Source organism: Pseudonocardia kongjuensis, assembly GCF_039526905.1.
Taxonomy (GTDB): Bacteria; Actinomycetota; Actinomycetes; order Mycobacteriales; family Pseudonocardiaceae; genus Pseudonocardia; species Pseudonocardia kongjuensis.
Window position 1 is genome coordinate 56,626 of sequence record NZ_BAAAJK010000036.1, and the last position, 98,756, is coordinate 155,381.

General features: G+C 74.6%; 94 protein-coding genes and 1 pseudogene (1 of these 95 running past the window's edge). 70 read left to right on the forward strand and 25 right to left on the reverse strand.

What is annotated here, in order from left to right; translation table 11 throughout:
• The 7 genes in view from ABD160_RS25800 to ABD160_RS25830 are tightly spaced (at most 49 nt apart) and all read left to right on the forward strand, a layout consistent with a single transcriptional unit that may run on beyond the window.
• Positions 1 to 124, forward strand: partial view of a tripartite tricarboxylate transporter permease gene (locus tag ABD160_RS25800; RefSeq protein WP_344026977.1) — the end only. The gene continues 1,385 nt to the left of window position 1, outside the view; the window shows 124 of its 1,509 coding nt (coding positions 1,386-1,509); the start codon falls outside the window, past its left edge; the stop codon is at positions 122 to 124.
• Complete coding sequence (locus ABD160_RS25805) at positions 102 to 1,022, forward strand: sugar kinase (RefSeq protein ID WP_344026979.1); 921 nt, start codon at positions 102 to 104, stop codon at positions 1,020 to 1,022. The genes ABD160_RS25800 and ABD160_RS25805 overlap by 23 nt, the downstream gene beginning before the upstream one ends.
• A gap of 2 nt (positions 1,023 to 1,024) precedes the next feature.
• Positions 1,025 to 1,768 carry an IclR family transcriptional regulator gene (locus ABD160_RS25810; RefSeq protein ID WP_344026981.1) on the forward strand — a complete coding sequence of 248 codons (744 nt, stop codon included), beginning with the start codon at positions 1,025 to 1,027 and terminating at the stop codon, positions 1,766 to 1,768.
• Positions 1,756 to 2,358 carry a bifunctional 4-hydroxy-2-oxoglutarate aldolase/2-dehydro-3-deoxy-phosphogluconate aldolase gene (locus tag ABD160_RS25815; protein WP_344026983.1) on the forward strand — a complete coding sequence of 201 codons (603 nt, stop codon included), beginning with the start codon at positions 1,756 to 1,758 and terminating at the stop codon, positions 2,356 to 2,358. The genes ABD160_RS25810 and ABD160_RS25815 overlap by 13 nt, the downstream gene beginning before the upstream one ends.
• A 49-nt stretch (positions 2,359 to 2,407) precedes the next feature.
• Positions 2,408 to 3,460, forward strand: coding sequence for an L-glyceraldehyde 3-phosphate reductase (mgrA, locus tag ABD160_RS25820; protein ID WP_344026985.1), 1,053 nt, complete (start codon positions 2,408 to 2,410; stop codon positions 3,458 to 3,460).
• Positions 3,457 to 3,921: a heme-degrading domain-containing protein gene (locus tag ABD160_RS25825; protein ID WP_344026987.1), complete on the forward strand. Its 465-nt coding sequence runs from the start codon at positions 3,457 to 3,459 to the stop codon at positions 3,919 to 3,921. Before mgrA ends, ABD160_RS25825 begins: the two co-directional genes overlap by 4 nt.
• A 20-nt stretch (positions 3,922 to 3,941) precedes the next feature.
• Positions 3,942 to 4,859 (forward strand): dihydrodipicolinate synthase family protein, encoded by a 918-nt coding sequence (locus ABD160_RS25830; protein WP_344026989.1) that lies wholly within the window; start codon positions 3,942 to 3,944, stop codon positions 4,857 to 4,859.
• Here the strand turns inward: ABD160_RS25830 and ABD160_RS25835 are convergent.
• The gene (locus ABD160_RS25835) at positions 4,837 to 5,268 is read right to left on the reverse strand and encodes an Lrp/AsnC family transcriptional regulator (RefSeq protein WP_344026991.1); all 432 of its coding nucleotides are present in this window, start codon (positions 5,266 to 5,268) and stop codon (positions 4,837 to 4,839) included. The two genes, ABD160_RS25830 and ABD160_RS25835, sit on opposite strands and share 23 nt — an antisense overlap.
• Before the next feature lie 100 nt (positions 5,269 to 5,368).
• Here ABD160_RS25835 and ddaH point away from each other — a divergent pair, with 100 nt between their 5' ends.
• The gene (gene ddaH / locus ABD160_RS25840) at positions 5,369 to 6,172 is read left to right on the forward strand and encodes a dimethylargininase (RefSeq protein ID WP_344026993.1); all 804 of its coding nucleotides are present in this window, start codon (positions 5,369 to 5,371) and stop codon (positions 6,170 to 6,172) included.
• Positions 6,169 to 7,386: an ornithine--oxo-acid transaminase gene (gene rocD, locus ABD160_RS25845; RefSeq protein WP_344026995.1), complete on the forward strand. Its 1,218-nt coding sequence runs from the start codon at positions 6,169 to 6,171 to the stop codon at positions 7,384 to 7,386. The genes ddaH and rocD overlap by 4 nt, the downstream gene beginning before the upstream one ends.
• Positions 7,387 to 7,417: 31 nt before the next feature.
• Here the strand turns inward: rocD and ABD160_RS25850 are convergent, their stop codons facing one another.
• Entirely contained in the window at positions 7,418 to 9,346 is a 1,929-nt protein-coding gene (locus ABD160_RS25850; protein WP_344026997.1) for a serine hydrolase domain-containing protein, read from the reverse strand.
• 183 nt (positions 9,347 to 9,529) lie between these two features.
• Between ABD160_RS25850 and ABD160_RS25855 the strand changes: the two genes are divergently transcribed.
• The 13 genes from ABD160_RS25855 (at position 9,530) to ABD160_RS25915 (ending at position 20,988) form a co-directional block, all read left to right on the forward strand.
• Positions 9,530 to 10,264, forward strand: coding sequence for a phosphoglyceromutase (locus ABD160_RS25855; RefSeq protein WP_344026999.1), 735 nt, complete (start codon positions 9,530 to 9,532; stop codon positions 10,262 to 10,264).
• Between the two features lie 131 nt (positions 10,265 to 10,395).
• Positions 10,396 to 11,616, forward strand: coding sequence for a sensor histidine kinase (locus tag ABD160_RS25860; protein ID WP_344027001.1), 1,221 nt, complete (start codon positions 10,396 to 10,398; stop codon positions 11,614 to 11,616).
• A gap of 1 nt (position 11,617) precedes the next feature.
• Complete coding sequence (locus ABD160_RS25865; RefSeq protein WP_344027003.1) at positions 11,618 to 12,307, forward strand: winged helix-turn-helix domain-containing protein; 690 nt, start codon at positions 11,618 to 11,620, stop codon at positions 12,305 to 12,307.
• A 56-nt stretch (positions 12,308 to 12,363) separates the two neighbouring features.
• Positions 12,364 to 13,371 carry a Ppx/GppA family phosphatase gene (locus ABD160_RS25870; RefSeq protein ID WP_344027005.1) on the forward strand — a complete coding sequence of 336 codons (1,008 nt, stop codon included), beginning with the start codon at positions 12,364 to 12,366 and terminating at the stop codon, positions 13,369 to 13,371.
• On the forward strand, positions 13,371 to 14,882 hold the full coding sequence (locus tag ABD160_RS25875) for a hypothetical protein (RefSeq protein WP_344027007.1): 1,512 nt from the start codon (positions 13,371 to 13,373) through the stop codon (positions 14,880 to 14,882). The genes ABD160_RS25870 and ABD160_RS25875 overlap by 1 nt, the downstream gene beginning before the upstream one ends.
• An 89-nt stretch (positions 14,883 to 14,971) precedes the next feature.
• Entirely contained in the window at positions 14,972 to 15,778 is an 807-nt protein-coding gene (locus tag ABD160_RS25880; RefSeq protein ID WP_344027009.1) for a sugar phosphate isomerase/epimerase family protein, read from the forward strand.
• A 43-nt stretch (positions 15,779 to 15,821) separates the two neighbouring features.
• Positions 15,822 to 16,658: a thioesterase family protein gene (locus ABD160_RS25885; RefSeq protein WP_344027011.1), complete on the forward strand. Its 837-nt coding sequence runs from the start codon at positions 15,822 to 15,824 to the stop codon at positions 16,656 to 16,658.
• 23 nt (positions 16,659 to 16,681) lie between these two features.
• Positions 16,682 to 17,482, forward strand: a complete 801-nt coding sequence (gene proC / locus ABD160_RS25890; RefSeq protein WP_344027013.1) for a pyrroline-5-carboxylate reductase — start codon at positions 16,682 to 16,684, stop codon at positions 17,480 to 17,482.
• Positions 17,483 to 17,702: 220 nt separating this feature from the next.
• Positions 17,703 to 17,915, forward strand: a complete 213-nt coding sequence (locus ABD160_RS25895) for a helix-turn-helix domain-containing protein (RefSeq protein WP_085910614.1) — start codon at positions 17,703 to 17,705, stop codon at positions 17,913 to 17,915.
• Between the two features lie 160 nt (positions 17,916 to 18,075).
• Positions 18,076 to 18,177, forward strand: a complete 102-nt coding sequence (locus ABD160_RS25900; protein ID WP_010241351.1) for a 30S ribosomal protein bS22 — start codon at positions 18,076 to 18,078, stop codon at positions 18,175 to 18,177.
• 334 nt (positions 18,178 to 18,511) lie between these two features.
• Entirely contained in the window at positions 18,512 to 19,558 is a 1,047-nt protein-coding gene (locus ABD160_RS25905; RefSeq protein ID WP_344027018.1) for an NAD-dependent epimerase/dehydratase family protein, read from the forward strand.
• 58 nt (positions 19,559 to 19,616) lie between these two features.
• Entirely contained in the window at positions 19,617 to 20,585 is a 969-nt protein-coding gene (locus ABD160_RS25910; protein WP_344027020.1) for a lysophospholipid acyltransferase family protein, read from the forward strand.
• A gap of 4 nt (positions 20,586 to 20,589) precedes the next feature.
• Positions 20,590 to 20,988 carry a DUF5313 family protein gene (locus ABD160_RS25915; protein WP_344027022.1) on the forward strand — a complete coding sequence of 133 codons (399 nt, stop codon included), beginning with the start codon at positions 20,590 to 20,592 and terminating at the stop codon, positions 20,986 to 20,988.
• A 14-nt stretch (positions 20,989 to 21,002) separates the two neighbouring features.
• Here ABD160_RS25915 and ABD160_RS25920 read toward each other — a convergent pair whose 3' ends face one another.
• The 3 genes from ABD160_RS25920 to ABD160_RS25930 form a co-directional block, all read right to left on the reverse strand.
• Positions 21,003 to 21,905, reverse strand: a complete 903-nt coding sequence (locus ABD160_RS25920; protein ID WP_425563665.1) for an HAD family hydrolase — start codon at positions 21,903 to 21,905, stop codon at positions 21,003 to 21,005.
• Positions 21,906 to 22,115: 210 nt separating this feature from the next.
• Positions 22,116 to 23,558 carry a DUF5667 domain-containing protein gene (locus ABD160_RS25925; RefSeq protein ID WP_344027024.1) on the reverse strand — a complete coding sequence of 481 codons (1,443 nt, stop codon included), beginning with the start codon at positions 23,556 to 23,558 and terminating at the stop codon, positions 22,116 to 22,118.
• Between the two features lie 181 nt (positions 23,559 to 23,739).
• Positions 23,740 to 24,378, reverse strand: a complete 639-nt coding sequence (locus ABD160_RS25930; protein WP_344027026.1) for a sigma-70 family RNA polymerase sigma factor — start codon at positions 24,376 to 24,378, stop codon at positions 23,740 to 23,742.
• A gap of 741 nt (positions 24,379 to 25,119) precedes the next feature.
• Here ABD160_RS25930 and ABD160_RS25935 point away from each other — a divergent pair.
• The 7 genes from ABD160_RS25935 to ABD160_RS25965 all read left to right on the forward strand — a co-directional run bounded on the left by ABD160_RS25935 (position 25,120) and on the right by ABD160_RS25965 (position 33,704).
• A complete protein-coding gene (locus ABD160_RS25935; protein WP_344027028.1) occupies positions 25,120 to 26,685 on the forward strand; it encodes an AMP-binding protein in 1,566 nt (521 codons plus the stop codon).
• On the forward strand, positions 26,682 to 26,936 hold the full coding sequence (locus ABD160_RS25940; RefSeq protein WP_344027030.1) for a glutaredoxin family protein: 255 nt from the start codon (positions 26,682 to 26,684) through the stop codon (positions 26,934 to 26,936). Before ABD160_RS25935 ends, ABD160_RS25940 begins: the two co-directional genes overlap by 4 nt.
• A gap of 7 nt (positions 26,937 to 26,943) precedes the next feature.
• Positions 26,944 to 28,545 carry a molybdopterin-dependent oxidoreductase gene (locus tag ABD160_RS25945; protein ID WP_344027032.1) on the forward strand — a complete coding sequence of 534 codons (1,602 nt, stop codon included), beginning with the start codon at positions 26,944 to 26,946 and terminating at the stop codon, positions 28,543 to 28,545.
• Between the two features lie 455 nt (positions 28,546 to 29,000).
• On the forward strand, positions 29,001 to 29,774 hold the full coding sequence (locus ABD160_RS25950; protein ID WP_425563662.1) for a redox-sensing transcriptional repressor Rex: 774 nt from the start codon (positions 29,001 to 29,003) through the stop codon (positions 29,772 to 29,774).
• A complete protein-coding gene (locus ABD160_RS25955) occupies positions 29,771 to 31,195 on the forward strand; it encodes a glutamyl-tRNA reductase (RefSeq protein ID WP_344027034.1) in 1,425 nt (474 codons plus the stop codon). Before ABD160_RS25950 ends, ABD160_RS25955 begins: the two co-directional genes overlap by 4 nt.
• Positions 31,192 to 32,166, forward strand: coding sequence for a hydroxymethylbilane synthase (gene hemC / locus ABD160_RS25960; protein WP_344027036.1), 975 nt, complete (start codon positions 31,192 to 31,194; stop codon positions 32,164 to 32,166). The genes ABD160_RS25955 and hemC overlap by 4 nt, the downstream gene beginning before the upstream one ends.
• Positions 32,163 to 33,704: a bifunctional uroporphyrinogen-III C-methyltransferase/uroporphyrinogen-III synthase gene (locus ABD160_RS25965; protein WP_344027038.1), complete on the forward strand. Its 1,542-nt coding sequence runs from the start codon at positions 32,163 to 32,165 to the stop codon at positions 33,702 to 33,704. Before hemC ends, ABD160_RS25965 begins: the two co-directional genes overlap by 4 nt.
• A 132-nt stretch (positions 33,705 to 33,836) precedes the next feature.
• Here ABD160_RS25965 and ABD160_RS25970 read toward each other — a convergent pair whose 3' ends face one another.
• Positions 33,837 to 34,394, reverse strand: a complete 558-nt coding sequence (locus ABD160_RS25970; RefSeq protein WP_344027040.1) for a TetR/AcrR family transcriptional regulator — start codon at positions 34,392 to 34,394, stop codon at positions 33,837 to 33,839.
• A gap of 61 nt (positions 34,395 to 34,455) precedes the next feature.
• Between ABD160_RS25970 and ABD160_RS25975 the strand changes: the two genes are divergently transcribed.
• From ABD160_RS25975 to ABD160_RS26020, 10 genes and pseudogenes are all read left to right on the forward strand, one after another.
• Positions 34,456 to 36,384: an ABC transporter ATP-binding protein gene (locus ABD160_RS25975; RefSeq protein WP_344027042.1), complete on the forward strand. Its 1,929-nt coding sequence runs from the start codon at positions 34,456 to 34,458 to the stop codon at positions 36,382 to 36,384.
• A 279-nt stretch (positions 36,385 to 36,663) separates the two neighbouring features.
• Entirely contained in the window at positions 36,664 to 37,641 is a 978-nt protein-coding gene (hemB, locus tag ABD160_RS25980; protein ID WP_344027044.1) for a porphobilinogen synthase, read from the forward strand.
• Positions 37,642 to 37,715: 74 nt separating this feature from the next.
• On the forward strand, positions 37,716 to 38,474 hold the full coding sequence (locus ABD160_RS25985; protein ID WP_344027046.1) for a hypothetical protein: 759 nt from the start codon (positions 37,716 to 37,718) through the stop codon (positions 38,472 to 38,474).
• Between the two features lie 19 nt (positions 38,475 to 38,493).
• On the forward strand, positions 38,494 to 39,816 hold the full coding sequence (hemL, locus tag ABD160_RS25990) for a glutamate-1-semialdehyde 2,1-aminomutase (protein ID WP_344027048.1): 1,323 nt from the start codon (positions 38,494 to 38,496) through the stop codon (positions 39,814 to 39,816).
• Between the two features lie 3 nt (positions 39,817 to 39,819).
• Positions 39,820 to 40,476, forward strand: a complete 657-nt coding sequence (locus tag ABD160_RS25995; RefSeq protein ID WP_344027050.1) for a histidine phosphatase family protein — start codon at positions 39,820 to 39,822, stop codon at positions 40,474 to 40,476.
• Complete coding sequence (locus tag ABD160_RS26000) at positions 40,473 to 41,075, forward strand: TlpA family protein disulfide reductase (protein ID WP_344027052.1); 603 nt, start codon at positions 40,473 to 40,475, stop codon at positions 41,073 to 41,075. The genes ABD160_RS25995 and ABD160_RS26000 overlap by 4 nt, the downstream gene beginning before the upstream one ends.
• Positions 41,076 to 41,157: 82 nt before the next feature.
• Positions 41,158 to 41,982 (forward strand): cytochrome c biogenesis CcdA family protein, encoded by an 825-nt coding sequence (locus ABD160_RS26005; RefSeq protein ID WP_344027054.1) that lies wholly within the window; start codon positions 41,158 to 41,160, stop codon positions 41,980 to 41,982.
• Between the two features lies 1 nt (position 41,983).
• Positions 41,984 to 43,633, forward strand: coding sequence for a cytochrome c biogenesis protein ResB (resB, locus tag ABD160_RS26010; RefSeq protein WP_344027056.1), 1,650 nt, complete (start codon positions 41,984 to 41,986; stop codon positions 43,631 to 43,633).
• Between the two features lie 5 nt (positions 43,634 to 43,638).
• Positions 43,639 to 44,622, forward strand: a complete 984-nt coding sequence (gene ccsB, locus ABD160_RS26015; RefSeq protein ID WP_344027058.1) for a c-type cytochrome biogenesis protein CcsB — start codon at positions 43,639 to 43,641, stop codon at positions 44,620 to 44,622.
• A 1,558-nt stretch (positions 44,623 to 46,180) separates the two neighbouring features.
• Positions 46,181 to 47,092 (forward strand): annotated as a pseudogene (locus ABD160_RS26020) (MinD/ParA family ATP-binding protein); the annotation flags it as partial.
• A gap of 128 nt (positions 47,093 to 47,220) precedes the next feature.
• Here ABD160_RS26020 and ABD160_RS26025 read toward each other — a convergent pair.
• Together ABD160_RS26025 and ABD160_RS26030 are read right to left on the reverse strand one after the other, a co-directional pair.
• A complete protein-coding gene (locus ABD160_RS26025; protein WP_344027060.1) occupies positions 47,221 to 47,451 on the reverse strand; it encodes a hypothetical protein in 231 nt (76 codons plus the stop codon).
• Positions 47,452 to 47,512: 61 nt separating this feature from the next.
• A complete protein-coding gene (locus tag ABD160_RS26030; protein WP_010224110.1) occupies positions 47,513 to 47,725 on the reverse strand; it encodes a BldC family transcriptional regulator in 213 nt (70 codons plus the stop codon).
• A 257-nt stretch (positions 47,726 to 47,982) separates the two neighbouring features.
• Here ABD160_RS26030 and ABD160_RS26035 point away from each other — a divergent pair, with 257 nt between their 5' ends.
• On the forward strand, positions 47,983 to 48,300 hold the full coding sequence (locus ABD160_RS26035; protein ID WP_344027064.1) for a DUF4229 domain-containing protein: 318 nt from the start codon (positions 47,983 to 47,985) through the stop codon (positions 48,298 to 48,300).
• A gap of 687 nt (positions 48,301 to 48,987) precedes the next feature.
• On the opposite strand, the gene ABD160_RS26040 is transcribed toward ABD160_RS26035, so the two are convergent.
• The 3 genes from ABD160_RS26040 to menE all read right to left on the reverse strand — a co-directional run bounded on the left by ABD160_RS26040 (position 48,988) and on the right by menE (position 53,091).
• Entirely contained in the window at positions 48,988 to 49,884 is an 897-nt protein-coding gene (locus ABD160_RS26040) for a 1,4-dihydroxy-2-naphthoate polyprenyltransferase (RefSeq protein ID WP_344027066.1), read from the reverse strand.
• Positions 49,885 to 50,037: 153 nt separating this feature from the next.
• Positions 50,038 to 51,657 carry a hypothetical protein gene (locus ABD160_RS26045; RefSeq protein ID WP_344027068.1) on the reverse strand — a complete coding sequence of 540 codons (1,620 nt, stop codon included), beginning with the start codon at positions 51,655 to 51,657 and terminating at the stop codon, positions 50,038 to 50,040.
• Between the two features lie 246 nt (positions 51,658 to 51,903).
• On the reverse strand, positions 51,904 to 53,091 hold the full coding sequence (menE, locus tag ABD160_RS26050) for an o-succinylbenzoate--CoA ligase (protein ID WP_344027070.1): 1,188 nt from the start codon (positions 53,089 to 53,091) through the stop codon (positions 51,904 to 51,906).
• Positions 53,092 to 53,268: 177 nt separating this feature from the next.
• Here menE and ABD160_RS26055 point away from each other — a divergent pair, with 177 nt between their 5' ends.
• Entirely contained in the window at positions 53,269 to 53,460 is a 192-nt protein-coding gene (locus tag ABD160_RS26055) for a hypothetical protein (protein WP_344027072.1), read from the forward strand.
• A 121-nt stretch (positions 53,461 to 53,581) separates the two neighbouring features.
• Here ABD160_RS26055 and ABD160_RS26060 read toward each other — a convergent pair whose 3' ends face one another.
• The 3 genes from ABD160_RS26060 to ABD160_RS26070 form a co-directional block, all read right to left on the reverse strand.
• Positions 53,582 to 53,965 carry a hypothetical protein gene (locus ABD160_RS26060; RefSeq protein ID WP_344027073.1) on the reverse strand — a complete coding sequence of 128 codons (384 nt, stop codon included), beginning with the start codon at positions 53,963 to 53,965 and terminating at the stop codon, positions 53,582 to 53,584.
• Positions 53,966 to 54,016: 51 nt separating this feature from the next.
• Positions 54,017 to 54,145 carry a hypothetical protein gene (locus ABD160_RS26065; protein WP_344027075.1) on the reverse strand — a complete coding sequence of 43 codons (129 nt, stop codon included), beginning with the start codon at positions 54,143 to 54,145 and terminating at the stop codon, positions 54,017 to 54,019.
• Positions 54,146 to 54,353: 208 nt separating this feature from the next.
• On the reverse strand, positions 54,354 to 54,812 hold the full coding sequence (locus tag ABD160_RS26070; protein WP_344027077.1) for a tyrosine-type recombinase/integrase: 459 nt from the start codon (positions 54,810 to 54,812) through the stop codon (positions 54,354 to 54,356).
• Between the two features lie 205 nt (positions 54,813 to 55,017).
• Between ABD160_RS26070 and ABD160_RS26075 the strand changes: the two genes are divergently transcribed.
• Positions 55,018 to 55,503: a hypothetical protein gene (locus ABD160_RS26075; RefSeq protein ID WP_344027079.1), complete on the forward strand. Its 486-nt coding sequence runs from the start codon at positions 55,018 to 55,020 to the stop codon at positions 55,501 to 55,503.
• A 326-nt stretch (positions 55,504 to 55,829) separates the two neighbouring features.
• On the opposite strand, the gene ABD160_RS26080 is transcribed toward ABD160_RS26075, so the two are convergent.
• Together ABD160_RS26080 and ABD160_RS26085 are read right to left on the reverse strand one after the other, a co-directional pair.
• The gene (locus tag ABD160_RS26080) at positions 55,830 to 56,732 is read right to left on the reverse strand and encodes a 1,4-dihydroxy-2-naphthoyl-CoA synthase (protein WP_344027081.1); all 903 of its coding nucleotides are present in this window, start codon (positions 56,730 to 56,732) and stop codon (positions 55,830 to 55,832) included.
• A 21-nt stretch (positions 56,733 to 56,753) separates the two neighbouring features.
• Positions 56,754 to 57,545 carry an aminoglycoside phosphotransferase family protein gene (locus tag ABD160_RS26085; RefSeq protein ID WP_344027083.1) on the reverse strand — a complete coding sequence of 264 codons (792 nt, stop codon included), beginning with the start codon at positions 57,543 to 57,545 and terminating at the stop codon, positions 56,754 to 56,756.
• A gap of 138 nt (positions 57,546 to 57,683) precedes the next feature.
• Here ABD160_RS26085 and ABD160_RS26090 point away from each other — a divergent pair, with 138 nt between their 5' ends.
• Positions 57,684 to 58,979 carry a hydroxyacid-oxoacid transhydrogenase gene (locus ABD160_RS26090; RefSeq protein ID WP_344027084.1) on the forward strand — a complete coding sequence of 432 codons (1,296 nt, stop codon included), beginning with the start codon at positions 57,684 to 57,686 and terminating at the stop codon, positions 58,977 to 58,979.
• A gap of 12 nt (positions 58,980 to 58,991) precedes the next feature.
• Here the strand turns inward: ABD160_RS26090 and ABD160_RS26095 are convergent, their stop codons facing one another.
• Positions 58,992 to 59,402: a type II toxin-antitoxin system VapC family toxin gene (locus tag ABD160_RS26095; RefSeq protein WP_344027086.1), complete on the reverse strand. Its 411-nt coding sequence runs from the start codon at positions 59,400 to 59,402 to the stop codon at positions 58,992 to 58,994.
• Positions 59,399 to 59,626 (reverse strand): AbrB/MazE/SpoVT family DNA-binding domain-containing protein, encoded by a 228-nt coding sequence (locus ABD160_RS26100; protein WP_344027088.1) that lies wholly within the window; start codon positions 59,624 to 59,626, stop codon positions 59,399 to 59,401. The genes ABD160_RS26095 and ABD160_RS26100 overlap by 4 nt, the downstream gene beginning before the upstream one ends.
• Positions 59,627 to 59,747: 121 nt before the next feature.
• Here ABD160_RS26100 and ABD160_RS26105 point away from each other — a divergent pair, with 121 nt between their 5' ends.
• The 4 genes from ABD160_RS26105 to ABD160_RS26120 all read left to right on the forward strand — a co-directional run bounded on the left by ABD160_RS26105 (position 59,748) and on the right by ABD160_RS26120 (position 65,008).
• Complete coding sequence (locus ABD160_RS26105) at positions 59,748 to 62,639, forward strand: FAD-binding and (Fe-S)-binding domain-containing protein (protein WP_344027090.1); 2,892 nt, start codon at positions 59,748 to 59,750, stop codon at positions 62,637 to 62,639.
• Complete coding sequence (locus tag ABD160_RS26110) at positions 62,636 to 63,274, forward strand: DUF998 domain-containing protein (protein ID WP_344027092.1); 639 nt, start codon at positions 62,636 to 62,638, stop codon at positions 63,272 to 63,274. Before ABD160_RS26105 ends, ABD160_RS26110 begins: the two co-directional genes overlap by 4 nt.
• Positions 63,271 to 64,116 (forward strand): patatin-like phospholipase family protein, encoded by an 846-nt coding sequence (locus ABD160_RS26115; protein WP_344027094.1) that lies wholly within the window; start codon positions 63,271 to 63,273, stop codon positions 64,114 to 64,116. Before ABD160_RS26110 ends, ABD160_RS26115 begins: the two co-directional genes overlap by 4 nt.
• A 67-nt stretch (positions 64,117 to 64,183) precedes the next feature.
• Positions 64,184 to 65,008 carry an aldo/keto reductase gene (locus ABD160_RS26120; protein WP_344027096.1) on the forward strand — a complete coding sequence of 275 codons (825 nt, stop codon included), beginning with the start codon at positions 64,184 to 64,186 and terminating at the stop codon, positions 65,006 to 65,008.
• A gap of 4 nt (positions 65,009 to 65,012) precedes the next feature.
• On the opposite strand, the gene ABD160_RS26125 is transcribed toward ABD160_RS26120, so the two are convergent.
• The gene (locus ABD160_RS26125; protein WP_344027099.1) at positions 65,013 to 65,600 is read right to left on the reverse strand and encodes an NADPH-dependent FMN reductase; all 588 of its coding nucleotides are present in this window, start codon (positions 65,598 to 65,600) and stop codon (positions 65,013 to 65,015) included.
• Positions 65,601 to 65,701: 101 nt separating this feature from the next.
• Here ABD160_RS26125 and ABD160_RS26130 point away from each other — a divergent pair, with 101 nt between their 5' ends.
• Together ABD160_RS26130 and ABD160_RS26135 are read left to right on the forward strand one after the other, a co-directional pair.
• Positions 65,702 to 66,532 carry a helix-turn-helix domain-containing protein gene (locus ABD160_RS26130; RefSeq protein WP_344027100.1) on the forward strand — a complete coding sequence of 277 codons (831 nt, stop codon included), beginning with the start codon at positions 65,702 to 65,704 and terminating at the stop codon, positions 66,530 to 66,532.
• Positions 66,533 to 66,639: 107 nt separating this feature from the next.
• Positions 66,640 to 66,957, forward strand: coding sequence for an adhesin (locus ABD160_RS26135; protein ID WP_344027102.1), 318 nt, complete (start codon positions 66,640 to 66,642; stop codon positions 66,955 to 66,957).
• Between the two features lie 26 nt (positions 66,958 to 66,983).
• Here ABD160_RS26135 and ABD160_RS26140 read toward each other — a convergent pair whose 3' ends face one another.
• The 3 genes from ABD160_RS26140 to ABD160_RS26150 all read right to left on the reverse strand — a co-directional run bounded on the left by ABD160_RS26140 (position 66,984) and on the right by ABD160_RS26150 (position 70,817).
• Positions 66,984 to 68,633: an ABC-F family ATP-binding cassette domain-containing protein gene (locus ABD160_RS26140; protein ID WP_344027104.1), complete on the reverse strand. Its 1,650-nt coding sequence runs from the start codon at positions 68,631 to 68,633 to the stop codon at positions 66,984 to 66,986.
• Positions 68,634 to 68,743: 110 nt separating this feature from the next.
• Complete coding sequence (locus ABD160_RS26145) at positions 68,744 to 69,478, reverse strand: dienelactone hydrolase family protein (RefSeq protein ID WP_344027106.1); 735 nt, start codon at positions 69,476 to 69,478, stop codon at positions 68,744 to 68,746.
• A gap of 64 nt (positions 69,479 to 69,542) precedes the next feature.
• Complete coding sequence (locus ABD160_RS26150) at positions 69,543 to 70,817, reverse strand: MFS transporter (RefSeq protein ID WP_344027152.1); 1,275 nt, start codon at positions 70,815 to 70,817, stop codon at positions 69,543 to 69,545.
• A 354-nt stretch (positions 70,818 to 71,171) separates the two neighbouring features.
• Between ABD160_RS26150 and menD the strand changes: the two genes are divergently transcribed.
• Positions 71,172 to 72,869, forward strand: coding sequence for a 2-succinyl-5-enolpyruvyl-6-hydroxy-3-cyclohexene-1-carboxylic-acid synthase (gene menD, locus ABD160_RS26155; RefSeq protein WP_344027108.1), 1,698 nt, complete (start codon positions 71,172 to 71,174; stop codon positions 72,867 to 72,869).
• Between the two features lie 9 nt (positions 72,870 to 72,878).
• On the opposite strand, the gene ABD160_RS26160 is transcribed toward menD, so the two are convergent.
• Positions 72,879 to 74,138 (reverse strand): isochorismate synthase, encoded by a 1,260-nt coding sequence (locus ABD160_RS26160; protein ID WP_344027110.1) that lies wholly within the window; start codon positions 74,136 to 74,138, stop codon positions 72,879 to 72,881.
• A 95-nt stretch (positions 74,139 to 74,233) separates the two neighbouring features.
• On the opposite strand from ABD160_RS26160, the gene ABD160_RS26165 reads away from it, so the two are divergent.
• Entirely contained in the window at positions 74,234 to 74,719 is a 486-nt protein-coding gene (locus ABD160_RS26165; protein WP_344027111.1) for a DUF3592 domain-containing protein, read from the forward strand.
• Positions 74,720 to 74,744: 25 nt separating this feature from the next.
• Here ABD160_RS26165 and ABD160_RS26170 read toward each other — a convergent pair whose 3' ends face one another.
• On the reverse strand, positions 74,745 to 75,563 hold the full coding sequence (locus ABD160_RS26170) for an inositol monophosphatase family protein (protein WP_344027113.1): 819 nt from the start codon (positions 75,561 to 75,563) through the stop codon (positions 74,745 to 74,747).
• Between the two features lie 166 nt (positions 75,564 to 75,729).
• Here ABD160_RS26170 and ABD160_RS26175 point away from each other — a divergent pair, with 166 nt between their 5' ends.
• The 18 genes from ABD160_RS26175 (at position 75,730) to ABD160_RS26260 (ending at position 96,719) form a co-directional block, all read left to right on the forward strand.
• The gene (locus ABD160_RS26175; RefSeq protein ID WP_344027115.1) at positions 75,730 to 76,890 is read left to right on the forward strand and encodes a glycosyltransferase family 4 protein; all 1,161 of its coding nucleotides are present in this window, start codon (positions 75,730 to 75,732) and stop codon (positions 76,888 to 76,890) included.
• A 976-nt stretch (positions 76,891 to 77,866) separates the two neighbouring features.
• Complete coding sequence (locus ABD160_RS26180; RefSeq protein WP_344027117.1) at positions 77,867 to 78,448, forward strand: hypothetical protein; 582 nt, start codon at positions 77,867 to 77,869, stop codon at positions 78,446 to 78,448.
• A gap of 25 nt (positions 78,449 to 78,473) precedes the next feature.
• Positions 78,474 to 79,166 (forward strand): demethylmenaquinone methyltransferase, encoded by a 693-nt coding sequence (locus tag ABD160_RS26185; protein WP_344027119.1) that lies wholly within the window; start codon positions 78,474 to 78,476, stop codon positions 79,164 to 79,166.
• A 318-nt stretch (positions 79,167 to 79,484) separates the two neighbouring features.
• Positions 79,485 to 79,850 carry an NADH-quinone oxidoreductase subunit A gene (locus ABD160_RS26190; RefSeq protein WP_085910676.1) on the forward strand — a complete coding sequence of 122 codons (366 nt, stop codon included), beginning with the start codon at positions 79,485 to 79,487 and terminating at the stop codon, positions 79,848 to 79,850.
• A 10-nt stretch (positions 79,851 to 79,860) separates the two neighbouring features.
• The gene (locus ABD160_RS26195) at positions 79,861 to 80,559 is read left to right on the forward strand and encodes a NuoB/complex I 20 kDa subunit family protein (protein ID WP_344027121.1); all 699 of its coding nucleotides are present in this window, start codon (positions 79,861 to 79,863) and stop codon (positions 80,557 to 80,559) included.
• Positions 80,556 to 81,401 (forward strand): NADH-quinone oxidoreductase subunit C, encoded by an 846-nt coding sequence (locus ABD160_RS26200; protein ID WP_425563663.1) that lies wholly within the window; start codon positions 80,556 to 80,558, stop codon positions 81,399 to 81,401. Before ABD160_RS26195 ends, ABD160_RS26200 begins: the two co-directional genes overlap by 4 nt.
• A gap of 43 nt (positions 81,402 to 81,444) precedes the next feature.
• Complete coding sequence (locus tag ABD160_RS26205) at positions 81,445 to 82,797, forward strand: NADH-quinone oxidoreductase subunit D (RefSeq protein ID WP_344027123.1); 1,353 nt, start codon at positions 81,445 to 81,447, stop codon at positions 82,795 to 82,797.
• Positions 82,794 to 83,624, forward strand: a complete 831-nt coding sequence (gene nuoE, locus ABD160_RS26210; protein WP_344027125.1) for an NADH-quinone oxidoreductase subunit NuoE — start codon at positions 82,794 to 82,796, stop codon at positions 83,622 to 83,624. The genes ABD160_RS26205 and nuoE overlap by 4 nt, the downstream gene beginning before the upstream one ends.
• Entirely contained in the window at positions 83,624 to 84,988 is a 1,365-nt protein-coding gene (gene nuoF / locus ABD160_RS26215; protein WP_344027127.1) for an NADH-quinone oxidoreductase subunit NuoF, read from the forward strand. Before nuoE ends, nuoF begins: the two co-directional genes overlap by 1 nt.
• The gene (locus ABD160_RS26220; protein ID WP_344027129.1) at positions 84,985 to 87,441 is read left to right on the forward strand and encodes an NADH-quinone oxidoreductase subunit G; all 2,457 of its coding nucleotides are present in this window, start codon (positions 84,985 to 84,987) and stop codon (positions 87,439 to 87,441) included. The genes nuoF and ABD160_RS26220 overlap by 4 nt, the downstream gene beginning before the upstream one ends.
• A gap of 23 nt (positions 87,442 to 87,464) precedes the next feature.
• Positions 87,465 to 88,709 carry an NADH-quinone oxidoreductase subunit NuoH gene (gene nuoH, locus ABD160_RS26225; RefSeq protein WP_344027156.1) on the forward strand — a complete coding sequence of 415 codons (1,245 nt, stop codon included), beginning with the start codon at positions 87,465 to 87,467 and terminating at the stop codon, positions 88,707 to 88,709.
• Positions 88,710 to 89,249 carry an NADH-quinone oxidoreductase subunit NuoI gene (gene nuoI, locus ABD160_RS26230; RefSeq protein ID WP_085915823.1) on the forward strand — a complete coding sequence of 180 codons (540 nt, stop codon included), beginning with the start codon at positions 88,710 to 88,712 and terminating at the stop codon, positions 89,247 to 89,249.
• Positions 89,246 to 90,142, forward strand: a complete 897-nt coding sequence (locus ABD160_RS26235; RefSeq protein ID WP_344027132.1) for an NADH-quinone oxidoreductase subunit J — start codon at positions 89,246 to 89,248, stop codon at positions 90,140 to 90,142. The genes nuoI and ABD160_RS26235 overlap by 4 nt, the downstream gene beginning before the upstream one ends.
• On the forward strand, positions 90,139 to 90,438 hold the full coding sequence (gene nuoK, locus ABD160_RS26240; RefSeq protein WP_344027134.1) for an NADH-quinone oxidoreductase subunit NuoK: 300 nt from the start codon (positions 90,139 to 90,141) through the stop codon (positions 90,436 to 90,438). Before ABD160_RS26235 ends, nuoK begins: the two co-directional genes overlap by 4 nt.
• A 79-nt stretch (positions 90,439 to 90,517) precedes the next feature.
• Entirely contained in the window at positions 90,518 to 92,413 is a 1,896-nt protein-coding gene (gene nuoL, locus ABD160_RS26245) for an NADH-quinone oxidoreductase subunit L (RefSeq protein ID WP_344027158.1), read from the forward strand.
• A complete protein-coding gene (locus tag ABD160_RS26250) occupies positions 92,413 to 94,065 on the forward strand; it encodes an NADH-quinone oxidoreductase subunit M (RefSeq protein WP_344027136.1) in 1,653 nt (550 codons plus the stop codon). Before nuoL ends, ABD160_RS26250 begins: the two co-directional genes overlap by 1 nt.
• Complete coding sequence (gene nuoN, locus ABD160_RS26255) at positions 94,062 to 95,693, forward strand: NADH-quinone oxidoreductase subunit NuoN (protein WP_344027138.1); 1,632 nt, start codon at positions 94,062 to 94,064, stop codon at positions 95,691 to 95,693. The genes ABD160_RS26250 and nuoN overlap by 4 nt, the downstream gene beginning before the upstream one ends.
• A gap of 48 nt (positions 95,694 to 95,741) precedes the next feature.
• Positions 95,742 to 96,719 (forward strand): polyprenyl synthetase family protein, encoded by a 978-nt coding sequence (locus ABD160_RS26260; RefSeq protein WP_344027160.1) that lies wholly within the window; start codon positions 95,742 to 95,744, stop codon positions 96,717 to 96,719.
• Here the strand turns inward: ABD160_RS26260 and rarD are convergent.
• Complete coding sequence (rarD, locus tag ABD160_RS26265) at positions 96,695 to 97,627, reverse strand: EamA family transporter RarD (protein WP_344027140.1); 933 nt, start codon at positions 97,625 to 97,627, stop codon at positions 96,695 to 96,697. The genes ABD160_RS26260 and rarD overlap by 25 nt on opposite strands.
• Positions 97,628 to 97,748: 121 nt before the next feature.
• Here rarD and ABD160_RS26270 point away from each other — a divergent pair, with 121 nt between their 5' ends.
• A complete protein-coding gene (locus ABD160_RS26270) occupies positions 97,749 to 98,675 on the forward strand; it encodes a sunset domain-containing protein (RefSeq protein ID WP_344027142.1) in 927 nt (308 codons plus the stop codon).
• Positions 98,676 to 98,756 lie beyond the last annotated feature (81 nt).

Here is a 98,756-nt window from a genome sequence, read left to right on the forward strand (position 1 = left end):
CACCAGCCCGGTCGCGCTCGGGCTGCTGCTGCTCGGCGCGCTCGCACTGGCCGGTCCGGCACTGCGCCGGATCGTCCGCCGCCCCGGCAGGAAGGAAGACCGTGACGCCGTCCGCGCCCCCTGAGGAGCTCGACGTCCTCTGCATCGGCGAGAGCATGATCCTCGTCGCCCCGGTGCACCCGGAGCCGCTGGAGCACGCCGGGGAGGTCGCGCTCGGCGTCGGCGGGGCCGAGTCGACCGTGGCCCTCTACCTGGCCGAGCGCGGGCACCGCAGCGCCTGGCTGAGCCAGGTCGGCGACGACGCGCTGGGCAGGCGGATGGTCGCCGCCGTCGCCGCCCCCGGGGTGGACGTCTCGGCCGTCCGGGTGCTGCCCGGCGCGCCCACCGGCGTCTACTTCAAGGACCCCGGCCCGGAGGGCACCCGCGTCCTCTACTACCGCGCCGGCTCGGCGGCGTCCCGGATGGACCCGTCCGTGCTGGACGCGGTGCGCTGGGACCGGACCCGGATCGTGCACGTCTCCGGGATCACCGCCGGGCTCTCGGCGGGCTGCCGGGAGCTGCTCGACGCGGTGTTCGGTCCGGCCCGCGAGCACGGCGTGACGGTCTCGTTCGACGTCAACCACCGGCCCGGGCTGTGGTCGGCGCAGGCCGCCGCCCCGGTGCTGCGCGAGCTGGCCCGCCGGGCCGACGTGGTCTTCGTCGGCCGCGACGAGGCGCACACGCTGTGGGGGACCGGCGGCCCGGCCGAGGTCGCCGCGCTGCTGGCCGGTGCCGGGCGGGTCGTCGTCAAGGACGGCCCGGTGGGCGCCACCGAGATCACCCCCGGCGCGCCGCCGGTGTTCGTGGCCGCACACCAGGTCGACGTCGTCGAGGCGGTCGGCGCCGGCGACGCGTTCGCCGCGGGATACCTGTCGGCGCTGCTGCGCGGGGAGAATGCGACCAGCCGGCTGCGCACCGGTCACGATCTCGCGGCCCGCGCGCTGAGCAGCACGCACGACTTCCTGCCCGTCCCCACGAGGTGATCATGTCGCAGAGCATCCAGCGCGCCGCCGAGGTCCTGGAGTTCGTCAGTGTCGCACCGCGCACCCAGCTGGAGGTGGCCGAGCACCTGGGCGTGCACCGGTCGACCGGGCTGCGCATCCTGCACACGCTCACCGAGTGCGGCCTCACCCGGCGGCACGCCGACGGCCGCTACGGCGTCGGGTACCGGCTGGCCGGGCTGGCCGCGATCGCCGTCGAGCAGTTCGACCTGAGCGCGCTCGCCCGCCCCTACCTGGTCGGGCTCGGCGCCGAGTGCTCGCACACCGTGCACCTGGCGGCGCTGGAGGACAGCGCGATCGTCTACGTGGACAAGATCGAGCAGCCCGGCATGGTCCGGCTGTACTCCCAGGTCGGGCAGAAGGTCTGCCTGCACACCGCCGGGGTCGCCAAGGCGATCCTGGCGCACCTGCCCGCCGAGCAGGCCGACGCGCTGCTCGACACCGCCGACTTCGCCCGGCACACCGACACCACCATCACCACCCGCGAGCGGTACCGGGCCGAGCTGGCCCGGGTCGTCGAGCGCGGCTGGGCCGTCGACGACGGCGAGTACGAGGACTACGTCAACTGCATCGCGATGCCGGTGCGCGACCACGCCGGGCGGGTGATGGCGGCGGTCTCGGTGACCGCGCTCAAGGCCCGGGCCACGCTCGACGACCTCGATCTGCTGCGCCCGCGGCTGGCCGAGGTCACCACCCACATCTCCGAGGAGCTCGGATGGCGGACCTGACCCACTTCTTCGACGCCGAGCTGGGCGAGCGCCCGCTGATGGCGATCCTGCGCGGACTGCCGCCGGACCGGACCGTCGAGCTCGCCGAGCGGGCCTGGGACGCCGGGTTCGGCGCCGTCGAGGTGCCGGTGCAGTCGGCCGCGTCGCTGGACGCGCTGCGGGCCACCGTCGACGCCGGCCGCCGCCGCGGCCGCCCGGTCGGTGCCGGCACCGTGCTGTCCCCGGAGCACGTCACCCGGGCCGCCGCGGCCGGGGCCGCCTTCACCGTCTCGCCGGGCACCGATCCGGCCGTCGCGGCGGCCAGCGCCACCGCCGGGCTGGCGCACCTGCCGGGCGTCGCGACCGCCACCGACGTGCAGCGCGCCGTCGGGCTCGGCCTGCGCTGGCTCAAGGCGTTCCCGGCGTCGCTGCTGGGGCCCGGCTGGTTCGGCGCGATGCACGGCCCGTTCCCGCAGGTCCGGTTCGTCGCCACCGGCGGGATGGACGCCGGCAACGCGGCCGGGTACCTGGCCGCGGGCGCCGCCGCGGTCGCCGTCGGCTCCGCGCTGGAGGACCTCGCCGCCGTCGACCGGCTCGCCGCGCTCGCCTGAGCGTCCGGCCCCCCACGACCCACCGTCCCCGGATCCGCGAGGAGAACCCGTGACCACGCACGTCACCCCCGCCCACGTCCCCGCCGCCGACCGCTACGACCGGATGCCGCACCGCCGCGCCGGGCGCAGCGGGCTGCAGCTGCCCACGGTCTCGCTGGGCATGTGGCACAACTTCGGCGACGACACCCCGATCACCCGGCAGCGGGAGATCCTGCACCGGGCGTTCGACCTGGGCATCACCCACTTCGACCTGGCGAACGGCTACGGCCCGCCGTTCGGGTCGGCGGAGAAGAACGTCGGCCGGATCCTGGCCGAGGACTTCGCCGGGCTGCGCCACGAGCTGATCGTCTCGACGAAGGCGGGCTACCCGTTCTTCCAGGGCCCGCACGGTTCCGGCGGCGGCCGCGGCCACCTGCTCACCAGCCTGGACCACTCGCTGACCAGCCTGCGGCTGGACCACGTCGACATCTTCTACAGCCACCGCTACGACCCCGACGTGCCGCTGGAGGAGACGGCCGCCGCGCTCGACGCCGCGGTGCGCTCCGGGAAGGCCCGCTACGCCGGGATCTCGTCGTACTCGGCGCAGCGCACCCGGGAGATGGCCGCGATCCTGCACCGGCTCGGCACCCCGCTGGTGCTGCACCAGCCGTCGTACTCGCTGCTCAACCGGTGGGTGGAGCAGGGCGAGCCGAGCCTGCTCGACGTGCTCGGCGACGAGGGGATCGGCGCCATCGCGTTCTCCGCGCTGGCCCAGGGCCTGCTCACCGGCAAGTACCTGCACGGCGTCCCGGAGGGCTCGCGCGCCACCCAGGGCAAGACGCTGCGCGAGGGCATGCTCGGCGAGGAGAACCTGGCCCGGATCAAGGCGCTGCACGAGATCGCCCGCGGGCGCGGCCAGACGCTGGCCCAGATGGCGCTGGCCTGGGTGCTGCGCGACCCGCGGATCACCTCGGTGCTGGTCGGGGCGAGCCGGCCGGAGCAGCTCGACGACTCGGTCGGTGCGCTGGCCGCGCCGCCGTTCACCGACGACGAGCTCACCGAGATCGAGCAGTACGCGCAGGACGGGGGGCTCAACATCTGGGCCGCCTCGTCGGACGCGTGAACGCCCCGCCGCTGGAGCGGATCGAGGCCGACGAGCGCGCGCTGGTCTTCGACGGCTGCACCCGCGACGACGCCTGGGAGCTGGGCTGCCTGCTGCGGGCCGCCGCCGTCGGCGCCGGGCACGGGCTGAGCATCGGCGTGGCGCTGAACGGCCAGTGGGTGTTCGGCTGCGTGCTCGACGGCGCCACCGCCGACAACGACCTGTGGCTGCGGCGCAAGGCCGCCACCGCCCTGCACTACCAGCGCAGCTCGCTCGGCGTCGCGGCCTGGTTCGCCGAGCGCGGCCTGGACTTCGACACCGACTCCCGGCTGCCCGCCGACGGGCACGCCGCCCGCGGCGGCGCGTTCCCGATCCGCACCACCGGTGCGGGGACCGTCGGGGTCGTGTCGGTGTCCGGGCTCCCGCACGTCGAGGACCACGCGTTCGTCGTCGCGCAGCTGCGCGCCCACCTGGGCCGCTGACCCGACCGGAAGGAACCCCCGTGCACCCCGACGAGGTACGACGCCGGATCGCCGGCGTGGTCGCGATCGTCCCGACCCCGTTCGACGGCGACGACCGGATCGACGAGGCCGCGTTCGGCGGCCTGCTCGACCGGCTCACCGCCGGCGGCGTCGCCGCGATGACCGTCAACGGCAACACCGGCGAGTTCTTCACGCTCTCGCCCGCCGAGGCCGGCCGGCTGGTGGAGCTGGCCGCCGGGCGCACCGGTGACGCGCTGTTCGTCGCCGGCGTCGGGTTCGACCCGCGGACCGCGGTGGAGTCGGCCCGCCGCGCCCGGGAGCTGGGCGCGCACGCGGTGATGGTGCACCCCCCGGTGCACCCCTACGTGTCGCCGCAGGGCTGGGTCGACCACCACGTGCGGATCGCCGGCGAGCTGGCCGGCCTGGCCGTCGTGCCCTACCTGCGGGACGACCGGATCGGCCCGGCCGAGCTGGCCGCGCTGGCCGACGCCTGCCCGAACGTGGTCGCGGTGAAGTACGCGGTGCCCGATCCGGTGCGGGTCGCGGCCGTCGTGCGCGGCCCGGGCGCCGACCGGTTCGCCTGGATCGCCGGCCTCGCCGAGTCGCACGCCCCGGCCGCCGCGGTCGCCGGCACGGTCGGCTTCACCTCCGGCCTGGCCGTCGTGCATCCCGCGCTGTCCGGCCGGATGCAGCAGGCGCTGGCCCGGGCCGATCTCCCGGCGGCGATGCGGGTGTGGGACGAGGTCCACGAGTTCGAGCGGCTGCGCGCGGCCGACCGGTCGGCCGACAACGTCGGCGTGGTCAAGGAGGCGCTGGCCCGGATCGGGCTCTGCCGGCCGGACGTGCGCCCGCCCGCCACCCGGCCGGCGGCCCCGGTGGTGGACGCGGTGCACCGGATCGTCGACGGCTGGGGGCTCAGCGCGACACCAGCCAGGTGAGCACCACCGCCGACCGGGTGTGGTCGACGTTCGGCGCCATCCGCAGCCGCTCCAGCGCGTCCTCCAGCGAGCGGACGTCGCGGGAGCGGAGCAGCACCAGCGCGTCCGCCTCGCCGGTGATCGTCCCGGCGGTGACCACCTCGGGCACCGCCGACAGCATCCGCTGCAGCTCGCCGGGGGCGACCGTGCCCCGGCAGAACAGCTCGACGTAGGCGGCGACGCCGGGGCCGCCGTCGGCGTCCGGTGCCACCTCGACGGTGAAGCCGCGGATGATCCCGCGCTCGGTGAGCCGGTCCACCCGGCGGCGCACCGCCGACGCCGACAACCCGATCCGCGCGCCGAGCTCGGCCCAGCCGGCCCGGCCGTCCACCCGCAACAGGTCCAGCAACCGCCGGTCGGTCTCGTCCACGGCGTCAGACGCTAGTCCCGTGCGCGAGATCGGTACAGAACGCGCCGATCGTGCGCGGTATGGCGGGAAACGCACGGTGTCGGCGCGACACGATGTGCGCATGACCGTCTCGGTGCTGATGTGCCCGCCCACCCACTTCACGGTGAGCTACCGGATCAACCCGTGGATGCGCCCGGAGCAGCCGACCGACGCCGCCCTGGCGCTGGCGCAGTGGCGCAACCTGCACGCCGCCTACCGCGATCTCGGCTTCGACGTGGCGCTGATCGATCCGCTGCCCGGTCTGCCGGACATGGTCTACGCCGCGAACGGCGGCACGGTGATCGACGGGATCGCGCTGACCGCGCGGTTCCGGCACGCCGAGCGGGCCGCCGAGGGCCCCGCCTACGGCGCCTGGTTCGGCTCGGCCGGGCTCGACGTCCGCGAGGCCGTGCACGTCAACGAGGGCGAGGGCGACCTGCTGGCGGTCGGCGACACGATCTACGCGGGCACCGGGTTCCGCACCGATCCGCGGGCGCACGACGAGGCCGCCCGGGTGTTCGGCCGCGAGGTCGTCGGGCTGCGGCTGATCGACCCGCGCTACTACCACCTGGACACCGCGTTCGCCGTGCTCGACCCGGCCGGCGGGCCCGGCTCGGTGGCCTACCTGCCGTCCGCGTTCGACGACGCCGCCCAGGAGGTCCTGCGGTTCCGCTTCCCGGACGCGGTGATCGTCTCCGAGCCGGACGCCGCGGTGCTCGGGCTCAACTGCTTCTCCGACGGCCGCACCGTGGTGCACGCCCCGCAGGCCGAGAAGTTCGCCGCCGAGCTCGCCGAGCGCGGCTTCGGCACGGTCGGCATCGACACCTCCGAGCTGCGCCGCGGCGGCGGCGGGATCAAGTGCGCCACCCTGGAGATCCGGCGGTGACCGCCCTCGCGGGCCGGACCGACGAGCAGATCGCGCTGGCCGACCGGTACGGCGTCGCCACCTACGCGCCGCTGCCCGTCGTGCTGTCCGAGGGGCACGGCGCCTGGGTCACCGACGTCGACGGCAACCGCTACCTCGACGCGCTCGCCGGCTACTCGGCGCTGAACTTCGGGCACCGGCACCCGGCGCTGCTCGCCGCCGCGCACCGCCAGCTCGACACCCTCACCCTCACCGCGCGGGCGTTCCACAACGACCGGCTGCCGGCCTTCCAGCGCGATCTCGCCGAGCTCACCGGCACCGGCGCCGTGCTCCCGATGAACACCGGCGCCGAGGCCGTCGAGTCCGCGATCAAGGTCGCCAGGGCCTGGGGGCACCGGGTCCGCGGGGTGCCCGACGGGCGGGCCCGGATCGTCGTCGCCGGCGGCAACTTCCACGGCCGGACGACGACCATCGTCGGCTTCTCCGACGACGCCGCCGCCCGCGACGGCTTCGGCCCGTTCGCACCCGGGTTCGATCGCGTCCCCTACGGCGACGCCGCCGCGCTGGCCGCCGCGCTCACCGACGACACGGTCGCCGTGCTGGTCGAGCCGGTGCAGGGCGAGGCCGGGGTGGTCCTGCCGCCGACCGGCTACCTGGCCGAGGTGCGCAGGCTCACCGAGCAGCGCGACGTGCTGCTGATCTGCGACGAGATCCAGTCCGGGCTCGGCCGGGCCGGCGCCACCCTGTGCACCGGCCTGTTCGGGGTCGAGGCCGACCTCTACACCCTCGGCAAGGCGCTCGGCGGCGGGATCCTGCCGGTCAGCGCCGTCGTCGGGCGGCGCGACGTGCTCGGCGTGCTGCGCCCCGGCGAGCACGGCTCCACCTTCGGCGGGAACCCGCTCGCCGCCGCGGTCGGCTCCGCGGTGTGCGGGCTGCTCGCCGACGGCTCGTTCCAGGCCGTCGCCCGCGCGCACGGCGCCCGCCTGGGGGAGCGGTTGCGCGCCCTGCCCGGGCTCACCGCGGTGCGCGGGATCGGGCTCTGGTTCGGCTGCGACGTCGATCCCGCGATCGGCACCGGCCGCGAGGTGTGCGTGGAGCTGGCCCGCCGTGGGGTGCTCGCGAAGGAGACCCACGGCGCCACCGTCCGGCTGTCGCCGCCGCTGGTGGTGACCCACGAGGAGATCGACCTGCTCGCCGACACCCTGGGCGCCGTGCTCCGGGACCTGGCCGGCTGACCGCCCGGCCGGACGGTGGCGGGGCGGCGGCTCAGACCGGCCAGGCCCAGGTCACCAGCACCGCCTGGGTCGCGGCGCCCACCACGAGCGCGAACAGGGCCGTCCACCGGCGCCGTCCGCCGAGCCGGTTCCACCGGGCCGCCAGCAGCGCCGCGGACGCGAGACCGGCCACCGTGCCGGCCACCGTGCCGGCCGCCGTCGCGACCTGCCACGTCCGGACGAGAGGACCCGCCGACGGCACCCACTCGGCCGTACCGGTCAGCAGCGGCCACACCGGCAGGAGCGGCCCCGCGACGACGAGCAGCAGGGTGAGCGCGGCCCACGACGTGCCGGGGCCGGCCGGTGACCCACCCCCGGCCGGGTTCCCGCGTCGCCGCCGCCACCCGGCCCGGACCGCGCTCCCGAGAACCGTGAGCGCCACCAGTACCCCGGCCACCAGGACCGGGCCGACGACGGCCCGGTCGGACCACCAGGGGGCCGGCACCAGCGTCTGCTCCAGCATCGCGCGGTCACCGCGCAGCAGGTGCACCTCGCCACCGTCGGCGCGGACCCCGGCGATGCAGCCGGCCGGATCGCACCACCGGTTCCCCGGGGCCGGGGCGTAGCGCCGGTCCCCGATGACCAGATCGTCGCCGTCGCGGCCGACCACGACCCGCGACGACAGCGTCCGCAGCGCCCGTTCCGGGCCCCGGTCGGCGAACAGCCGCTCCTGGAACACCCCCACCGGGTCCACCACCCGGGTCTGCTCCGGCCAGGGCCCCGGCAGCGCCTCGTACCCGTGCGGCGGGCGTTCCCGGGCCTCGACCCGCCCGGACGCCACCGCCCATCCGGCGACCTCGTCCACCACACCCGGCGCGAACGGCATGGCGTCGGCGCCGTCGGTCGGGACCGCGGCGAACACCCCGAGCCCGGCCTCGGGGAGGACCGCGGCCCAGGCGACCCCGTTCGCGCCGGCGTGCTCGACCACCCGCACACCCGCGCGGTGCGCCTCGAAGAACACCTGGGTGTGGCCGGGGCCGCCGTGCGGCGGGCGGACCGCGGTGGCCAGCGCCTCGGACACGACCGGAACCGGGATCCGGCCGTCGTCGGCGACCAGGGCCTGCAGCAGCGCCGCGGCGTCGGCGGCCGACCAGGTCAGCCCGGCCGCCGGCCGTTCGTGCACGGCGGGCCACGGCGCGGCGGACCAGCCGTCGCCGTCCGCGACCACCGGCACGACCGCCGCCGACGCGGGATCGGCCGGGAAGTCCGCGGTCGTCGCACCGGCCGGACCGAGGACCAGGGCCCGGGCCGCCTCGGCGAACGGCAGCCCGGTCGCCCGTTCGATCGCCGCGCCGAGCAGCGCGTGGCCCGCGAGCGGCGAGTAGTGCAGGCCGGTCCCGGCCGGGCGGTCGAGCACGGGTGGCTGCTCCCGGAGCCACGGCCCGAGCAGCGGGGCCACGTCGCCGGGGCCGCCCGGTGGATCGGGATGCATCAGGAGGGGCTCGGTCAACCCGGAGTGGTGGGTCAGCAGGTGCCTGCCGGTGACCGGGGTGCGCGCGCCCGGGTCGCGCCGGTCGACCGGCGCGACACCGGTCGACGTCGTGATGGCGGCGTCCAGATCGAGGACGCCGTCGTGGTGCAGCCGCAACGCCGTCAGCGCGGTCACGACCTTGGACACCGATGCGACCGGCAGCGGCGAACCGGTGGTCAGCGGAGCAGGGCCGCCGGTGTCCCCCCACGCCCGGAGGAGCAGCGGACCGTCGGCGTCGACGACGGCCACCACCGCCCCCGGCGTGCTGCGCCCGACGTGGGCCGCGGCGAGCCGCTCGACGCGCCCGGCCAGGTCGCCGGCGTCCACGGCTGCTGACGGCCCGCCGGGCGCGCCTGCCGGGTCGGCCGTGCCGGGGGCCGGGAGTACGGCGCCGAGGCCCGGCACGGCGAGCAGGGCGGTGGTGAGCGCTCCGGTGGTCCATCGGCGCACGGGCACTCCTGCCGGTCGGGGAACGCGACGGTCACGACAGCGCGGTCCGGCCGGCAGGGCGGTACAGGCGAAACGGTCGGAACGGTCGGTGGCGTCCGGGACGGTACCCGGGGGAACGTGCGGGTGGACACGTTCGGTGCGCGGCGGGAGGACCTCACCGCGCGCGGGTGGCAGGCTGGGCCCATGCCGACCCTCGTACTGTTGCGCCACGGCCAGAGCGACTGGAACGCGAAGAACCTGTTCACCGGGTGGGTGGACGTGCCGCTCTCCCCGCAGGGCGAGGCGGAGGCCCGCCGCGGCGGCGAGCTCCTGAAGGAGGCCGGCGTCGCCCCCGACGTCGTGCACACCTCGCTGCTGCGCCGCGCGATCTCCACCGCCAATCTCGCGCTGGACGCCGCCGACCGGCACTGGATCCCGGTCCGCCGCGACTGGCGGCTCAACGAGCGCCACTACGGCGCCCTGCAGGGCAAGGACAAGAAGCAGACCCTGGAGGAGTACGGCGAGGAGCAGTTCATGCTCTGGCGCCGCTCGTACGACACCCCGCCGCCGCCGATCGAGAAGGGCTCCGAGTTCTCCCAGGACGCCGACCCGCGCTACGCCGGCGTCGACGCGCCGCTCACCGAGTGCCTCGCCGACGTCGTCGACCGGTTCCTGCCGTACTGGACCGAGGCCGTCGTGCCCGACCTGCGGGACGGCAAGGTGGTGCTGCTCGCCGCGCACGGCAACTCGCTGCGGGCGCTCGTCAAGTACCTGGACGGCATCTCCGACGCCGACATCGCCGGCCTCAACATCCCCACCGGCATCCCGCTGGTCTACGACCTCGACGACGACCTGTCGCCGACCGTCCCGGGCGGGCGCTACCTCGATCCGGCGGCCGCGCAGGAGGCGATCGCCGGGGTGGCGAACCAGGGCCGCTGAGGCCGCCGGCGGGGGCGCCCGTGAACCCGCGGTGAACGCGGGCCGAACACTGTCGCCCGGCCGGGTCGCGGGCGTCACCTTCGCGGGTCGGCGCTGGCCAGAGGGCACCCCCGCTTGCCTACCATGCAGCCGTGACCACGCTCGCGTGGCTGATCGCGGCCGCCGCGCTCGGCCTGGGCCTGCTGGCCGGGTTCGCGCTCGCGCGACGGTCCTCGCACGGCCGCCCCGACCACGATCCCGATCCGGAGCTCCGCCCGCGGGGCGCGGAGCCGGGCGGCCCGACGCTCGGCGAGCTGCTGCACCGCACCTTCCGCGCGTCGTCGTCGGGGCTCGCCGTGGTCGGCGCCGGCGGCGAGGTGCTGCTGCACAATCCGCGGGCCGGCGCGCTCGGCGCGGTCACCGGCGACCGGCTCGACCCGCGGGCCTGGGCGGCCTGCCAGCGGGTGCTGGCCGGTGACCGGCTGGTCGAGGTCGATCTCTCGCCGCTGGACCGCACGCCGCGCGGGCCGGTCGAGGTGCAGGCCAGGATCCGCCCGCTGGGCGACGGCTTCGCGCTGGTCGAGGCGGTCGACACCTCCGAGATCGCCCGGCTGGAGGCGACCCGCCGGGACTTCGTCGCGAACGTCAGCCACGAGCTCAAGACCCCGGTCGGCGCCGTCGCGCTGCTGGCCGAGGCGCTGCTCGACTCGCTGGACGGCCTGGAGCCCGCGGCCGGCTCCGGTGAGGACGCCGCCGAGGTCCGCCGGTTCGGCGAGAAGCTGCTCCGCGAGGCGACCCGGATGGGGAACCTGGTGTCCGAGCTGATCGCGCTGTCCCGGCTGACCGGCGCCGAGCGGTTGCCCGAGCTGGCCGCGGTCGAGGTCGACGACGTCGTCGGCGAGGCGCTCGCCCGCAGCCGCAACTCGGCCGAGGCGCACGGCGTCGAGATCATCGCCGACGCGCCGTCCGGGCTGGTCGTCGACGGCGACCGGACGCTGCTCGTCACCGCACTGACCAATCTGGTCGAGAACGCGATCGCCTACTCGCCCGCCGACTCGTCGGTGTCGGTGAGCCGGCGCGCGGTCGACGGCTCGGTCGAGATCGCCGTCACCGATCGCGGGATCGGCATCGCCCCCGAGCACCAGCAGCGGGTGTTCGAACGGTTCTTCCGGGTCGATCCGGCCCGCTCCCGGGCCACCGGCGGGACCGGTCTCGGCCTGGCGATCGTCAAGCACGTCTGCGCCAACCACGGCGGCGAGGTGCGGCTGTGGAGCCGCCCGGGCACCGGATCGACCTTCACCGTGCGGCTGCCCGCGCGGCTCGGGATCCCCGGCGCCGAGCTCGCCCCCCAGACCGCGACAACCGGAGGATGAGATGACCAGGGTGCTGATCGTGGAGGACGAGGAGTCCTTCGCCGACCCGCTCGCGTTCATGCTGCGCAAGGAGGGCTTCACCACGGCGGTCGCGGTGAACGGCAACGACGCGCTGTCCGAGTTCGACCGCAACGGCGCCGACATCGTGCTGCTCGACCTCATGCTCCCCGGCATGAGCGGGACCGACGTGTGCAAGGCGCTGCGCTCCCGCTCCGCCGTCCCGGTGATCATGGTGACCGCCCGGGACAGCGAGATCGACAAGGTGGTCGGGCTGGAGCTGGGCGCCGACGACTACGTCACCAAGCCCTACTCGGCGCGCGAGCTGATCGCCCGGGTGCGCGCCGTGCTGCGGCGCGGCGGCGAGGGCGCCGGCGAGGCCGAGGGCGGCAGCGGCGTGCTCGAGTCCGGTCCGGTCCGGATGGACGTCGAGCGGCACGTCGTGTCGGTGAACGGCGACGAGGTGGCGCTCCCGCTCAAGGAGTTCGACCTGCTCGAGTACCTGCTCCGCAACGTCGGCCGGGTGCTCACCAGGGCCCAGCTGATCGACCGGGTGTGGGGCGCCGACTACGTCGGCGACACCAAGACCCTCGACGTCCACGTGAAGCGGTTGCGCTCTAAGGTGGAGGACGACCCGTCCAACCCGAAGCACCTGGTGACGGTGCGCGGGCTCGGTTACAAGTTCGACGTGTAACGATAGCGAGCCATGGGGTTGCCCGGCCGTCGATAACGGCTCGGTAACCTGTGCGCGTGCGACTGGCCGTCCTCGACGTGGGTTCCAACACCGTTCACCTGCTGGTGGTGGACGCCCACCGTGGTGCCCATCCCAAGCCGATGTCCTCCGACAAGGACCAGCTCCGGCTGGCCGAGCACCTCGACCGCCGGGGCGCGTTGGGCAAGGAGGGGGTCAAGGCGCTGCTGGAGAGCGTGCACCGGGCCCGGGACACCGCGCGCGAGGCGGGCTGCGACGACCTGATGGCCTTCGCCACCTCCGCGCTGCGCGACGCCACCAACTCGGCCGAGGTGCTGGCGAAGGTGCAGCGGGAGACCGGCGTGGTGCTGGAGGTGCTGCCCGGCGAGGACGAGGCCCGCTGGACCTTCCTCGCCGTCCGCCGCTGGTGCGGCTGGTCCGCCGGGCGGCTGCTGGTGCTCGACATCGGCGGCGGCTCGCTGGAGCTGGCCGTCGGCCGCGACGAGACCCCGGACGTCGCCGCCTCGGTGCCGCTCGGAGCCGGCCGGCTGACCCGGGAGGCGTTCACCTCCGATCCGCCGTCGCGGGCCGAGGTGGCCGCGCTCACCGAGCGGGTCCGCGACGAGATCGCCCCGGTCGCCGGGCGGCTGCGCGAGGCGGGCCGGCCGGACCGGGCCGTCGGGACGTCGAAGACCTTCCGGACGCTCGCCCGGCTCGCCGGCGCGGCGCCGTCCAGCGCCGGGCCGCGCGCGCACCGCACCCTCACCGCGCTCGGGCTGCGCCAGCTCTCCGCGTTCATCACCCGGATGTCCGGGCCGGACCTCGCCGAGCTGGACGGCGTGAGCGCCAGCCGGGCGCACCAGCTGGTCGCCGGCGCGATCGTCGCCCAGGCCGCGATGGACGCGCTGGGTGTCACCGAGCTCGACATCTGCCCCTGGGCGTTGCGCGAGGGCGTGATCCTGCGCCGCTTCGACATGCTCGACGGAACGAACGGGGACGACCGCTCGGCGCAGACTTCCGCGGACGGACTTGGACCCTTGACAACACACAGGGCACGGTGGTCGTGATGAGTGTGGACAGCGCGGGATTCGGAGAGCCTCGCCAGCGGACGGTCGCCGAGCTGCTGGCGGCGAACGGCGGCTCCCAGACCGGGCGCCGCCGCCGTCGCCGTGCCTCGGAGGACGACGAGCCGGGCGGCGCCCCGGCGCCGGGGCCGGCCGTCGGCGCGCCGCCGGCACCCCCCGAGCAGGGGCCGCCGCGCGGGGCCGCGGGCGGGGACCGGATGCGTCCGCCCGCACCGCTCGCCGAGCACCCGTCGTTCCCGCCGGCCCGCCGGCCGGACCCGGTGGAGGGCGGCCGGCCCGGCGCCCCCGGCGGACGGCGGCCCGATCCGTTCGTGCCGAACGGGAACGCACCCAACGGCAGCGGCGGACCGAACGGGCACCCGCCGCAGGGCTTCGGCCCGGGCGGTCCCGGCCACCGGCCGAACGGGCATGCCCCCGAGGCGCACCCGGGGAACCGGCCGAACGGCCATGTCCCGAACGGCCATGTCCCGAACGGGCACGTCCCGAACGGCCATGTCCCGAACGGCCATGTCCCGAACGGGCACGCCCCGAACGGGCACGCCCCCGATCTGCACCGTGGCGGCCCGCCGCCCGGGTACGCCGGCCCGAACGGCGCAGGCCGCCCGGACGAGGCGTACGGCAGGCCCGGCCGCACCGACGACGGCCCGCCGCCGCACGGCCGCCCGCAGGGCTTCGCCGGGCGCCCCGACGAGGACCGGGGCGGCCCGCCGCCGAACGGCTACCCGGACACCCAGGGCCACCCGGACACCGACTCCTTCGGCGGCTACCCGGACGAGATCCCGACCAGCAGGCTGGGCGCCCGCCGCCCGGTCGTCGACCCGGACGACGACGGCGGCCCGCCCACCCAGTTCGGCGCACCGCCGCTGGACGACGACGAGTCGCCGACCGGTCGCGCCCGGGCCCGCCAGGCCCCGGTCGGCGCCCCGGTGGATGACGGCCCGCCGACCGGCGCCTACGACCCGTTCGCCGACGACCGGGAGGCCGGCTTCGACGGCGGCCGCACCGGCGTGCTCGCCCCGGAACGCCCGGACGACCCGCAACCGTGGGACGACTGCCCCGAGGAGCACGACCGGTTCGCCCCCGGACACGAGGACCGGACCGGCGCCGACGCCCCGGGCGGCCGGCGCGGCAGGCGTCGCGGCCCGGCCGACGACGACGACGATGCCGGCGATCCCGACGGCGCCGAGCCGCCGGCCGGTCTGGACGACGCGGCCGCCGCCGGCGCCGCGGGCACCGGCCAGGCGTGGGCGGTGGTGATCGCGCAGTGGATCGGCGGCGCCGTCGCCGGTGCCGCGATCTGGGTGCTGTTCCGGTTCCTCTGGTTCTCGTTCCCGATCGTCGCGCTGGCCTCGGCGGTGGTGCTCACCGTCGGCCTGGTGCTCGGCGTGCGGGCCCTGCTGCGCAACGACGACCTGAAGACCACCCTGTTCGCGGTCCTCGTCGGCCTGCTGCTGACGGTGTCCCCGGCGCTCCTGGTGCTCCTGGACCGGTAACGATGAGCGACGGAGAGGCGACTCCACGAATTGTGGCACCCTCTTTCCGTCCGCGCGCACACACTTATCCCGGGACCCCTCCGATCCTGTTGTCCACCGCGTCGGTCTACCCGGAGGGCGTCGCCGCGGCCTTCGAGATCGCCGCCGATCTCAGCTACGACGGGGTCGAGCTGATGATCTGGACCGATCCGGTCAGCCAGGACCCGCGGGCGGTCGAACGCCTCGCGGAGCGGCACGGCGTCCCGGTCACCGCGGTGCACGCGCCGTGCCTGGCCGTCACCCAGCGGGTCTGGGGCGCGGACCCGGTGCAGCGGCTGCGGCGCACCGTCGAGGTCGCCGCCCGGTTCGGCGCCGGCACCGTCGTGGTGCACCCGCCGTTCCGCTGGCAGCGCCGCTACGCGTCGGTGTTCGCCGACGAGGTCGCCAGGGCGAAGGAGTACCGCGGGATCACGCTGCCGGTGGAGAACATGTTCCCGGTGACCCGCGGATCGATCAGCACGGTCCCGTACGCGCTCGGCCACGACCCGACCGAGGTCGGCTTCGGCGCCTACACCCTCGACCTGTCGCACACCGCCGCCGCCCGGGTCGACACGCTCGGCCTGATGGACCGGATGGGCGAGCGCCTCACCCACCTGCACCTGACCGACGGCTCGGGCGCCGCGAAGGACGAGCACCTGGTCCCGGGCCGGGGCGAGCAGCCCTGCGCCGAGGTCTGCCAGCGGCTCGCCGACGACGGGTTCGCCGGGCGCGGCGGCACGGTCGCGCTCGAGGTGTCGACCCGGCGCTGCCGGACCCGCCAGGAGCGGGTCGGCCTGCTCGCCGAGTCGCTGCTGTTCGCCCGGCTGCACCTGGCGCCGACCCGGCATCCCGCGCCGATCCCGTCCGCCCGTCGCTGAGATCTCCTTACCCGTCGGTAACCGGCGGGTTAGCCTGATCGGCATGAGCAGTTCCGCGCTCCGCACCGGACGCCCGTTCGCCGACGCCAGGGGGCTCGAGGATCTCGGCGACGGCCGGTTCCGGGCCCGTCTCGACGACGTCTGGGCGGTCGGCCCGAAGGCCTTCGGCGGCCTGCTGATGGTGCTGATGGCGCAGGCGGCGCTCGCCCGGCTCCGGGCCGATCTGCCGGCCGGCGCCCCGGCCCCCGATCCGCTCGCCGTGTCGGTGGACTTCCTGCGGGCGCCGGACCTGCGGCCGGTCGAGCTGACGGCGACCCCGCTGAAGATCGGGCGCACCATCTCCTCGGTCCTGGTCCGGCTGGAGCAGGACGACCGGCTGATGCTGCACGCCACGGTCACCGCGGGCACCCTGCCCGACGGCGAGCCGCGCTGGGAGACCGCCGCCGAGCTCGCGCCCGAGCCGGACGCCGACGCGCTGGACCCGGCCCGGGCCGAGGGCGGTGCGCGCGGCCTGGCCGCCGCCTGCGACCTGCGGTACCCGGCGACCGCGCTGCCGTTCCTGCGGGGCGAGACCGGTCCGCCGGAGATGACCGGCTGGGTGCGGCCGCGCGGCGAGGAACCGGACGTGCTGTTCGCGCTGCTGGCCGGCGACATCCTGCCGCCGACCGTGTTCAACCTGGGCGGGCGGCCCGGCTGGGCCCCGACCGTGCAGCTCACCGCGCTGCTGCGGGCCCGCCCCGCGCCGGGCTGGCTGCGGGTCGTCTCGCGGTCCCGGACCGTCTCGGGCACCCAGTTCGACGAGGACGTCACCGTCGTCGACGCCGCCGGGCGGACCGTCTGCCAGGCCCGTCAGCTCGCACTGGCACCGCTGGAGCGCTGAGCACGCCGCCTAGGGTTGCGCCCATGGGTTCGAGGATCGCGGTACTGGGTGGCGGGCGGATCGGCGAGGCGCTGCTCGGCGGGTTGCTGGCGGCCGGGCGGGAACCGGGCGAGCTGGTGGTCGCGGAGAAGTCGGCGGCCCGCGCGCAGGAGCTGTCCGCCGCGCTCGGGATCACCGCCGCCCCGGTGGCCGACGCCGTCCGCGGGGCCGGGACGGTCGTCGTCGCCGTCAAGCCGCAGGACGTCGTCGGGCTGCTCGGCGAGGTCGCGCCCGCCCTCGAGCCGGGCGCGCTGGTGGTCTCCCTGTGCGCCGGGCTGCCGACCTCGCTGTTCGAGGGGGCGCTGCCCGGCGGCACCCCGGTGGTGCGGGTCATGCCGAACACCCCGATGCTGCTCGGCGCGGCGATGTGCGCGATCTCCGCGGGCAGCCACGCCGGCGACGAGCATCTCGCCGAAACCGAGAGCCTGCTCGGCACGGTCGGCGCGGTGCTGCGGATCGACGAGTCGAAACAGGACGCCGCCACCGCCGTCTCCGGCTCCGGCCCGGCCTACTTCTTCCTGGTCGCCGAGGCGATGATCGAGGCCGGGGTGGCGCTCGGCCTGACCCGGCCCGCGGCGACCGAGCTCACCGTGCAGACCGCGCTCGGCGCGGCCCGGATGCTGCGCGAGACCGGCGAGCACCCGGCGGTGCTGCGGGAGAACGTCACCTCCCCGGCCGGTACGACGGCCGCCGCGCTGCGCGAGCTGGAGCGGCACGGCCTGCGGTCCGCCCTCGCGGACGCGGTCACCGCCGCGCACGACAGGTCGGTGGAGCTCGGCCGCTGACCGGCACGGCCCGTCGCACCGGCCCCGATGGGCCGATCGCCCTCCGTATTCGCCCGATCAGCGCATCGGATGACGCAATGACACCCTGACGCGCCGAGATGTGCCACGATCGGGGCACCCTCTGGCGGACCGATCGTCACAGCCGTCCCGGTAGACTGCACGCGCATCCCCCACCACCGGGCGTCCGGGGGCCCGTACCGGGGGAGGAAGGCGGTGCCCGATGGTGGCGGAACGATCCGAGCCTCTGCGTCCGGCCCAGGTCCAGTTCCTGACCGTGGCCGAGGTCGCCTCGATGATGCGGGTCTCGAAGATGACCGTGTACCGGCTGGTGCACTCGGGTGAGCTGCCCGCCGCCCGGGTCGGCCGGTCGTTCCGGGTACCGCAGCGGGCCGTGGAGGACTACCTCCGCAACGCCTACTTCGACGCGGGCTGAGTCCCCCGTCCGGGCGCCCGCACCGGCCCCGGTAGACTGACGAACCGGCTGCCGACTCCCACCGGTCGCCCGTCCCGCGTATCCGTACGCGGGCGGCCCGCCTCGAGGCCACCCGGTGGTGCGGTCGCGGGCGATCTGCGTCGATACAGGAGGAGCACCCATGGGCTCGGTCATCAAGAAGCGCCGCAAGCGGATGTCGAAGAAGAAGCACCGCAAGCTGCTGCGCAAGACCCGGGTGCAGCGCCGCAAGCTCGGCAAGTGACTCGCGCGCCGGCCGCGCATCCGCCACGGCGGGTGCGCGGCCGGTGTCGTTCGGCGGCGTAATTCACCCACACGTCACGCGTTTCACGTGCGCGGGCGAGTGCCGCGGGTGACGAGTCGGACTACCATCGGCCACCGGCCCGGCGATCGGCCGGAGCAGCGACGACGCTCTCCCGGCCGCGGGGTCCGTGCCCGCGCCGCCCGGCCCAGCCCGGCCCGCCCGCCTGCCCGCGTCGTCCGTCCGCCGCCGCCGTCGTCCCGTGCAGCAGGCACCGATCGTGTCTGCACGCCCACCGCCCAGCCGGCCCCGCCGGTCAGGTCCAGGGAGGTCGCCCATGTCCCAGCCGACACCGAACGTCGTGCTGGTCACGGGCGTGAGCGGGTTCCTCGGCGGTCATCTCGCGGCCCGGCTGGCCGCGAACCCGGACATCGACCGGGTGCTCGGCGTCGACACCGTCCCGCCGCCGCGCGACCTGCTGCGCCGGATGGGCCGGGCCGAGTTCGTCCGCGCGGACATCCGCAACCCGCTCATCGCGAAGGTCATCTCCACCGCAGGCGTCGACACCGTCGTGCACGCCTCGCTGTCGGCCAGCCCGGCGTCGTCCGGCGGCCGGGCGACGATGAAGGAGATGAACGTCATCGGCACGATGCAGCTGCTCGCCGCCTGCCAGAAGGCGTCGACGGTGCGCCGCGTCGTGCTGAAGTCGACCACCGCGGTGTACGGGTCCAGCCCGCGCGATCCGGCCGTCTTCGACGAGGCGACCGGGCCGAAGGACCTGCCGTCCGGCGGCTACGCGAAGGACGCCGCCGAGATCGAGGGCTACCTGCGCGGGTTCAGCAGGCGCCGGCCGGACGTGACGACCACGGTGCTGCGGTTCGCGAACTTCATCGGGCCCCGGATCGACACCGTCCTGAGCCGCTACTTCGCGCTCCCCGTGGTGCCGACCGTGCTCGGCTACGACGCCCGGATGCAGCTGCTGCACGAGGAGGACGGCCTGGCCGTGCTGGAGCGGGCGGCGACCCACGAGCTGCCCGGCGTCTACAACGTCGCCGCGCACGGCGTGCTCATGCTGTCGCAGGCGATCCGGCGGGCCGGCAAGATCGCCGTCCCGGTGCCGAGCAGCGCGGTCAGCCCGGTCAGCCGGGTGCTGCGCGGCGCCCGGGTGGTCGACTTCTCGCCCGAGCAGATGCGCTTCCTCAACTTCGGCCGGGTCGTCGACCTGCACCGGCTGATCGACGACTTCGGTTTCGAACCGCGCTGGACCACCACCCAGGCGTTCGACGACTTCGTCCGCGGCAAGGCCCTGCGGCCGGTGCTCGGGCAGGAACGGATCGCCTCGGTCGAGCGCGGGCTGCTCGGCCTGGCCAGGGCGCTGCGCTGATCGTGTGGGCGGAGCGGACGACGCGCCCGGGCGGCGTGACACGACAGGGGGGAACGGCATGACCGAGGCACGGGTGATCCCGATCCGGGGCGAGCGCGGTCCCGCCCGGCCGGTCCGCGGCGAGGAGCAGGTGCGGCCGGCCGCGGTCCCCCCGGCCCCGGAGACCGACGACGCCGAGGAGCAGCCGGCCTGGGAGGCGGCCCTGGAGCAGGCGCTGGACTTCCTGCGCCGCCGCCTCGCCGGGGACTACCAGGTCGACGAGTTCGGGTTCGACGCCGAGCTGACCGACGCGATGGTGCTGCCCGCGCTGCGGCCGCTCTACCAGCGCTGGTTCCGGGTGGAGACGATCGGCACCCACCACATCCCGGACACCGGCGGCGCGCTGCTGGTCGCCAACCACTCCGGCACCCTGCCGCTGGACGCGGTGATGACCACCGTGGCGGTGCACGACGACCACCCCGCGCACCGGCACCTGCGCCTGCTGGGCGCCGACCTGATGTTCCGGCTGCCGGTCTCCGGCTCGCTGGCCCGCAAGTCCGGGGCCACCCTGGCCTGCAACCCGGACGCCGAACGCCTGATGCGCTCCGGCGAGGTCGTCGCCGTGTTCCCGGAGGGCTTCAAGGGCATCGGCAAGCCGTTCCGGGACCGCTACAAGCTGCAGCGGTTCGGGCGCGGCGGCTTCGTCTCGGCCGCGCTGCGCACCGGGGTGCCGATCATCCCGTGCTCGATCGTCGGCGCCGAGGAGATCTACCCCAAGATCGGCGACCTGGCCCCGATCGCCCGGCTGTTCGGCGCCCCGTACTTCCCGATCACGCCGACCTTCCCGCTGCTCGGCCCGGCCGGGCTGATCCCGCTGCCGTCCAAGTGGTACATCGAGTTCGGCGAGCCGATCCCGACCGACCGGCACTCCCCGTCCGACGCCGACGACCCGATGCTGGTCTTCAACCTGACCGACCAGGTCCGGGAGACCATCCAGCACACCCTGTACCGGCTGCTGTCCCAGCGCCGGAACGTCTTCCTGGGCTGACCGGGTGACCGAGCGGCTCCGCCCCGGCCCGCTGCGCTGGCTGCGCTACGCCGCGGGCGGGTCGCTCCCGGCCCGCTACCGGACCTGGGTGCTGCACGACACCACCTGCCGCACCTGGCACCTGCGCCACTTCGCGCGCACCGCGGTGATGCTGACGCTGCTGTCGGTGCCGCTGATGCTGCTGGTCCCCGGGCCGCTGTGGCTGCGGCTGACCGCCGTCCTGCTCGGCTGGCTGGTGTCGCTGCAGTACGCGCTGTTCGTGATGGAGGAGTCGGTGGAGAACCGGGTGGTGAAGGCCGGCTACCCGGCCGGGACGGCGCGGGCCACCCGGGCACGGGCGACCGCCGGGGAGCGCGCCGAGGCGGCCCGGCGCTACGCACAGCGCTACCGCGGCGGCAGCTGAGCGCGCGCCCGGCCTCAGCGCCTGCGGTAGGCCATCCCGGCGGCGACCGCACCGGCCAGCGCGCCGGCACCCAGCACCGACGGCACCCCGATCCGGGCGGCCTTGCGCCCGGTGCGGAAGTCGCGGATCTGCCAGCTCCGGGCCTTCGCGACGTCGCGCAGCTCCGAGTCCGGGTTCACCGCGACCGCGGTGCCGACGGCCGAGAGCATCGGGACGTCGTTCACCGAGTCCGAGTACGCGGTGCACCGGCGCAGGTCCAGGCCCTCGGACGCGGCCAGCGCGCGGACCGCGTGCGCCTTCGCCGGGCCGTGCAGGATCTCGCCGACCAGGCGTCCGGTGTAGAGCCCGTCCACGGACTCCGCGACGGTGCCCAGCGCGCCGGTCAGGCCGAGCCTGCGGGCGATGATCCGGGCCAGCTCGACCGGGGTGGCGGTGACCAGCCAGACCCGCTGGCCGGCGTCGAGGTGCATCTGGGCCAGCGCCCGGGTGCCCGCCCAGATCCGGTCGGCCATCAGCTCGTCGTAGATCTCCTCGCCGAGCGCGACCACCTCGGCGACCGGCCGGCCCGCGACGAACGACAGCGCGGTGTCCCGGTGCCCGGCGATGCCGCCCTTGTCCTCCCGGCCGCCGACCCGGAACTTGAGCTGCTGCCAGGCGAACCCGGCCAGGTCGGAGGTGGTGAAGAACTTCCGCGCGGCCAGCCCGCGGGCGAAGTGGAAGATCGACGCGCCGACCATCATCGTGTTGTCGACGTCGAAGAACGCGGCCGCGGTCAGGTCCGGCGGCGGCGCGTCGGCGTCCGGCGGCTGCTGGTCGGCGCTCTCCGCGGCGACCGCCGCCGCGGCGGACGCCTGGCCGGCCCGCTGGGCCGGATCGAGCGCGGTGGCGCGTTCCAGGACGCCGGGCTCCTCGGCCAGACCGGTCTCGCCACCGGCACCGGTGTGCTCGACCCGAACCTCGTCGGGAACGGACCCGGGATCACTCACCACGGCGGCCTTCCTGGTACGACGGCGTCACGCGCCCCGCGGTACCCGGGCGCGGCCCCAGCCTACTGGTGGAACACCGGAGCGGGCCCGGCCCGGCGCGCTGGACGCCGGGGCCGGGCCCGTACCGGTGTGCCGGGGGACTCAGCCGATCGTCACCGGGCCGAGGCCGGGCAGCAGCGGCGGGATCGTGATCGGCGGCAGCAGCCGGTCGTCGGACGGGGTCGACGACGAGCTCTCCGACGGCGAGGAGCTCGGCGAGCTGCTCGTCGACGGGCCGGACCCGCCGAGCAGCGGGAGCCCGCTGTCCGGCGCGCCGGTGCTGGTCGGTGCCTCGGAGGTGCCGGGGCTCGAGGTCTCCGGGCCCGCCGTCTCCGAGGTCGGGTCCGGGTTCGCCGACGAGCTGCCGCCGTCCGGGGTGGCGGTCGCCGACTGGCGGGACGCGTCCGGCGCGCCGCCGCTGCCGGGCCGGCACTCGCCGGGGACCGGGCCCAGGTCGTCGACCGTGCCGCCGCTGTCGGCGATGCAGCCGCTGTTCGCGCGCAGCGCCTCGGCCCGGGCGAGCACCCGGTCGAGCAGCTGGATCGCCTCGGCCGTCTCCGGCCTGCTCTCCGCGGGCAGCTGCTCCTGCAGACCGGTGATCCGGCCGGACTGGGCGGCCGCCCAGGTGCGCAGCTCGGCCAGCCGGGCCGCGTCGGAACCCTCGGCGCCGGCCCCGGTCAGCATCAGCCTGCTGCCGGTGCTGGTGGCCCGGTCGAAGTCCTTCATGGCGGCGGCGACCGCGGTCGGCGAGGGCGGCGTCGCCCGGGCGATCAGGTTCTCCAGCTCGTCCACCCGGGAACGGGCCAGATCGAGCTGCCGGTCGGCCTCGGCCTGCTCGCCGACGGTGAAGACCCCGCCGACGCTCTCGCTGGCCCGCTTCACGCCGTACATGGCGTCGCCGGGCAGCGCGTCCCGGCTGACCGTGGAGGTGACCCCGGCGATCACGGCGAGCGCGGCGAAACCGCCGACGACGACGCCGAACCGCTTCCGGATGCTCGGCCGGCGGCGGTCCAGCATCCGCGGCGGCCGGGCCGACTCGTCCCGGCCGGGACCGGCCTCGGCCTCCCGGGCCGGCCCGGGCGCTGCACCCACGACCTGCTCGGGATGGTCGGGATGGTGGGTCGGGAGCACGTGCCGGCCGCGGCGCGGCCGCGACTGGCGGGCACCCGGGTCGTCGGACTCCGGCTGGTGCTCGCCCGCCGAGCGGCGGGTGGAGACGGCCTCGTGGTCCAGGTCGTCGGCGATCGGCGGTCCGATCGGGGCGGTCAGGTCCGCGCGGTCCAGCTGGTCCGCGGGGCGGCCGCCGAACGGGGACCCCGGGCCGGACTGGTCCGGCCGGCCGATACCCTCCTGCTCCAGCACGTCGAACAGTCGCTGCCGCATCCGGGCCGAGGCGTGCGGATCCGGCGAGAGGTCACGACGCGAGCGGTCCAGCGCGGCGGAGAGCGCGATCTCGTGCGCCAGCTCCTCCGACGCGGGTGCGCCCGCCGGGGCCCGGTCGAAGTCGTCCCCGCCCCGGTGCCTGTCGTCCCATGCCCTGGGCATGCCGTCCGTCCTCACTGCAGTCTCGCGCTGCTCGTCGGCGCGTTCACGGCGCGCTCGTCTGCACAACGACCGACCGGCGCAGAGGTTACGGACCCCGGACCGTTCACCGCATCGAGTAGTGCGTTCACCGCAGTGATCAGCATCTGCTCTCCCGTTGCGGCTGTTCGGGCCGCATGGCCGCTCATCGCAGGCCGTCCGGGAGCAGCTGGGCCAGGCGGCGCACCGCCCGGTGCTGCAGCGCCTTCACGGCGCCCTCGTTGCGGTCCATGAGCTCGGCGGTCTCGGCGACCGAGAGCCCGCGCAGGAAGCGGTACTGGATGCACTCGCGCTGGTCCGGGTTGAGCTTCGCGATCGAGGCCAGCAGCTCGTCGTTGGTCGCCATGTCGAGGACCTGCTGCTCGGGGCCGCTGGTCGCCGGCGAGTGGTCGGCGATCTCCGACGTGGTCTGCTCCAGCCGGTACCGGCTGGACTTCACGTAGTCGAAGATCAGGTTCCGGGCGATGGTGACGAACCAGGCGCCGATGTCGCGGCCCTGGTAGCTGACCGAGGAGATCCGGCGCAGCGCGCGGACGAAGGTCTCCTGGGTGACGTCCTCGGCGAAGGCGCGGTCGCCCATCCGGAACAGCACGTAGCGGAAGACGACGTCGTGGTAGCGCTCGTACAGCTCGCCGAACGCGGCGGCGTCGCCGGCCTGGCAGGCCTCGACCAGCGCCCAGGAGCTGTTGGCGTCCTCGACGGCGCGGGCGGCCTCGTCGGCCGGGTCCTGCTCGGGGCGGGGCAGTCCCTGCGAGATCTGCGGCGCCCGGCGCGGCGACGGCATCTCCTGCTCGGTCCGGCCCGGGTGCCCCGGACGGGTGGGGGCGCCGCCCGTGCGGTTGGCGGCCGGCCGTGCCGGGTAGTCGGCGGACCGGGAGTCGTGCGGGGGAGCGTCGAGGGGAGCGGACGCGATCGGCCCCGTCGGTGCGGACGGTGCAGAGGTCGCTGAAGTCACGGACACCTCCCCGTCCGGCTGGGGGCGGACGGCGTCGGGTCGGTCTCGAACGGGATCGGGGGCCCGGTCGGGACGGACGGCTGGGTCGGCTGAATGGACGTGATCGACAGAACGTGGGGGATCGTTCTCGGGGCGTTCTCGGGGGCGGAACAGCCGCTGCGGTCGCATCGGCCGGGTCATGGATCCCGGTGGTCCGGCCGCGGGACCGCCCGGCGGGCGGTGCGGGGCGGGGTGCCCCGGGCCGCACGGCGCGGCAGGCGCAGCGGTGCGCTGGCGACGAGCTGCATGCCACTCCCTCGGGTGAGTCGCGCGACGAACCGGCGGTTCGCGCGTTGAACCTCGTGTAGCGGCGGAGCATAAACGTTGAGGCGGTGGCGCAATGCACTCGCCGCCTTTCACCGCGCCCCGTTCCGTCGAGCGGCCTGTTGGGCGCGGTCAGTGAACTGTTAGCGCAGCGTGTCCGAATCGACACGGTCCGTGTGCGCGACGAGCGGTGCCGTTGCCGGGCGGTGCCCGGTGACCGGGTTTTGCCAGACTGGTGATGTCGCGCACCGAGGAGGAAGACGTCCCGTGTCGAGTACCCGCCCCGCCCCCGTCCATGTCGCGGACCTGGTCTCCCGCAACGCCACCGAGCGGCCCGGGCACGACGCCGTCCGCGACCTGTCCGGCAGCTCCCCGCTGACCCTGAGCTGGGCCGCCCTGGACGCGGCGGTCAGCGCGGAGGCGGCCCGGCTGCGGGCGACCGGGGTACGGCCGGGGGACCGGGTGGCCGTCGGCCTGCCGGACGGTGCGGCCTACTGCGTCGCGGTGTTCGGCGCACTGCGCGCGGACGCGGTCGTGGTGCCGTTCGGCACCGGGTCGGTGACCCGCGAGCTGGAGGTCGTGTTCGCCCAGGCGGCCCCGGTGGTGGTCGTCGCGGCGCCCGGGGACCGGGTCGCGCAGGGCTGCGCGGAGGGCTGCGGGGCCCGGCTGCTGCCGCCGCCGGACCCCTCCGCGCCGGCGCCGGACGTCCCGGCCACCGGCGGCGCAGCGGCCGATCCGGAGCGGACCGCGGTGATCGTCTTCACCTCGGGGACCACCGGGCGGCCGCGCGGCGTGCAGCTGACCCACCGCGCGCTGCTCGCGAACCGGGCCCAGGCGGCCGAGCTGCGCCCGGCCCCGGTGAACGGGGTCGACCGGGTGCTGCTGGCGCTGCCGCTCTACCACGTCTACGGGTTCGCCGCGGGCCTGCTGCAGGTCTGCTGGGCGGGCTCCACGGTCGTCCTGCCCGGCCGGTTCGACCCGGAGCGGCTGCTGTCGGCCGTCGTCGGGGAACGGGTGAGCGTGATCGCCGGCGTGCCCTCGCTGTTCCGCTCGCTGCTGGACCTGCCGGCCGACCGGCTGCGCGCGGCGATGGGCGGGGTCCGGCTCTGCACCTCCGGCGGGGCGCCGCTGCCGTCGTCGTGGCTGGCCGACTTCCGGGCCGCCACCGGCCTGGACCTGCACGAGGGGTACGGCCTGTCCGAGGGCGGCCCGGTGATCACGACCAACGAGCTCGGCCGCCCGGCGAAGCCCGGCTCGGTCGGCCGCCCGCTGCCCGGCGTCGAGCTGCGGCTGGTCGACGCCGCCGGCCGTCCGCTCAACGAGCCGGAGCCGGAGCCGGACGACGACGAGATCGATCTCGAGGTCGGCTCCGAGCCCGGCGACGACACCGGGCTGATCTCGCTGCGCGGCCCCAACCTCTTCTCCGGCTACTGGCCGGACGGGGACGGCGGGCCGGACGCCGACGGCTGGTTCACCACCGCCGACGTCGGCTACCTCGACGCCGACGGCGACCTGTTCCTGGTGGACCGCTCGTCGGACCTGGTGATCGTGAACGGGTTCAACGTCTACCCGCGCGAGGTGGAGCAGGTCGTCGCCGAGCTGGACACGGTCGCCGAGGTCGCCGTCGTCGGGGTGCCGGACGACCGCACCGGCGAGGCGGTGAAGGCGGTGGTGGTCGCGGTGCCCGGCGCCGGCCTGACCGTCGAGCAGGTGCACGAGCACTGCGCCACCCGGCTGGCCCGGTTCAAGCGGCCCGCGGTCGTCGCGTTCGCCGACGAGCTGCCCCGCACACCGACCGGCAAGATCGCCCGCCGCACCCTGGCCCGGATGTGAGCGCCCGGGTACGGCTGCTCACCCGGGCCGGCTGCCACCTCTGCGAGGACGCCGCCGAGGTGCTGCGCCGGGTGTGCGCCGAGACCGGCACCGGATGGGACACGGTGGACGTCGACGGCGATCCCGAGCTGCGGGCCGAGTACGGCGACCAGGTCCCGGTGGTCCTGCTCGACGGGCGGGAGCACGACTCCTTCCGGGTCGACGAGGCGCGACTGCGGGCCGACCTGGCGGCCGGACGATCCGCCGGATGAGCCGGGGATGACGGCGGCGGGTCCGGCGGCGCGTCCCGGCCGGCTGCGCGGTGCGGCCGGCGCGCTCGCCGCGGCCGCGCTCGGCGTCGGCGCCGGGCAGCTCGCCGCGCTGGTGACCGGGCCGGGGACCGGGCCGGTGGACGCGGTCGCCGGCCGGGTCGTCGCGCTCACCCCGCCCGCGGTCGCCGAGATCGCGACGGTCGGGATCGGCCTGGGCAGCCGGGCCACCGTCGTCACCGGGGTGCTGGTCGTGGCCGCGGCCGCGGTCGCCGCGGCCGGCGCGCTGTCCGGGCGCTCGGACCGGCCCGGGACCGCCGGCCTGGCCGCGCTCGGCCTGCTCGGCGTGCTGGCCGGTGGCACGGCCGCCGGCGGCGGGCCGCTGGACGTGCTGCCCGCCGTCGTCGCACTGGTCGTCGCGGTCACCGCCTTCCGCAGGCTGCACCGGCTCGGCGCCCGGATCCCGGCCGGGCCGGTGCTGCCGGACGGCCGCCCGCTGCGCGACTCGCTCACCCGGCGCCGGTTCCTGCGGGCCGCCGGATTGGCCGGGGCCGGCGGGATCGCCGCCGCGGCGGGCGCCGGTGTGCTCGCGCCCCGGCTGCCGTCCGGCCGGATCGGGCCGGCCCGGGAGGCGCTCACCGCGCGGCTGCGGGCACTCGCCGCCGCGGGCCGGATCCCGCCCGCCCCGCCGGTGCCCGCCGGGGCCGCGTTCCCCGGCGGGACCGCGTTCGCGACGCCGGTCGCCGACTTCTACCGGATCGACACCGCCCTGCGGGTGCCCGCGGTCGATCCGGCCGGCTGGACGCTGCGGGTGCACGGGATGGTCGGCCGCGAGCTGCTGCTGGACCTCGACGACCTGCTGGCCCGACCGCTCGTCGAACGCTGGGTGACGCTGTCCTGCGTCTCCAACGAGGTCGGCGGCGACCTGGTGTCGACCACCCGGTTCACCGGCGTCGAGCTGGCCCCGCTGCTCGCCGCCGCCGTCCCGGACCCGGCCGCCGACCAGGTGTTCTCGACCTCGGTCGACGGCTGGACGGCGGGCAGCCCGTCGTCGCTGGTGCTGGACCCGGCGGCGGGCGCGCTGCTCGCGGTGGCGATGGACGGCGAGGCGCTGCCGGTCGAGCACGGCTTCCCGGTGCGGATCGTGGTGCCCGGGCTCTACGGCTACGTCTCGGCGACCAAGTGGGTCACCGACATCGAGCTCACCACGTTCGCCGCGCGCGCCGACTACTGGCGGGTGCGCGGCTGGGCGCCGCCCGGGCCGACCGAGACGGCCTCCCGAATCGACTCGCCGACGCCCTACGCGCGCGTCCCGGCCGGCCGGGTGGTCGTCACCGGTGCCGCCTGGGCGGTGCCGCGCGGGATCTCCCGGGTCGAGGTCGGCGTCGGGGACCCGGCGGCGGGCGGCTGGGTGGACGCCGAGCTCGGCCCGGTCCCCGCCGAGGGCGCGACCTGGCGGATGTGGCGGGCCGAGCTGGACCTGCCGGCCGGCGGGCACACGGTCCGGTGCCGGGCGACCGACGGCGCCGGGGCCGTGCAGACCGGGCAGCGGCGGTCACCGCTGCCGGGCGCCGCGACCGGCTGGCCGGAGCGCCCGGTCACCGCGGTCTGAGGTCCGCCGAGAGCTGTGTCACGCGGCCGCCCGGCCGCCCGGGTCCGGGGTGGCACGGGCCTCGACGTGCCCAATCTCGCACGGTGAGCGGTTCGTGCCGGTCGATCACCGGTAGCTCCAGGTCAGCGGTCGCATCGAGCACGATCCGGACCAAGATCGCAACTTTGTGCGGGCCTTCACAAGCGGCTACCGTGGATTTCCGTCGCCCGGCCCGGTGACCTCGCGCCATCGGGCCCGCCCGAGCGCGCACCTTCCGGCCGTCATGCCGGCGGGGCCGTGGTCCGGGCGTGGCGATCGTGCTCCTGGGCCGCAGGGGTGCGGCCAGCACATCCCCGACCGGAGCACGATCAGTTTCGATGACCGACCGTCCGCGGACAACCCCCCGTGCACCGGACGAGCGCCGGAACGCGACCGTGCCCCGCCCGCCCGAGACCGACGCCGGAGGAGGAAGGCCCGTGAGCCTGCCGCCCGATCCCGGCGTCCCGTCCGTCCCCGAGACCGACGGTGAGCGGCCGGTGCGCCCGGTCCCCGAGGCCACCGTGTCCCGGCTCGCCGTCTACCTGCGGGTGCTCGGCGAGCTGCGCGAGCAGGGCGTCGAGACGGTCTCGTCGGAGGAGCTGGCCGGGGCGTCCGGGGTGAACTCGGCGAAGCTCCGCAAGGACCTGTCCTACCTGGGCTCCTACGGCGTCCGCGGGGTCGGCTACGACGTCGCGTCGCTGCAGGGCCGGCTGCAGGGCGAGCTCGGCATGGACCACCGGCAGTCGGTGGCGCTGGTCGGGGTGGGCAACCTCGGGCACGCGCTCGCCGGGTACGCCGGGTTCGCCGGCCGCGGGTTCCCGGTCAGCGCCCTGTTCGACGTCGAGCCCGACCTGGTGGGCATCGACATCAACGGCATCCGGGTCCGGCACGTCCGCGAGATCCCCGACGTGTGCGCCGCGCACGGCGTGACCATCGGGATGATCGCGACGCCGGGTCCGGCCGCGCAGAACGTCTGCGACCTGCTCGTCGAGGGCGGGGTGCAGTCCATTCTCAACTTCGCTCCGGTACTGCTTCAGGTGCCGGACGACGTCGAGGTCCGCAAGGTCGACCTGTCGGTCGAGCTGCAGGTCCTCGCGTTCCACGTGGCCCGGCGGCACATCGCCGGCGACGTGACGGTCCCGGCGGATCCCCCGGACGGGGCCGTCGGCGCAACGGGCGAGACGAACGGATCGGTGGTGTCCCCGCGATGAGCGTCCTCGTGGTCGGCCTGTCGCACCGCAGCGCGCCGGTCGAGGTGCTGGAGCGCCTCGCGGTGGCGCCGGGCGACGTGCCCAAACTGCTCGAGGAGATGCTCGACCGAACGCACGTCGAGGAGGCGGTTCTCCTCTCGACCTGCAACCGGATCGAGGTCTGTGCGGTCGTGGACGCGTTCCACGGCGGCCTCGGCGACGTCACCGACGTGCTCGGCTCCTATGCCGGGTTCCCGATCGGCGAGCTCTCCGACCATCTCTTCGTGCACTACGCCGGATCGGCCGTCCAGCACCTGTTCCAGCTGGCCGCCGGCCTGGACTCGATGGTGGTCGGGGAGTCGCAGATCCTCGGCCAGCTGCGCGGCGCCTACGCCACCGCGGACGAGTCGGGCTCGGTCGGCAAGGTGCTGCACGAGCTGGTGCAGCAGGCGTTGCGGGTCGGGAAGCGGGTGCACGCCGGCACCGGGATCGACGAGGCGGGCGCCTCGATCGTCTCCGAGGCGCTGCGGGACGCCGATCGCGAGCTCGGCGGCGCCGGCCTGGACGGGGCGCGCGCCGTCGTCGTCGGGGCGGGCGCGATGGGCGCGCTGGCCGCGGCGCACCTGCGGCGCGCCGGGGCGTCCGAGATCGTCGTGCTGAACCGCTCGGTCGAGCGCGGCGAGCGGCTCGCGGAGAAGGTCCGCGAGCAGGGCACCGCCGCGCGCACCGGCCCGCTGGACTCGATGGCCGCCGAGCTGCGCGACGCGGACCTGCTGCTGGCCTGTACCGGGGCGATCGGGCACGTGGTGCACACCGCCCCGGTCGCCGACGCGCTGTCCGCCGGCCGGGGGCGCCCGCTGGTCGTGTGCGACCTGGGCCTCCCGCGCGACGTCGATCCGGCGGTGGGCGAGCTGCCCGGCGTCCGGATGGTCGACCTGACCACCCTGCAGCGGCGGCTGCTCGACGTCGCCGACGACGCCGCGGGCGGCTCGATCGCGCTGGCCCACCGGATGGTCGAGGAGGAGGCCCAGCAGTACCTGGCCGGGCAGCGCTCGGCCGAGGTGACCCCGACCGTCACCGCCCTGCGCCGGCGCGCCTCCGAGGTCGTCGACGCCGAGCTGCTGCGCCTGGACTCCCGGCTGCCCGATCTCGACGGCCGGGTCCGCGAGGAGCTCTCGAGGACCGTCCGGCGGGTCGTGGACAAGCTGCTGCACACGCCGACGGTGCAGGTCAAGCGGCTGGCCGAGGGGCCGGACGGGGACAGCTACGCGGCCGCGCTGCGCACCCTGTTCGAGCTCGACCCGCAGGCCGCCGCCGCCGTCGCGGCGCCGGTCCGCGGCACCGACGCGACCGTCGACGGCACCGACGTGACGGCCGCGCTGAACGCCCCGCTCGACCGCACGCCGTCGATCGGGTCCCGTCCCCCGGAGCAGATCTCGTGAGCGTTCTGAAGATCGGGACGCGCCCGTCGAAGCTGGCGGTCGCGCAGTCCACCACGATCGCCGACCGGCTGATCGCGGCCGGTCAGCCCTGCGAGCTGGTCACCATCTCCACCAGCGGTGACCGCTCGATGGCGCCGGTGACCCAGCTCGGGGTCGGGGTGTTCGTGTCGGCGCTGCGGGACGCGCTGACCGCCGGCGAGATCGACGTCGCCGTGCACTCGTTCAAGGACCTTCCCACCGCGCAGCCGGCGGGTCTGCGGATCGCCGCCGTCCCGCAGCGTGAGGACGTGCGGGACGCGCTGGTCACCAACGGGCGGGTGCTCGGCGAGCTGGGCCGCGGCGCCCGGATCGGCACCGGCTCCCCGCGCCGGGGCGTGCAGCTGTACGCGCTGGGGCAGGGCCTGGAGGTGCTGCCGATCCGGGGCAACGTCGACACCCGGATCGGGAAGGTCCGTTCCGGCGAGCTGGACGCGGTGGTCGTGGCCGCCGCCGGGCTGCGCCGGCTGGGCCGCATCGGCGAGGCGGACGAGCTGATCGACCCGCTGCAGATGCTGCCCGCCCCCGCCCAGGGCGCGCTCGCGGTCGAGTGCCGGGAGGGCGACACCGAGCTGGTGGCGACGCTGCAGGCCGTGCTCGACGACCCGGGCGTGCGGGTCGCCGTCGCCGCCGAGCGCGCCGTCCTGGCCACCCTGGAGGCCGGCTGCCACGTGCCGGTCGGTGCGCTCGCCGACGTCGTCTCCGACCTGGACGACGACGGGCGCGCGGTGGACCGGCTGTCGCTGCGCGGCGTGCTGGGCCTGGGGGACATCGCGGAGGGCGCTGTGGTGCGCGCCTCCGCCACCGGAGAGATGGACGACGCCGAGAAGCTCGGGGCCGCGGTCGCGCACGAGCTTCTCGACCTGGGAGCCGAGGACCTGCCCCCCGCGGGCCTCGAGGGCCCCGCCAACCGCTGGATCGGGAGTACGGAATGACAGGACAGGCCAACACCTCGGGGCGGATCGCCTTCGTGGGCAGCGGACCGGGAGACCCGGCACTGCTCACCGTGCGCGCCAGGGACGTGCTCGCCGGCTCGCCGCTGGTGATCACCGATCCGGACGTGCCGGAGGGCATCCTCGCGCTGGCCGCCGACGGCGCCGAGGTACGCCCGGCGGTCGGCCAGCCCGCCGACATCGCGAGCGACCTGCTGGCCGAGGCCGGTCAGGGCCGCTCGGTGGCCCGCCTGGTCTCCGGCGATCCGCTCACCAACGACGCGGTCGTCGCCGAGGCGCTCGCCGTGTCGGCCTCCGGGACGGCGTTCGACGTCGTGCCGGGCGTGCCTGCCTCCACCGCGGTGCCGGCCTACGCCGGGGTCGCGCTGGGCTCGGCGCACGTCGAGGCCGACGTGCGGGCGGGCGTCGACTGGGCCGCGCTGGCCGCCAGCCCGGGCCCGGTGGTGCTGCACGCCACCGGCGCGCTGCTGGCCGACGTCGCCGCCGGGCTGTCCGCGCAGGGCGTCCCGGGCGACACCGCGGTCGCGATCACCTCCGGCGGCACCACCTCCACCCAGAAGACGATCTCGTCGTCGGTCGGCAAGCTGGCCGTCGACGGCAGCGACCTGGAGGGCGCGCTGGTGCTGACCGTCGGCGATGCCGCCGGTCGCCGCGGCGAGCTGTCCTGGTGGGAGTCGCGCGCGCTGTACGGCTGGCGGGTGCTGGTGCCGCGGACCAAGGACCAGGCCGGCGTGATGAGCGAGCGGCTGCGGATGCACGGCGCGATCCCGGAGGAGGTGCCGACGATCGCCGTCGAGCCGCCCCGGTCGCCCGCGCAGATGGAGCGCTCGGTCAAGGGCCTGGTCGACGGCCGCTACCAGTGGGTCGTGTTCACCTCCACCAACGCGGTGAAGGCGGTGTGGGAGAAGTTCGCCGAGTTCGGCCTGGACGCCCGCGCGTTCTCCGGTGTCAAGATCGCCTGCGTGGGCCGCTCCACCGCGGAGAAGGTCCGCGAGTTCGGCATCGAGCCGGAGCTGGTGCCGGACATCGACGAGGCCCAGTCGTCCACCTCCGAGGGGCTGCTGGAGATCTTCCCGCCGCACGACGACGTGCTCGACCCGGTCGACCGGGTGCTGCTGCCGCGCGCCGACATCGCCACCGAGACGCTGTCCGCCGGGCTGCAGGAGCGCGGCTGGGAGGTCGACGACGTGACGGCCTACCGGACCGTCCGTGCGGCCCCGCCGCCCGCGCCGATCCGGGAGGCGATCAAGACCGGCGGGTTCGACGCCGTCTGCTTCACCTCGTCGTCGACGGTGCGGAACCTGGTCGGCATCGCCGGCAAGCCGCACGCCAGGACGCTGGTCGCCTGCATCGGCCCGGCCACCGCGGAGACGGCCCGCGAGTTCGGCCTGCGGGTGGACGTGCAGCCGGAGGAGGCCCGGGTGCCGACCCTGGTCGACGCGCTGGCGAGCCACACCGCGAAGCTGCGCGCGGAGGGGAACCTGCCGCCGCCGAAGAAGGTCAAGGCGCGCCGCCGCTGAGCGGCGCGATCGGCACAGCCGCTGAGCGGCGCGGTCGGCACAGCCGCTGAGCGGCGCGATCGATACAGCCGCTGAGCGCGTGACTCCACGGCCCCGTCTCCCGCCTGCGGGTGGGTGGCGGGGCCGTCGGCGTCAGGCGGCGGCCGTCTTCACCAGGGTCCGCAGGCACATCTCGCGGGTCTCGCGCGGGCTGCGCCCGGCCGGTTCGGGCAGGTGGAACGCGGCGAACAGCCCGCACCAGATGTGGCCGACGAGCCAGTCGGCGTCGAGCTCGCGGTCGATGCTGCCGTCGGCGTGGCCGCGGTTGACGATCCCGGCGACCAGCCGGTCGTCGTCGGTCTCGGCGGCCGTCTCCTCCTCGGTCTCGCCGCGCAGCCACCAGGCGAAGATCTCGCGGCCGTCGATCAGCTCGGCGCAGAGCCGGGTGTAGGCGGCGAGCCCGGTGCCGTCGTCGGGCCGGGCGCGGCGGATCGCGTCGGAGTACTCGGCGGTGACGAACGCCTCGACGCCTGCGGAGAGCGCGGCCCGGTCCGGGTAGTAGCGGTGCAGCGTGCTGCGGGCGACGCCGGCGGTCTCGGCGATCTCGCCGAGTGCGGCGCCGGGATTGCAGGAGAGGGCCCCGATGGCGGCGCGGAGGATCGCCCGCCGGGTCCGCTCCCTGGTGGGGCTCTCCTGGTCCTCGACCGTCACGTCGCGACCCTAACAAATAATCCATGTGCGAAAATCGGACAGTTCTGTCTTACTTGAGGGCATGACCGTCGTGACCGGGTCGCCGTCCCGGATCGGGATCCTGTGGGACCACGCCCGCCCGCACCTGCCGACACTGGTGTTCGGCCTCGTCCTCGCACTCGCCGGTTCGGCGATGGAGCTGGCGAGCCCGCTGGTGACCAAGTGGGTGCTCGACACCGTCGCCGAGGGCGGATCGCTGTCCGGGCCGGTGCTGCTGCTGCTCGCGCTGCTCGTGGTCGGCGCCGGCGTCACCTGGTGGCAGTGGGTCGTGCTCGGGACGCTCGCCGAGCGGATCGTCTACGACGCCCGGGAGAACATGATCGTCCGCTACCTGCGGGCCAAGGTGCTGCCGCTGCTGGCCCGTCCGGCGGGGGAGATGGTCACCCGGGTCACCTCGGACACCGTGCTGCTGCGCGAGGCGGCGTCGTCCAGCCTGGTCGGCCTGCTCAACGGTGCGGTGATGCTGGTCGGGTCGCTGGTGCTGATGACCGTGCTGGACCCGATGCTGGCGCTGGTGACGTTCGGCGCGACGGCGCTGGTGGTCGTCCTGTTCTCGGTGCTGCTGCCCGCGATCGCGACCGCGCAGCAACGGGCCCAGGGTGCGCTCGGCGATCTCGGCGGCTCGCTGGACGGGACACTGCGCGCGGTCCGGACGGTCAAGGCCGCCGGCGTCGAGGACGCCGCGCGGGACCGGCTGCTCACCCACGCCGCGGACGCGCGCCGGTTCGGCGTGCGCGCGGTGCGCCGGGAGGCGCTGGTCTGGACCGTCGCCTGGTCCGGGCTGCAGGCCGCGATCGTGCTGATCCTCGGCGTCGGGGCGTGGCGGGTCGCGGGCGGCGAGATGACCGTGTCGACACTGGTCGCGTTCCTGCTCTACGCCTTCGGGCTGATGGGGCCGATCATGGAGCTCAGCCAGAACCTCAGCACGCTGCAGTCCGGGATCGCGGCGGCCGGGCGGATCCGGGAGGTCCGGGAGCTCGAGTCCGAGCCGGTCGCGGCCGGCGCCCGTCCTGCTCCGGAGCCCGGCCGTCCCGGTCCGGCCCCCGCCGGCCCCGTTCCGGCTCCCGCCGGCCCCGTTTCGGCTCCGGCCGGCCCTGGTTCGGCCGGTTCGGCTCCGGCCGGTCCTGGTGCGGCCGGTTCGGCTCCGGCCGGGTCCGGTTCGGTGCCCGGCCGTCCCGGTCCGGTGCCCGCCGGTCCGGCCCCCGCTGGTGCGGTCGAGCTGCGCGGTGTCGACGCCCGCTATCCCGGCGCGGCGGAGCCCGCGGTGCGCGGGCTGGACCTGGTCGTCCCGGAACGCGGACACGTGGCGGTGGTCGGCCCGTCCGGTGCGGGCAAGACGACCCTGCTGTCGCTGCTGCTGCGCTTCGTCGATCCCGAGCGCGGCGAGCTGCTGCTCGGCGGGGTGCCCTACACCGAGCTCGACGTGCACCAGGTGCGCAGCCGCTTCGCCTACGTCGAGCAGGAGACCCCGGTGGTCCCCGGCACCATCCGGGACAACCTGACCCTGGCCGCACCGGACGTCTCCGACGAGCGCATCGCCGAGGTGCTGCGCAGCATCCACCTCGACGGCGTCGTCGCGGACCTGGAGCTCGGCCTGGACACGCCGCTGTCGGACAGCTCGGTCTCCGGCGGCCAGCGGCAGCGCATCGCACTGGCCAGGGCTCTGCTCGCCGAACCGCCGGTGCTGCTGCTCGACGAGGCGACCGCGCAGGTCGACGGGATCACCGAGGCGGCGATCCAGACGGTGCTGCGGGCGCAGGCCCGCCGTGGTGCGGTGGTGACCGTGGCGCACCGGCTGTCCACGGTGCTCGACGCCTACGAGATCGTCGTGATGGACTCGTCCCGGGTCGTCGCCCGGGGGACGCACGCCGAGCTGCTCGGGTCCAGTGCTCTCTACCGGGACCTGGTCGAGGCGCTGCGGATCCGCACCGACGTCGCACCGGTGGGGTGAGCGGCCCCGCCCCCGCCCCGCCCCGCGCCGCACCCCGTCACTCACCGAGATGCATCTGAGAGGGCTCGGAAGATCGACAATTCCCGCTCATCTGCATCTCGGTGAGTGACGGGGTGCGGGGCGGGGTCGCGCGGCGCAGGGAGTGCCGCGGATCGGCCGCCGCACGGCGCGACGGGGTGCGACGGCGCGCAGCGGGGTGTCGCGGGACACGACGGGGTGCGGGGGTGGCGCGGGAAGGGGCGCGGCCCCGGCGGTCCGGCGGCGCTCTACCCTGGGGCAATGGCTTTCCCGGTGCAGCGTCCCCGCCGCCTGCGGACCACCCCCGCGATGCGGCGGCTGGTCTCCGAGACCGAGGTGCGGCCCCGCCAGCTGGTGCTGCCGATGTTCGTGCGCGAGGGCGCCGCGGACCCGGTGCCGATCTCGTCGATGCCGGGCGTCGTCCAGCACACCCGGGAGAGCCTCCGCAAGGCGGTGGCGCAGGCGGCGTCGGCCGGCGTCGGCGGCGTGATGCTGTTCGGTGTCCCGGAGGTGCACGACGCGACCGGCTCCGGTGCCGTCGATCCGGAGGGGATCCTGAACGTCGCGCTGCGCGACGTCCGCGACGAGGTCGGCGACGATCTCGTCGTGATGTCGGACCTGTGCCTGGACGAGTTCACCGACCACGGGCACTGCGGCGTGCTGGACGCGCACGGCCGGGTCGACAACGACGCCACCCTGGACGTGTACGCGCGGATGGGCGTCGAGCAGGCCCGCGCGGGCGCCCACCTGGTCGGCCCGAGCGGGATGATGGACGGGCAGGTCGGCGTCATCCGGGCGGCGCTGGACGAGGCCGGGTTCACCGACACCGGGATCCTCGCCTACACCGCGAAGTACGCCTCGGCGTTCTACGGGCCGTTCCGGGAGGCGGTGAACTCGCAGCTGCGCGGTGACCGCAAGACCTACCAGCAGGACGGCGGCAACGCCCGGGAGGCGCTGCGCGAGCTGGCGCTGGACCTCGACGAGGGCGCCGACATGGTGATGGTCAAGCCCGCGCTGGCCTATCTGGACGTGCTGGCCCGGGTGGCCGACGTGGCGGACGTGCCGGTCGCCGCGTACCAGATCTCCGGCGAGTACGCGATGATCGAGGCCGCCGTGCAGCAGGGCTGGCTGGAGCGGGAGCGCACCATCCTGGAGACGGTCACGTCGATCCGCCGGGCCGGCGCCGACGTGATCCTCACCTACTGGGCGACCGAGGTCGCGGGCTGGCTGGACCGGTAGCCGGAGCGACACCACCTGCCCGCGGTACCGCCGAACGTGGCAAACCGGACACCCGTCCGGCTACCGTGGCGGGTGTGAGCAACAACCCCGGCGAGCAGGGCGCACCTCAGTACTACCGGCCCGGACCGTCGACCGGGTACTACCCGCAGTATCCGCAGAACCCGTACCCGAACGGCTGGACGCCGGCCGCCCCGGCGCCGCCGCAACAGCAACAGCAGCAACAGCCGCCGCAGGAGCAGTACCAGCAGCAGTACCAGCAGCAGCAGTATCAGCAGCCGCCCGGCCCGCAGTGGAACACCGGCGGTGCACCGCAGGGCTGGGGCCAGCCACCGGCCGGCCTGGCCCCGGGCGGGACGACGCCGCTCGCCCGGCCCCGGCAGGTGGTCACCGCGCTGATCCTGCTGATCGCCGCGGCGCTGCCGTTCGTGCTGATGGGCGGCGCCGCGATGTTCGCCCAGATCGACCAGGCCACGCTCGACCAGGCCGGGATCCCGCGCGCCGAGCTCGACAGCGTGATGGCGCAGACCGGGGTGACGCTGGACCAGCTGACCCAGCTGGTCCGGGTGATGGGCGGGGTCTTCCTGGTGCTGGCGCTGGTCTACGCGGCGCTCGCGGTGGTCGCGTTCCTCGGCCGGGCGGGTGCGCGGCTGGCGCTGGCGGTGCTGACCGCGGTCTACGGGCTGCCGCTGTTGCTGCTGATGGCACCGACGATCCCGGTGTTCGCGGTGGTGATCCTGGCGATCTCCTCGACCGGGGTGGTGTTGCTCTACGGGCAGGCCGCCCGCGAGTGGTATGCGTCGCGCAAGGTCGGGGCCGCACGGCGCGCCGGGTGACGGCTGGGAGACTGGCCGGGTGAGCAGCGCGCAGAACCCCGACCCGAAGGAGTCCGCCCGCCTCTTCGAGCGGGCGGCCGAACTGATCCCGGGCGGGGTGAACTCCCCGGTCAGGGCGTTCAACTCGGTCGGCGGCACGCCGCGGTTCATGGTCTCGGCGCAGGGCTACGAGCTGACCGACGCCGACGGCGCGAACTACGTCGATCTCGTCTCCTCGTGGGGCCCGATGATCCTCGGGCACGCGCATCCGGCCGTCGTCGAGGCGGTGCGGGCGGCGGCGTCGAACGGACTGTCGTTCGGCACCCCGACCCCCGGTGAGATCGACCTGGCCGCCGAGATCGTCGACCGCACCCCGGTCGAGCAGGTCCGGCTGGTCAACTCCGGCACCGAGGCGACGATGAGCGCGATCCGGCTGGCCCGCGGCATCACCGGGCGCCCGGTGATCGTGAAGTTCGCCGGCTGCTACCACGGCCACGTCGACGCGCTGCTCGCCGAGGCCGGCTCCGGCGTCGCGACGCTCGGCCTGCCGACCAGCCCGGGCGTCACCGGCGCGCAGGCCGCGGACACCGTGGTCGTGCCCTACAACGACCTGGACGCGGTGCGCGCGGTGTTCGCCGAGCGCGGCGCCGACATCGCCTGCGTGATCACCGAGGGGGCGCCCGGGAACATGGGCGTCGTCCCGCCGGTCGAGGGCTTCAACGCCGCGCTGCGCGACCTCTGCCACGCGCACGGCGCGCTGCTGGTGATCGACGAGGTGATGACCGGCTTCCGGGCGTCGCGCCAGGGCTGGTACGGCTGCGACGGCGTCGCCGGCGATCTCTACACCTTCGGCAAGGTGATGTCCGGCGGGCTGCCGGCCGCCGCGTTCGGCGGCTCGGTCGAGCACATGTCGTTCCTGGCGCCGGCCGGGCCGGTCTACCAGGCGGGCACCCTGGCCGGGAACCCGGTCGCGGTCGCCGCCGGTCTCACCACGCTGCGCCACGCCGACGAGGCCGCCTACGCCACCCTCCAGGCGAACGCCGACCGGCTCGGCTCGCTGATCACCGCCGCACTGGACCGGGAGGGCGTCGGGCACACCGTGCAGTACGCGGGCACCATGCTCTCGCCGTTCTTCACCGACGCCCCGGTCACCGGCTACGCCGACGCGAGGTCGGCCGAGACCTGGCGCTACCCGGCGTTCTTCCACGCGCTGCTCGACCACGGGATCTACCCGCCGCCGTCGGCGTTCGAGGCGTGGTTCGTCAGTACCGCGCTGGACGACGACGCGTTCGCCCGGATCGAGGTCGGGCTCGCCGCCGGGGCGCGGGCGGCGGCCGCGGCCACCCGTCCGGACGGGGTCTGAGCCGTGGGCGACCGGACCACCCCCGCGCCGACCGGCCCGGTGACCGTCGTGCACCTGCTCCGGCACGGCGAGGTGCACAACCCGGAGCGGGTGCTCTACGGCCGCCGGCCCGGCTACCGGCTCTCCGACCACGGCGAGGCCCAGGCCAAGACGGTCGCGCAGTACCTCGGGAGCAACGACGTCGCCGCCGTCGTCGCGTCCCCGCTGCAGCGCGCCCAGCAGACCGCCGGGCCGATCGCCGAGGCGCACGACCTGCCGATCGGCACCGACGAGAACCTGATCGAGGCCGGGAACCTGTTCGAGGGCAAGCGGTTCGCCGTCGGCGACGGCGCGCTGCGCCGGCCGCAGGCGTGGCGGCTGCTGCGCGACCCGTTCACCCCGTCCTGGGGCGAGCCCTATCTCGACATCGCGCACCGGATGCTCGGCGCGCTGCACGCGGCGCGACTGCTCGCGCCCGGCCGGGAGGTCGTCTGCGTGTCCCATCAGCTGCCGATCTGGACGCTGCGCCGGTACCTGCTCGGGCAGCGGCTCTGGCACGACCCGCGCCGCCAGTGCGCGCTGGCGTCGCTGACCAGCGTCGAGTTCACCGGCGCCCGGATGACCGGACTGCGCTACGCCGAGCCGGCCGGCTCCAGCGGGGCGATGGTGACCGGCGCATGAGGCGGCTGGCGCTCCCGCTGCTCGCCGCGCTGGCCCTGCTCGCGGGCTGCGGCGTCGGGACCGACGCCGTCGCCGGGTCCGGCGAGTTCCAGTTCGTCGCCCCCGGCGGCGAGACCCGGATCGTCTACGACCCGCCGGAGAGCCGCGGGCCGATCACCGACCTGCGCGGCGAGAGCCTGATGAACCCGGGTGCCGAGGTCGGCATCTCCGACTTCCCGGACACCGTCCGGGTGATCAACATCTGGGGCTCGTGGTGCGGGCCGTGCCGGACCGAGGCACCGGAGCTGCAGGCGGTCGCGGACGCGGCGCAGGGCGACGCCGTGGTGCTCGGCATCGACGTCCGGGACGACCGGCAGGCCGCGCTGGACTTCAAGACCGACCGCGGATTGAGCTACGACTCGATCTACGACCCGGCCGGGCGGACCCTGGCCCGGCTCGACGGCTACCCGCGCAACGTCGTCCCGTCGACGATCGTGCTGGACCGCGAGCAGCGGGTCGCCGCGGTCTTCCTGACCCCGGTCGGCAGCTCCGACCTGATGCCGCTGATCGCCCGGCTCGCCGAGGAGGACCCGGCGGCGGAGCCGCCGGGCGCGGGCTGACGGAGCGCGACCGGACCGTTGCACTACACGTTGTAGAACCCGCTGTCGGGCCTGTTCGGGGGCCCTTCTACCCTGGGATGCGATGGACCCGACGACCGCCCTCGCGATATCGGGGCCGCTGCTGCTGGCGGCCCTGGTATCGGTGCTCGCCGGGCTGGTCAGCTTCGCCTCGCCGTGCGTCGTCCCGCTGGTCCCCGGCTACCTCGCGTACCTGGCCGGCCTGGTCGGCGCGCAGCCGCCGCCGGTGACCGAGGCCGAGGCCCGGCAGCGCGAGACCGCCCGCCGCAGCGGGACCGCCGTCGTCGAGCAGCGGACCCGCCCGGACGGCCGCTGGCGGGTCGCCGGTGCGGCGCTGCTGTTCGTGTCCGGGTTCACCGTCGTCTTCGGCGCGATCATGGTCGGCGTCGTGTGGCTGTCCGACGTGCTGATCGAGAACGAGGCGTTGCTGCAGCGGATCGGCGGCGTCGTGATGATCGTGATGGGGCTGGCGTTCGCCGGCCTGATCCCGGCCCTGCAGCGCGAGTACCGCTCGCACTGGACGCCGCGCGCCGGCCTGGCCGGCGCCCCGCTGCTGGGTGCGGTGTTCGGGCTGGGCTGGGTCCCCTGCATCGGCCCGACGCTGGCCGGCGTGGTCGCCGTCGCGGCCGGCACCGGCGGCGGCTCGTTCCGCGGCGTCGTGCTGATCCTGGCCTACTGCGCCGGCCTCGGGATCCCGTTCGTGCTGATCGCGCTGGGCGCGTCCCGCGCGGTCGGGATGCTCGGCCGCCTGCGCCGGCACACCCGCGCGATCCAGATCGCCGGCGGGGCGATGCTCGTGCTGGTCGGCGTGCTCCTGGTCTCCGGGCTGTGGGCGCGCTGGCTGATCCAGCTCCAGGTGTCGATCGCCGGGTTCACCCCGCCCATCTGACATGACCTCCGACATGACCTCCGGGGTGGCACGGCCGCCCACCGCCCCGCCGCAGCCGCCGGGCAGCGAGCCCCCGGCACGCCGCGACCGGTTCGGCGGCGTGGCCGCGTTCCTGCGCAACACCTGGCGCGGGCTGACCAGCATGCGCACCGCGCTGGTGCTGCTGTTCCTGCTGGCGCTGGCCGCGATGCCGGGCGCGCTGATCCCGCAGCGCTCGCTGAACGAGTTCCTGGTCGACGACTTCTACGCCGACTACCCGACCGCCGCGCCGATCATCGAGTCGCTCGGCGGCTTCGAGGTGTTCGCCAGCCCGTGGTTCGCGGCGATCTACCTGCTGCTGATGATCTCGCTCGTCGGCTGCGTGCTGCCCCGCTCGGTGGAGTACTGGCACAGCATGCGGGCCGCGCCGGTCGCGACCCCGCGCAACCTGACCCGGCTCCCGCACCACGCCGAGGCCGACTCCGCCGAGTCGCCGGACGCGGTGCTGGAGCGCACCCGGCGGCTGCTGCGCGGCTGGCGCAGGGTCGAGCGCTCCGAGCCCGGCGGGGTGACGGCGGTGTCCGCCGAGCGCGGCTACCTGCGCGAGACCGGCAACCTGGTCTTCCACCTCAGCCTGATCGGGCTGCTGCTCGGCTTCGCAGGCGGCAAGCTCTACGGCTACGAGGGCGACGTGATCGTCCGCGCCGACGGCGCCGAGTTCTGCAACAGCTCGATCCTCGGCTACGACACGTTCCGGGCCGGCCTGCGGGTCGACGGCACCGACCTCAACGAGTTCTGCGTGCGCGTCGACCGGTTCGACGGGACCTGGCTGCCGAACGGGCAGCCCTCGACGTTCGGCGCGCAGATCGGTTACCAGACCGGCGAGGACCTGGCCGACGGCGTCACCGACTGGCGGCCGGGCGAGATCACCGTCAACTACCCGCTGCGCACCGACGGCGACCGGGCCTACCTGACCGGCTACGGCTACGCGCCCGAGTTCACCGTGACCTGGCCGGACGGGCAGAGCCGCACCGGCGGGATCCAGTGGCGGCCGGTCGACCAGAGCGGCAGCCAGCTCTCCGAGGGCGCGACGAAGTTCGAGCAGCCCGGCATCACCGACGCCGAGCTGCGCCGCACCACCCAGCTCGCGGTGACCGGCACGTTCGCGCCGACCGGCGCGGTCGACGCCGAGGGCAACCTCGCGTCCGTGCACCCGGACCTGCGTGCGCCGACCGCCGACGTGAACATCATGCGCGGCGATCTCGGCATCGACGACGGCCGCGGCCAGTCGATCTTCACGGTGGACCAGCAGAAGATCGACGACGGCGAGCTGGTGACGGTCGCCGAGGAGCGGCTCGGCGTCGGTGACAGCGTGACCCTGGACGACGGCACCGTCGTCCGGTTCGACGGCGTCACCCCGTGGGTGAACCTGCAGGTGGGCCACGACCCGGGGCAGATCTGGGTGCTGGTCTTCTCGATCGTGATGGTGGCGGGGCTGGCCCTGTCGCTGTCGGTCAAGCGGCGGCGCCTGTGGGTGCGGATCCGCCCGGTCGACGGCGGCAGCCGGATCCAGCTCGGCGGCCTGGCCCGGACCGACCGGGCGGGCTACGGCGAGGAGTTCGACCGGCTCGGCTCGGAACTGCTCGACCCGATGGACAAGAAGGACGGTTGACACCGATGCTCGTCGATCCGATCACCTCGATGTGGAGCGACCGGCTGTTCCAGGCCACGCTCGTCGTACTGCTGCTCGCGATGATCTTCACGTCGCTGGAGTACGCGGCGACCCGGGTGGCCAGGGCGCCGCGCAGGCGGGCGGCCGTCGGGGCCGGCGACGGCGGTGCCGACGCTGAGATCTCCGACACCCCGGACGGGCCCGACGGGTCCGAGGGCGCGTCGGGAGACGGCTCCCGGACCGGCCGGACCCGGGCCGACCGGTACGGCCGGATCGGGATCTCGCTGATGATCCTCGCCGTCGTCCTGCACGCCGGGTCGATCGTGCTGCGCGGGCTGGCGACCTACCGGTGGCCGCTGGGCAACATGTACGAGTTCACCTCGGCGCTGTGCCTGATGGCGGTCGGCGCCTGGCTGGTGCTGGTCCGCAAGCACCCGCCGCTGCGTCCGGCCGGGGTGTTCGTGCTGACGCCGATCCTGCTCCTGATGTTCATCACCGGCACCGTGCTCTACGCCGAGGCCGCGCCCGTCGTCCCGGCCCTGCAGTCGTACTGGATCATCATCCACGTCACGACGATCACGCTGGCCTCGGGGATGCTGCTGGTCCCGGGCGTCGCGAGCCTGCTGTTCCTGATGAAGCGCAACGAGCGCCCGGCCGCGCTGGCCGCGAAGCTCCCGGGCGCCGAGGCGCTCGATCGGCTGGCCTACCGGGTGACGGTGCTCGCCTTCCCGCTGTACACGTTCGGGATCATCACCGGCGCGGTCTGGGCCGAGGCGGCCTGGGGCCGGTTCTGGGGCTGGGACCCGAAGGAGACGGTCGCGTTCGTCGCGTGGGTGCTCTACGCCGCCTACCTGCACGCCCGCGCCACGGCCGGCTGGCGGACGTCGCGGGCGGCCTGGATCAACTCGGCCGGCTTCGCCACGATCGTGTTCAACCTGTTCTTCATCAACATGGTGGTCGCCGGACTGCACTCGTACGCGGGGGTGTGAGGCGCCTCGACCACCGGGTTCCGCACGGCTACCGTCGGTTCCCGTGAGTGAGAACGGTTCCGGCGAGCAGCCCGACGGGTCGGTGGGCCGCTACGTGCGGGAGCGCTGGGGCGCGGCGGAGTCGTCCGGACGGTCCTTCGGACGGCGTCGTCGCACGTCCGGTGATGACGCAGCGCAGCCGGAGGGCGGTGCTGCGCAGCCGGCCGCGTCGCAGCCGCGCCCGCCGTCGGCGGCCGAGCGGGCGGCGTCCGCACCCGCCCCGGGCCGTGCCGCGGTCGGCACCCAGACCCCGCCGGCCGGTTCGGTGTGGGGCAGCGAGCTACCGGAGATCGACGACGACCTGGTCGACGAGATCGACCCCTCCACGCCGCCGCACGGGCTGGACCTGTCGGCGCTGCACGAGCGGTCCGACGCGGAGCGGGAGCGGCCCGCCGGGCCCGGCCCGGCCGCCGAGGCCCGCGCCGACGACGGCAGGCACCGGGCACCCGAGGACCTGTACCCGACCGGTCAGGACGTCGGCCCCGACGACACCGGTCTGTACCGCTCCGGTGGCGCGGCCGATCCGGAGCCGTGGTGGACGGTGCCGGGCCGCGGCGGGCACGACGACGAGCCGGGCGGCGAGCTGATCTGGCGCCGCCCGGACCCGCCGTCCGATGAGGAGCAGACCCACGCCGACGACGCCGACGTGACCGCCACCGACGCGCACGCGGTCGTGTCGCCGTCGTGGGGCGGGCCCGGCGCCGGGACCGCCGGGGCGCAGGACCGGGACGTGCCCGATCCGTCGCCGGACGGTGCGGGCGCGGATCGGGACCGTCCGGTCCGGCCGGGCGGGACGGTGGACGACCGGCCGGACGGTTCCGGCGACGCCGCCGGTCCGGCGCACGGTGCCGTTCCGGTCGGGGGTGCCCCGGGCGGTGGCGTCCGGGACGACGGCGCCGGGGACGGAGGTCCGCCGGGGGCCGGTGGCCCGGGTGGCGGCGCGGCGTCCGGTGGTGCGGCCGGCCCCGGTGGCGCTGCTGCTGGCGCGGCCGTCGCCGGTGACGGGACGGCCGGCGGTGGCGCGGGGTCCGGTGGTTCGGCGGCTCCCGCCGGGGGTGCGCCCGCCCCCGGCGGCACGCCCGGCCCTGGCGGCACGCCCGCTCCCGGTGGCACGACGACCTCCGGTGGCCCGACCTCCGGTGGCACCGCCGTCGGTGGTACCGCCGCCGGTGGCACTGCTGTCGGTGGTGCGACCGCCGCCGGTGGCCCGACCGCTGTCGGTGGTGCGACCGCTGTCGGTGGTGGGACCGCCGCCGGTGACGCGACCGCCGGGGCCGCGGCCGCACGCGGAACGGGCCAGGCCACCGGCCGTCCGGCGGCGGACCGGCCGTGGCGGAGCTCGTGGGACCGCGATGCGGCCGAGCGCGAGGCGTCCGACCGGGCGCGCCGGGACAACGGCTCCCGCACCGGCGGGGCCCGGCCGGCGCCGGAGTCCGGGTCACGCCGGCCGCGCTGGACCGCGCCCGAGGCGGTCGAGGCCCGCCACGGGCAGCACCGCCGGAGCGACGGCGCGCACGGCGGGCTCGACCTGACACCACACCGGTCCGGCAGCCCGCGGCGACCGCCGGAGAGCGGCTGGCGCCGGTTCGTCTACCTGCTCACCGGTGGACTGGTGAACCCGGGGGAGAGCCCCGCCGAGCTGCACCGCCGGGATCTGGTGTCCCGGCTGAACCGGCCGCTGCTCAACGCCCACAAGATCGCGATGCTGAGCCTCAAGGGTGGCGTCGGGAAGACGACGGTCACCGCGACGCTGGGTGCGACGTTCGCCTCGCACCGCGGTGACCGGGTCGTCGCGGTGGACGCGAACCCGGACCGGGGGACGCTCAGCCAAAAGATCCCGCTGGAGACGACCGCGACCGTCCGGCACCTGCTCCGCGACTCCGACCGGGTGCGGCGCTACACCGACGTCCGCTCGTACACCTCGCAGGGGCAGTCGCGGCTGGAGGTACTGGCCAGCGAGCAGGACCCGGCCGTGTCGGAGGCGTTCAGCGAGGACGACTACCGGCGTGCGGTCGACCTGCTGGAGCACTTCTACAACCTGGTGCTGACCGACTGCGGGACCGGCCTGATGCACTCCGCGATGTACGGGGTGCTGGGGATGGCCGATCAGCTCGTGATCGTGTCGTCCGGGTCGATCGACGGTGCCCGCAGCGCGTCGGCGACGCTGGACTGGCTGGACGCGCACGGCTACGGCAATCTCGTCCGGAACGCCGTCGTCGTGATCAACTCGGTGTACCGGCGGGCGGGCGGCGGCGTCGACCTCGACCGGGTCGCGGAGCACTTCGCCGGCCGGTGCCGGGCGGTCGTGCGGGTGCCGTTCGATCCGCACCTGGAGGAGGGCGCGGAGATCGACCTCGACCGCCTGGAGGAACCGACCCGGACCGCGCTGCTGGAGCTCGCCGCCGCCGTCGCGGACGGGTTCCCGGTCTGAGCGTCACCGCCGGATGTGACCGGAAACACTGAAGGGCGGCCCACCGGAGCCGGTGGACCGCCCTTCGGTCAAGACTTCTTGGGACTCTGGTCGGGCAGATCGGAGGGGCTGGGACGGGCTCGGTCCGGTCAGGTCCGCTCCGGCGGGTCCTCCTGGTTGCGGACCTTCTCGTCGAGTTCACGTAAGAAGTCCGGGTCGTCATCGGGACCGGTCGCGCGCGGCTTCTGCGCCTTCTGACCGGTCATCCAGGGGAGCTCGGGCTGCGGGAGCCTGTCGGCGACCACCTGCTCGGACCGGAGGGTCCGGACGAGCAGCACCGCGACGACGGCCGCGCCGAGCAGAAGGATCAGGAACAACATCAGGCCACCTCCGCTGTCCAGCGTAGCGAAGGTGGCCTGACGTGCGAGTGAAGTCGCGGGTTCAGCGGAGCCCGGGGCTCGCCTCGCTGGTGAGGTCCGCCAGCAGTCCGCGGACCTCGGACTCGCGGAAGCGGCGGTGGCCACCGGGGGTGCGGATCGAACCGATCCGCCCGGCGGACGCCCAGCGCGTCACGGTCTTGGGGTCGACGCGGAAGAGGGTGGCGACCTCGCCCGGGGTCAGCAGTCGCTCGGGGGCCTGCGTCGGAGCTGCCATGGAATCCTCCCGGAAATGCAGCGTGGTGCCGAGTCGCGGTGCCGGGAGGGATCTCCCGAAGCTCCTCGGAGCGGTCACCGCTCGTTGTTTCCGGGCCATCGTGACACCTCAGACCCCAGGTACTCGAACGGTTGTCCGGAGGTAAAGGGTTCTTAAAGGGCAAAGCCGATGAAGTTCCTGAAGCGGACATCACGGGTGGTTCCCGTCTCCGAGTGCGCGGCTCCGGGCTCCGGCCGCAGGACCGTACCCTGGACGGCATGACGTCCCCGACGACACCGCCGCCGCAGGCCGCGGCGCGGGCTCGCGCCGGCGAGCCCGGGCTGGCCGCCACGGTGGCGCTCTACGCTCTCGCCCGGCTCGGTCTGCTGGCCGTCATCGCCCTGCTGCTCGGCCTCGCCGGGGTGCCGCTGCTGGTCGCGTTGCTGGTGGCGCTGATCGTGGCGCTCCCGCTGTCGATGCTGCTGTTCCGCGGTCTGAGGTCCCGGCTGGACCGGGCGCTGGCCGTCGCCAACGCCCGCCGCTCGGCCGAGCGGGAGTCGCTCCGGGCCAAGCTGCGCGGCGACGACCGCAACTGACCTGCCGGCCCCTGTCCACGCCCTGTTCTCGCCGCGGCGCGTTCCGCGGAACGGGATCACGGTGGCTGCGCGCCGTGGGTGAGGAGCACGGCGCGCGTGTCCGGCGTTCCGCGGAACCGCGGTGCCGGGCGTCCGGCGTTCCGTGGGGCGGTGTTCGGTGCGAGGGCGTTCCGCCGGGGCGGTGCTCGGTGTCGGGTGTTCCGTGGGGCGGTGTTCGGCGTCCGGCGTTCCGCGGGGCTGTGTCGGGTGTCCGGCGTTCCGCCGGGGCGTTCGGTGTCAGGGCGGCGTTCCGCGGAACCGCGTCTGGTCGCCGGCGTTCCGCGGAACGCGGTGCCGGAGCGCGGCGCAGTGGCCGGGTATCCCGGCCGCCGTGACGTCCGGCACCCGGTGGCGCGGCCGTCGAGCGGGAACCTCGGCCTGTCCCACCGGACCGACCCCGGTGCGCCGGCCCCCGATCCGACCCCGGCCCCCTGTGCCCGGCCGACCGATCCCGCCCGCGTTCCGCGGAACGCGGCTGCCGGTTCCCGTTCCGGTACCTCGCACAGCCCGTGAGGGATCCTGTGCAGCGGATGGTGGACGCGGCGGACCCACCGGCCCGGCGGGCGTTCCGCGGAACGTGGCCGGCACTGCGCCGGGGCCGGGAACGGCTCTCGGGCCCGGACCCGACTCCCGGCGGCTCCCCGGCGCTCAGCCGCCCGCGATGCCGCCGCCGAAACCGACCGCGAGACCGACCCCGACGGCCAGCGCCCAGGCGAGCAGCAGCAGACCGGTGTCGCGGAGCACCGGGATCAGCTCCGGACCGTCGGCGCCGCCGAGCACCGCGCGCACCGGACGCACCGCCGCGGGCAGCGCCACCAGCACAATCAGCAGGCCCGGCCGGTCGAACGCGGCGGCGACGGCGATCACGAACGGCACCAGGACGAGCGTCACGTACAGCGTGCGGGTGGCGGGTCCGCCCAGCCGCACCGCGAGCGTCGTCTTGCCGGCGATCCGGTCGCCGGGGATGTCGCGCAGGTTGTTCGCGACCAGCACGGCGCAGGTCAGCAGGCCGGCGCCGATCGACACACCGACGGTCGCCGGGTCCACCGCCCCGGCCTGGGTGAGCGCGGTGCCGAGCACCGCGACCGGGCCGAAGAACACGAACACGGCGACCTCGCCGAGGCCCGCGTAGCCGTACGGGCGGCTCCCGCCGGTGTAGAACCACGCCCCGACGATGCACAGCGCCCCGACGGCGATCAGCCACCACTGGCCGGACACGGCGGTCAGCGCGATCCCGGCGAGTGCGGCGACGCCGAAGCAGCCGAACGCGGCCGCCTTCACCGTCGCGGGCCGGGCGGCCCGGGAGCCGACCAGCCGCTGCGGTCCGACGCGCTCGTCGTCGGTGCCGCGGATGCCGTCGGAGTAGTCGTTGGCGAAGTTCACCCCGATCACCAGCGCGACCGCGACCAGCAGCGCGAGCAGCGCGGAGCCGGGGGCCACGACGCCGGCGCCCAGCGCCGAACCGGTTCCGACGAGGACGGGGGAGATCGCGGTGGGCAGGGTGCGCGGGCGCGCTCCCTCGATCCACTCTGCCGTGCTGGCCACGACGACGAACCTATCCCGCGCGGGAGGCCCGGGCCCGCCGGACGTGCCGCCCGGGCAACGACGGCGGAACGACGACGGCGCAACGACGACGGCGGAACGACGACGGCCCCGCCCGGATCGTCGTCCGGGCGGGGCCGTCGTGCGGCGGGTCGGTCAGCGTCCGCCGGAGGGCGCGCGCTGGGCGGAGCCGGGGACGGGGGCGCCGGCCTGCGGCGAACCGTCCGGGACGGACGCGGGATCGCCTCCCGTGCCGGCCGGGCCTGCCGGGTTCGCCGGGGGAGCCCCGGATCCACCGGCCGGGCCGGCCGCCGGGTCCCCGGGCCCCGCGGCGCCGTCGGCCGGGGCAGCGGGCCCCCCGGCGGTGCCGGCCGGATCCGCCGGCGCGGCCGGGTCGGCAGCATCGGCCGGGGAAGCCGGGGAAGCCGGGGAAGCCGGGTCGGCAGGCGAGCCCGGGGAGCCCGGGCCGGCCGGGTCGACGGGGGAGGCCGGGTCGGCGGGGGAGGCCGGGTCGGCCGGTTCGGCAGGCGAGGCCGGGGCGTCACCCGCGTCGCACCCCGGGAGATCGGCCGGCAGCTCACCGAGCACCGACGCCGGCAGGTACTGGCCGTCGCCGATCCGGACGAATCCGCCGTCCCCCTCGCCGTGCGTGCACTGCACCGGGACCTCGGTGGTGTTCACCGCGATCCCGACCGACTCCGCGCCGGCCTCGGGACGGGCGAGGATGTCGGTGTCCGGCTCGTCGCCGGCCCGGACGGCGGACAGCTTCTGCGAGCCCGTCCACAGGTAGTCGACCTGCACCTGGGAGTTGTCCTTGAGCCCCAGGACGTCCCAGAAGATGCCGTCGCCGAGGTCGATCCCGGCCGGGTTCGCGACCCGCCGGCCGAACTGGTCCTTGCCGCCGTTGTGCCCGTTGCGTGCGGCCGCGGCCTGCGGGACGCCCTGCGGCAGGTCCTTCCACATCTCCCGCTGCGACGACGGGTTCCAGTAGTCGTCCTTGGTGTTCCACGGGCCGATGTCCCAGACCGGCGCGATCGCGCAGCGGCCGTTGGGCGCGCAGACCTTCACCGAGTAGTCGGTCTTGCCCTTCCCGGACAGTGCGCGCCGGGACGGCAGCGCGACGAACCGGTCCCGCGGGACGATCTTGTGCCCGTTCGCGGTGGTGCCACCGACCAGACCCTCCCGGGTGGCGAACACCGAGTAGCTGCGCGGGGCGGCCTCGGTCAGCGGCCCGGCCTCGGTCTCGGTGGTCGGGGTGGCGGTCAGGGTCACCTCGCGCACGGCAGGCCGCGCGTCACCGGTGCCGGTGAGCACCAGCCTGCCCTGCACCTCGCGGGCCGCCTCGGGCAGCTCGGTCCGGTCGTCCTCGGCGGGGATCCACTCGGTCCAGCCGCCGCCGGCGGTGCGTCCGCGGACGTCGATCGTCGCGCTCGACCCGGGAGGGGTCTCGGCGACCAGCGCCGAGCGCACCTCGCGGGTCGGCGCCTCCAGGGTGTGCGGTTCCAGGGTGAGCAGCCCGGTCGGGACGACGTCGACCGGATCGGCCGACGCCTCGGTGGCCCCGTCCTCGACCGGCGCCCCGACGGCGGTCGCCGGGTCGAACCGGGCCCCGCCGTCGTCGACGACGATCCCCGGCCCGCTGCCCTCGGCCAGCTCCGGCTGCCAGCTGGTTCCCGGCTCGGCCGCCGCGGCCGGCACCACGGCGACGGCGCAGAACGCCCCCGCCGCGGCCAGCAGGCCGACGCTTCGCAGCCCGGCCCGCGTGATCCTGCGCATCTGGACAAACCCCCGCTGCATCGCAGTTTCTGCTGTGACTCATGTGCTTCGTGTGACGACGGTGGCCCGGGTGCTCTGTGTGGACCCTGTGTCGCCAGTGGCTGAAGCACACTCGATGTGCGGGCGGGGCGCAACGCACGCTGCGTGAAGCGACCCCATGGTGTGTACGTCCGTATCACCGTTCCGGGTGGCGCCCCGGCAGTCGGATCTCACGGTCGGCGACCGGCGGCGGCACCGCCGGTGCGGTCAGCCGGAACGCAGCAGCGCGGCGACCGCGACCCGGTCCGGCTTGCCGATGCCCCGCTCGGGCACCGCGGCCGCGCGGCGCAGCACCCGCGGCACCGCGGCCCGGCCGCAGGCCGCACGGACGGCGTCGCGCAGCACCGCGTCGCCGGGGCCGCCGCCCGCCCCGTCGTCCGGCACGACCAGCGCCCCGACGACCTGCCCCCACTCGTCGTCCGGCAGTCCGACCACGCAGGCCCCGCGGACCCCGGCGACCCCGAGCAGGGCCTGTTCGACGGCGGCCGGCGCCACCTTCTCGCCGCCGGTGTTGACGACGTCGTCGGCCCGGCCCAGCACCGTCAGGGTGCCGTCCGGGGCGATCGAGCCGAGATCGGTGGTGCGGAAACCGGCCGGGCCGAACGCCGCCGCGGTGCCGTCCGGGTCACCCAGGTAACCGGCGGCGAGCACCGGGCCGTCGAGCAGCACCCGTCCGGAACCGGGCTCGATCGTGACGCGCACGCCGTCCAGCGGGACGCCGTCGTAGACGCACCCGCCGCAGGTCTCGCTCATCCCGTAGGTGGTGACGACCCGGATCCCGGCGTCGGTGGCCCTGGCCCGCAGACCGGCGTCCAGCGCCGCCCCGCCGACCAGCACCGCGTCGTACCCGGCGAGCGCGAACAGCGGCGCCGAGCCGTGATCGAGGATCCGGGCGAGCTGGGTCGGGACGAGGCTGGTGTAGCGGCGCGCACCGTGCCCGATCCGGGCGGTGGCCCGGGCGAACCCGTCGGGGCGGAAGCCGTCCCGGACGTCCTGCACCACGGGCTGCGAGCCGGACAGCAGCGCCCGCAGCACCACCTGGACCCCGGCGACGTGCTCGGCGGGCAGGGTGAGCAGCCAGCGTCCGGGGCCGCCGAGCCGGGCGGCGGTCGCGGCCGCGGAGGCGCGCAGCGCGGCCGCGGTCAGCGCGACCTGCCGGGGCTCACCGGTCGAACCCGAGGTGGCGACGACGACGGCCAGCCCGTCCGGCAGCGCGCCCTCGGCCGCCGCCCGGGCCACCGGGGCGGGCAACACCGGGTCCGCCGGGTCCGCACCCGGCGCGACCCGGACCGGCACGACGGCCGGGCCGTCGCCGTCGAGCGCGGACCGCAGCGCGGCGGCCAACCGGGCCACCGATCCCGGCGAGCCGTCCACCCCGATCGCCCGCACTCCCATGTCGATCAGCCTGCCACCCCGCGGCCGCGGTGACCGAGGGTGGCCGTCGGACGGGGGCTGTCATCAGATTCGGGGAACGTTCCCGCGGACCCGCAACGACCGGCGGCCGGCACGCGACAGGCCGGGTGAGAGCGCAGGGGCACCCGGCCCCGCTCCCCGGAGTCGAAGGAGCTCCCCATGCCGCACCCCGCACCCACCGACGCGTCCCCGACCGGCGCCCCGCGCTCGCTGCGCTGCCGCCGCCCCGCGGCAAGCGGCCACCGCGCCGTCGCCGGTGAGCTGGCGGCGCTGGCGTTCCTGGTGCCGGCAGCCGCCCCGGTCGCGCAGTCCGCGCCCGCACTGCCCCGCCCGCGCCCGGCCGCGGAGTAGCGGCGCGAGCTCCGGATCGATCAGATCCGACGCGGCTTGCGGAGCCCGTCCGCGGTCGGTCCGCCCAGGCCTGCTCGCGCCGCGGTGATGCGGCGCCCGGTCCGGATCGATCGGTTCGCCTTCACCGCCTCCCGTGCCGCTCGCGCTGCAGCCGCCGTGTTGCCCGGGCCGGGACCGCGCCGCGGCGGAGCTGTGGCGGCCGTATCGGGACCGGGGTCTCCGTCCCCACCGACCGTGCGGAACGGTCGTAACGCTTCTGTGCCGCCTGGCGGGAGACGCCGAGCGCCCGGCCGATGTCGGTCCAGGATCGGCCGTTCTCCCGGGCGGCGAGAACGGCCGAGGCGACCCGGCGTTCGGCGGCGCCGACCCGGGCCAGGGCGTCGCCGATCTCGCGGAGGTCGCCCACCTTGTCGACGTGCACGGTCGAGTCGTCGGGATCGAGCCCGTCCAGCCACCGTTCGGCGTCGGCGGCGGCCTGCTCGAGCTGTTCGCGGGTTCGTGGCATCGTCATCACCTCCGGTTCGGTGTCGGTCGAGCTGCGGCGTCGTGCGAGTCGCTACGCCAGGAATCGGGAGAACTTCTGGCGTATCGGCATCGCGTGTATCGCCACGGAGCCGTCGGTGTCGGGATCCGGGATCACGACCTCGAGCAGACGCCCGGTGCGGTCGGCGCCGAGGAACAGCACACGTGTCGGGTGGTCACCCTGAAGCACCCGGATCAGGGGCCACCTGCTCACGTGGTGGATGTCCGCGTCCGGTACGCCGTGTTTGCGGACGCCGTCCGCGATCTCCGGGCAACTTGTGTTACCTCTGGAGGCGAGTGGGGCAACCCAGGTTGCGCACCCCGCCGAGGACCGCGGTCGAGGTCAGCCCGGGTCCATGGGAGAGCGGCCGCTAGTGGTGCCAGGGGAACTGTCGGAACCGTGCCGCACCGCGGCATCTACCAGCAGGAATGCGACTAGATAGATCATCTGGGCAGCACCTGGGCGGCGGGAGCCTAGGCAGGCGCCCTCCGGGCAGCGCGGACCAGGCGCCGTCGATCGCCTTGCGCGTCCGGTCCTCCGAGTTCGGCATCAGGTGACCGTAGGTCGTCAGCACCAGCGTCGCGTCCTCGTGCCCGAGTCGTTCGGCGACAGCCAGCACGCTCTCGCCGGCAGCCAGTAGGACCGACGCGTAGTGGCGGCGCAGGTCGTGGCTCGTCGTCCCGACCGGCAGGCCGGCGCGCCGGACACCGGTGCCGAACACCTGGCGGCCCACGGACTCCTGCAGCAGTGGCCGTCCCTCGGCGGTGTGGAAGATCAGTCCGTCGGTGGACGGGTCATGCGCGGCCAGTGATCTGAGCAGAACAGACAACTGATGAGCGCCGACCCAGGGATCGCGACCCAGGGTCGGCGCTCTCTTGTCCCCAGCTCTCGGCTGCCGCATCAGGTCCGGAGTGTGCAGCCTCACCAATTCTGGTGACGCCGGTCGGCCGCCGATAACGCCGCCATCTGCGAGTCGATGTGCCTGACGTGGTCGCCGAACACGATCGCCTCCCATCGGCTGCGAAGGACCCGCCATGAACATCGTCGTCCGTGCGATCCTCGCCGGCCTCGTCGTTGCTCTGCTGGCTGCTGGTGGCGGTGCAGCTCTCGCAGTAACCACGCTCGGTGAGTCAGCTTCCGCGGTACCGGGCATCGAACAGGTCATCCCCGCGTCCGGGCCGACGCTGCGGCTGCCGTCGGCGTCTGCGGCGGATGCTGTAACGGAGGCCCGCGCCGCGGTGGACACCGCGCAGGCCGAAACGGACGCTGAGGCGGCTGCGCAGGAGCAGGCGCAGCGCGAGTACGCCGAGCACCTGTCGATCGGCGACAACGCCGTCGGCCCGAACTATTGCGACCCGTACACCGGGATGCACCTGGACGGGACACCGTGCTCGTCGGGGCAGGTGCAGTACGAGTACTGGATGAACCCCGGTGAGGCTGCGCTGCAGGCATGCCGGGAGCAGACCGGGATGACGACGGCGGAGTGCCAGGCCGACGCCGCGGCTGGTAACGCGAACTGACCCGCAGGTCAGAATGCTGCAACACTTCCGGCCGCGCCCGTATGTCCACACCCGGGTGACCATCTGGCCGATTCGTCAAGGTCCGGGGGACCGGCGCTGCGAACGCCGGCCCGGACCGCCTTCTGGGGGAGGGTGAGGAACCTCGACCAGAAGGCGGGACTCTCGTCCGGTTAGGACAGAGCCGGGCAGTCCCTGGGCAGTGGGACGTGAGGTGGACCCGGGAACGCGCGGGATCCGACGGGGGCCAACGGGAACTGTGTTCCCGCAGGTCAGTGGCTGAACCGCGCGCGCCCCCGCAGGTAGCGCCGTAGCGCCGGAAATCCCGGTCAGTAGTACCAGGGGAACGGCGACCAGTCCGGCTCCCGCTTCTGCAGGAACGAGTCCCGCCCCTCGACCGCCTCGTCGGTCATGTAGGCCAGCCGAGTCGCCTCCCCGGCGAACAGCTGCTGGCCGACCAGCCCGTCGTCGGCCAGGTTGAACGCGTACTTCAGCATCCGCTGCGCGGTCGGCGACTTGCCGTTGATCTCGGTCGCCCACTGCAGCGCGGTGGCCTCCAGCTCGGCGTGCGGCACCACCTCGTTCACCGCGCCCATGTGGTGCATCTGCTCGGCGGAGTAGGTCCGGCCGAGGAAGAAGATCTCCCGCGCGAACTTCTGCCCCACCTGCTTGGCCAGGTAGGCCGAGCCGTAGCCACCGTCGAACGAGCCGACGTCGGCGTCGGTCTGCTTGAACCGGGCGTGCTCGGCGCTGGCCAGGGTCAGGTCGGCGACGGCGTGCAGCGAGTGTCCGCCGCCGGCGGCCCACCCGTTGACGACCGCGATGACGACCTTCGGCATGAACCGGATCAGCCGCTGGCACTCCAGGATGTGCAGCCGTCCGGCGCGGCCCTGCTCGACGGTGTCCGCGGTGTCCCCGGACGCGTACTGGTAGCCGGTGCGGCCCCGGATCCGCTGGTCACCGCCGGAGCAGAAGGCGCGCTTGCCGTCCTTGGGCGACGGCCCGTTGCCGGTCAGCAGGACGCAGCCGACGTCGGCGCTGGTGCGGGCGTGCTCGAGTGCGGTGAACAGCTCGTCGACGGTGCCGGGCCGGAAGGCGTTGAGCACCTCCGGGCGGTCGAACGCGATCCGCACCGCACCGGTGGACACCGCGCGGTGGTAGGTGATGTCGCGGAAGGCGAACCCCTCCACCGGCTTCCAGGCGTCGGGATCGAAGGTCTCGGAGACGGGCATGGGCCCGAGCCTAGGTGTCGCTCAGTCCCGGACCCGCGAGGCCAGTGCCCGGGCCACGGCGAGCGCGATGCCGTCGATCGGCCCGTCCTGCGCGCACCACACCTCGGACAGCACACAGACGGCGAATCCCCAGGCCAGGGTCCGGTCCTGGTCGAGGTCGAGCACATCGGCGAGTTGTTCGACCCGGGCGGGTGCCCGCCGGGCCGGCTCGGCCGGGTCGGCGTCGAGCGGGTTGTACAGGATCTGTCCGCAGTCGTGGCCCGGATCGCCGGTCCGGCCGTGCGGGTCGATCGCCGGCCAGGGTTCGCGGGTCGCGGCGAGCACGTCGCCGGGGAAGCGGCGCAGGTGCTCGGCGAACGCGGCCTGGTCGGAGCGGACGTGCTCCGGCCCGTCCGGGATCGGTGCCCGGTGCAGCTCCCGCAGCCGGTCGGCGATCACCGCGGTCGCCTCGGCGTCCGGCGGCGCGCCGAGATCGGTGCCGGGCACGGCGCGTTCGAGCAGCAGCGCCCCGCGGGCGGCGTCCGACCACAGCAGCCGGACGGCGCCGTGGCCGTCGTAGGCACGCAGCGCGGCGATCTCGGCGTCGAGATGACCGTCCGGCACACCGGCCTTGAGCACGCCCGGGCCACCGTCGGGCAGGGTGACCGCCCGGACCGCGTGGAACGACTGCGGCAGCACCGGCCCCGGCACCAGGCCGAGCTCGCCGACCAGGCCGGCGACCAGGTCGTCCAGGCCGTTCAGCCAGGTCCGCCCGGCGTCGCCCCAGGTCCGTGTGACGGTGCGGTGCAGCGGATCGGACGCATCGGTGGGCATCGGGATCTCCTCCCACGAACGGACGTGTCGCGGCAAGGCGACAACAGCCGGGGCGCACGTCGCCGGATGCCACATCCCGAGCGGCGGGGCAGACTCGGGGGCTCCGGTGCCCGATGCCGCGCGACCCAGGAGGAGTCCATGACGATCCCGTCCGTCGACCTGACCGAGGAGACGATCTTCACCTGGGGTGCGCCGCCCCTGAAGTTCGGTGCCGGAGCGATCGACGAGATCGGCTTCGAGATGACCGGGTACGACGCGGGCCGGGTGCTGATCGTGACCGACCCCGGCGTGCGCGCGCTGGGGATCCCGGACCGGATCGCCGAGTCGCTGCAGCGCTACCGGATCTCCAGCGAGATCTTCGACGGCGTGCACGTCGAGCCGACCGACGACTCGATGACCAAGGCCACCGAGTACGCCAGGGCGCAGGGCCCGTGGGACGGCTTCGTCGCCGTCGGCGGCGGCTCCGCGATCGACACCGCGAAGGCGATCAACCTGCTGACCAGCGGCCCCGGCGAGCTGATGGACTACATCAACAAGCCGATCGGCAACGCGAAGGCGCCCGAGGGGCCGCTCAAGCCGCTGATCGCCGTCCCGACCACGGCCGGCACCGGCTCGGAGTCCACCGCGATGTGCGTGCTGGACGTGCTGTCGATGAAGGTCAAGACCGGGATCAGCCACTGGCGGCTGCGCCCGACCCTGGCGGTGATCGATCCGCTGCTCACGATGTCGTTGCCGCCGGAGGTCACCGCGGCGTCCGGGATGGACATCGTGTGCCACGCGGTGGAGTCCTACACCGCCCGCTGGTACACCACGTTCGACCGGAAGAAGCCCGAGGAGCGGGTCACCTACTGCGGCTCGAACCCGGTGTCGGACCTGTGGTGCGAGAAGGCGATGACGCTGCTGGCGCGCTCGTTCCGGACGGCCGTGCACCACGGCGCGCAGGACGTCGAGGCGCGCTCGGACATGATGATGGCGGCGACCTTCGCCGGGATGGGCTTCGGCAACTCCGGGGTGCACATCCCGCACGCCAACGCCTACCCGATCGCCGGGATGGTCCGCGACTTCCGGCCCTCCGGCTTCCCGCAGGACGAGCCGATGGTGCCGCACGGCATGTCGGTGTCGCTGACCGCGCCGGAGGCGTTCCGGTTCTCCTTCTCCTCGGCCCCGCAGCGGCACCTGAAGGCCGCCGAGCTGATGGACCCGGGCGCCGACCGGCGCAACGACGAGCGCGAGCAGCTGCCCGGGGTGCTGATCGACCTGATGCGCGACATCGGCATCCCGAACGGGATCGGCGGGGTCGGCTACACCGAGGCGGACGTGCCCGACCTCGTGCCGGGCACGATGAAGCAGCAGCGGCTGCTCGCCACCTGCCCGCGCACCCCCACCGAGGACGACATCGCCGGCATCCTCACCCGCTCGGTCGAGAACTGGTGAGGGCGGGGCGCGTCACGGCGCGATGAGCTCGACGCGGGGGAAGTACGTCCGGTAGCGCGTGGCGTCCCGGGTGAGCAGCCGGTGTCCGCGGACGGCGGCGTGCGCCCCGATGTAGAAGTCGGGAAGCGGGGAACGCCGCTCGCCGCCCCGGCGGCGGTAGGCGAGGAACGCCTTCCCGGCCACGAATCCGGCCTGCCACGGCAGGTCCTCCCTGCCGAGCGCGGAGGGCGGTACCGCCTCGTCGAGATCCTCCACCCGCCCGAACCCGGTGGAGATCTCGGCGTAGATCAGCGGATTGATCATGACCGGTCCGTCGTCGACGGCGTCGGCGAGCGCCGTCGAGGACCAGTCCGCCCATCGCGGATCGTCGGTCAGGACGTCGAGCAGCACGCTCGAGTCGACGAGCGTGGCGGGCCCGGTCACGGCTCGCGCAGCAGGCCGAGCAGCTCGTCGGTGCTCAGGCCGGTGTCCGCGCGGCCCCGCATCCCCCGGACGAGCCGCCGCCCCCTGGTCGGTGCGTCCTCGGTCCGGACGATGCACAGCACCCCGTCGCGCTCGACGACGTCGATCTCGTCGCCTTCGTGCAGGCCGTGCCGGTGGCGCAGCTGCGCCGGGATGGTCACCTGGCCCTTGCTGGTGAGGCGCACCGCAACCTCCGGAATGGTCGAGACCTGCCGGATCGAGGTCTCCGACGTATGACTGCTCCCACGTCATACTACGCCGCAGGCGGTAGCGTCGCGGGCGTCCCGAACTGCTGGGAGGAGCTCCGTGAGCACCGCTGCGCGCCCCACCACCGCGTACCGCACCCTCGAGAACGACCTGCGTGCCGCCGTCGGCGGCGAGATCCGGTTCGACGCCGCCAGCCGCGCCATGTGGTCGGCCGACGCCTCGAACTACCGCGGCGTCCCGATCGGGGTGGTCGCGCCCCGCGACGCGGACGACGTCGAGGCGGCGATGGCGGTCTGCCGGGAGCACGGCGTGCCGGTGCTGCCGGTCGGGTCACGCACCTCGATCGCCGGGCAGGCGGTGAACACCGCGGTCGCGCTGGACTTCCGCACGCACATGGACGCGATCCTGTCCGTCGACCCGGACGCCCGGACCGCGACCGTGCAGCCCGGCGCGGTGTGCGACGCCGTCCGGGACGCCGGCCGGCCGCACGGCCTGACGTTCGGCCCGGACCCGTCCACGCACAACCGCTGCTCGATCGGCGGGATGATCGGCAACAACGCCTGCGGCTCGCACTCGGTGGCCTGGGGCAAGACCGTCGACAACGTGCACGCGCTCGACGTGCTGACCTACCGCGGCGAGCGGATCACCCTCGGCGGCTCCGGCACCGAGTCCGGCGCGATCCCAGACGCGCTGCGCCGGCTCGGCGCCGAGCTCGCCCCGGAGATCGACGCGCACGTCCCCGAGCTGACCCGCCGGGTCTCCGGCTACAACCTCGACCAGCTCGTCCCCGGGAACGTCAACCTGGCGAAGGCGCTGGTCGGCACCGAGGGCACCTGCGCCACGATCCTGGCCGCGACCGTCGATCTCGTCGAGTCGCCGCCGGCCCGCGCGCTGGCCGTGCTCGGATTCCCGGACGCCTATCACGCCGCGGACAACGTGATGATCGTCCGCGAGCAGCGGCCGCTCACCATCGAGGGGATGGACGCCGGGCTGATCGCCTCGCTGCGCGCGCTGCGGCCGAACGAGACGACCAGCCGGATGCTGCCCGAGGGCAAGGGCTGGCTCTACGTGGAGACCGGCGGCGAGGACCGCGCGGCGGCCACGGCGGCGGCGCAGGCCGTCGTCGCCGCGATGACGCCGTACACCACCGGTGCCGTCGTCGTCGCCGAGCCGAAGGAGATGGCTGCGCTGTGGCGGGTCCGCGAGGAGGGCGCCGGGCTGGTCACCCGTTCGCCGGAGGGCGGCGAGGCCTGGCCGGGCTGGGAGGACGCCGCCGTCCCGCCCGAGAAGTTCGGCGCCTACCTGCGCGAGTTCGACAAGGTGCTGGAGCGGCACGGTCGCAAGGGCATCTACTACGGCCACTTCGGCGACGGCTGCCTGCACGTCCGGATCGACTTCGACCTGCTCACCAAGCCCGGGATCGCGAACTTCCGGGAGTTCATGACCGACGCCGCGGACGTCGTCGTCGCGCACGGCGGGTCGCTGTCCGGGGAGCACGGCGACGGCCAGGCCCGCGCCGAGCTGCTGCCCCGGATGTACCCGCCGCAGATCATCGCCGGGTTCGAGCGGTTCAAGGAGATCTGGGACCCGGACGACCGGATGAACCCGGGCCGGGTCGTCCGGCCGGCCACGATGGACGAGAACCTGCGCACCTGGGTCGGCATGCCCACCATGCCGGACGAGCCGAAGCTCGCGTTCGGCCACGACCGCGGCAGCTTCCACCGGGCCACCCGGCGCTGCCTCGGCGTCGGCAAGTGCGCGATCGACACCGGCTCCGGCGTGATGTGCCCCAGCTGGAACGTCACCCGCGAGGAGAAGCACTCCACCCGCGGCCGGGCCCGGCTGCTGTTCGAGATGGCGAACGGCGAGGTGATCACCGACGGCTGGCGCTCCGACGAGGTCGCCGAGTCGCTGGACCTGTGCCTGTCCTGCAAGGGCTGCAAGTCCGACTGCCCGGTCGGCGTCGACATGGCCGCCTACAAGACCGAGTTCCTGGCGAACCGCTACCACCGCCGGATCCGGCCGCGCGCGCACTACTCGATGGGCGCGCTGCCGCGCTGGCTGCGGACCGCCGGGGTGCTGCCCGCCGCGCTGGTCGACGGGATCAACCGGCTCGCCCGGGTGCCGGCGCTGGCGCGGGTCGCGAAGCGGATCGGCGGGATCGACGCCCGCCGGGACATCCCGCCGATCGCCCGCGAGACCTACACCTCCCGGGCCGCCCGCGGCGCCCCGATGTCCGCGGTGCCCGATCTCGGCGTCGAGCCGGGCTCGCGCGGCCCGCTGCTGCTGTGGACCGACACCTTCACCGACCACTTCGACCCGGACGTCGCCGCCGACGCCGTCGCCGTGCTCACCGCGCTCGGCTACCGGGTGGAGCTGCCGTCGCGCACCGTCTGCTGCGGCCTGACCTGGACCTCCACCGGGCAGGTCACCGCGGCCCGCCGGGTGCTGGCGCGCAGCCTGCGCGCGATCGGCCCGGCGCTGGACGCCGGCGTCCCGGTGGTCGGGCTGGAGCCGTCCTGCACCGCCGCGCTGCGCAGCGACGCCGCCGAGCTGCTCCCCGACGAGCCGCGGGTGAAGCTGGTCGAGCAGCAGGTGTCGACGTTCGCCGAGCTGCTCGCCCGGCACGCCGACGAGCTGTCCGCGGCGGCCGGCACCGGCAACGGCGCCGCCCTGGTGCAGATCCACTGCCACCAGCACGCCGAGCTGGGCAGCGAACCGGACCGCGCGGTGCTGGGCGCGCTCGGCGTGGACGCCACCGTGCTCGACTCGGGCTGCTGCGGGCTGGCCGGGAACTTCGGCTTCGAGGACGGCCACTACGACGTGTCGATGGCCTGCGCCGAGCGCGCCCTGCTGCCCGCCGTCCGGGCCGCAGGCGACGCGGTGGACGTGCTCGCCGACGGGTACTCCTGCCGCACCCAGGTACGCCAGGCCGGGGAGCGGGAACCGGTGCACCTGGCCCAGATCGCGCACCGCGCGCTGCGCGGGTGAGCGCCCGGCTGCTCGGCACGCTCGGCGTCGCCGGCGCCGTGCTGTCGGTGCTCCTGATCGGCGCCCAGCACCTGGCCGATCCGTCGATCGACCCGGTCCGGAGCACGATCAGCGCCTACGGCCTCGGCGGCTTCACCCCGCTGTTCGACGCCGGCGTGCTCGCCCTCGCGATCGGCTCGGCCTGCGTGCTGGCCGGCGGCGTCCGGACCGGGCTGGTACCGGTCCGCTCGGCGGCCGCCGCCGGGTTCGCGACGTGGGTGGCCGCGCTGCTGCTGGTGGTCGCCTTCGAGAAGGTCGACTGGTCGGTCGGGGCGACCCCGTCCGGGCTGGTGCACCTCTACGCCGGGCTGGTCGCGTTCGTCGCGCTGCCGGTCGCGGTGGGTGCCCTCGCCCGGCTCCGGTGGGGGCCCGGCTGGCCGGTGCTCGCCGCGGCCGCCGCGGTCGCCGCACTGCTGTGGTTGTCCCCCTTCGTGATCGGCGTGGTGTCGGCCCCGTGGACCGGTGTCCCGTGGTGGCGGTTCGTGCCGATCGGGTTGGTCCAGCGCGGTCTCGCGCTGACCGAGGTCGTCGCCGTCGTGATCGTGGCACTGTGGGTGCGGACACGGGAGACGGCCGAGCTGGAGGGGGCGCGATGAGCGACGACCGGCGGGCGCTGGTCCTGGGTGGCGGCGGGGTGACCGGTGTCGCCTGGATGTACGGGCTGGTCGCCGGACTGGCCGCGAACGGCGTCGACCTGGGCCGGGCCGATCTCGTCGTGGGGACCTCGGCCGGATCGGTGGTGGGCGCCAACCTGGCCGCCGGCCGGGACCCGCAGGCGTTGCTGGAGTCCCAGCTCGCACCGCCGACCGGGGAGGTCGCCGCGCAGCTCGGGATCCGGGCCGCGGCCCGGATCGGGATCGCGGCGCTGGCCGGCCCGCGCGACGCCGAGCGGGTCCGCGCCCGGCTCGGCCGGATGGCGCTGGCCGCCGACACCGGCCCGGAGTCCGAGCGGCTCGCGGTGATCGAGTCCCGGCTGGCGGGCGTCGACTGGCCCTCCGGGGGCGACCTGCGGGTCACCGCGGTGGACGCGCGCACCGGCGCGTTCCGGGTCTTCGGCCGCGACGACGGCGTCCCGCTCGCCACCGCGGTCGCCGCGAGCTGCGCCGTCCCCGGCGTGTGGCCGCCGGTCAGCGCCGCGGGCACCCGCTGGATCGACGGCGGCGTCCGGTCCACCGCGAACGCCGACCTGGCCGCCGGGTACGGCCGGGTCGTCGTCCTCGCGCCGCTGGGCGGATCCATCGGCGGTGCGGCCCGGCCCCGGGCGCAGGCCGAGGCGCTGGCGGCGCTGGCCCGGGTGGCGTTCGTCGAGCCGGACCGCAGGTCCCGCCGGGCGTTCGGCCGCAACGTCCTCGATCCGGCCCGCCGGGCCGGATCGGCGCGGGCCGGGCTGGCCCAGGCCGCGTCCGTCGCCGCGGAGGTCGCCCGGGTCTGGGCCTGAGTATTCCCGGCTGAGAGCAGTCCGACTCGCGGGCATGGCCGGCCGGTGGCGTGGGTAGCCCGGACACATGTCTGTTCCCACCATCAAGCTGAACGACGGCCGCGAGATCCCGCAGCTGGGCTTCGGTGTCTTCCAGATCGAGGCCGGGCACACCGCGGAGAAGGTGAAGGCGGCCCTGGACGTGGGCTACCGGCACATCGACACCGCCCAGATGTACGGCAACGAGGAGGGCGTCGGGCAGGCGATCGCCGACTCCGGGATCCCGCGCGACGAGCTGTTCGTCACCACCAAGCTGAACAACGACGGGCACGGCCGCGCCGAGGCCGTCCGCCGGCTCGACGAGAGCCTGGCCCGGCTCGGGCTGGACCACGTCGACCTGTACCTGATCCACTGGCCGCGGCCCGGCGAGAACCGCTACGTCGAGACCTGGCAGGGCCTCGAGGACGCCCGGGACGCCGGCAAGGTCCGCTCGATCGGCGTCTCGAACTTCCAGATCCCGCACCTGGAGCGGCTCGCCGCGGAGACCTCGACGGTGCCGGCCGTCAACCAGATCGAGTTCCATCCGCAGCTGGTGCAGCGCGAGCTGCGCGAGTACCACCAGCAGCACGACATCGCGACCGAGGCGTGGAGCCCGATCGGCCAGGGCAAGGGCCTGCTGGAGGCCCCGGAGCTGGCCGAGCTCGCCGAGCGGCACGGTCGCTCGGCCGCCCAGGTCGTGCTGCGCTGGCACATCCAGCTCGGCAACATCGTGTTCCCGAAGTCGAACAACCCGGACCGGATCCGGGAGAACTACGAGATCTTCGACTTCACCCTGTCCGACGACGACATCGCGGCGATCGAGAAGCTGCACACCGGCACCCGGATCGGGCCGGACCCGGACACCTTCGGCTGAGCACTCACGCCCCGGGGTAGGGGGCGGCCGCGCGGGCCTGCGCCAGCGCGGCCGCCCACCAGGCGAGGACGTCGAGGACCAGCTTGGCCTGCGTCTCGGCGGCCGGGTCGTCCGGGCGCCCGTCGTCCCAGTGCAGGTAGTACTCGCCGAAGCTCAGGCCGTCGCGCACCGGGACGGCGTGCAGCTCGGCCAGGACGTTCTCCAGGTGCAGCACCGCGTGCCGGCCGCCGGACGGGCCGCCGTACGACGCGAACGCCACCGGCTTCGCCGTCCACTGGGTGAAGTGCCAGTCGATCGCCGCCTTCAGCGAGGCCGGGTAGCTGTGGTTGTACTCCGGCGTCACGATCAGAACGGCGTCCGCCGCCTCCAGCGCGTCGGTCAGCCGGGCCATCCCGGGCGGGCGCGGGTGCGCGCCGGCCTTCGGCGAGAGATCGGGCAGCGCGAGCGGCAGGTCGACGTCGGCGAGATCGACGACGTCGACATCGAACCCGCCGTGCGCCCGGGCACGGTCGGCGACCCAGGACGCCACGACCGGTCCGAACCGGCCGTTCCGGACGCTGCCGACGACGATGAGCAGTGACGATGTGGTCATGGACCCACGGTGGGCCCGGCCCGGGGCGCCGGGGAGACCGTGCCCGGGCCGGCCCCGGCAGGGCCACCCTCCGGGACCGGTGCCGACGTAGCCTCGGACGGGTGGCCGGATCCCCGCTGGGCGAGTTCCTCCGGACCCGGCGGGACGGCGCCCGGCCGGGCGACTTCGGGCTGCCGCTCGGCCCCCGCCGCCGGGCCCCCGGGCTGCGCCGCAGCGAGCTCGCCGCGCTCGCCGGGATCAGCGTCGAGTACCTGGTCCGGATCGAGCAGGGGCGGGACCGGCACCCGTCGTCGGCGGTGGTGCACGCGCTGGCCGACGCGCTGCGGCTGGACGCGGCCGACCGCGAGCACCTGCGGCACCTCACCAAGGTCACCGACGGGTCGGAGTGCCTGGCCGGGTCGCCCGTCCCGCGCGACGGCGTCCGGCCGGGCGTGCAGCGCCTGCTCGACCTGGTCGAGCCCGGCGTCGCGCTGGTCACCGACCGGCTGGGCACCGTGCTCGCGCACACCAGGGCGTTCGCCGCGCTGGCCGGCGCCTCCGGCCTGCTCGACGACCCGCGGCCCAGCCTGACCCGCTACCTGCTCGTCGACCCGCGGGCCCGGGAGGTCTTCCCGGACCGGGACCGGCTCGCCGACGAGCAGATCGCGCAGGTGTGGCTCGGCCCGCCGCCGGAGCAGCTGGACGGGTTCCGCGCCGGGCTGCCCGCCGCGGCGCTGGCCGAGCTCGACGACCGCCTCGCCCGGCACCCGCGAGGTGCACGGGGGGTCCTGCGCTGGCGTCATCCGGCGGGGGAGCTGCGGCTGGACCGGGAGATCCTCGAGCTGCCCGCCGACGACGGCCTGCAGCTGACCGTCCTGCTGCCCGCCGACGACCGGTCCGACGAGGTGCTGCGCGCCGTCGTCCGGGAGCGCGGCCTGCGGGTTGTGACGTAGAGCACATTCGATGTTCCCCGAGCGCACGGGCCCATCGGCGACCCGAACGGGGCCGGTGCCCGGGTGCCGCGGTGGACGCGACCGGCCGCATCCGTACGGTGGGGACGATGTTGGCGATCACCGAGAACGCTGCCGAGGCCATCAAGACCCTGAGCACCGACGCGGAGCTGCCCGAGGAGGGCGGTCTCCGGATCACCGCTCCGGACCCGGAGCAGGGCCTGGAGCTGGCGCTGGCCCCGACCGGCGACGCGCAGGACACCGTGCTCCGCGGCGAGGGCATCACCGTCTTCCTGGAGCCTGCCGCGGCCCAGATGCTCGACGACAAGGTGCTCGACGTGCAGCCGGTCCAGACCGACGCGGGCGAGCAGGAGCTGCGCTTCGCGATCGTCGCCCAGGGCGACGCCGAGGAGCCGGCCCAGAGCTGACGCCGCCGGGCGGGGCCCTGCCCGGATCAGGACTCCAGCAGGGCCCCGTCGCGGACCTCCCAGCGGCGGGTGGCGCGCACCGTGTCGAGCATCCGCCGGTCGTGGGTGACCAACAGGACGGTCCCGCCGAACCCGTCGACCGCCTCCTCCAGCTGCTCGATCGCGGGCAGATCGAGATGGTTGGTCGGCTCGTCGAGCACCAGCAGGTTCACCCCGCGGGCCTGCAGCAGGGCGAGTGCGGCGCGGGTCCGCTCGCCGGGTGACAGCGACGCCGCGGGCCGCAGCACCGCCTCGGCGCCCAGCGCGAACTTCGCGAGCAGCGTCCGCACCTCCGACTCCGGCCAGTCCGGCACCTGCTCGCCGAACGCGCGCAGCAGCGCGTCGTCGCCGAGGAACGCCCCGCGGGCCTGGTCGATCTCCCCGACCAGCACCCCGGAGCCGAGCCCGGCCGAGCCGGACTCCGGCTCCAGCCGCCCGAGCAGCGCGGCCAGCAGGGTCGACTTCCCGGCCCCGTTCGCGCCGGTGACGACCACCCGGTCGGCCCACTCGACCTGCGCGGTCACCGGGCCGAGCACGAACCCGCCGCGGCGCAGCACGGCGCCGTCCAGCCGGGCGACGACCGAGCCGGAGCGCGGCGCGGACGCGATCGTCATCCGCAGCTCCCACTCCTTGCGCGGCTCCTCGACGACGTCCAGGCGCTCGATCGCGCGCTCGGTCTGCCGGGCCTTCGCGGCCTGCTTCTCGCTGGACTCGGCGCGCAGTGCGCGCACGTTCTTGTCCGGGTCCTTCGTCTTGCGCCGGGCGTTGCGCACGCCCTGGGCCATCCAGTTCCGCTGCATGACGGCGCGGTCCTTCAGCGACGACAGCTTGTCGGAGTACTGCTCGTAGGACTCGCGGGCGTGCCGGCGGGCGGTCTCCCGTTCCGCCAGGTAGGACTCGTAGCCGCCGTCGTAGATCCCGATCCGGTGCTGCGCCCGGTCCAGCTCGACGATCCGGTTCACCGTGCGGGACAGGAACTCCCGGTCGTGGCTGACGAGCACGGTCGGGGTCCCGCCGCGCCGGCCGAGCGCGCCGACGAACGCCTCCAGCCGGGCCAGGCCGTCCAGGTCGAGATCGTTGGTCGGCTCGTCGAGCAGCAGCAGGTCGTAGCGGGACAGCAGCAGCGCGGCCAGGTTGGCCCGGGCCGCCTGTCCGCCGGACAGCCCGGTCATCGGTGCCTGCGGGTCGATCGCCAGGCCGACCTCGCGCAGCACGTCGCCGGAGCGCTCCTCCATGTCGGCGCCGCCGAGTGCCAGCCAGCGGTCCAGCGCGGTCGCGTACCGGTCGTCGGCGCCGGGGACGCCGTCGCCGAGCGCCTCCGCCGCTGCGTCCATCGTGGACTGTGCGTCGGCGACGCCGGTGCGGCGGGCGAGGAACCCGGCCACCGTCTCGCCGGGGCGCCGGTCCGGCTCCTGGGCGAGCAGGCCGACGGTCGCGTCCGGCGGGGCGAGCGTCAGCGTCCCGGCGTCCGGTGCCCGGGAACCGGCCAGGATCGACAGCAGGGTGGACTTCCCGGCGCCGTTCGCGCCGACCAGGCCGATCACGTCGCCCGGGGCGACGACCAGGTCGAGGCCGGAGAACAGGGAACGGTCGCCGTGCCCGGCGGCGAGGCCGGAGGCGTGCAGGGTGGCGGTCATCTCCCGCGGAACGTTACCCGCAGGCGCCGCGCGTGATCACGGATCGGGCACCGATCCGGTCGCCCGGCGACCGGCCCGGTTCCCGATCCGTGATCACCGGGCGCGGCCGGTCAGAGGTGCGCGGCGAGGAGGCGGTGCAGGGCCTCCCAGTGCCGCTGCTCGGCGGCCGCGTCGTGGGCGGGGGTGTCGGCGACGGCGAAGCCGTGCGCGGCCGGGTAGATCTCGACGGTGTGCTCGACGCCGGCGTCGCCCAGCGCGGCCTCGAGCCGGGCGCGCTGCTCGTCGGGGAAGCCGCGGTCGTTCTCGGCGCCCGCGACGTACACGGTCGCCCGGATCCGGTCGGCCAGCCGGTGCACGCTCGCCGGGTCGTCGGTCGCGACGTTCCCGGCGTGGAACGACGCCGCCGCGGCCACCCGCTCCGGCTGGGTGCCCGCGGTGCGCAGGCTCATCACCCCGCCCATGCAGTAGCCGGTGACCCCGATCCGGGGGCCGGCCACCTCGGGCCGGTCGAGCAGCGCGGTCACCCACGCCTCGGCGTCGACGGCGACCAGCCGCGGCTCCAGCGAGCCGACCATGCCCATCAGGCGTTCCCGCTCGGCGTCGTCGGCGAAGACCGTCGACATGTCGAACGGGGCCCAGTCGCCGTGCCGGTGGTAGACGTCGGGCAGCAGCACCGCGAAACCGAGTGCCGCGAGGTGCGCGGCCATGTCGTGCATGGCCCTGCGCACCCCGCCCGCGTCGACGTAGAGGATCACGCCGGGCCAGGGCCCGTCGCCGTCGGGGGTGTGCAGCGACGCCGGGGCGTCGCCGTCCGGCGTGGCGATCGTCAGGTCGGTGCGTGGCATCGGTCGGCTCCCGGGGGACGGAGATCGGGTGGTACCCGTTCTACGCCCCCGGGAGCCGGGCCGCTCAGCTGCGCTGCAGCTCGGCGCCGTCGAGCCGCCGGGTGCGGGTCTCGGAGTAGGCGGCGACCGCGATGATCGTCACCACCGAGCTGGCCGCGATGTAGGCCGCGATCGCGTACCCGCTGCCGGTCGCGACCAGCAGCGACGCCGCGATCAGCGGGGCCAGCCCACCGGCGAACACCGAGGCCAGCTGGTAGCCGATCGAGATGCCGGAGTAGCGCACCTTGGTGCCGAACAGCTCGGAGAGGAACGCCGCCTGCGGGCCGTACATGGCGCCGTGCAGCACCAGGCCGACGGTCACCGCCAGCGCGGTGAGCGCGAAGCTCTGGGTGTCGATCAGGTAGAAGAACACGAACGCCCACAGGCCGACGCCGACCGCGCCGAACAGGTACACCGGCTTGCGGCCGACCCGGTCCGAGATCGCCCCCCAGACCGGGATGGTCACCAGGTGCACGGCGGCGCCGATCAGCACCGCACCCAGCACGAACGACGACGGCAGGTCGAACCGTTCCTGCAGGTAGGTCGCGATGACGATGGTGAAGATGTAGTACGAGACGTTCTCCGCGAAGCGCGCGCCCATCGCGGTGAGCACCTCGCGCGGGTACTCGCGCAGCACGTCCAGGATCGGCATCGTCTCCTTCTCCCCGGCGGCGCTGCGCTCGGCGGCCTTCGCCTGCGCCTCCCGGAACACCGGGGACTCCTCGACGGCGAGCCGGACGTAGAGCCCGATCAGCACCAGCACCGCCGACAGCAGGAACGGGATCCGCCAGCCCCAGGACAGGAACGCCTCCTCGGACTGCACCAGCGCCATCACGCCGAGCATCGCCTGGGCGAGCAGCTGCCCGGCCGGGGCGCCGGCCTGCGGCCAGCTCGCCCAGAACCCGCGGTGCTCGGGCCTGCCGTGCTCGGAGACGATGAGCACCGCCCCGCCCCACTCGCCGCCGAGCGCGAAGCCCTGGATGATCCGCAGCAGCACCAGCAGGATCGGCGCCAGGATGCCGATCGTGGCGTAGCCGGGCAGCAGGCCGATCGCGAACGTCGCGAAGCCCATCATCAGCAGCGACAGCACCAGCAGCTTCTTGCGGCCGATCTTGTCGCCGTAGTGGCCGAACACCAGGCCGCCGAGCGGGCGGGCGATGAACCCGACCGCGAAGGTGCCCATCGACAGCAGGATCCCGACGGCGCCCTCGCTGTCCGGGAAGAACACCATCGGGAACACCAGCGCGGCCGCGACGCCGTAGAGGAAGTAGTCGTACCACTCGACCGTCGTGCCCAGCATGCTCGCGGCGACGACCCGCACGATCGGCGTGTGCGGCCGGTCGGCCGCGGTCTGGCCGGGTTGTGTGTCGGACACGGTCTCTCCCCATCGTGAGACTGGTTACCTCGGTCGGTTGCGTCACGATAGGACGAGAGGGTGACGTTTTCACCGGTTGTGACCACATCCGCGGTCGGTGCCCGACGTGGCCGGGCCACACCGGGTCCCCGGCGACCGTCAGACTGGGGCACATGGCCGACCACGAGTACCTCCCGCTGCCGGGCGCCGACCGCGCGCCGGCGGCCGCGCGGCCCGGGCGGCCGGGGCCGTGACCGGCGTCGCGGCGGGAACCGCGGCGACCGGCCTAGGGTCGGGACGGTGAACGGCTCCACCGCCCAGGCCAGGGTGATCGTCGACGAGCTGGTGCGCTCCGGCGTCACCGACGCGGTGCTCTGCCCCGGGTCCCGCAACGCGCCGCCGGCGTTCGCGCTGGCCCGCGCGGACGAGCTCGGGCTGCTCCGGCTGCACGTGCGGATCGACGAGCGCACCGCAGGCTTCCTCGCGCTCGGCCTGGCCGTGGCGTCCGGCCGCCCGGTCCCGGTCGTCGTGACGTCCGGGACGGCGGTCGCGAACCTGCACCCGGCGGTGCTGGAGGCCGCGCACGCCGGGGTGCCGCTGCTCGCGCTGACCGCGGACCGCCCGCCCGAGCTGGTCGGCACCGGGGCCAGCCAGACGATCGCCCAGGCCGGGATCTTCGGGACCGCCGTGCGCTGGTCCGGCTCGCTCGCGGTGCCTTCCGGGGTGGCCGGGGTGTCCGGGGTGTCGGAGGCAGAGGTCCGCCGCTGGCGGTCCGGGGTGGCCCGGGCACTGGCCGCGGCCACCGGCGGCGGTTCCGGTACGCCCGGCCCGGTCCAGCTGGACCTGCCCTACGCCGAGCCGCTCGTCCCCGATCCCGACGACGACCCGGAGCCGGACGGGGCGGGCCTGCTCGGGCCGTGGATCCCGGCCGGGCGCCCCGGCGGCACCGCCTGGACGGCGGCACCCCGGCCGGTCCGCACGCTGCCGCCGCTGCCGCTGGACCCGGCCGCCCGCACCCTGGTGATCGCCGGATCCGGCGGTCCGGCCGCCGATCCCGGGCTGCTCGGCGGGGCCCCGCTCGCCGCGGAGCCGTCGTCGCCGTGGTGGCGGCACGCGCTGCGCGCGGCGCCGTGGCTGCTCGACCGGCCGGAGCTGCGCCCGTCCCAGGTGGTGGTGCTCGGCAGGCCGACCCTGCACCGGGCGGTCGCCCAGCTGCTCGCGGACCCGGACGTCGCGGTGTACGCCGATCCCGGCCCGGACGGCGACACCTGGACCGACGTGCCGGGCACCGTCCGGGCGGTCGGCGCGCTGCCCGCGCTCGCCCCGCCGGACGACTTCGCCTACGCCTGGGGCGCCGCCGACCGGGCCGCGTCGAAGGCCCTCGACGCCGCCCTGGACGGCGAGCTCGCCGCGGGCGCGCCCGGCCTGCGGCTGGCCAGGGACCTGGTCGCCGAGCAGCCGGACGGCGCGCAGCTGGTGCTCGGCTCGTCGAACCCGGTGCGCGACGTCGCGCTCGCCGCGGCGCCCCGGGACGGCCTGGTGATCCGGTCCAACCGCGGAGTGGCCGGGATCGACGGCACCGTCTCCACGGCCGTCGGCGCCGCGCTGGCGCACGCCGGGCCGACCACGCTGCTGCTCGGCGACCTGACCCTGCTGCACGACACCACCGGTCTCGTGCTGGGCCGCTCGGAGCCCGCCCCGGACCTGACCGTGGTGGTGCTCGACGACGACGGCGGCGGCATCTTCCACCTGCTGGAGCAGGGCGGGCCGGAGCACGCGAGCGCGTTCGAGCGGGTGTTCGGCACCCCCACCGCCGCCGATCTGCTCGGCCTGGCCCGCGCGCTGGGCTGGACGGCCGTGGACTGGTCCGGCGACCCGGCGGAGCTGGCGGCCCGGACCGGGTCCGGGCGGCGGCTGGTGCGGGTCGCCGCCTCCCGCAGCGGGCTGCGGGACGCGCACGCCGCGCTGCACGAGGCGGTCGGCGCGGCGGTCGTCTGAGGGCGGCGCTCAGCCCTCCAGCGCGTCGCGCACCGCCCGCATCTTCGCGGCGGCCTCGCGCACCTCGGCGTCCGGATCGGAGTCGGCGACGATCCCGCACCCGGCGAACAGCCGCGCGGTGCGGCCCTGCAGCTCCGCGCAGCGCAGCGCGATGCCCATCTCGCCGCCGCCGTCGGCGTCGACGTAGCCGACCGGGCCGGCGTAGCGGCCGCGGTCGAGCCCCTCGATCTCGCTGATCAGCGCGGTCGCGTCCGGGGTCGGGGTGCCGCCCACGGCGGCGGTCGGGTGCACCGCGCCGGTCAGCGTGAGCAGCGACGCGGGCCGGTCCGGGTCGAGCCGGGCGCGCACGTCGCTGGCCAGGTGCGACACGTTCGGCAGGGTCAGTACGGCCGGGGTGTCCGGCACGGCCAGCTCGGCGACCAGCGGGCGCAGTGACGCGGCCAGCGAGTCGACGGCGTAGGCGTGCTCGCGGCGGTCCTTCGCCGAGCCGTACAGCGCGGTGCCGACGTCGGCGCCGGAACCGGACGGCCACATCGTCCCGGCCAGCACCCGGGACTCGACGGTCTGCCCGTCGAGCCGCAGCAGCAGCTCCGGGGTGGCGCCCACCAGGCCGTCGACGGCGAAGCTCCAGCAGGTCGGGTAGCGCCGGGCGAGCCCGTGCAGCAGGAACCGCGGATCGAGCGGCGCGTCGGCGTGCGCCAGCAGGTCGTGCGCGAGCACCGCCTTCGCCAGCTCCCCGGCGCGCATCCGCTGCACCGCCTCGGCGACGGCGACCCGGTAGCGGTGCGCGGGCACGTCACCGTCGGCGTAGCGCAGCCGCCCGCCGGGGCGCACCGGGGCCGGCGGCCGGATCGCCGCCTGCGCGAACGGCGCGTCCGCCGGGGTGATCTCGGTGATCCACGCCCGGGATCCGCGCCGCCCGACGACCACCCGCGGCACCACCAGGACCGAGCCGGGGGCGTCGTCGTCGAAGGTGAAGGACGCGAACGCGACCGCACCGGTGCCGGGCAGCCGGACGTCGTCGCTGTGGCCGTCGAGACCGTCCACCACCGAGCGCCACCACCGGTCGGCCTCGGCGAACCGGTCGGGGCCGGAACCGGTGAACCGGGCGACCTCGCCCCAGCCGACGATCCCCTCGTCACCCCCGGCGTCGCCACGGACCCAGCTCAGCGGGTCGGCGTCGCCGGGGAGGGTGTCCAGGAGCGGTCCGTCCAGCCGGAGCGGGCGGGTGCGGACGCGCAACGCGGTGGTGGCCGGTGCGACAGTCACAATCCGAGAGTAGGCAACGCGCCGTACCGGCGTGGCGTCCCGGGGCGAGGTCCCGGCCACACCCGGGTGGCCGGCGCTTCCTAGACTCGCCGATCGTGACCAGTCCGACGGGCGACGTGCTGACCGAGACCCGGGCCGCGGCGGGCCGCCTCCTGAGCCGGGTGCGCTACCGCGTTCCGGAGATCGTCGCCGGGGTCGGCGCCACACTGACGCTGCTGGCCGTGATCGCGCTGGGCGGGGCGTTCCTGAACGACGCGCAGATCGACGCGAACCGCGGCACGACGGCGGCGACCGTCCTGGAGGGATCGGACTACTGGCGCACCGTCGTCCGGTTCGTCGACGACCAGGGGCGCCTGCAGACCCCCGGATCGGGGATCTCGTACCCGGCCGGGCTGACCCCCGGCGAGAACATCTACGTCGAGTACGACACGACGGAGCCGACCCGGGTGCGGGTCGCCGGCCGGTCCGCGGTGGACGGGATCCTGCCGATCGCCGGTGGGATCGCGGCGGTCTGGGTGGTCGTCGGCCCGGCGTACGTGGTGCTGCGGCGGCGCCGCGACCGGCGCGACCGGCAGGACTGACCCGACCGGCGGGGCCGGGTCCCGGTCAGTCCCGCCACAGCGCGGCGACCTCGGCGGCCGCGTGCGGTGCGACGACGAGCATCCCGCCCTCGGGCATCGGCGCGGCCCGGCCGTCCCGGCCGAGCACCAGCGCCCCGGCCTCGGTGGCCAGGCAGAGCGCCCCGGCCACGTCCCACTCGTGGTAGCGCTCCAGGGTCGCCGCGACCGCGTGCCCCAGCGCGACCTGGGTGATCGCGAGTGCGGCCGACCCGAGCACCCGCACCCCGGCGTGCGCCGACCGGCAGCGCCGGAGGAACCCGGGCTCCGGGTCCTCGGCGCAGACCAGCGCCCCGGCGGGCCCGGTGGTCCGCGGCGCGGGCACCGGCACCCCGTTCGCCCGGAACCCGCGGCCGCGGGCGGCGGCGTAGATCTGGCCGCGGCCCGGATCGGCGACGACCCCGACGACCGGCCCGTCGTCGTCGACCAGCGCCAGGCTGTAGGCGCACCAGGGGAGCCCGGCGACGTAGTTCGCGGTGCCGTCGATCGGGTCCACCACCCAGCGCAGCGGCGCGGCGTCGGCGTCGGCGCGGCTGTCGTCGCCGGTGCCGTACTCCTCGCCGACGACCGGGCAGCCCGGGAAGTCCGCGGCCAGCACCCGGCGGGTGTGCCGCTCCAGGGTCCGGTCGGTGTCGGTGACCCAGTCGAACGGGTTGGCCTTGACGCTGCGGCCGTGCTCCTGGCCGAGCGTCGCGGTGATCACCTCGGCGGCGTCGTTCGCCAGCCGGCCCGCGGTCTCCAGCGCGCGGGACAGCAGTGCCGGATCGACCGGTCGGGCGGGTCGGGAGGTGTGCGGGACGGCCGTCATGCCACCCGAGTGTCCGGGCGGGGGATGACCCGGTCGCGACCGCGAGATGACGCGTGCACGCCGGGAACGCCAACTCGCGTGCGCCGTACCCGATGTTCGCGCGTCGTTCTGCGGGTGATCACGCCGCGGACCCGGCCCGGCGTTCCGCCGGCGCCACTGTCGGGTCGTGCGCATCGCGATCGTCTCCGAATGCTTCCTGCCGGTGGTCAACGGTGTCACCAACTCGGTGCTGCGGGTGTGCGAGCACCTGCGCGCCCACGGGCACGACGTGCTGGTGATCGCCCCGGGGACCGGTGAGCCCGCCGAGCACGACGGCGTCCCGGTCGTCCGGATACCGGCGGTCGGGCTGCCGGTGGTCAACTCGATGCCGGTCGGCGTGCCGAGCCGCCGGGTGCTGACCGCGCTGCGGGCGTTCCGGCCGGACGTCGTGCACCTGGCCGCGCCGTTCGTCGTCGGTGCCCGCGGGCTGGCCGCCGCCCGGCGGCTCGGCATCCCGACCGTCGCCGTCTACCAGACCGACGTGGCCGGTTTCGCGTCGTCCTACGGACTCGGCCTGACCGCCCGCGCGGCCTGGCGCTGGACCTGCCGGCTGCACTCGCAGGCCGACCGGACGCTCGCGCCGTCCAGCTGGGCGACCGGAGCGCTGCGCGAGCGCGGGGTGCCGCGGGTGCACCAGTGGGCGCGCGGCGTCGACACCCGCCGGTTCACCCCGTCCCGGCGCAGCGCCGCCCGGCGGGCCGAGCTGGCGCCGGGCGGCGAGCGGCTGGTCGGCTTCGTCGGCAGGCTCGCCCCGGAGAAGCAGGTCGACCGGCTCGCCGTGCTCGGCGACCTGCCCGGCACGCGGCTGGTCGTCGTCGGCGACGGGCCGAGCGCCGACGGCCTGCGCGAGCGGCTGCCCGCGGCGGCGTTCCTCGGGCACCGCGGCGGCGACGAGCTCGCCGAGATCTACGCCAGCCTCGACGTCTTCGTGCACACCGGCCAGTCCGAGACGTTCTGCCAGGCCGTCCAGGAGGCGCTCGCCTCCGGGGTCCCGGTGGTCGCGCCGGACGCCGGCGGGCCGCGCGACCTGGTGCTCCCCGGACGCACCGGGTACCTGGTGGCACCGCGGCCGGAGCCGGCCGGCGAGCCCGGCGATCCGGCCACCGACGCCGCCGACCGCGAGCTGGTGGCCGCCGTGCGGGCGCTCTGCGACCCGGACCGCAACCGGGCGTTCGGTGCGGCCGCCCGGCAGTCGGTGCTGCGCCGCACCTGGTCGGCGGTGGGGGACGAGCTGCTCGCGCACTACGCCCAGGTGCTGCGCGAGGCCCCCGACCGGCTGGTGGCCTGAACGATCCTTCCCGCACCCCGGTTCGGTCGCCGCACCCTGGTTCGGTCGCCGCACCGGGTGGAGCGGGTGCGCGGTGGTGCTGGGGGTGCGGGGTCGCAGTGGGGTGCGTGGCCACCTCCCGGCCGGAGCGTGTCGCTCCCTGGTTCGGTCGCCGCACCGGGTGGAGCAGGTGCGCGGTCGCGCTTGGGGGTGCGACCGGCTTCGGGGTGTGTGGCCCGTCGCGGGCGGTGCGTGGCGGGCGGTGCGTGACGGTGGCCCCGTCGTGTCGCACCCAGTGGTGGTCCTCGTGCTTGGTGCGTCGTGTGTCGCACCCCGGTTCGGTCGGCGCACCGGGTGGAGCGGGTGCGCGGTGGTGCTGGGGGTGCGGCCGGCTTCGGGGTGTGTGGCCCGTCGCGGGCGGTGCGTGGCGGCGGTGCGTAGCGGGCAGTGCGTGACGGTGGCCCCGTCGTGTCGCGTCGTGTCGCACCCCGTGGTGGTCCGCGCACCTGGTGCAGCGTGTGTCGCACCCCGGTTCGGTCGCCGCACTGGGTGGAGCGGGTGCGCGGTGGTGCTGGGGGTGCGGAAAGCCCGGGCGCCCGCGCGCCGGCCCCGTTCCCTGGGCGGTCGGCTCTCGCACCACCCCTCGCACCGTCGCCGCGCGCCCTCGCCTCGGGCCTCGGGCCGCGGGCCTCGGGCCTCGGGCCTCGCGCGGCGAGTCTCGGGCGGCGAGTCCCGGGCCTCGCGGCGAGTCTCGGGCGGCGAGCCGCGAGCCGCGAGCCCCGAGCCCCGAGCCGCGAGCCGCGAGTCGCGGGCCGCGGGCCGCGGGCGGCGAGCCGCGAGCCGCGAGTCGCGAGCCGCGAGTCGCGGGCCGCGGGCGGCGAGCCGCGAGCCGCGAGCCCGAACCGCGCACCGGACCCCACCAGCACCGGCCCCACCCCACACGGACTCCGTAGTCGTGCGGACCCGCACCCCCGCCTCCCACGTCAACCTGATGGACATGACACGCCTGGGCCGCACGATCGTCGTCGAACCGCAGGGCGAGCTCCGCACGGTGGACACCTCGGCCGCGGTGGCCCTGACCGGCCGTCTGCTGCACGCCGGACCCGCCGTCCGCGCCGCCGCCCGCACCGAGGTGCTGGCCGCTCCGCAGCGGATGATGCCGCCGGTGCTGTTCGCCCTCTCGGCGAGCCTGGTCGCCGAGGACGCGATGGCCGACGCCGCGGCCTGGTTCTACGCCGCGCAGGTCAGGGCCCGGTTCGACGCGGTCCGCTGCACCGATCCCACGGCCGCGTCCGCGCTGGCGGTGCTGCGGGACCGCTACGGCGAGCCGGTGAACCGCTGGGCGTTCGCCGATCCGGCGCGGGTCCGGCGGGCCGCGGTCCGGGGCGTCGCCTGGGACCGCACCGCGCCGCACGACTACGACCACCGCTGGATCGCGCTGCACGGCATGGGCGCGTTCACCGGGCCCGGCACCGGGGTGAGCATCCCGCGCGAGGAGTGGGCGCCGGCCGCGGCCAGGGTCCGCGCCGAGTACCTGGCCGGGCTGCGGGCGGTGCTGGCCGAGCAGTTCGGCCGCTGAGCCGGGCACTGCGTAATCTCGTGGTGTGTCCCGCGCCGAGCTCGACCGGAACCCGCACGACGTCGCCCGCATGTTCGACGGCGTCGCCCGGCGCTACGACCTGACCAACACCGCGCTGTCCGGCGGGATGGACCGCTACTGGCGGATCCAGACCCGGCGCGCGCTGGCCCCGCAGCCGGGGGAGCGGGTCCTCGATCTCGCCGCGGGCACCGCGGTGTCCACGGTGGAGCTCGCGAAGGACGGCGCCTGGTGCGTGGCCGCCGACTTCTCGCTGGGCATGCTGCGCGCCGGCGCCCACCGGGACGTGCCGAAGGCCGCCGCCGACGCCATGCACCTGCCGTTCGCCGACGGCGCGTTCGACGCGGTCACCATCTCGTTCGGCCTGCGCAACGTCGCCGACCCGGTGGCCGGCCTGCGCGAGCTGGCCCGGGTCACCCGGCCCGGCGGGCGGCTGGTCGTCTGCGAGTTCTCCACCCCGACCTGGGCCCCGTTCCGCGCGCTGTACCAGGGCGCCGTGCTCGGGCACGTGCTGCCCGCGGTGGCCCGGACGCTGTCGTCGAACCCGGACGCCTACCTCTATCTCGCCGAGTCGATCCGGGACTGGCCGGACCAGCCCGCGCTGGCCCGGCGGATCGCCGAGGCCGGCTGGGAGCGGGTCGCCTGGCGGAACCTCACGGTCGGCGCCGTCGCGCTGCACCGGGCCGTCAGACCGGTCTGATCGTTTCCGGCCCGGCCGGTCCTTCCTCGTTGCGCTGCAACATTTCCTCATCCGTCGTGCAATCCACCGAGACGGATTCCGGGAGCACGCCCTACACTCGTCCGCACGTTCGTGAAGTTTTTCACAAGCGTGGTGGCCGACAGGCCGATCGGAGGGGCCCGACCTGGGTGTACGTGCGCCGTGACCGGCGCGTCGGCCGCCCCAGGTAAGGCTCGCCTGGGTCGTTCGTCACATGGCGACGGACATAGGGTCTCCGGCGACCGGCTTGTGGATCACCACTACCAACGGCGGTGGCCGCGCGACTACGAAGGTGTACGGATGCTCGATCCCTATCTCCCGCTCGTCCTGCTGTTCGCGTTGGCAGCCGGTTTCGCGCTGTTCTCGGTCGCCTCCGCCCCGCTCATCGGACCGCGCCGGTACAACCGGGCCAAGCTCGACTCCTACGAGTGCGGCATCGAGCCCTCGCCGCAGCCGATCGTCGGTGGTGGACGGATCCCGGTCGCCTACTACCTCACCGCGATGCTGTTCATCCTGTTCGACATCGAGCTGGTGTTCATGTACCCCTACGCCGTCATCGCGGATGCGGTCGGTGTCTTCGGGTTCGTGGCCATCACGCTCTACATCGCCACCATCGCCTTCGCGTACGCCTACGAATGGCGGCGCGGCGGACTCGAGTGGAGCTGACGGAGCCGAAATGGGACTCGAGGAGAACCTGCCCAGCGGTGTCCTGCTGACCAGCGTCGAGAAGCTGGTCAACTGGACCCGGAAGTCGTCGCTCTGGCCCGCCACGTTCGGCCTGGCCTGCTGCGCGATCGAGATGATGACGACCGGTGCCCCGCGCTACGACCTCGCCCGCTTCGGCATGGAGGTCTTCCGGGCCTCGCCGCGGCAGGCCGACCTGATGATCGTCGCGGGCCGGGTGAGCAACAAGATGGCCCCGGTCCTGCGCCAGATCTACGACCAGATGCCCGAGCCGCGCTGGGTGCTGGCGATGGGCGTGTGCGCCAGCTCCGGCGGCATGTTCAACAACTACGCGATCGTCCAGGGCGTCGACCACGTGGTGCCGGTCGACATGTACCTGCCCGGCTGCCCGCCGCGGCCGGAGATGCTGATGGACGCGATCCTGAAGATCCACGCCAAGATCTCCGACGAGCCGCTCGGCCCGAAGCGGGCCGCGGAGCTGGCCGAGTCCGGCTACCGCACGCCGATGGTCCCGTCGTCGATCAAGTTCGCGCCGAAGCACAAGGGCCTCGACGCGCTGAAGAACACCCACACCCCGGACGTCCCGAACTACCTGGAGCCGGGTGCGCAGCCCAAGGTGAGCGACGGCGGACTGCCCTCGCTCGCCGAGGCCGCGCGGCAGCAGCAGCTCACCGGGGGTGAGGACAGGTGACCGAGCCGACCGGCACGTCCAAGGACGAGGCCCCCGAGCCGGAGGCCGCGGGCGTCGGCGCCGAGCCCACCGGCGGACCGCACTCGTCGGCCCAGGAGAGCGGCGCCGAGCTGGAGCAGCAGCAGGCCGCCGGCGGCGGCGACGCGCTCGCCGGCACCCGCCCGGCCGCCGCCATCTCCGAGACCCGCACCCGGTCGGGCATGTTCGGCGTCCGCGGCACCGGCGACACCTCCGGCTACGGCGGCCTGCGGCTGCCCGGCCACGCGCCGGCTCCGGCGGAGCGCCCGTTCGGCGGCTGGTTCGACGAGTTCGCCGACGAGCTGGGGGCCGCCCTCGACGAGCGGGGCATCCCGCGGGACTCGATCGAGCAGGTCACCGTCGACCGCGACGAGCTGACCCTCTACATCGTCCCGGCCCGGCTGAACGCGGTCGCCCGCACCCTGCGCGACGACCCGGGCCTGCGCTTCGAGTTCTGCTCCGGGGTGTCCGGTGTGGACTACTCCGCGCCGGACGGCAGCCCGGTCGACCGGCCGTTGCACGTCGTCTACCACCTGCTCTCGATGACCTACCGGCGCCGGGTCCGGCTGGAGGTCGCGCTCGACCTGGAGCAGCCGCACGTGGACAGCGTGGTGGACGTCTACCCGACCGCGGACTGGCACGAGCGCGAGACCTGGGACATGTTCGGCGTCGTCTTCGACGGCCATCCCGCGCTCACCCGGATCCTCATGCCCGACGACTGGGACGGCCATCCGCAGCGCAAGAGCTACCCGCTCGGCGGCATCCCGGTCGAGTACAAGGGCGCGGAGATCCCGCCCCCGGACGAGCGGCGGGCCTACTCGTGACCGGCCGATCCCGGCAGCGACCGGACGAGCGGAGGACGAATCCGTGACCAGCACTGACGACCGCTCCACCACACCGAAGCAGGACCCGTACGCCGCGCCGGGCCGCCCGACCACCGAGGGCACCGTCTACACGGTCACCGGCGGCGACTGGGACACCCTGATGGATGCGGAGCACGACGACCGCATCGTCATCAACATGGGTCCGCAGCACCCGTCCACGCACGGCGTGCTGCGCCTGGTCCTGGAGCTCGAGGGCGAGACCGTCACCCAGGGCCGCGCCGTCATCGGCTACCTGCACACCGGCATCGAGAAGAACTGCGAGTACCGGACGTGGACCCAGGGGGTCACGTTCGTGACCCGCGCGGACTACCTGTCGCCGCTGTTCAACGAGGCCGCGTACTGCATGGCCGTGGAGAAGCTGCTCGGCGTCACCGTCCCGGACCGGGCCGAGCACATCCGGGTGCTGCTCATGGAGCTGAACCGGATCGGCTCGCACCTGGTCGCGCTCGCCACCGGCGGCATGGAGCTGGGTGCGCTGACCGGCATGACCTCGGGCTTCCGTGAGCGCGAGGAGGTGCTGCACCTGCTGGAGCACCTGACCGGGCTGCGGATGAACCACGCGTTCATCCGCCCGGGCGGGCTCGCCCAGGACCTGCCCGCGGACTACCAGGAGAAGATCACCGACTTCCTGAAGGTGATGAACTCCCGGCTGCCCGACTACGACAAGCTGCTCACCGGCCAGCCGATCTGGCGCCAGCGCCTGGAGGGCGTCGGCTACCTGCCGGTCGACGGCTGCCTGGCGCTCGGCGCGTCCGGCCCGATCCTGCGGTCCGCCGGCCTGGCCTGGGACCTGCGCAAGCACATGCCGTACTCGGTGTACGACCAGTACGACTTCGAGGTGCCGACGGCGACCGAGGCCGACTGCTACGCCCGGTACCGGCTGCGGGTCGCCGAGATCCACGAGTCGCTCAAGATCATGGAGCAGGCGCTGGTGCATCTCGAGGAGATCGGGCCGGGGCGGGTCATGGTGGACGACCCGAAGGTCGCCTGGCCGGCCCAGCTCTCGATCGGCAGCGACGGCATGGGGAACACCCTCGAGCACGTCCGCAAGATCATGGGTCAGTCGATGGAGTCGCTGATCCACCACTTCAAGCTGGTCACCGAGGGCTTCCACGTGCCGCCCGGCCAGGCGTACGCGGCGGTCGAGTCGCCGCGCGGCGAGCTCGCCGCGCACCTGGTGTCCGACGGCGGCACCCGCCCGGTCCGCGTGCACCTGCGGGATCCCAGCTTCGTGAACCTGCAGATGATGCCCGCGATGAGCGAGGGCGGCCAGGTCGCCGACGTGATCGCGGCCGTCGCCTCGATCGATCCCGTGATGGGAGGTTGCGACCGATGACGCTCCCGGAGGGCAACCCGGAGACGAACTCGCCCGCGCCGGTCACCCCGACCGAGCGTCACTTCCCGGCCCCGGCCGAGCCGTCGCCGGTCTCGCCGGTCTTCGACGAACTCACCCGGCAGCGGACCAAGGAGATCATCTCCCTGTACCCGCAGTCCCGGTCCGCGCTGCTCCCGCTGCTGCACCTGGTGCAGTCGGTGGAGGGCTACGTCAGCACCGACGGCATCCGGTACTGCGCCGAGGCGCTGGACCTGACCACCGCCGAGGTCTCCGCGGTGGCGACCTTCTACACGATGTACAAGCGCAGCCCGTGCGGCGAGCACCTGGTCAGCGTGTGCACCAACACGCTGTGCGCGGCGCTCGGCGGCGACGACATCTACGACCGGCTGCGCACCCACCTCGGGTCCGCGGACCGGCCGCTGCGGCACGAGGAGACGGCCGGCGAGCCGGGCAGCCCGGGGTCGATCACCCTGGAGCACGCCGAGTGCCTGGCGGCCTGCGATCTCGCGCCGGTTCTGCAGGTCAACTACGAGTACTTCGACAACCAGACGGTCGACTCCGCCGTCGAGCTGGTCGACGCGCTGCGCCGCGGCGAGCGGCCGCAGCCGACCCGCGGCGCCCCGCTGACCGACCTGCGCACGGTCGAGCTGGAGCTGGCCGGCTTCACCGACGAGGCGTCCACCGTGGACACGACCGCGCGGGTCGAGGGCCCGTCGTCGGCGGTCGAGTCGGTCCGCGGGGTGCGGCTCGCCGAGGAGAACGGCTGGACCGCCCCGGCGATGCCGGACGAGCCGCCCGCGATGCCCGCGCTACCGGAGAAGAAGTGATGAGCACTCCCGATCCGATCACCCCCGTCCTGACCCGGCGCTGGCTGTCCCCGCGCTCCTGGTCGATCGACACCTACACCCGGCTGGAGGGCTACTCCTCGCTGCGCACCGCGTTCGCCGCGCACCCGGACCAGCTGATCCAGCTGGTGAAGGACTCCGGCCTGCGCGGCCGCGGCGGCGCCGGGTTCCCGACCGGGATGAAGTGGGGCTTCATCCCGCAGGACGACGGCAGCGGCAAGGGTCCCGGCGCGAAGCCCAAGTACCTGGTGATCAACGCCGACGAGGGCGAGCCGGGCACCTGCAAGGACATCCCGACGATGATGGCCGATCCGCACGCGCTGATCGAGGGCTGCATCGTCACCTCCTACGCGATCCGGGCGAACTTCTGCGCGATCTACGTGCGCGGCGAGGCGCTGCACTGCATCCGCCGGCTGCGCGCCGCCGTCCGGGAGGCGAAGGAGGCCGGCTACCTCGGGCGCGACATCCTCGGCTCCGGCTTCGACCTGGAGATCGTGGTACACGCCGGGGCGGGCGCCTACATCTGCGGCGAGGAGACGGCACTGCTGGACTCGCTGGAGGGCCGGCGCGGCCAGCCGCGGCTCAAGCCGCCGTTCCCGGCGACGTCCGGGCTCTACGCCAGCCCGACGGTCGTCAACAACGTCGAGACCATCGCCTCGGTCCCGGCGATCGTGGCCGGCGGCGCCGACTGGTTCCGCTCGATGGGCCGGGAGAAGTCGCCCGGCCCGAAGATCTACTCGATCTCCGGGCACGTCGAGCGCCCCGGCCAGTACGAGGCGCCGCTCGGCATCACGCTGCGCGGGCTGCTGGAGCTGGCGGGCGGCATGAAGGACGGCGTCCCGCTCAAGTTCTGGACGCCCGGCGGCTCCTCGACGCCGCTGCTCACCGCCGACCACCTCGACGTCCCGCTCGACTTCGAGGGTGCCGCCGAGGCCGGCTCGATGCTCGGCACCACGGCCGTGCAGGTCTTCAACGAGACCGTCTCGGTGCCGTGGGCGGTGATGAAGTGGACCGAGTTCTACAAGCACGAGAGCTGCGGCAAGTGCACCCCGTGCCGGGAGGGCACGTTCTGGCTGGTGCAGGTGCTGCAGCGGATGGTGCGCGGCGAGGGGACGACGGCCGACATCGACATGATGGTCGACGTCTGCGACAACATCCTCGGCCGCTCGTTCTGCGCGCTGGGTGACGGGGCGACGAGCCCGATCACCAGCGCGATCCAGTACTTCCGGCAGGAGTTCCTGGACCTGATCGCGTCGCAGCCCGACGTCGAGAGGCCCGAGCAGCTCGCGGACGTGGAGCTCGCGGAACGGACCGACGGAACAGAACTCACCGGAGCCCACGCATGATCCTCTCCCCCGAGAAGTCGACCGACACCCCGGTTCCCGACGGGCACGTCCGGCTCACCATCGACGGCCAGGTCGTCGACGCCCCCAAGGGTGAGCTGCTGATCCGGACCTGCGAGCGGATCGGCATCGTGATCCCGCGGTTCTGCGACCATCCGCTGCTCGACCCGGCCGGCGCCTGCCGCCAGTGCCTGGTCGAGGTCGAGATGGGCGGCCGGCCGATGCCGAAGCCGCAGGCCAGCTGCACCATGACCGTCGCGGACGGGATGGTGGTCAAGACCCAGAACACCTCCGAGCGGGCCGACAAGGCGCAGCAGGGTGTGATGGAGCTGCTGCTCATCAACCACCCGCTGGACTGCCCGATCTGCGACAAGGGCGGCGAGTGCCCGCTGCAGAACCAGGCGATGGCGCACGGCCGGGCCGACTCCCGGTTCGTCGAGCGGAAGCGGACCTTCCCGAAGCCGCTGCCGATCAGCTCGCAGGTGCTGCTCGACCGCGAGCGCTGCGTGCTCTGCCAGCGCTGCACCCGGTTCTCCGAGGAGATCGCCGGCGACCCGTTCATCGACCTGCTGGAGCGCGGCGCGAACCAGCAGATCGGGATCGCCGAGGACCAGCCGTTCCAGTCCTACTTCTCCGGCAACACCATCCAGATCTGCCCGGTCGGCGCGCTGACCAGCGCCGCGTACCGGTTCCGGTCGCGGCCGTTCGACCTGCGCTCCACCCCGGGCACCTGCGAGCACTGCAGCTCGGGCTGCGACATGCGGACCGACTCCCGCCGCGGCACCGTGCTGCGCCGGCTGGCCGGCAACGATCCCGAGGTGAACGAGGAGTGGCTCTGCGACAAGGGCCGGTTCGCCTTCCGCTACCTGGGCAGCGCGGGCCGGATCACCCGGCCGCTGGTCCGCCGCGCCGACGGTGAGCTGGCGGAGACCTCCTGGACCGAGGCGCTGCAGATCGCCGCGGAGGGCCTGACCGCCGCCCGCGACGGCGCCGGGATCGGCGTGCTGACCGGCGGCCGGCTGACCGTCGAGGACGCCTACGCCTACGCGAAGTTCGCCCGCCTCGCCGCCCGCACCAACGACATCGACTTCCGCTCCCGGCCGCACTCGGACGAGGAGCTGGAGTTCCTCGCCGCGCACGTCGTCGGGACCGCACCCGACGGCGTCCCGGGCGAGGCCGCGGTGACCTTCGAGAAGATCGAGAACGCGCCCGCGGTGCTCACCGTCGGCACCGATCCCGAGGAGGAGTCGGGCATCGTCTTCCTCCGGCTGCGCAAGGCGTGGCGGAAGAAGGGGCTGCGGCACTTCCAGGTCGCGCCGTTCACCAGCACCGGCGCCGAGAAGACCGGCGCCACCGTGCTGCACGCGGTGCCGGGCGCCGAGGCCGCCGTCGTCGCCGAGCCGGGTGCCGACGTCACCGCCGCCCTGGAGCAGCCGGGCGCGGTGATCCTGGTCGGCGACCGGGCCGCCGAGTCGCCCGGGCTGTACTCCGCGGTGTCCGCGCTCGCCGCCCGCACCGGCGCGTCGATCGGCTGGCTGCCGCGCCGGGCCGGCGACCGCGGGGCGCTGGAGGCCGGCGCGGTGCCGACCCTGCTGCCCGGCGGACGGCCGGTCACCGACGCGGCCGCCCGTGCCGAGCTGGAGCGGCTGTGGGGCTCCGGCCCGCTGCCCGCCGAGCCGGGCCGTGACGGCGACGCGATCCTGGCCGCCGCCGCGGCCGGTGAGCTCGCCGCCCTGGTGGTCGGCGGGGTCGACCCGCAGGACATGGCCGACCCGCAGGCCGCGATCACCGCGCTGCGCGAGGTCGGCTTCCTGGTCAGCCTGGAGATGCACACCTCGGCGGTCACCGAGCTGGCCGACGTGGTGCTGCCGGTCGCGCCGGACGCCCAGCGCTCCGGGACCTACGTCAACTGGGAGGGCAGGCACCGCCCGTTCGGCGTCGCCCTGGACGCGACCGGCGTGCTCCCGGACTGCCGGGTGCTGGACACCCTCGGCGTCGAGATGGACACCGACCTGTTCACCCAGACCCCGGCCGCCGCGGCCGGCGAGCTGGCCCGGCTGGGCACCCGCCGGGCCGGGACGCTCGCCCCCGCGGTCGCGGCGGGCGAGGCGAAGCGGCCCGGCTACGGCCAGGCCGTCCTCGCCACCTCCCGCCAGCTGGTCGACGACGCGTCGCTGTCGATCGACGAACCGGCGCTGGCCGGGACCGCACGACGGCCCTACGTGAAGCTGAACGCGGCGACCGCCGAGCGGCTCGGGCTGATCGAGGGCGAGGACGCCGCCGTCCGGACCGACCGGGGCACGATCACGCTGCCGGTCGCGCTCGCCGACGCCCCGGACGGCGTGGTCTGGCTGCCGACCTGCTCGCCCGGATCGCACGTGCGGCCCACGCTCGGCGCCGGGCACGGTGACCTGGTCGGGGTGGTCCCGGCCACCGGAAACGGAAGTGCGTCGTGAACCTCCTCCAGACCCCGGACGGTCTGACCCGCACCCAGGAGCTGCTGGCGAGCGACCCGCTGTGGCTGACCCTGCTGAAGGTGGTCGGCCTGTTCGTGATCGGGGTCGTGCTGACCCTGTTCATGATCAACTGGGAGCGCAAGGTCGTCGGCCGGATGCAGCACCGGCCCGGGCCGAACCGGACCGGCCCCGGCGGCTGGCTGCAGAGCCTCGCCGACGGGCTGAAGCTGGCGTTCAAGGAAGACATCATGCCGGCGCTGGCCGACAAGAAGGTCTACTTCATCGCCCCGGTCATCTCGACGATCCCGGCGTTCGTCGCGCTCTCGGTGATCCCGTTCGGCGGTGAGGTCACGATCTTCGGCCAGCAGACGGTGCTGCAGCTGGTCGACGTCCCGGTCGGCGTGCTCGTGGTGCTGGCCTGCTCCTCGATCGGCGTCTACGGGATCGTGCTCGGCGGCTGGGCGTCCGGCTCGCCGTACTCGCTGCTCGGCTCGCTGCGCTCGGCCGCCCAGGTCATCTCCTACGAGATCGCGCTCGGCCTGGCCGTGGTCGGCGTGGTGCTCTACGCCGGATCGCTGTCGACCGCGTCGATCGTCGGGGCGCAGGCCCAGGGCTGGTACGTCTGGCTGCTCTTCCCGAGCTTCGTGGTCTTCGTGATCGCGATGGTCGGCGAGACCAACCGGGCGCCGTTCGACCTGCCGGAGGCCGAGTCCGAGCTGGTCGGCGGCTTCCACACCGAGTACTCGTCGCTGAAGTTCGCGCTGTTCTTCCTCGCCGAGTACGTGAACATGGTGACCGTCTCGGCGATGGCGGTGACGCTGTTCCTCGGCGGCGGCATGTGGCCGTGGCCGCTGAGCTTCCTCAACGAGTACGGCTGGATGCAGTTCCTGGCCTTCATCCTGAAGACCCTGCTGTTCCTGTTCATGTTCATCTGGCTGCGCGGCACGCTGCCCCGGTTCCGCTACGACCAGTTCATGAAGCTGGGCTGGAAGGTCCTGGTCCCGGTGATGCTGGTCTGGATCGTCGCGATCTTCGGCATCCGCGCCTTCCAGTCGACCGGCGGCGACAACATCGTGCTGCTGCTCTCGCTGATCGGGTTCGCGCTGGCCGTCGTGCTGGCGGTGGCCTTCCTGCTGCCGGACCGGCAGGTCGAGGCCCCGCCGGTGGAACCGGCGTCGGACTACCCGGTGCCACCACTGGACCTGAAGGTCCCCGAGTCACCACCGAAGCGCCGCAAGGCCGTGCGGGCAGGACAGGAGGCCGAGTAGATGTTCGACTTCTTCAAGGGTTTCGGCGTCACCTTCTCGACGATGTTCAAGAAGGTCGTCACCGAGGAGTACCCGGAGGACTTCCCGCCCGCCGCGCCCCGCTACCACGGTCGCCACCAGCTCAACCGGCACCCGGACGGGCTGGAGAAGTGCGTCGGCTGCGAGCTGTGCGCCTGGGCCTGCCCGGCGGACGCGATCTACGTCGAGGGCGGGGACAACACCGAGGAGGCCCGGTACTCCCCGGGTGAGCGCTACGGCGCGATCTACCAGATCAACTACCTGCGGTGCATCGGCTGCGGCCTGTGCATCGAGGCCTGCCCGACCCGGTCGCTGACGATGACCAACTTCTACGAGCTGGCCGACGACAACCGGCAGGACCTCATCTACACCAAGGAGCAGCTGATGGCTCCGCTGCTGCCCGGCATGGAGCAGCCGCCGCACCCGATGCGTCTCGGCGAGGACGAGCAGGACTACTACGTGCAGGGCCCGACGCTGGCGAAGACGTCGGTGCTCGACCAGACCGGGGAGCAGATCCGATGACGGCGCTGGCCCCCCTGTCCGGGTTGCCGGTCGTGCTCGCCCAGGCCGGCGGCGAGGTCACCACCGGCGAGGCGATCGCGTTCTGGGTGCTCGGCCCGGTCGCCCTGGCCGGCGCGCTCGGCCTGGTGTTCGCCCGGCACGCCGTGCACGCGGCGCTGCTGCTGGTGCTGACGATGTTCTCGATCGCCGTGCTGTACCTGGTGCAGTCCGCGCCGTTCCTCGGCTTCGTGCAGATCATCGTCTACACCGGCGCGGTGATGATGCTGTTCCTGTTCGTGCTGATGCTGGTCGGCCGGGACTCCAAGGACTCGGTGATCGAGGTGCTGCGCGGGCAGCGCGCCGCGGCGCTGGTGTTCGGCGTCGGACTGGCCGCGCTGCTGGTCGGCGGCCTGTCCCGCGGGCTCACCGACGTCACCCCGGCCGGTCTGGCGCAGGGCGGGCTCGGCTGGAACGGCAACGTCCCCGAGCTCGGCCGGCTGATCTTCACCGACTACCTGCTGGCGTTCGAGCTGACCGCGGCGCTGCTGATGGTCGCCGCGCTCGGCGCGATGGTGCTGACCGGCTCGCAGAGCTCGCAGCACGCGAAGCTCAGCCAGCGCGAGACGGTGCTGCGCCGGCTGCGCGGCGAGCACGCCCGGATCTCCCCGCTGCCCGGCCCGGGCGTCTACGCCACCGCGAACTCGGTGGCGGTGCCCGCGCTGCTGCCGGACGGCTCGATCGCGCCGGAGTCGCTGGCCGAGATCATCGAGTCGGTGTCGGTGGACGTCCCGGACACGACGACGCCGGACGCGCACGCGCTGACCGGCCGCCCGGCCCCCGACCGGACGATCGAGTCGGGCGAGGCGAGTGAGACCGGGGCGGGCCCCGCAGACAGCACCGGGGAGCACCGATGACCCCCGAGTACTACCTGCTGCTCTCCGCCCTGCTGTTCACGATCGGTGCGGTCGGCGTGCTGGTCCGCCGGAACGCGGTCGTCGTCTTCATGTGCGTCGAGCTGATGCTGAACGCGGTGAACCTGTCCCTGGTCACGTTCTCCCGGATCCACGGCAACCTCGACGGGCAGGTGATGGCGCTGTTCGTGATGGTCGTCGCCGCCTGCGAGGTGGTCGTCGGACTCGCGATCATCACCGCGATCTTCCGCACCCGTCAGTCGTCCTCGGTGGACGACGCGAACCTGCTCAAGTACTAGGAGCCCCCGGGTGACCCTCCAACTCGCACAGGCCACTGCGGTAGCGCAGGGTGCGGCGCCGGCGACCGGCGCCGCGTCGCTGGCCTGGTTGCTGATCGCGCTCCCCGCCGCCGGTGCGCTCGTCCTGTTCCTGGCGGGCCGCCGGGCCGACGCCTGGGGCCACTGGCTCGGCGTCGCGACCGTGGTCGGCTCGTTCGCCGTCGGTCTCGCGATCTTCGTGCAGACGCTCGGCCTCGCCCCGGACGAGCGGCTGCGCGAGCAGTCGCTCTGGTCCTGGATGGAGTCCAGCGCGCTCAGCGTCGACTTCGGACTCCGGCTCGATCCGCTGTCGATCACGTTCGTCCTGCTGATCACCGGTGTCGGTGCGCTCATCCACCTCTACTCGGTGGGCTACATGAGCCACGACCCGAACCGGCGCCGGTTCTTCGCCCAGCTGAACCTGTTCGTCGCGGCGATGCTGGTGCTGGTCCTGGGCAACAACTTCGTGATGCTCTACCTCGGCTGGGAGGGCGTCGGCCTGGCGTCCTACCTGCTGATCGGGTTCTTCCAGGACCGGCCGGCCGCGGCGACCGCGGCGAAGAAGGCCTTCATCATGAACCGGGTCGGCGACGTCGGCCTGGCCATCGCGATCTTCCTGATCTGGCTCGAGCTCGGCACGCTGCAGTACTCCGACGTCTTCGCCCGGATCGGCGAGGTCCCCGGCGGCACCGTCCTGGCGATCACGCTGCTGCTCCTGCTCGGCGCCTGCGGCAAGTCCGGCCAGTTCCCGCTGCAGGCGTGGCTGCCGGACGCGATGGAGGGCCCGACGCCGGTGTCGGCGCTGATCCACGCGGCGACCATGGTCACCGCGGGCGTCTACCTGATCGCCCGGTCCGCGCCGATCTACAACCTGTCCGAGACCGGACGGCTGGTGGTCTGCCTGATCGGCGTGGTGACGCTGATGATCGGCGCGATCATCGGCTGCGCCTACGACGACATCAAGAAGGTGCTGGCCTACTCCACGGTCAGCCAGATCGGCTACATGGTGCTGGCCGTCGGGCTCGGCCCGGCCGGCTACGCGCTGGGCATCCTGCACCTGCTCACGCACGGCTTCTTCAAGGCCGGGCTGTTCCTCGGCGCCGGATCGGTCATGCACGCCATGAACGACGACGTCGACATGCGCCGATTCGGCGGGCTGTGGCGGAAGATGCCGGTCACCTTCGTGACGTTCGGCCTCGGCTACCTGGCGCTGATCGGCTTCCCGTTCCTGTCCGGCTACTTCTCCAAGGACGCGATCATCGAGGCCGCGTTCGCCCAGGAGGGCTGGCAGGGCTGGGCGTTCGGCGGCCTGGCGACCCTGGCCGCCGGCCTGACCGGCTTCTACATGACGCGGCTGATGCTGATGACCTTCTTCGGCGAGAGCCGCTGGAAGGAGATCCGCTCCACCGACGGCCGGGAGTACCACCCGCACGAGTCGCCCGCCTCGATGACGGCGCCGATGATCGTGCTGGCGTTCGGCTCGGTGTTCGCCGGGTTCCTGCTCTACCCGGTGCTGCCGGGCTGGCTGGCCCCGTCGGTCGGCGAGCGGGTGGCCGCCGAGGGCGGTCCGCTGCCGCACGCGGTGATCCCGTTCCTGGTGGTCGGCGTCTCGCTGCTCGGCGTGCTGCTGGCCTACCTGTTCGTGGGCCGCCGCCCGGTCCCGGTCGAGCGCCCGCAGCGGGTCTCGCCGGTGGTCGCCGCGGCCCGCGCCGATCTCGGCGCGAACGCCTTCAACGAGGCGTTCCTGGAGCGGCCCGGCATCTGGCTCACCCGGGTGCTGGTCTTCTTCGACAACCGGGGGATCGATGGCCTGGTCAACGGCACGGCCGCCGCGTTCGGCGGCGGCTCCGGCAGGCTCCGCCGGACCCAGACCGGCTTCGTCCGGTCCTATGCACTCTCGATGCTCGGCGGCGGGGTCCTCATCGTCGCCGCGATGCTGGCGGTGAGGTTCGCCTGATGATCGTCCCCGTAGACCCCATCGTCCCGGGCAGCGGCGGGAACCCGCTCCTGATCGTCCTGCTCCTGGTGCCGCTGGTCGGCGCCCTGCTGCTGTACCCGGTGCGCCGCAACGCGCCGGCGGCCAAGGCGATCGCGATGGCGACCGCGCTGGTCGAGCTGGCGCTCGTGGTCGTGGCGTGGTCGCTGTACTCGGTCCCGTCGGCGCAGGCCGGCACCCGGTTCCAGTTCGAGTTCTCGATGCCCTGGATCCCGGCCTTCGGCACGCACATCGCGTTCGGGGTGGACGGCATCTCGCTGGCGCTGATCGCGCTCACCGCCTTCCTGGTGCCGATCCTGCTGCTGTTCGCCTGGTCGGAGAAGCTGCCCGAGGGCCGCTCGGTGGCCGGCTACTTCGGGCTGCTGCTCGCCACCCAGGCGACGCTGGTCGGGGTGTTCGCGGCGACCGACGTGTTCCTGTTCTACGTGTTCTTCGAGGCCATGCTGGTCCCGATGTACTTCCTGATCGGGCGCTTCGGCGGCCCGCGCCGGCAGTACGCGGCGGTCAAGTTCTTCCTGTACTCGCTGCTCGGCGGGCTGATCATGCTGGCGTCGCTGATCGGGCTGTACGTGACGAGCGCCGAGCAGCTCGGCCGGGGCACGTTCACCTGGGCCGACCTGCAGGCGATCGCCGCCGACACCCCGACGTCGGTGCAGATCTGGCTGTTCCTCGGCTTCTTCGTCGCGTTCGCGATCAAGGCCCCGCTGGTGCCGTTCCACACCTGGCTGCCCGACGCCGGCGCCGAGGCGCCGATCGTCGCCGCGGTGCTGCTGGTCGGCGTGCTCGACAAGGTCGGCACCTACGGCTTCCTGCGCTACCTGCTGCCGCTGTTCCCGCAGGCCAGCCAGGTGCTGGCGCCGCTGGTGCTGGTGCTCGCCGTGGCCGGCGTCATCTACGCCGCGCTGCTCGCCGTCGGGCAGACCGACATGGGCCGGTTCGTCGCCTACACCTCGGTGGCGCACTTCGGGTTCATCGCGCTCGGGGTGTTCGCGTTCTCCAGCCAGGCGTTCGCCGGCGCCACCCTCTACATGGTCAACCACGGCCTCTCCACCGGGATGCTGTTCCTGATGGTCGGCATGCTGATCGCCCGCGGCGGGTCCCGGCTGATCGCCGACTACGGCGGCGTCGCGAAGCTCGCCCCGGTGATGGCCGGCTGCCTGCTGCTGGCCGGGATGAGCTCGCTGGCGCTGCCCGGGACGAACTCGTTCGTCTCCGAGTTCCTGGTGCTGATCGGCTCGTTCCCGACCCGGCCGGTGTTCACGATCATCGCGACGGTCGGCATCATCTTCGCCGCGCTCTACGTGCTCTGGTTCTACCAGCGCACGATGCAGGGCCCGGTGCGCGGCACCGCGGTGATCGGCGCGCTGGAGCGGGCCGGCGCCGGCGGCCCCGGCACCATGCTGGACCCGGGGGTCGCCGCGGACCGGAAGTCGTCCGGCTTCCCCGACCTGGGCCGTCGTGAGATCGGCCTGCTCGCGCCGCTGATCGTGGTGATCGTGGTGCTCGGCTTCTACCCGGCCCCGGTGCTCGACGTGATCAACCCGTCGGTGACGGCGACCATGGCCGAGCTCGGCCTGCCCGACCCGGTGCCCGCTGGAGGGATCGTCCGATGAGTTCCGTCGCCCAGGCAGTCTCCCAGGTGCCGACCACGATCGAGATGCCGCCGATCGACTGGGCGGCGTCCGCGCCGCTGTGGATCGTGTTCGCCGGGGCCTGCGTCTCGGTGCTGCTGGAGGCGTTCCTGCCGCGCCACCAGCGCTGGCCGGTGCAGGTCGTCGCGACCGGGCTGACCCTGCTCGCGGCGCTGGTCGCGCTCGCCGGGTACGCGCTGTCCGGCCCGGAGCCGGTGCTGACGTTCGGCCACGCGCTGGCGGTGGACGCACCCGCGCTGTTCCTCTGGGGCACGCTGATCGTGCTGACCGTCCCCAGCCTGCTGCTGCTCGCCGACCGCTCGGTCGAACCCGGCGGGGTGTTCGTCGCCTCCGCCGCGGAGCGGGCCGCGGCCCGCACCGGCGGCTCCGGATCGGTGCCCGCGGGCGGCGGCCCGGCCGGGGAGCACGTCGACCGCTCCTACGGCACGCCGGACCAGACGCCGACGATGCAGACCGAGCCGTTCCCGTTCGTGCTGTTCGCGCTCGGCGGGATGATGGCGTTCGTCGCGGCGAACGACCTGCTGACGATGTTCATCGCGCTCGAGGTGCTGTCGCTGCCGCTGTACCTGCTCTGCGGCCTCGCCCGCCGTCGCCGGCTGCTCTCCCAGGAGGCGGCCGTCAAGTACTTCCTGCTGGGCGCGTTCGGCTCGGCGTTCTTCCTGTACGGGATCGCGCTGCTCTACGGCTACGCGGGCTCGGTGCGGCTCTCCGAGATCTCCGAGTCCGCCGCGGGCTCGCTCACCTCGGACACGCTGCTGTTCGCCGGCCTCGCGCTGCTGCTGGTCGGGCTGCTGTTCAAGGGCTCGGTGGCGCCGTTCCACACCTGGACGCCGGACGTCTACCAGGGCGCCCCGACGCCGGTCACCGCCTTCATGGCGGCCTGCACCAAGGTCGCCGCGTTCGGCGCGATCGCCCGGGTGCTCTACGTCGCGTTCGGTTCCACGGTGTGGGAGTGGCGCCCGGTGCTGTGGGCGGTCGCGATCATCTCGATGGTCGTCGGCGCCGTGCTCGGCCTCACCCAGACCGACGTGAAGCGGATGATCGCCTACTCGTCGATCGCGCACGCCGGGTTCCTGATGCTCGGCGCGATGGCGATCACCCCGGACGGCACCGCCGGTCTGCTGTTCTACCTGGTGGCCTACGGCTTCACCACGATCGCGGTGTTCGGCGTCGTCTCGCTGGTCCGCGGGCCGGACGGCGAGGCGGGCCACCTGTCGGCGTGGGCCGGGCTGGCGAAGCGGTCCCCGCTCGCCGCGGGGGTCATGACCTTCCTCCTGCTCGCGCTCGCCGGGATCCCGCTGACCAGCGGGTTCACCGCCAAGTTCGCGCTGTTCTCGGCGGCCGCCGCGGACGGCATGGTGCCGCTGGTGGTGATCGCGCTGGTCGCCTCGGCGGTGGCCGCGTTCTTCTACCTGCGGGTGGTCGTGCTGATGTGGTTCAGCGAGCCCGCCGACGACGGCCCGACGGTCGTCGTCCCGGGCGCGTTCACCACGGTCGCCATCACGCTGGGCACCCTGGCGACGCTCGTTCTCGGGATTCTTCCCACACCCGTCCTCGAATGGGCCGCCAGCGGCGCGTTCATCGGCTGACGTTCGTACGCTGTGGGGGTGGAGACACAGAGTGTGGCCGGGGTCCGGATGGCCGATCCGATCCTGGCCGAGGCCACGGCCGACGGGCTGAAGCGGGTCGAGGACCTGCTGCACCGCGAGGTGCACAGCGACTACGAGTTCGTCACCGAGACCTCGTTGCACCTGATCGAGGCGGGCGGCAAGCGGTTCCGGCCGCTGTTCACCCTGCTCGCGGCCCAGGTCGGGCCGCATCCGGAGCGCGACGAGGTGATCACGGCGGCGGCGGTGGTGGAGCTCATCCACCTGGCGACGCTGTACCACGACGACGTGATGGACGAGGCCGCGATGCGCCGCGGCGCGGAGTCGGCCAACTCCCGCTGGGACAACTCGGTCGCGATCCTCACCGGGGACTTCCTGTTCGCGCACGCGTCGCGGCTGGTCGCCGATCTCGGCCCGGACGCGGTCCGGATCATCGCCGAGACGTTCGCCCAGCTGGTGACCGGGCAGATGCGGGAGACCCGCGGCCCCAAGGCGTCCGACGACCCGGTCGCGCACTACCTGCGGGTGGTGGGGGAGAAGACCGGGTCGCTGATCGCCACCTCCGGCCGGTACGGCGGGATGTTCTCGCTGGCCCCCGCCGAGCACGTGGAGGCGCTGCGCCGGTTCGGCGACCTGATCGGCACCGCCTTCCAGATCTCCGACGACATCATCGACATCGCCAGCCCGGCGGACGACTCCGGCAAGACGCCGGGCACCGACCTGCGGGAGGGCGTGCATACGCTGCCGATGCTGTACGCGCTGCGCGACGGTGACGACTCGCCGTCGTCGCGCAGGCTGCGGGAGCTGCTGGCCGCCCCGATCACCGACGACGGCGAGGTCGCCGAGGCGCTGGAGCTGCTGCGCTCCGGGGAGGCGCTGGTGAAGGCGCGGGAGACGGTCGCCGGGTACGCCGACCGGGCCCGCGCCGAGCTGGCCGTGCTGCCCGCCTGCCCGGCGATCGACGCGCTGCGGACGCTGACCGACTACACCGTCGAACGCACCGGCTGAGCGCGGCGGGCCCGCCGCACCAGGTCGACGGTGAACACCACCAGCGCGACCCAGACCAGGGAGAACCCGATCCAGCGGGCCGGTGGCATGTCCTCGCCGACGGCGAGCACGCCCCACAGGAACTGCAGGGTCGGGTTGATGTAGAGCAGCACGCCCAGCGTGCTCAGCGGGATCCGGCGCGCGGACACGCCGTAGAGCAGCAGCGGCAGTGCCGTCGCCGGGCCCGCGGACAGCATCAGCAGCAGGTGCCACGGGCCGAGATCGAGGAACGTCCCGGCGCCGGAGGTCTCCAGCACCAGCAGGTACACCGCGGCCGGGAGCACGAGGACCAGGCCCTCGGCGGTGAGGCCGGCCGCCGCCGGTACCGGCACCGTCGCCTTCAGCAGGCCGTAGATCCCGAACGAGCAGGCCAGCGCCATCGACAGCCAGGGCGGGCTGCCTGCCCCGATCCCGATGACCAGCACGGCGACGGCGGCCAGCGCCAGCGCCACCCACTGCGCGACCCGCAACCGCTCCCGCAGCACGACGACGCCGAGCAGTACCCCGACCAGCGGCGTCATGTAGTAGCCCAGCGCGATCTCGACGACCCGGCCGACCGACACGCCCCAGATGAACAGGCCCCAGTTCACCGAGATGAGCACCGCGGCGGCGCAGATCGCGAGCCGGCCGCGGTGGCCGAGCCCCTTCAGGTGCCGCCATCCGCGCAGCGCGGTGAGCACGGCGGCCATCAGCACGGTCGTCCACACGATCCGGTGCGCGAGCACCTCGACCGGTGCGGCCGGGTCCAGCAGCGGCCAGAACGCCGGGAACAGCCCCCACAGCACGTACGACCCGACGCCGGCCGCCAGGCCCGTCCGGTCTAGCTCGTCCCGACCGGGGGTGGTTCGTTCGGGCGAATGCGCGGTCATCCGGTTACCGTTCGGTCGCCCATCACAGGCACCATGATCCGGGAAGGGTGCACGGACGCGCGACCGCGGTGACGGCGTGCACGATCCGTGATACCAAGCACTGCGCCCGGGAGGCTCCCGGGTGGACGGAGGTCCGGTCATGGGCTGGATGTGGGCACTGCTCGCGATCGTCGTCGTGCTCGCGGTGGTCGGGCTGCTGGTGGTCCGGGCACGCAGCAACGGCGGCCCGGTCCCGGAGGCACCCGGGTCCCCGCCGGAGCAACCCCCCGGCCTGTTCGACGCCCCGACCCCGGCCGGCCCCGACGCCGATCGAGCGTTGCGAGATGGCGGTTCCGACGACCATCGTGCAACGCTCGACGTGCCGCGGCCCCGTTCCGGGGAGGAGGAGGTCGAACCGGCCGGCCGGCACGCGCTGCCCGACGACGTCGAGCCGGAGCCGCTCCCGGAGCCGGTGCTGCCCGAGCAGGCCGGGCCGCCGGAACCGCTGGTGCCGGCCCGCCCGCCGCGGGCCGCCCGGCCCGCCGAGCCGTCCCGGCCCGCCGGGCCGGCCCAGCCGGTCCAGTCGGCCGAGCCCGTCCAGTCGGCCCAGCCGTCCCAACCGGTCCAGTCCGCCCGACCGGTCCAGTCGGCCGAGCCGGTCCATCCGATCCAGCCGGTCCAGTCGGCCGAGCCGTCCCGGCCCGCCCAGCCGGTCCAGTCGGCCGAGCCGTCCCGGCCCGCCCAGCCGGTCCAGCCGGTCCAGCCGCCGTCCACCGGCGGCTCCGCGCTGGCCGCGCTCGACTCGCGGCTGATCGGGCCGGCGGCGGCCTCGGCGCCGCTGCCCGAGGGCGTCCGGCCGGGCCCCTACCTGGGCTCGGTACTGGCGCCCGAGGACGGCTCGGAGCCGCCCGACACGCACCGGGTCAAGGTGCACAGCGGGTCCCGCCGGTTCCACACGACCGACTCGCCGTACTACGTGCGGACCCGCGCCGACCTCTACTTCGAGAGCGAGTCCGGCGCCCGGGCCGCCGGGTTCATCGCCTGGCACGAGCGGCCCGGGGCGCGCTGACTAGAGGATCGTCCAGGTGTCGCGGCCGTTGAGCAGTGCTTGCAGGTCGGCGTTGCCGGTCTGTGTGGCGTGGTCGACCTG

Coding starts and splice junctions, on each gene's coding strand:
- ABD160_RS25810 (WP_344026981.1), top strand. CDS start 1,025: ATGTCGCAGAGCATCCAGCGCGCCGCCGAGGTCCTGGAGTTCGTCAGT.
- ABD160_RS25815 (WP_344026983.1), top strand. CDS start 1,756: ATGGCGGACCTGACCCACTTCTTCGACGCCGAGCTGGGCGAGCGCCCG.
- ddaH (WP_344026993.1), top strand. CDS start 5,369: ATGACCGTCTCGGTGCTGATGTGCCCGCCCACCCACTTCACGGTGAGC.
- ABD160_RS25855 (WP_344026999.1), top strand. CDS start 9,530: ATGCCGACCCTCGTACTGTTGCGCCACGGCCAGAGCGACTGGAACGCG.
- ABD160_RS25865 (WP_344027003.1), top strand. CDS start 11,618: ATGACCAGGGTGCTGATCGTGGAGGACGAGGAGTCCTTCGCCGACCCG.
- ABD160_RS25875 (WP_344027007.1), top strand. CDS start 13,371: ATGAGTGTGGACAGCGCGGGATTCGGAGAGCCTCGCCAGCGGACGGTC.
- ABD160_RS25885 (WP_344027011.1), top strand. CDS start 15,822: ATGAGCAGTTCCGCGCTCCGCACCGGACGCCCGTTCGCCGACGCCAGG.
- proC (WP_344027013.1), top strand. CDS start 16,682: ATGGGTTCGAGGATCGCGGTACTGGGTGGCGGGCGGATCGGCGAGGCG.
- ABD160_RS25895 (WP_085910614.1), top strand. CDS start 17,703: ATGGTGGCGGAACGATCCGAGCCTCTGCGTCCGGCCCAGGTCCAGTTC.
- ABD160_RS25900 (WP_010241351.1), top strand. CDS start 18,076: ATGGGCTCGGTCATCAAGAAGCGCCGCAAGCGGATGTCGAAGAAGAAG.
- ABD160_RS25905 (WP_344027018.1), top strand. CDS start 18,512: ATGTCCCAGCCGACACCGAACGTCGTGCTGGTCACGGGCGTGAGCGGG.
- ABD160_RS25910 (WP_344027020.1), top strand. CDS start 19,617: ATGACCGAGGCACGGGTGATCCCGATCCGGGGCGAGCGCGGTCCCGCC.
- ABD160_RS25925 (WP_344027024.1), bottom strand. CDS start 23,558: ATGCCCAGGGCATGGGACGACAGGCACCGGGGCGGGGACGACTTCGAC.
- ABD160_RS25930 (WP_344027026.1), bottom strand. CDS start 24,378: ATGCCGTCGCCGCGCCGGGCGCCGCAGATCTCGCAGGGACTGCCCCGC.
- ABD160_RS25945 (WP_344027032.1), top strand. CDS start 26,944: ATGACGGCGGCGGGTCCGGCGGCGCGTCCCGGCCGGCTGCGCGGTGCG.
- ABD160_RS25955 (WP_344027034.1), top strand. CDS start 29,771: ATGAGCGTCCTCGTGGTCGGCCTGTCGCACCGCAGCGCGCCGGTCGAG.
- ABD160_RS25965 (WP_344027038.1), top strand. CDS start 32,163: ATGACAGGACAGGCCAACACCTCGGGGCGGATCGCCTTCGTGGGCAGC.
- ABD160_RS25975 (WP_344027042.1), top strand. CDS start 34,456: ATGACCGTCGTGACCGGGTCGCCGTCCCGGATCGGGATCCTGTGGGAC.
- hemB (WP_344027044.1), top strand. CDS start 36,664: ATGGCTTTCCCGGTGCAGCGTCCCCGCCGCCTGCGGACCACCCCCGCG.
- ABD160_RS26000 (WP_344027052.1), top strand. CDS start 40,473: ATGAGGCGGCTGGCGCTCCCGCTGCTCGCCGCGCTGGCCCTGCTCGCG.
- ABD160_RS26005 (WP_344027054.1), top strand. CDS start 41,158: ATGGACCCGACGACCGCCCTCGCGATATCGGGGCCGCTGCTGCTGGCG.
- resB (WP_344027056.1), top strand. CDS start 41,984: ATGACCTCCGACATGACCTCCGGGGTGGCACGGCCGCCCACCGCCCCG.
- ccsB (WP_344027058.1), top strand. CDS start 43,639: ATGCTCGTCGATCCGATCACCTCGATGTGGAGCGACCGGCTGTTCCAG.
- ABD160_RS26025 (WP_344027060.1), bottom strand. CDS start 47,451: ATGTTGTTCCTGATCCTTCTGCTCGGCGCGGCCGTCGTCGCGGTGCTG.
- ABD160_RS26030 (WP_010224110.1), bottom strand. CDS start 47,725: ATGGCAGCTCCGACGCAGGCCCCCGAGCGACTGCTGACCCCGGGCGAG.
- ABD160_RS26035 (WP_344027064.1), top strand. CDS start 47,983: ATGACGTCCCCGACGACACCGCCGCCGCAGGCCGCGGCGCGGGCTCGC.
- ABD160_RS26045 (WP_344027068.1), bottom strand. CDS start 51,657: ATGCGCAGGATCACGCGGGCCGGGCTGCGAAGCGTCGGCCTGCTGGCC.
- menE (WP_344027070.1), bottom strand. CDS start 53,091: ATGGGAGTGCGGGCGATCGGGGTGGACGGCTCGCCGGGATCGGTGGCC.
- ABD160_RS26055 (WP_344027072.1), top strand. CDS start 53,269: ATGCCGCACCCCGCACCCACCGACGCGTCCCCGACCGGCGCCCCGCGC.
- ABD160_RS26060 (WP_344027073.1), bottom strand. CDS start 53,965: ATGCCACGAACCCGCGAACAGCTCGAGCAGGCCGCCGCCGACGCCGAA.
- ABD160_RS26075 (WP_344027079.1), top strand. CDS start 55,018: ATGAACATCGTCGTCCGTGCGATCCTCGCCGGCCTCGTCGTTGCTCTG.
- ABD160_RS26080 (WP_344027081.1), bottom strand. CDS start 56,732: ATGCCCGTCTCCGAGACCTTCGATCCCGACGCCTGGAAGCCGGTGGAG.
- ABD160_RS26085 (WP_344027083.1), bottom strand. CDS start 57,545: ATGCCCACCGATGCGTCCGATCCGCTGCACCGCACCGTCACACGGACC.
- ABD160_RS26090 (WP_344027084.1), top strand. CDS start 57,684: ATGACGATCCCGTCCGTCGACCTGACCGAGGAGACGATCTTCACCTGG.
- ABD160_RS26115 (WP_344027094.1), top strand. CDS start 63,271: ATGAGCGACGACCGGCGGGCGCTGGTCCTGGGTGGCGGCGGGGTGACC.
- ABD160_RS26120 (WP_344027096.1), top strand. CDS start 64,184: ATGTCTGTTCCCACCATCAAGCTGAACGACGGCCGCGAGATCCCGCAG.
- ABD160_RS26125 (WP_344027099.1), bottom strand. CDS start 65,600: ATGACCACATCGTCACTGCTCATCGTCGTCGGCAGCGTCCGGAACGGC.
- ABD160_RS26135 (WP_344027102.1), top strand. CDS start 66,640: ATGTTGGCGATCACCGAGAACGCTGCCGAGGCCATCAAGACCCTGAGC.
- ABD160_RS26140 (WP_344027104.1), bottom strand. CDS start 68,633: ATGACCGCCACCCTGCACGCCTCCGGCCTCGCCGCCGGGCACGGCGAC.
- ABD160_RS26145 (WP_344027106.1), bottom strand. CDS start 69,478: ATGCCACGCACCGACCTGACGATCGCCACGCCGGACGGCGACGCCCCG.
- ABD160_RS26150 (WP_344027152.1), bottom strand. CDS start 70,817: ATGCTGGGCACGACGGTCGAGTGGTACGACTACTTCCTCTACGGCGTC.
- ABD160_RS26170 (WP_344027113.1), bottom strand. CDS start 75,563: ATGACGGCCGTCCCGCACACCTCCCGACCCGCCCGACCGGTCGATCCG.
- ABD160_RS26180 (WP_344027117.1), top strand. CDS start 77,867: ATGACACGCCTGGGCCGCACGATCGTCGTCGAACCGCAGGGCGAGCTC.
- ABD160_RS26190 (WP_085910676.1), top strand. CDS start 79,485: ATGCTCGATCCCTATCTCCCGCTCGTCCTGCTGTTCGCGTTGGCAGCC.
- ABD160_RS26195 (WP_344027121.1), top strand. CDS start 79,861: ATGGGACTCGAGGAGAACCTGCCCAGCGGTGTCCTGCTGACCAGCGTC.
- nuoE (WP_344027125.1), top strand. CDS start 82,794: ATGACGCTCCCGGAGGGCAACCCGGAGACGAACTCGCCCGCGCCGGTC.
- nuoF (WP_344027127.1), top strand. CDS start 83,624: ATGAGCACTCCCGATCCGATCACCCCCGTCCTGACCCGGCGCTGGCTG.
- ABD160_RS26220 (WP_344027129.1), top strand. CDS start 84,985: ATGATCCTCTCCCCCGAGAAGTCGACCGACACCCCGGTTCCCGACGGG.
- nuoI (WP_085915823.1), top strand. CDS start 88,710: ATGTTCGACTTCTTCAAGGGTTTCGGCGTCACCTTCTCGACGATGTTC.
- ABD160_RS26235 (WP_344027132.1), top strand. CDS start 89,246: ATGACGGCGCTGGCCCCCCTGTCCGGGTTGCCGGTCGTGCTCGCCCAG.
- nuoK (WP_344027134.1), top strand. CDS start 90,139: ATGACCCCCGAGTACTACCTGCTGCTCTCCGCCCTGCTGTTCACGATC.
- ABD160_RS26250 (WP_344027136.1), top strand. CDS start 92,413: ATGATCGTCCCCGTAGACCCCATCGTCCCGGGCAGCGGCGGGAACCCG.
- nuoN (WP_344027138.1), top strand. CDS start 94,062: ATGAGTTCCGTCGCCCAGGCAGTCTCCCAGGTGCCGACCACGATCGAG.
- ABD160_RS26260 (WP_344027160.1), top strand. CDS start 95,742: ATGGCCGATCCGATCCTGGCCGAGGCCACGGCCGACGGGCTGAAGCGG.
- rarD (WP_344027140.1), bottom strand. CDS start 97,627: ATGACCGCGCATTCGCCCGAACGAACCACCCCCGGTCGGGACGAGCTA.